We start from the raw sequence: 113,595 nt of genomic DNA, 5'->3' as shown, positions 1-113,595 counted from the left end.
GCCTCTCGCAAGGCCACCGTCCTCGCGCTCCGGTGGGAGGAGGAAACGGAAGCGGGCAGCGGGCCCGGCACGCCATGACCGCACACGAAGGCGATGCGCGGGCGGCCGAGGAGGAGCGGGCCGTCGAGCAGGCGCTGGCACTTGTCGGGCGTCAGCCGCAGACCGGGCATCTCCCACCGGGCCGGCCCGGTGGAGCGGATCCGGCTTCCTCGTCGCTGACGGCAGAGCAGGGTACGTGCGCCGGCCCTCCCCCGGACGCCCCGAGACCAGGAGCCGACTCCCCGGTTCCGGGCTCCTCGGCAACAGAAGCCCCCGTGCCCGGCTCCCCGACGCCCGGCTCCCCGACGCCCGGCTCCCCGATGCCCGGCTCCTCGGCTCAGGAGCCCGGCGCTCCAGTGAAGTCGGCCCCAGATGCCTCTGCCTCGGGCTTCTCCTCCCGGCGCGGGAACTCGTCGCCCCCCGGTGCACGGCCTGCTTCGCACGCCCACCGCGCCCGTGCCACCGCCTGGGCCGGGGCGCGTGCTCTGGCCGAGCGAATCGGCCGTACCGCTCCCCTGGCCGCCCACCGGCTGCCCCTGGACCGGGCTCTCGGGCACGTCCTGGCCGAGGCCGTCGTCGCGCTCACCGATCTGCCGTCGTTCGACACCTCGGCCATGGACGGGTGGGTCGTCGCGGGGCCGGGGCCCTGGAGCGTACGGGAGGGCATGGGGCTGCTGGCCGGACGCGGTTCCGTGCAGCCGCTTCCGGACGGGCATGCCCTCCGGATCGCCACGGGTGCACGCCTGCCGGCGGACGCCACAGCCGTGATCCGGAGTGAGCACGCCCACTGCGACGAAGCCAAGGGGCTGCTGCACGCCACCCGTGGAGTCGTCCCAGGGCAGGACATCCGGCCCCGTGGCCAGGAGTGCCGGTCCGGCGACGAGCTCCTGCCCGTGGGAACCGTGGTGACCCCACCCGTGCTCGGGCTTGCGGCTGCGGCGGGGTACGACGCCGTCGTGGCGGTACCCCGGCCCCGGGTGGACGTCCTCGTCCTCGGCGATGAGCTCCTCACGGCGGGACTTCCCCGGGAAGGACTGATCCGGGACGCGCTCGGCCCCATGCTGGCTCCCTGGCTCCGTGCTCTGGGTGCGGAGGTCTCCGGGCCCCGGCGTCTCGGCGACGACGCCGAGGCGCTCCGCCAGGCCCTCATCTCCTCCGATGCCGATCTGATCCTCACCACGGGCGGAACAGCCGCCGGCCCGGTGGACCACGTTCACCCGGTCCTGGCCGAGATCGGGGCCGAGCTGCTGGTGGACGGAGTGGCTGTGCGTCCGGGCCACCCCATGCTCCTGGCGCGACTCGCCGACGGCGGTCCCTGCCTGGTGGGCCTGCCGGGCAACCCCCTCGCCGCTGTGTCCGGACTCCTTACGCTGGCCGAGCCGCTGGTCAGGGGGATCGCCGGCCGTGCCGCTCAGGAGCCTTACCGCGCACCGGTCCACGAAGAGGTGCACGGTCATCCGCATGACACCCGGCTGATCCCTGTAATCCACCGAGGCGACCGCGTCGTGCCCCTGCATTACAACGGTCCTGCCATGCTCCGGGGGATCGCCGCCGCGGACGGGCTGGCCGTGGTGCCGCCCGGCGGGGTACGGTCCGGCACCGAGGTGGAGATCCTCGATCTACCGTGGGCCTCGGCAGCGCCGTGGACGGAAGGGTGTTTCACGTGAAACTTCCCGGCCACGATGCGATGGCCAGGCGCGCAGACGAACATGTCGTACCGACCCGGGTACTGCTGCCTCGCCGGGTGGTCGACAGGCCACTGCGCCAGGTGGCTAAACGGCTGGCGATGGCTCTCACGGTGCTGGCCATGACGGTCTTCATCGTCTGGGCCGACCGTGACGGCTACCACGACAACGCCGACAACAAAGTCGACTTCCTCGACGCCGTCTACTACGCAACGGTGACGCTGTCGACGACCGGTTACGGCGATATCGTCCCGTACAGCGACCCGGCCCGGCTCGTCAACGTGGTGCTGGTGACGCCGTTGCGCGTGCTCTTCCTGATCATTCTGGTCGGCACCACCCTCGAGGTCCTGACGGAACGGACCCGGGAGGACTTCCGGCTGAACCGTTGGAGAACCAACTTGCGTGAACACACCGTGGTCGTCGGCTTCGGCACGAAGGGCCGCTCGGCGATCCAGACGCTCTGTGCCACCGGTCTCAAGAAGGACCAGATCGTCATCGTCGACCCTGCCGGCAAGGTGATCGAAGCTGCCAACGCCGAAGGTTTCGTGGGCGTCCTGGGTGATGCCACGCGGAGCGATGTGCTGTTGCGGGCAGAGGTTCAGAAGGCCCGCCAGATCATCATCGCCACTCAGCGCGATGACACCGCCGTACTGGTCGCCTTGACCGCGCGTCAGCTCAACCGTGGTGCCAAGATCGTGGCCGCGGTGCGTGAGGAGGAGAACGCGCCACTGCTGCGCCAGTCCGGCGCCGACGCGGTGATCACCAGCGCGAGCGCGGCGGGTCGTCTGCTCGGTCTCTCCGTCCTCAGTCCGAGTGCGGGCACGGTGATGGAGGACCTCATTCAGCAGGGCAGCGGGCTCGACCTCGTCGAACGGCCGGTGATAAAGGCCGAGGTGGGCAAGAACGTCCGGGAGACCGATGACCTGGTGGTCAGTGTCCTGCGTGGCCACCGTCTGCTCGGATACGACGATCCGGCGGCCAGCCCCCTGCAGCTGACGGATCGTGTGATCACCATCGTGCGTGCCTCCCCACTCCACACGTCGCCGACGAATCCGCAGCATCCCGGTCAGCGCCCGTAGGGACGGTGCCCGGCTGCGACGCAGGCAGGTCCACCGCCGTCCGGGACTGTGCACGGAGTAGCCTCGCGGCCATGTATGCGATCACGATCCCCGAACCCGGCGGCCCCGAAGCGCTCGTATGGGCCGAGGTGCCCGATCCCGTACCGGGCGAGGGCGAAGTCCTCGTCGAGGTGGTGTCCAGCGCGGTCAACCGGGCCGATGTCCTGCAGCGGCAGGGCTTCTACAACCCCCCGCCCGGTGCCTCCCCCTATCCCGGCCTGGAATGTGCGGGCCGCATCGCGGCGCTCGGCCCGGGGGTGACCGGGTGGTCCGTGGGCGACGAGGTGTGCGGACTGCTCGCGGGCGGTGGATACGCGGAGAAGGTAGCCGTACCTGCCGGCCAGCTCCTGCCCGTGCCCGACGGTGTGGAACTGGCTGAGGCCGCGGCGCTGCCCGAGGTGGCGGCGACGGTCTGGTCCAACGTCTTCATGGTGGCGCACCTGCGCCCTGGCGAGACTCTTCTGGTCCACGGCGGTTCCAGCGGTATCGGCACGATGGCGATTCAGCTCGCCAAGGCCGTCGGCGCGCGCGTCGCGGTGACCGCGGGAGGCCCTGAGAAGCTGGCGCGCTGTCAGGAGCTCGGCGCCGACATCCTCATCGACTACCGCGAGCAGGACTTCGTCGAGGAACTGCGCAAGGCGACGGACGGTGCCGGAGCCGACGTGATCCTCGACATCGTCGGGGCGAAGTACCTGGACCGGAACGTCCGGGCACTGGCTGTGAACGGACGGCTCGCCATCATCGGTCTCCAGGGCGGTGCCAAGGGCGAGCTGAATCTGGGCGCCCTCCTGAGCAAGCGGGCCGCCGTCACGGCGACGTCGCTGCGCGCGCGGCCGCTCGCGGAGAAGGCCGCGATCATGGCGGCGGTGCGGGAGCATGTGTGGCCGCTCCTCGCCGACGGTGTGGTGCGGCCGGTCGTGGACCGCGTGCTGCCGATGGCGGAGGCGGCGGAGGCCCACCGGCTGATGGAGTCCAGCAGCCACATCGGCAAGATTCTCCTGGCCGCGCCACAGGCCTGACGCGAGAGGGCCCGGCGTGAGCGCTCGGAGCGGTCGGGACCGCAGCCGTGCGCTGCGGACCGCGCTCGCTCTCCCCACGGTCGACGCCACGGCCCGGTACACAGTGCGTGTGCCGGGCCCTGGTGCGTACTGCGGTCGGTGGGACTGAGGGGCTACAGGTACGGGCCGGAGCGCGCCGGTCCGTGCGGATCCGCGCCGCCTTCCTCGTCCTCATGGGCGACGCCCGGAGGAAGGGCGCGGCGCATGGACTCCAGCTGCGCACGGGCCGCCATCTGCTGGGCGAACAACGCCGTCTGGATGCCGTGGAAGAGGCCCTCCAGCCAGCCGACCAGCTGGGCCTGCGCGATCCGCAGCTCGGCTTCGGAAGGGACCGACTCCTCGGTGAACGGCAGCGAGAGCCGTTCCAGCTCCTCCACGAGCTCCGGCGCCAGACCGTCCTCGAGCTCCTTCACCGAGCTCGCGTGGATCTCCTTCAGCCTGACCCGGCTCGCCTCGTCGAGAGGGGCCGCCCTGACCTCCTCAAGAAGCTGCTTGATCATGCTGCCGATGCGCATGACCTTCGCGGGCTGTTCGACCATCTCCGTCACCGGGACCTCGCGCGACTCGTCGTCTCCGCCGCCGCCGCCGATAGCCATTCCGTCCTGCCCCACCACGAGGACTTGGGGGTGCTCCTGCGACCGTTCATTCCTCGGCATCTCCATGACGCCATTGTCTCCCACACGGGCCTCATCACATGGTGGTGCCCCCAGGAAGGGTTGATCACCCCTTTCAGGGGGCACCGGGAGGGCCGATCAGCCGCTGCCCGCCACCCCCGCGCGTTCACGCCAGGGCCGGCTGAGACCCGGCCCCGGCTCCTCGGCCGCGTACAGTGCCCCCGGCCAAGAGCTACCGGGTCCGGCGGCAAGAGCGGTTCTGGCGGGCCAGAAGCTACCGGGCCCCGCCCAAGCGCCACCGGTCCTGGCTGTAGCGCGCGGGCGTGCCGGCAGGGGTCAGTTCGTGCGGCGCATACGGATCGCCAGAAACCCCAGCCCCAGTCCGACCAGGGCGATCCCGCTGCCCAGTGACACGCCCCGCACCTGCCGCACCGCGGGCTCGTCCAGCGCCTCCCGCTGACGGGGCCTGGCCGGCTCCGGGAACGCCTCGGGCGGCGGGGTGAACACGGGCACCTCGACGGGATCCGGATCCGGCGGCACCTCGTCGGCCGCGGCCTCCGAGCTCGCGGCCTCCTGCGGGGTCAGCGACCGCCCCGGCCGTGCCCTGCCCTCCCCGGCCAGCCGCCCGGCCAGGGGCGACTCCTCCACGGACGAGCTCGCGGCGAGAGAAGGGAAGGCCGAGGGCCTCGCAGGCGCCAGGTGGCCCGGCCGGGCGGGCGCAGCGGTTCGCGCAGCGGTTCGCGCAGCGGTTCCGTCGTCCCCGTGCGCCCAGGCGGCGGGTCCGAGTGCCACCCCGAGGGTCATCACCAGACAGGCGACGCACCGTGACGACCGAGAAGCCGGGAGTCCAGGAGGCATGAGATCAGCGTCACATGGCCTGACAGGCCCGGCATCCCGAAGCGCCGACAGGCCGTGCCCGGGCCGCGTACGGGCTCGGCCCCCGGGAAAGGAAGGTGAAGGGCCGCGGAGAGAGAGACGGTCAGGCCGGATCGCCCGTCGCGATGCGCAGCTCGAAGTGGGCGCGATCCTCGGAGACGGCAGTACCTGGCGACGGGAACTGATCGATGACCTGGTCCTCGGCGTAGGTGTTGCCCTCCACCTTGATCTCCTTGACCGTCCATCCCGCGGCCAGAGCGCACGCCTTCGCGGAGCGGATGTCCTTGTAGACGAAATTGGGTGCCTGGACCATCGCCGGGTCGTCCGTGTCCTCCGTGGCGTCGGTGCAGTCCTCTTCCTCCATCGTCCGGTTCCGCTCCGGAGGCTTGTGCTCACCCGCGGCCGAGGACTCGCCGGTGCTCGGGTCGCCGCCCTTGCCGGCCTCCGAGTCGCCGTTCATGCTCAGGAAGGTGATCAGGCCGCCGATCGCGAGCAGGGCGACGACGATCGAGCCCACGACGACCGGCATGTTGCGCTTGGAGGCGCCGCCGCCCCCGGAGCCCGCCGTCGTGTGCGGCGACATCGTGTACGGAGGCGGGGTCTGCTGCCCCAGGTGCGCGGGAGTCCCGTACGGCTGAGCCGCCTGCGGGTAGCCATAGCTCGGCGTGGGGGCGCCGTAGGGGCCCGGCTGGTGCTGCTGCTGGGGGTGCGGCTGGTACGGCGTCTGCAGGCCCTGCGGTGCGGGAGCGGCCTGGTCGACGGGCGGGAAGACCGCCGAGCCGACGCCCGAGCCGCTGTTCGCCGGGACGCCGCCGCCGATGATCACCGGGGCGCCGGCCGGGCCGCTCGCGCTCAGCACGCGCGCGATCTCGTCCTGCATGGCCGCGGCGCTCGGGAAGCGCTCGTTCGGGTTCTTCTTGAGCGCGCGGGCCACAAGGGCGTCCATCGCGGGCGTGATCGACCGGTTGATGCTCGACGGGGCGACCGGCTCCTCCTGCACATGCGCGTACGCGATGGCGAGCGGGGAGTCCGCGTCGAACGGAATACGTCCCGTGAGCAGCTGGAAGAGCATGATGCCGACCGAATACAGGTCGGAGCGCGCGTCGACGCCGCGGCCGAGGGCCTGCTCGGGGGAGAGGTACTGCGGAGTGCCGACGACCATGCCGGTCTGCGTCATCGAGGTGACGCCCGACTGCATGGCACGGGCGATGCCGAAGTCCATCACCTTGACGACGCCGCGCTTGGTCATCATCACGTTGCCGGGCTTGATGTCGCGGTGGACCAGGCCCATCTCGTGGCTGGTCTCCAGGGCGGCGAGCACGTCGGCCGTCACCTTGAGTGCCTTCTCGGCCGGCATCGCGCCGTGCTGCTGGATGTCCGACTGGAGCACGGAGCCGAGCGGCTGCCCCTCGACGTACTCCATGACGATGTACGGCATCAGCGCGCCGCCGAGCTCGTCCTCGCCCGTGTCGAACACCGAGACGATGTTGGTGTGCTGCAGCTTGGCGACAGCCTGCGCCTCGCGCCGGAACCGCTCGCGGAAGGACTGCTCGCGCCCGAGCTCCGTGTGGAGCGTCTTGATGGCGACCTGCCGGTCGAGGGCGGAGTCGTACGCGAGGTAGACGGAAGCCATACCGCCCTCACCGAGCAGGTCGCGCAGCTGGTAGCGGCCGCCGGCCACGGATCCGCCCGCGTAGCGCCCCTGTGCGCCGTGTGCGCCGTCGTGGCTCATGACTTGCATCCCCCTCGGCGCCCGACGGACGCGATCATCCCTATTACGGGCCAAGTCTGCCCGAGGGGTACGACACGTCAAGCCGGGTGCCCGTTCCGTGACCCTACGCACAAGAAGCGTCTCGGAAGCGTTACAGGAAGCGCATGGAATTTGCGCGGACGGCGCGCGAGCCGATTGGATGGCCCGTCACTCCAGAACCGGTGTGTCGGGCAGAGGCTGTAGCGTGACCTGGCAATGCAGCAAGGCACCGTGAGAACCCGCGGACGCGCGGACAGAAACGACGGCGAGGACTGATGGCACCCGAATCCGAAGCAAACGGCGGCGGAGTTTCGGATGGCACCGACTCCTGGGGTGTCGGCGGTGTGGTCGGTGACGGCCGTTACCGCATGACCCACCGGCTCGGCCGCGGCGGCATGGCCGAGGTCTACGCCGCGGAGGACGTCCGTCTGGGACGCACGGTAGCGGTGAAGCTGCTCCGTTCCGATCTTGCCGAGGATCCGGTCTCCAAGGCCCGTTTCACGCGTGAGGCGCAGTCGGTCGCGGGGCTCAACCACCATGCGATCGTCGCCGTGTACGACTCCGGTGAGGACGTCGTGGGCGGATCGACCGTGCCCTACATCGTCATGGAGCTCGTCGAGGGCAACACCATCCGTGACCTGCTGCTCGAGGCGGAGGCACCGCCGCCCGAGCAGGCGCTGATCATCGTCTCGGGGGTCCTGGAAGCCCTCGCGTACTCCCATCAGCACGGCATCGTGCACCGTGACATCAAGCCGGCGAACGTGATCATCACGCACTCGGGCGCGGTCAAGGTCATGGACTTCGGAATCGCCCGTGCGCTGCACGGCGCCCAGTCGACGATGACCCAGACCGGCATGGTCATGGGCACCCCCCAGTACCTCTCCCCCGAGCAGGCGCTGGGCAAGGCGGTCGACCACCGGTCCGACCTCTACGCCACCGGCTGTCTGCTCTACGAACTGCTCGCCCTGCGTCCGCCGTTCACGGGTGAGACCCCGCTCTCGGTGGTCTACCAGCACGTCCAGGACATCCCGGTCCCGCCGTCCCACGTCGCCGGCGACGTTCCGCCGGAGCTGGACGGGCTCGTCATGCGGTCCCTGGCGAAGGACCCGGACGACCGGTTCCAGAGCGCCGAGGAGATGCGCGGCCTCGTCCAGTACAGCCTGCAGATGCTGCAGGTCCAGGGCGGGCACACGGGTACGTGGAACACCGGCCCGGTCAACGCGCACGACGGCGGTCACACGGCGGCGATGAACATCGGCGGCGGCACGGCCGCCATGGGGCGCCCCATGCACGGGGACACCTCTCAGGGGCCGATCCTGCCGCCCATGAACCCTGACGACGGGGCGTACGCCGGCGGTCACAACAGCGGCGGCGGTCGCGGCAAGATGTGGCTGTTCGTCCTGCTCGCGATGATCGCGATCGGTGCGGGCGTCGCGTTCGCCCTCCAGGCCGCGGAAGGCGACGGCGGCAAGAAGAAGACCCCGACCACGCCCTCCACGTCGGTCACCCCGTCCCCGACCCCCTCCTCGGCGGAGCCGACGGACGAGGAGACGGAGGAGCAGACGGAGAGGCCGGACAGCTCCACGGGCGGTAACAACTGGCCCAGCAGGCAGCCGTCGTACGAGCCGACCGACACGCCGACCGAGGACCCCACGGACACGCCCACGTCGCCGGACCCGGGGACGACCGACGGTGGCACCGGTGACGACGGCGGAACCGGTGACGACGGTGGCACCGGTGACGACGGTGGCACCGGTGACGACGGTGGCACCGAGGGCACCACCGAAGGGACGACCGAGGGCAGCGGCGCGACGACCGAGGGCAGCAGCGCCGGTACGCCGGCGGGTACCTCGGCGGGCGCCGCCGCGGGCACGACCACCGGTACAGGGACGGGCACCACGCCCTGAGCAGGGGCCGGGTGCCAGGGGTCTTCACCCCGTGAAGGCCTCGCCGACCGTCTCGTACTCGCGCGTCCACCACACCGCCAGGGCCGACACCGCAGGGAACTGCGGGTCGGCCCTGCGGTCATGCAGGCGGTAGCGCCAGCGCAGTATCCAGAAGTCGTTGAGGCGTTCCCACCACACCCGGTGCACCGCGGCCGCCAGCTCGGCCGCCCCGGCGCCTGCCGACCGGCGGTAGGCGCGGGCGTACGCCCGCACCTTCTCCAGCGCCAGCTTTCCGTCAGGCCGGACGAAGAAGATCGCCGCCGCCCGTACGGCCTCCTCCGCGCGCGGCTGCACACCGAGCCGGTCCCAGTCCACGATCGCCACGGGGTCGGCACCCCGGTAGAGCAGATTCAGCGGGTGGAAGTCGCCGTGCACCCAGCCCCTGGCAGAGCCCTCGGGGGTGGGCGGGCGACGGTGGGCGTGCTGCTCCAGCAGGGTGCGGCGTTCGACGAGACGGTGCACGGCGAGCTCGTCGAACGCGTCCCGCGGGCCCAGGTGCCGCGCGGCCGTCAGCAGTTCGTCGATGAGCGTGAACGTGTCGGCGGGATCGGGGCTCTGCCCCCGTGATGGAGGCGGCGGGTCCGCCTCCATCACCTGCTCGAGCCCTATGTGTACGGCCCCGAGGAGCGCCCCGAGCCGGCGCGACTGGGCCGTCGTCAGCTGGGCGCCGTCCCGGTGCAGGCCGTCCACCCACTGGTGGAGGGCGTAGCGCCGACCGTCGATCACCGTGACCGTGTCACCGTGAGTGTCCGCGAGGGGCGGGGCCACCGGCACGCCGAGCGAGTGCAGCTGTTGGGTCGCCCGGTGCTGGCGGACGATCGTGGCGTGATCGCCGCTGGCGTCGTCGAGGTGGTGCTTGTCCAGGTGGTGCTTGAGGAAGTACGAGCCCCGGGTGGTGGACACGCGGTAACCGTGGTTGAGCAGGCCCTTGCTGAGGGGCTCGCAGGCGAGGGGTTCACCGGCGTCCGGGTAGCGGCGCAGGACCTCGCCGACCGGAGGGACAGGCGGAAGGGTCACAGATGAGCGCAGCACTCGCCACATGTTAGGTGACGCTACGTGTCCGGTCTTACGGACTTGCGTCGAAGCTCAAGGTGTGCATATGGGAGAGGTGCGGATCGAGCCGGAGGTACACCGGATCGAACTGCTCACCGTTCACCTCGGCCGGTCCGGCCCCGAAGCGTTCGTGCTGGTCGAAGTCCGGGTGCACGATCTGGACGGGGCCGGTGAACTGCACCGACCAGAGGTCCTCCCTGTGGCCGGGCGCGGAGGAGTTGAAGTTGTCCGCCCCGTAGGCGATGACGCTCCCGTCGCAGGACTCGTGGAAGCCGAGCCCTCTGTGCATCCGCAGCACGACACGGCCGTCGATCACCAGGTGCCGGGCCACCGCCAGGAAGGGCAGGGCTCGCATGCTCATGGCCAGCCGTCCGTAGCTGACGCCGGACAGCAGTTCCATGGCGCGGAACTTGTCCGTGGCCGAGGGTCCGGAAGGGGCTGAGGATCCGTACGGGGCCGAGGATCCGGAAGGGCCGAGTGATGCGGGGGGGCCGAGTGATGCGGGAGGGCCGAGTGATGCGGGAGGCGCCAGGGACCCGGAAGGGCCGAGGGCCCCGGAAGCGCCGAGGGATCCGGAGCCGGTCGCGGTCCCGGTGTCGGAGGGGCGGGAGAAAAACATGCCTCCCACTCTCCGGGACACGTAGGACCCGGGTAAGGGTCTGCCGCCCCGACGGACCGGGACCAAAGTCCCCGCCCCGGAGGGCTCAGCGCTTCTCGGCCTGGAGCCTCGCCACGTAGGCCGCCGCCTGCGAACGCCGCTCCATGCCCAGCTTGGAGAGCAGACTGGAGACGTAGTTCTTGATGGTCTTCTCGGCGAGGTGCAGCCGCTCGCCGATCACCCGGTTCGTCAGTCCCTCGCCGATCAGGTCGAGGATCCTGCGCTCCTGGTCCGTCAGCCCGGCGAGACGGTCGTCGCCCTTGCCGTCCTTGCCCTCGCGCAGCCGCTCCAGCACCCGTGCGGTGGCCGCCGGGTCGAGCAGGGACTTGCCGGCCGCCACGTCGCGTACGGCGCTGAGCAGCTCGTTGCCCCGGATGGCTTTCAGCACGTAGCCGGAGGCACCCGCCATGATCGCGTCGAAGAGGGCTTCGTCGTCGGCGTACGAGGTGAGCATCAGGCACTTGATGTTCTCGTCCCTGGAGCGGACCTCGCGGCAGACCTCCACCCCGCTGCCGTCCGGAAGCCGTACGTCCAGGACGGCGACGTCGGGCCGGGTCGCCGGGATCCTTGCGAGCGCGTCCGCCGCGGTGCCGGCCTCGCCGATGACCTCGATGTCCTCCTCGGCGGTCAGCAGCTCATGGACGCCGCGCCGGACGACTTCGTGATCATCGAGCAGGAATACCGTGATTTTTCCATCTTCGCGCACATTCGCAGTCTCACACACTCCCTTGCCCTCCGCCCTTCCCTGGGGCTGTCTGCCGGGATAACGTGCCGTTGTTCCGGCCGCCTGCCAGGCTGTTACCAGAGCTGTGACCAGCGGGAGTTCGAGATTTTCGCGATTTACTTGGAAATCCAAGCAAAAACGCAGGTCACAAGGTGTTTCGCAGTTATGCGATGCACTGGGTAACGTGCTTATGACAGGACGCTCGCCGGGGCACCTGTCACGCCTGTTCCCGGCCGAGCGGCACCCACCCCGTGCACGGGTCCGGACACAGGCGAGCCGCACTGGTTCCCGGCCATCCCGGGGGCCGGACCGACGGAGGAGCACGCACGTGACCGTGGAGAGCACTGCCGCGCGCAAACCGCGACGCAGCAGCAAGCGGACCAGCGCCGCGAAGACGCCGGAGGCTTCCGGCCCCCAGCTCGTACAGCTGCTGACGCCCGAGGGCGAGCGCGTCGAGCACCCGGACTACGAGATCGACCTGAGCGCGGACGAGCTCCGTGGTCTCTACCGGGACATGGTCCTGACCCGTCGCTTCGACGCCGAGGCCACCGCACTGCAGCGCCAGGGCGAGCTGGGCCTGTGGGCCTCGCTGCTCGGCCAGGAGGCAGCTCAGATCGGCTCCGGCCGTGCGCTGCGCGACGACGACTACGTCTTCCCCACCTACCGGGAGCACGGCGTCGCCTGGTGCCGGGGCGTGGACCCGACCAATCTGCTCGGGATGTTCCGTGGCGTGAACCACGGCGGCTGGGACCCGAACACCAACAACTTCCACCTCTACACGATCGTCATCGGGTCGCAGACCCTGCACGCCACCGGCTACGCCATGGGCGTCGCCAAGGACGGTGCCGACTCGGCGGTGATCGCCTACTTCGGTGACGGTGCCTCCAGCCAGGGCGACGTCGCGGAGGCGTTCACCTTCTCCGCCGTCTACAACGCCCCGGTCGTGTTCTTCTGCCAGAACAACCAGTGGGCGATCTCGGAGCCGACCGAGAGGCAGACGCGCGTGCCGCTCTACCAGCGCGCGCAGGGCTTCGGTTTCCCCGGTGTCCGGGTCGACGGCAACGACGTACTGGCGTGCCTGGCCGTCACCAGGTCGGCCCTGGAGCGGGCCCGGAGGGGCGAGGGCCCCACCCTCGTCGAGGCGTTCACGTACCGGATGGGCGCCCACACCACCTCCGATGACCCGACCAAGTACCGGGCGGACGAGGAGCGGGCGGCCTGGGAGGCCAAGGACCCGATCCTGCGGCTGCGTACCTACATGGAGAAGCAGGACCTCGCCGACGCGGCGTACTTCACCGCGCTGGAGGAGGAGAGCGAGACCCTCGGAAAGCGGGTACGCGAAGCGGTGCGGGCCATGCCCGACCCCGACCGGCTGGCGATCTTCGACCACACGTACGCCGACGGCAATCCGCTCGTCGACGAGGAGCGCGCCCAGTTCGCCGCCTACCAGGCATCGTTCGCCGAGGAGGGCAACTAGCCATGGCCGCTGAGAAGATGTCCATCGCGAAGGCGCTCAACGAGTCGCTGCGCAAGGCTCTCGAGACAGACCCCAAGGTCCTCATCATGGGTGAGGACGTCGGCAAGCTGGGCGGGGTCTTCCGCATCACGGACGGGCTCCAGAAGGACTTCGGCGAGGACAGGGTCATCGACACCCCGCTCGCGGAGTCCGGCATCGTCGGCACGGCGATCGGTCTGGCCCTGCGCGGTTACCGCCCGATCGTCGAGATCCAGTTCGACGGGTTCGTCTTCCCCGCGTACGACCAGATCGTCACGCAGCTCGCCAAGATGCACGCCCGCGCCCTCGGCAAGATCAAGATGCCGGTCGTCATCCGCATCCCGTACGGCGGCGGCATCGGTGCCGTCGAGCACCACAGCGAGTCGCCCGAAGCACTGTTCGCGCACGTGGCGGGATTGAAGGTCGTCTCACCGTCCAACGCGAGCGACGCCTACTGGATGATGCAGCAGGCCGTCCAGAGCGACGACCCGATCATCTTCTTCGAGCCCAAGCGGCGTTACTGGGACAAGGGGGAGCTCGATACCGAGTCCATCCCCGGCCCGCTCCACAAGGCCACCGTGGCCCGTGAGGGCTCCGACCTCACGCTCGTCGCGTACGGCCCGATGGTGAAGGTCTGCCTGGAGGCGGCCGCCGCGGCGCAGGAGGAGGGGAAGTCGATCGAGGTCCTTGACCTGCGGTCGATGTCCCCGATCGACTTCGACGCCGTACAGGCCTCGGTCGAGAGGACCGGCCGGCTTGTGGTGGTCCACGAGGCGCCGGTGTTCTACGGCTCCGGGGCCGAGATCGCCGCCCGGATCACCGAGCGCTGCTTCTACCATCTCGAAGCACCGGTGCTGCGGGTCGGCGGCTACCACGCCCCCTACCCGCCGGCCAGGCTCGAGGACGAGTACCTGCCGGGCCTGGACCGGGTGCTCGACGCCGTCGACCGCTCGCTGGCGTACTGAGGAGAGGGTCGTGACGACGATGACCGAGACGTCTGCTCGTTTCCGCGAGTTCAAGATGCCCGATGTGGGCGAGGGACTGACCGAGGCGGAGATCCTCAAGTGGTTCGTCCAGCCCGGTGACACCGTCACCGACGGCCAGGTGGTGTGCGAGGTCGAGACGGCCAAGGCCGCCGTGGAGCTGCCGATCCCCTTCGACGGGGTGGTGCACGAGCTGCGCTTCCCCGAGGGCACGACCGTCGATGTCGGCGAGGTGATCATCGCGGTGGACGTGGCGCCGGGCAGCGGTGACGCCCCGGCGGCGCAGGACGCCGCTCCGGAAGCCGTTCAGCAGCCTGTGGCGGAGGCCGAACCGGAGGCGCCCAAGGGCCGCCAGCCGGTGCTCGTCGGCTACGGCGTGGCGGAGAGCTCCACCAAGCGCCGTGCCCGCAAGGGTGCCCAGATCCCGGGTCCGGCAGCTGCCGCGATCCAGGCCGAGATCAACGGCCGAGGCGCGAAGGTTCCGGAGAGCCGGCCGCTCGCCAAGCCGCCGGTGCGCAAGCTGGCGAAGGACCTGGGCATCGACCTGGCCTCGGTCACTCCGACCGGCGAGGGCGGCGTCATCACCCGCGAGGACGTCCACGCCGCCGCCGCGCCGGCCTCCGCCGAGGTCCCCGCGCGGACCGAGGAGGCTCCCGCCGCACCCGCACCCGCACCGGTGGCTCAGGCGGGCGCCCGGGAGACCCGGATCCCGGTCAAGGGCGTACGCAAGGCCATCGCGCAGGCCATGGTCGGCAGCGCCTTCACCGCGCCGCACGTCACCGAGTTCGTGACGGTCGACGTGACGCGCACGATGAAGCTCGTGGCGGAGCTCAAGGAAGACAAGGACATGGCGGGAGTCCGGGTCAATCCGCTCCTGATCATCGCCAAGGCGCTCCTGGTCGCCATCAGGCGCAACCCGGGGATCAACGCCGCCTGGGACGAGGCCAACCAGGAGATCGTCCAGAAGCACTACGTCAACCTGGGTATCGCCGCCGCCACTCCGCGCGGGCTGATCGTGCCGAACATCAAGGACGCGCACGACAAGACCCTGCCTCAGCTGGGCGAGGCGCTGGGCGAGCTGGTCTCCACGGCGCGGGAGGGCAGGACGTCCCCGGCCGCCATGGCGGGCGGCACGGTGACCATCACCAATGTCGGCGTCTTCGGCGTCGACACGGGTACGCCGATCCTGAACCCGGGCGAGTCCGCGATCCTCGCGGTCGGGGCGATCAAGCTCCAGCCCTGGGTCCACAAGGGCAAGGTGAAGCCCCGGCAGGTGACCACGCTGGCGCTCTCCTTCGACCACCGCCTGGTCGACGGCGAGCTCGGCTCCAAGGTCCTCGCGGACGTCGCGGCGATCCTGGAGCAGCCGAAGCGGCTGATCACCTGGGCGTAACCGCGCCCGCGGTACGTGTTCGAGGTGGGCTCGCGTGAAGTACGCGCGGGCCCACCGCCATGTCCGGGTTCCGTAGAGCGAGTTCGGCGAACACGGTCTTGCCCACGGTGCGTGGCTCCACTCCCCAGCCGTCGGCGAGCCGCGCAACGACCCTGAGGCCCCGCCCGTAGCACTCGTCGTCAGCGGCCTCACGCAGGACAGGCAGTCGCTCGCCGCGCGGATCAGTGACCGCGATACGGAGCGCGGTCGCGGTGAGAGAGAACTCCACCCGGAAGTGCCGCCCCCGGAGAGATCCGTGCAGCAGGGCGTTCGTCGCCAGCTCGCTCACCAGCAGCGCCGCGTCGGCGGCCAGGTCTGGATGCCCCCACTGGGCGACGAGCCTGGCGGCGCGGTGGCGGCACAGGGAAACGCTGCGCGTGGTGGGGGTGTAGTCGAGCCGGTCCTGGCGGAGCACGGGTTCGGGTGCGGGGAGCTGTTCGGCTGCGGTCATGGACACGTGCCTCCGTGGGTGCGGGCGGTGGCCATGCCGTTCCTGCGGTGCGGCGGATTCGGGTCCGGCGCAGGGCAGGGCGGTGCACTTCCGCCGAGCGGTGCCGCTGTGTGAGCGGCTGCGAGCTGAACGTAATGGCCTCGGGGAGGTGGGGGCAAGTGAAACGGAGACAAGTGTCTCCAATTGGGGGACGTGGTCGACGACCCGTTCCGCGAGGCGGGACACTGGTGTGGTGAATCGTGCGACTCGGCAAGGTAATCGGTCGTCAACTGTGCTGGCGCGCAGGCTCGGTAGCGAGCTTCTCCGTCTGCGGGACGCGTCCGGGGAGACGCAACAGCAGGCGGCCCAGGTCATCAGCGCGACCAACTCGAAGATCGTGAAGATGGAGCGGGGCTGGGTTCCGATGAGGGACCCGGACGTGCGCACCCTCTGCGAGTTCTACGGCGTCGAGGACGCACAGCTCGTCAGCAGCTTGCTGGAGGTGGCCCGGCTGGACCGGGAGCGCCGCAAGGCGAAGGGCTGGTGGAACCAGTATCCGGAGCTGCGCTCGCTTGTCGAGTACGTCGCGCTCGAAGACATCGCTACGGCGGTCAGGACCTGGCAGGGGGCGTTCGTGCCGGGTTTGCTCCAGACGCCGGACTACGCGCGGGCGCTGGCGGTCGGCAATGCGGACTGGGACGACCCGGACGAGATCGAGCGGTTCGTCGAAGCCAAGATCGCCCGGCAGGCACGGCTGGCGGACAGCACCCCACTTGCGCTGTGGGCGATCATCGGCGAAGGGGCTCTGCGGCAACTGGTCGGCGGTCGGGAGGTGATGCGTGCGCAACTGGAGCACCTGGCGGAGGCTGCCGCCGAGCCAAATGTCACGGTGCAGGTTGTCCCCTTCATCGCCGGCCCGCATCCCGGCATGACCAGCGCTTTCAGCGTCGTATCGTTCGCCGAACCCGGAGCGATGGACGTGGTCTACATGGACACCACGTCGTCTACGCTGTGGCTGGAGAGTGAGGGGGACGCCGCCCGTCACAACGTCGCGTTCAGCCGTATCGCCCGCTGCGGACTCGCTCCCCGCGATTCCATTGCCTTGATAGGGCGTATTCGCAAGGAGTTGTAGCCGTGTGTCACTTCGAGTTCGTCAAGTCCAGCTACAGCAGCGGCAACGGCGAATGCGTCGAAGTGGCCCGCAACATTCCTCGCGCCGTCGCCGTCCGCGACTCCAAGCGGCCCGACGAACATCTCCTCGTCTTCACCCCCGCCGCCTGGGGCAGCTTCATAACGGACCTGCGCCGACAGCCGTAGGAACGACAGAAGGGCCGTACCCACGCAACGCGCGGGCAAGGCCCTTCCTGAGCACGACAGGGCTACTTCTTGAAGCCGTAGTCCAGCAGCTTCTTCGCGTCGGTCGTCCGGCTCGTCGCGGACGTCGAGGTGAGGACCGTCCCGATGACCGTCTTCCCGTTGCGGGTCGCCGCGAAGACCAGGCAGTACTTGGCCGACGGGCCCGAGCCGGTCTTCACGCCGATCGCGCCGCTGTAACCGCCCAGCAGCGGGTTGGTGTTCGTCCACGACATGTAGCGGTAGCCGCCGCTCTTCGTCGTGACCTTCTGCTTGGTCGACTTCGTCTTCACGATCGCGCGGAACGTGGAGCTCTTCATGGCGCTGCTGGCGATCTTCGTCAGGTCGCGCGGCGTGGAGTAGTTCGAGCCGCTGCCGATGCCGTCGAACGAGTCGAAGTGGGTGTTCTTCAGGCCGAGGCTCTTCGCGGAGGCGTTCATCTTGCCGATGAAGGACTTCACCCTGGCCGCGCGCGTGGTGCCGGAACCGAACTTGTCGGCGAGCGCGTACGCGGCGTCGCAGCCCGACGGCAGCATCAGGCCGTACAGGAGCTGGCGGACCGTGACCTTGTCGCCGACGATCAGCCGGGCCGACGAGGCGGTGTTCTTGACGATGTAGTCGCTGTACGCCTTCTGGATCGTGACCTTGGAGTCAAGGTTCAGGTTCTTCTGCGCCAGCACCACCTTGGCGGTCATGATCTTCGTCGTGGAACCGGTGGAGCGGCGGGTGTCGGCGGCTTTGGCGTAGAGCGCCTTCGCGGTGCCGTCGTTCATCACGAAACCGCCCTTGGCGGTGATCGTGGGCGTGGGCGGTGTCGCCGCGTGGGCCGTGGAGGCCAGGGCGCCGCCGGCGAGGACGGCACCCGCGGTGAGGGCAACAGTGGCGGCGACGGTTGCGCGGTTTATGCCCTTGAGACCGATGTTCAAGTCGAACGCTCCAAATACACCTGAAATGCGGCAACATGAGGTGTTGCTCGCTGATGAGACTCGCGAGGTGGCCCGATGGATGTACCCCCGAAAGGGTGATGTGTACTCCGGGCGGACGGATCATATGGCCGCGACCGGGCTGGGTCGCGGACGGGTGGGCAGTCCGGATTCCGGACGGGGAGGCGGACGCACCCATCTTGTATCTATGCTGTGTGCATGCCTGCCGCACCCACTGCCTCACCCGCTGTCCCCAAGGCGCCACCCGCAGCCGAGCGCGTCTACACCCACATCAAGGAGGCGGTCCTCGACCGCCGCTACGAGGGCGGCACGCTGCTCACCGAGGGCGACCTGGCCGAGGCCGTCGGCGTGTCCCGCACCCCGGTGCGGGAGGCGCTGCTCCGCCTGGAGGTCGAAGGGCTGATCAAGCTCTACCCGAAGAAGGGTGCGCTGGTGCTGGCGGTATCGGCGCAGGAGATCGCCGACGTGGTGGAGACCCGGCTGCTCGTGGAGGAGTTCGCCGCACGTAAGGCCGTGCCCGCGTCGGCGCAGCTGATCGCCCGGCTCGAACAGCTCCTGGAGGAGCAGCGGGAGCTCGCCGAGGTGGGCGATCTGGCGGCAGTCGCCGTCAAGGACCGCTGCTTCCACGCAGAGATCGTGAAGAACGCGGGCAACGAGATCCTTTCGCGCCTCTACGACCAGCTCCGCGACCGGCAGCTGCGGATGGGCGTCGCCGTGATGGAGGCGCACCCCGGCAGGATCGCCGCCAACATCACCGAGCACGGTGAGCTGCTGGACGCCATCAGGGCCGGTGACGCCGAAGGCGCCGCGCAGGTCGTACGGCGCCATGTCAGCCGGGTCAGGGTGCTGGTCCGGGGTGATGACCGGTGACCTCCGCCGCACCCACCCTCTCCCTGCCCGGAGACCCGCCCGGCGGCCGGCGTGCCGCGTGGATCTGGGGCATCGGCGTCGCCGTCTACTTCGTCGCCATCATCTTCCGCACGAGCCTGGGTGTCGCCGGGCTCGACGCGGCGGACCGGTTCGACGTCAACGCCTCGGCCCTGTCGACGTTCTCCATCCTGCAGCTGCTCGTCTACGCCGGGATGCAGATACCCGTGGGCCTCCTGGTCGACCGGCTCGGCACCAAGAAGGTCCTCACCATCGGGGTGGTGCTCTTCACGCTGGGGCAGCTGGGCTTCGCGCTCTCCCCCTCGTACGGCATGGCGCTCGCCTCCCGCGCGCTGCTCGGCTGCGGCGACGCGATGACCTTCATCAGTGTGCTGCGGCTCGGCGCCCGATGGTTCCCGGCGCGGCGCGGGCCGCTGATCGGGCAGGTGGCCGCACTCTTCGGGATGGCGGGCAACCTCGTCTCGACCCTCTTCATCGCCCGGGCGCTGCACGGGTTCGGGTGGACCACGACCTTCGTCGGCAGCTCGTTGGCGGGCGTGGTGGTGCTGGTCCTGCTGCTGCTGTTCCTCAAGGACCATCCCGAGGGCCACGAGCCGCCGCCGGCCGAGCACGCCGGAGCGGCGTACGTGCGGAAGCAGATCGCCGCGTCCTGGCGGGAGCCGGGCACCCGTCTGGGTATGTGGGTGCACTTCACCACGCAGTTCCCCGCCATGGTCTTCCTGCTGCTGTGGGGCATGCCGTTCCTGGTCGAGGCGCAGGGGCTCAGCAGGGGTACCGCCGGTGAACTGCTGACCCTGGTGGTGCTCTCCAACATGGCCGTGGGGCTCGTCTACGGGCAGGTCATCGCCCGCCACCACGCGGCGCGCGCCCCACTGGCCCTGGGCACGGTCGCGATGACCGCGCTGCTCTGGGCGGCCACGATCTTCTACCCCGGGGACCATGCGCCGATGTGGCTGCTGATCACCCTGTGCGTGGTGCTCGGCTCCTGCGGCCCGGCCTCGATGATCGGCTTCGACTTCGGCCGGCCGGCCAATCCGCCGGAGCGCCAGGGCACTGCTTCGGGCATCGTCAACATGGGCGGCTTCGTCGCCTCGATGACGACGCTGTTCGCGGTCGGCGTCCTGCTGGACGCGACCGGGGACAACTACCGCGTCGCGTTCGCCTCGGTCTTCGTCCTGGAGGCGCTCGGCGTCGTACAGATCCTGCGGTTGCACGCCAGCGCCACGCACCGGGAACGCGACCACCATGTCGTCAGCCGGGTCGAAGCCGTGCACGTGCCCGCCTGACAGCACCCGGCGGCGCGCCCGTCCCGGCCCACCGGTGGACGGGCGCCGCCGGTCGCGCTGCTACGGGGTCAGGGCGAAGTTGCGCAGGATCTCGGCTCCCAGATCCTGATCACCCTCGACCTTGATCCGGTCCTCCACGGCCTGTGCCCGCACCCGGCCGCAGGCCAGCCGGTAGTACGTCTCCCAGTCCATCGCCAGCGTCGCCGCGGGGCCCAGCGACGGCGCTCCGTCGACCGAACCGCGGCCCTCGCCGTCGACCCTGACCGTGCGCAGGAACTCCACGGGGCCGTGCACATCGAAGACCACGGCGGTGTTGGCGGGCGCACCCGCGTCCTTGGCGACCACCTTCGCCAGGCCGGCCAGCAGGGTGTCCCGGACGATCAGGGCGCCGGGGGAATCGAGGTTGCCGGGCTGCCCCAGCGTCGTGCGCAGGTCCTGCTCGTGCACCCAGACGTCGAAGGCCCGCATGTGCAGGGCCAGCTCCAGAGTCTGCTCGGCGCCGAGGGGTGCCCGCACCATGGTCTCGGGGGCGCGCGACTCGTTGCGCAGCTGACGCATGCGCCTGATGAGCGTGTACTCCAGCTCCGAGGTCATCTCCGGCGCCGTGTGGTGGCGCCGTACGTCGACCTGCATCTCCATGTAGCGCTGGTGGTCGTTCTGCACGTGGTACAGGTCGCGCGGCAGCGTGTGGATGGGGCGGGGGTCACCGAGCTGCTCGCACTCCATGCCGATGACGTGCGAGACGATGTCGCGCACCGACCAGCCCGGGCAGGGCGTCCGGCGGTTCCACTCCCCCTCGGGGAGTGGCTTGACCAGCTCGGCTATCGCCTCGACGGAGTGGGTCCAGGCATCGGCATAGGTCTGGAGGCTGGGATGGACGGTCACGGGACCCCTCGTGCGGTTCTGCGGTGCATGGGCTGGAGAGCAGGGAGTGCCGACGGATGGCCGGCACCGACGTCGCTGTCTGCGGGCTGCGTGGGAGGTTCGCTCGCTAAGTTACGCTGCGAGCAGGCACCCCGGCAGTGCTTTCGTGTGACGATCGTAGGCCCGCGTTGACGGCTCCCATGCCAGGACGGTGGTAGTGTGCACGCCTCCCTCATCCAGATCGCAATAAGCCAGGATGAATCGGTCAATTCCCGTAGAGAGCGCGCGGCTTCGCTGGTCGTGGCACAGCGGGGCGCGGACCTGGTCGTCCTCCCTGAGCTCTGGCCCGTCGGCGCCTTCGCCTACACCGACTTCGCGGACGAGGCGGAACCGCTGCAGGGGCCCACGCACGACATCATGGCGAAGGCGGCGGCCGAGGCGGGGGTCTGGCTGCACGCGGGGTCCTTCGTCGAGCGTGCCGAGGACGGCACCCTCTACAACACCTCGCTGGTGTTCTCGCCCGAGGGCGAGCGGGCCGCCGCGTACCGCAAGATCCACCGCTTCGGCTTCGACAAGGGCGAGGCGGTCATGATGGGGGCGGGCGAAGAACTCGTCACGGTGGCTCTCCCGGAGACCGTCCTCGGCCTCGCCACCTGCTACGACCTGCGCTTTCCCGAGCAGTTCCGCGGGCTCGTCGACGCGGGGGCCGAAACGATGGTCATCTCGGCCGGCTGGCCGGAGCGCCGCCGCTCCCACTGGACGCTGCTGGCGCAGGCCCGCGCCGTCGAGAACCAGGCGTACGTCCTGGCGGTCGGGTCGTCCGGTACGCACGCGGGGGTAGCGCAGGCGGGCCACAGCATCGTCGTCGACCCCTGGGGCGAGGTGCTCGCCGAGGCCGGGGCGGACGAGGAGGTCCTCACCGTGGAGTTCGACCCGGCGAGGGCCACCACCACCCGTGAGCAGTTCCCGGCCCTCAAGGACCGAAGGTTGGGCCTGGCCGCGCGGCGCCTGGCCTGAGCCGTACGCATCACGACGGCCCGGTTTCACGTGAAACCGGGCCGTCGGTCCGAGCTCAGTCCTCGCCGTGTTCCTTGTCGTGCTCCTTGTCCGCGAGGACGATCACGCACACCGCCACCGCGAGAAGCAGGGGTGCGTCGGCGTCCTCCCGCACGATGTCGACGCCGTAGGTGTCGCGGACGGTCAGCCAGCGCCGGGAGATCTGGGCGAGCAGCTCACCGTCGTAGTCGACGGCGAACTCGCGGTCCAGGATCTTGCCGCTGACGTCCAGCTCGGTGCCGTCCACCAGGTTCACCCGGTAGTGGTTGCGCAGGAGTGAGAACCGCTTCCGTCCGACCGTGGCGAGCTGCTCGCCGTCGCGCTCGATGATCATCGTGTCGCGCAGGCTGATCAGTTTCTGCCGGATCTCCACCAGTACCCGGCCGGCCGTGTCCTTCAGCTCGAAGGTGTCACGGAGCCGCATGGCCTTGCCGTCGACGAGGTAGAGCTTCCGCCCGTCCGCGTCCTCGATCCAGTAGTCGTCGCCGACGCCGAAAAGGCGCTCACGTACGAGAAGTCTCATGGATCACAGGTTCCCCGACGCCCCACCGGAATGCGCGCAGGCCACGGTGCTGTTGACTGTTCTCATGACAGCACGTGCACGTGTCCGCGCCCCCGAACTGATCGGCAAGGGCGGCTGGCTCAATACAGGCGACCGGCAGTACACCCTCGCTGACCTGCGGGGACGCATTGTCATCCTGGATTTCTGGACATTCTGCTGTGTGAACTGTCTGCACGTGCTCGACGAGCTGCGTGAGCTGGAGGAGAAGCACCGCGACACCGTGGTGATCATCGGTGTCCACTCCCCGAAGTTCGTGCACGAGGCGGAGCACCAGGCCGTGGTCGACGCCGTCGAGCGGTACGAGGTGCACCACCCCGTCCTCGACGACCCCGAGCTCGCCACCTGGAAGCAGTACGCCGTCCGGGCCTGGCCCACGCTCGTCGTCGTGGACCCCGAGGGCTACGTCGTGGCCCAGCACGCCGGTGAGGGGCACGCCCACGCCATCGAGAAGCTCGTCGAGGAGCTGGAGGCGGAGCACGCCGCGAAGGGCACTCTGCGCCGCGGTGACGGCCCGTACGTCGCTCCGGAGCCGGTCGCGACACACCTGCGGTTCCCCGGCAAGGCGCTCGCCCTCCCCGACGGCGGCTTCCTGGTCTCGGACACCACCCGTCACCGCCTGGTCGAGCTGGACGCCGACGGCGAGACCGTACGGGGCCGTTTCGGCACCGGTGAGCGTGGGTTCGCGGACGGCGGCCGTGACGAGGCCCGGTTCAGCGAACCGCAGGGTCTCGCCGTCCTGCCCGACGGCCGGATCGCCGTCGCGGACACCGTCAACCACGCGATCAGGGCGCTCGACCTCGCGACGGGCGTGACGACCACGCTCGCCGGGACGGGGCGCCAGTGGTGGCAGGGCTCCGCCACCAGTGGCCCGGCCACGGAGGTGGACCTCTCGTCGCCGTGGGACATCGCCTGGTTCGGCGACCGGCTGTGGATCGCGATGGCCGGGGTGCACCAGCTGTGGACGTACGACCCCGGGCAGGGGACGGTGCGGGTCGCCGCAGGGACCACCAACGAAGGCCTGGTCGACGGGCCCGGGGACGAGGCGTGGTTCGCGCAGCCGTCCGGTCTGGCCGCGGCAGGCGACCGGCTCTGGGTCGCCGACTCCGAGACCTCCGCGCTGCGCTACGTGGACCTGGACGGCGGCGTCCACACCGCCGTCGGCACCGGTCTCTTCGACTTCGGCCACCGGGACGGCGCCGCCGGTCAGGCGCTCCTCCAGCACCCGCTGGGTGTCACGGCACTCCCCGACGGCTCCGTCGCCGTGAGCGACACCTACAACCACGCGCTGAGGCGGTACGACCCGGAGAGCGGCGAGGTCACCACGCTGGCCACGGATCTGCGCGAGCCGAGCGACGCGGTGCTGGTGGACGGCGATCTGGTCGTCGTCGAGTCCGCACGTCACCGGCTGACCCGGCTGCGCCTCCCCGAGGAGGCCGTACGGGTCGCGGACCGGGCCCACCGCACCCGGCGGGCGGCCACCGAGGTCGCCGCCGGCACACTGAGGCTGGATGTGGTCTTCCAGGCGCCCGCCGGGCAGAAGCTGGACACCCGGTACGGCCCGTCCACCCGGCTGCTGGTGTCCTCGTCGCCGCCGGAACTGCTCGCCGATGGCTCGGGACCGGGTACGGACCTGAGCCGTGACCTGGTCCTGGCGGACGGGGTCACCGAGGGCGTCCTGCACGTGTCCGCCATGGCGGCGTCCTGCGACGACGACCCGGCGAACGAGTACCCCGCCTGCCATGTGCACCAGCAGGACTGGGGTGTCCCCGTGGTCGTGACCGCCGGAGGGGTCTCCAGGCTCCCGCTGGTGCTGGCCGGTATGGACGAGCAGGGCTGACGGCTCAGCGCGGTCGCGCGGCTACCGGGGGGCCCGGTAGCCGCGCGACCGCGTCGCCGGGCCCACGGCGTCGGCCCCGCCGGGGGCCTCAGCCGGTGCGTGGGCGCACCGGCTGAGGGGACGGGGGGTGCCGAGCTGACCCGCGATCACACCGACGGGCCGGAAGGCGGTCTGTCGGGGCCTCAGGTCACTGGTAGCGGCGTTCGTCCTCCGTCACGACCGTGGTGGTGGGCGGCACGACCATGCGGCGGCGGCGCGCGATGCTCACGTAGACGAAGACCCCCACGAGGCCGACGAGCATCATGATCCAGCCGACCAGGTCGACGTTGACGGTATCCATCTCCCAGTCGGTGGCGAACGCCAGAATCGCTCCGGCACCGATCAGGAGAATGCATCCTCCGAGTCCCATGACTTCGCCTCCTCGACAGCCCGGTGAATCCGGGCCGGTGTACGAGTCGCGTACCCGGCCCGGCAACAAGCATGTCCGCGGGAGTGGTTGGGGAGGCGGAGGGGTCAGCCGGCGAGGAACGCCGCGAGGGCGTTGGCCAGGAGATACGGGTCGTCGGCACCGCACAGCTCGCGCGCGCTGTGCATCGACAGGATCGCCACCCCGATGTCGACGGTCCGGATGCCGTGCCGGGCCGCGGTGATCGGGCCGATCGTCGTGCCGCACGGCATCGAGTTGTTGGAGACGAACGTCTGCCACGGCACACCCGCCTTCTCGCAGGCCGCGGCGAACACGGCCCGGCCGCCGCCGTCGGTGGCGTAGCGCATGTTGACGTTGACCTTGAGGATCGGCCCGCCGTTGGCCACCGGGTGGTGTGTCGGGTCGTGCCGTTCGGCGTAGTTGGGGTGGACGGCGTGGCCGGTGTCCGAGGAGAGGCAGACGGTCCCGGCGAACGCCCGGGCGCGGTCCTCGTACGAACCGCCGCGGGCGAACACGGAGCGCTCCAGGACCGTGCCGAGCAGGGGGCCGTCCGCGCCGGTGTCGGACTGGGAGCCGTTCTCCTCGTGGTCGAAGGCGGCCAGCACGGGGATGTACGGGATCCGGTCGTCCGGCTGCGTGGCCACGGCGGCCAGCGCGGCTGTCGCGGCGTGCACCGAGAGCAGGTTGTCCATGCGCGGACCGGCGAGCAGCTCGTGGTCCCGGCCGAGGTAGGCGGGCGGCTCGACGGGATGCGGCATGAGGTCCCAGCCGGTGACCTCGGCGGGGTCGACGCCCGCCGCGTCGGCGACGAAACGGATGAGGTCACCCTCCTCGACCTCACCGAGCCCCCAGATCGGCTGCATGTGCTTCTGGCGGTCGAGCTTGAGGCCGTCGGGGTTGGCTGACCGGTCCAGGTGCACGGCCAGCTGGGGCACCCGCAGCAGGGGCCGGTCGATGTCGACCAGCCGGTGCGTACCGTCGCGCAGTGAGAGGCGGCCCGCCAGACCGAGGTCCCGGTCGAGCCAGGTGTTCAGGAGCGTCCCGCCGTAGATCTCGACGGCGATCTGGCGCCAGCCGTACGCGCCCGTGTCGGGCAGCGGCTTGACCCGCAGGTTGGGGGAGTCGGTGTGGGCCCCCACGATCCGGAACGGGGTGTGGGCGCCGACGCCCTCCGGCACGTACCAGGCCACGATGGCGCCGCCCCGCAGGACGTACTTCCCGCCCACGGAGCCGTCCCACGCGTCCGTCTCCTCGACCTGGCGGAATCCGGCCTTCTCCAGCCTCGCGGCAGCCGCGGCCACGGCGTGGTACGGGGAGGGCGCGGCCATCAGGAAGGCCATCAGGTCGTCGGTGTGCCCGCGGTCGAAGCGGAGGGGAGAACTCATGTTCCTCACTGTAACGACGGCCGCCCCGGAGGGTTCACCGTGGACGGACGTCGCCCGCGGTCATCGTCCGGAAAGCATCGGCCGCCTCTGCCGGCTCAGAGCTCCGCGGACGGCTCCCCGCCGTTCTGCGCCTGCTGGGCGCGGTCGGAGAACAGCGCGGCGAGGTCCTTGGCCAGATCCTTGTCGATCTTCTCCTCGCTCCGGGCGTCCGAGGAGACCCAGAGCAGTGCCGTGCCCACTCTGATCTGGCCGGTGATGGCGTAGGCGCCGTCGTGGCCCACCGGGCCCCCGACCGCGTCACGCCGGGCGCCCACCGGGCCCAGGCCGGCCTCGTCCCGGCCCGCGGTGCGTGCGGTGTTCTTCCACAGCACGTCGTACGCGGCCTCGGCGGCCTTCTCGTCCTCGTAGGCGACCATCCAGAAGCGGGCCCTCGCCTGCTCGTCCTCGCGCACGAACGAGGAGGATCCGACGAACAGGGAGTCCTCGCACCCCTTGTTGCCCGCGGACGCACAGAAGTTGCGCCGGGCGACCTCGTTCATGGGAGCGACCGACGGGTCCTCGGTGAAGTCCCAGTCCGGAAGCGCGTCCTTGTCCGGCAGCACAGAGGCGACCTGAGCCTTGTCCAGTGCCGTCGCCTCGGCCTCGGCGTCCCCGCCGCAGCCTGACAGCAGCAGGGCGGCGGCTCCGGCCGCCACCGTCCACCGCACCCGCGACCGTGTTCCGGCCGGCTCCACACCCATGACTGCCTCCCTCGGGGAACCCGACGCCGATCATAGGGACGGCCCGCCCCCAGCAGGGGGCGGGCCGTCGCCGTCTCTGTGCGAAGAGGGTGAAGAGGACTAGAAAGCGGCCTCGTCCAGCTCCATCAGGGAGTTGTCGACGGCCTCGGCGAGCGCGCGCTCGCCCGAGACGCCGGGCAGGACGTTCGCGGCGAAGAACTTCGCCGCGGCGATCTTGCCCTGGTAGAAGGCGACGTCCTTGGCGGAGGCGTTGCGCAGCTTCTCGGAGGCCACGACCGCGCCCTTGAGCAGCAGGTAGCCGACGACGACGTCGCCGGAGGCCATCAGGAGGCGGGTGGTGTTGAGGCCCACCTTGTAGATGTTCTTGACGTCCTCGCCGGTCGCGGTGAGGTCGGTGATCATCGTGCCGACGATCGCCTCGAGGTCCACCGCGGCCTTGGCGAGGTTGTCCAGCGCGCCGGACAGCTCCTCGTTGCCCTGGGCGCCCGCGAGGAACTTCTTGATCTCCTCGGAGAGGGTGTTCAGCGAGGCGCCCTGGTCGCGGACGATCTTCCGGAAGAAGAAGTCCTGGCCCTGGATCGCCGTCGTGCCCTCGTACAGGGTGTCGATCTTGGCGTCACGGATGTACTGCTCGACCGGGTACTCCTGGAGGTAACCGGAGCCGCCGAAGGTCTGGAGGGACTGCGCGAGCTGCTCGTACGACTTCTCGGAGCCGTAGCCCTTCACGATCGGGAGCAGCAGGTCGTTGAGGCCGTTGAGCGCCTTGGCGTCCTCGCCCGCGGCCTCCTTCACCTGGATCGCGTCCTGGACGGAGGCGGTGTACAGCACGAGGGAGCGCATGCCCTCGGCGTACGCCTTCTGCGTCATGAGGGAGCGGCGCACGTCGGGGTGGTGCGTGATGGTGACCTTGGGTGCCGTCTTGTCCATGAACTGCGACAGGTCGGTGCCCTGGACGCGCTCCTTGGCGTACTCCAGAGCGTTCAGGTAGCCCGCCGACAGGGCGGCGATGGCCTTCGTGCCGACCATCATGCGGGCGAACTCGATGATGCGGAACATCTGACGGATGCCGTCGTGCTTGTCGCCGATCAGCCAGCCCTTGGCGGGGTGCTGGTCGCCGAAGGTCATCTCGCAGGTGTTCGACGCCTTGAGGCCCATCTTGTGCTCGACGTTCGTCGCGTACACGCCGTTGCGCGCACCGAGCTCGCCGGTGGTCCAGTCGAAGTGGAACTTCGGGACCAGGAAGAGGGAGAGCCCCTTGGTGCCCGGGCCGGCGCCCTCGGGGCGTGCCAGGACGTAGTGGAGGATGTTCTCGGACATGTCGTGCTCGCCCGAGGTGATGAAGCGCTTCACACCCTCGATGTGCCAGGAGCCGTCCTCCTGCTCGACCGCCTTCGTGCGCCCGGCGCCGACGTCCGAACCGGCGTCCGGCTCGGTGAGCACCATCGTCGAGCCCCACTGCTTCTCGACGGCGATCTCGGCGACCTTCTTCTGCGCCTCGTTGCCCTCGTCGAAGAGGATGCCGGCGAACGCGGGACCGGAGGAGTACATCCAGACCGCCGGGTTGGAGCCGAGCAGAAGCTCCGCGTAACCCCAGATCAGGGAGCGCGGGGAGGTCGTGCCGCCGATCTCCTCGGGCAGGCCCAGACGCCAGTACTCGGAGTCCATGAACGCCTGGTAGGACTTCTTGAAGGAGGCCGGGACGGGCGCGGTGTTCGTCGCGGGGTCGAAGACCGGCGGGTTGCGGTCGGCGTCGGCGTACGAGTCGGCGAGCTCGTTCTCCGCGAGGCGGGTGACCTCGTCGAGGATGCTCTTCGCGGTGTCGACGTCCATCTCCGCGAACGGACCGGTGCCGTACAGCTTGTCGCGCCCGAGGACCTCGAAGAGGTTGAACTCGATGTCGCGGAGATTCGACTTGTAGTGCCCCATGGGAAGGCTCCGTAATCAATAGCAGTGGCGCGCAGCGCCCCGTGGAGGAGTGAGGATCGGGCGACGGACGGCCGGGCGTGGGTATATCACCTGACCCCCACGATGATGCTACCCGTCAGTAATAAGGCGCAACCCCTCGGGCGTCGATGTGTCCGATTACTCTTTGCGGCATGTATGGCTACGACCAGAACCCGGGCGCACAGCAGCAGATGGGCGGCTACGGCGAGCAGCCGTTGTACCCCGAGCCCTCGCCGCCGTCCCTGGCCGACGCGGTACGGGCCTTCACGACCGGTTCGCTGTCCGCGGAGGACTTCCAGCAGATCTTCGCCACGGCGAAGGTCTACTGCCCGCGCGGCGACAATCCCGGTTTCCTGGCCCTCCACAACACCCAGCAGCCGGTGATCCCCATGTTCACCACGCTCAAGGAGCTCCGGAGCTACGCGGGCAAGGAGTCCAAGTACTTCGTGATCACCGGCGCGGAGGTGATCGACCTGCTGCCGACCGGCTACGGCTTCGTCCTCGACATGGAGGGTGATCACCGCATGGTCTTCGACGCCAAGGCGGTGGAGCAGATGGTGGACTTCGCGATGCGTCGCATGTACGGCTAGCGGCCATCGCCCCGCGGGCGGCCGAGAGGCGCCCGCGGTCCTCCGAGGCGGCCCGAGGGCCCGCACCGTCCCGGTGCGGGCCCTCGGCGCTGTGCGGGGGAGGCGGGAATGGATGCCGCCTTGCAAGATGTTCACTGTTCAACTAAATTGGGATCAGAAGACTCCCGGAGGTGGCTCCCATGCCCGCAGTGACCGTCGAAAACCCGCTGACCCTGCCGAAGGTCGCGGCCCAGGCCGAGGCCGTGGCCCGTCCCGTGCTGACCGTCACGACCGCACCGAGCGGTTTCGAGGGTGAGGGGTTCCCGGTGCGGCGCGCCTTCGCCGGGATCAACTACCGGCACCTCGACCCGTTCATCATGATGGACCAGATGGGTGAGGTGGAGTACGCCGCGGGCGAGCCGAAGGGCACGCCCTGGCACCCGCACCGTGGCTTCGAGACCGTCACGTACATCATCGACGGAAGCTTCATCCACAAGGACAGCCACGGTGGCGGAGGCGCCATCGAGAACGGCGACACCCAGTGGATGACCGCCGGCAGCGGCCTCCTCCACATCGAGACGCCGCCCGAGGCCCTCGTCATGTCCGGCGGCCTCTTCCACGGCCTCCAGCTCTGGGTGAACCTGCCCAAGGCCGACAAGATGATGGCCCCGCGCTACCAGGACATCCGTGGTGGCCAGGTCCAGCTCCTCGCCTCGCCCGACGGGGGCGCGCTGCTCCGCGTCATCGCCGGTGAACTCGACGGTCACGAGGGCCCCGGCATCACGCACACCCCGATCACCATGGTCCACGCGACGGTCCGGCCGGGTGCCGAGGTGACGCTGCCCTGGCGCGAGGAGTTCAACGGCCTCGCGTACGTCCTCGCCGGACGCGGGAGCGTCGGCGCGGAGCGCCGCCCCGTCCACACCGGGCAGACCGCGGTCTTCGGCAAGGGGTCCTCGCTGACCGTCCGCGCCGACGAGGCGCAGGACGGCAACACGCCGGACCTGGAGGTCGTGCTGCTCGGCGGGCGCCCGATCCGGGAGCCCATGGCGCACTACGGGCCGTTCGTGATGAACACCCAGGACGAGCTCAAGCAGGCCTTCGAGGACTTCCAGGCCGGCCGGCTCGGCAAGGTCCCGGCCGTGCACGGCATGTGACCGGTCCCGGCGGGGGACGCCGGGCTGCGGCGCGGGCTGTCACCGGCGGGGCGAGCGGGGCCGGCCGTCCATGGCGGACGGCCGGCCCCGCCGGACGTACGGGTGACGGGCCGTCACCCGTACGCCCGTGCGGGAGGGACACCACTCCCGGCCCGTGATCGGCTGGGACGGTGCCTACCCGCAAGCCCCTCCTGCCCCACGTCGCGCGGCGGACGGCCGCCTGGTGCGGCGTCCTGCTCCTGGTCGCCGGCGTCGCCGCAGTGGCCGTCTGGCTGGTGGTGGCGCTCAAGACCGCGGTCACCCCGGTCCTGCTGGCGCTGCTCGGCACGGCGCTGCTCGGCCCCGTCCACCGCTGGCTCACCGCCCACAAGGTGAACCGGTCCGTGGCGGCCGGACTCACCTGCGCCGCGCTCGTCGCGGTGGGCGGTGGCGCCGGATACATCGTCGTCACCGCCCTCGTCGACACCGGCGACCAGATCGTGGCCTCGCTGAAGGACGCCGCGCAGTGGGTCATCGACCACTTCGACATCGAGGGTGTCGCCGACGTGGACGACCTGGCGGAGAACGCGCAGGACCTCGTCGGGAGGTTCGGCGCGAGTGCGGCGGGCGGACTGCTCACCGGGATCAGCGTCATCGGGTCGCTCGTGACGACCGCCGTCCTGGCCCTGCTGCTGACGTTCTTCTTCCTGCGCGACTCCGACCGTGCCGGCCACCTCGCCCACACGATCGCCCCGCGCGGGACGGGCGACCTCGTGGAGGCCATGGGGCGCAGGGCCTTCGAAGCCGTCGAGGGGTTCATGCGCGGCACCACCTTCATCGCCCTGATCGACGCCCTGTGCATCACGGTGGGCCTGCTGATCCTGCGGGTGCCCGGAGCGGTGGGGCTGGGGGCGCTGGTCTTCGTCGGCGCCTACATCCCGTATCTCGGGGCCTTCATCTCCGGTGCCGTGGCGGTACTGGTCGCGCTGGCCGACCGGGGCCTCGTGATCGCGCTCTGGACGCTGGGCGTGGTGCTCGCCGTCCAGGTGCTGGAGGGGCACGTCCTCCAACCCGTCATCCAGAGCCGTACGGTCCAGATGCACCCCGCCATGGTCATGATCGCCCTGACCGCGGGGGCGAGTGTCGCGGGGCTGCTGGGCATGCTGCTGGCGGTGCCGCTGTGCGCCGCGGCCTTCGGAGTGATCGGTGAGCTGCGCAAGGACTACGAGGCGGGCGGCACGGCACGCGTGGTTCCCGGCGGTTCATGAGCGGGCGCCGGCCAGTTCCGCCGGCTCCGCCGACTCGTACAGCTCGAACCAGATCGACTTACCCTCGCCCCGGGGGTCCACCCCCCACGCGTCGGCGAGCATCTCCATCAGCACCAGCCCACGGCCGCTGGACGCCATCTCCCCCGGCCGTCGCTTGTGCGGCAGCTCGTCGCTGGTGTCCGCCACCTCGACGCGCAGCCGGCGCTCTCCCCGCTCACCCGTCACCTCGGCCAGGAGCAGGGCGTCCCCGTCCGTGTGGACGAGCACGTTCGTGGACATCTCCGAGACCATCAGCTCGGCGGAGTCGACCTGTTCCGCGTCCGCCCAGTCGTGCAGCAGCTCCCGCAGCTGCTGCCGGGCGGCTGCGACCCGCTCGGGCTCCGCCTGGGCGATGGTCATGGCCGAGCGGCGGCCCGGGGTCCTGCGCGTCCGCGCTCCCTCACGGCGCAGCACCAGGACCGCGATGTCGTCCTCCCGCCGGTCCACCAGCGGCCCGGTGGTGTAGTGCGACCCCGGACCGTGCACGGCCTGCACCAGGGCGTCAGCCAGCTCCTCCAGGTCCTCGACGGGCTTCTCCAGGACCGGTCTGAGCCTGTTCCAGCCGGTGGCCATGTCGTGTCCGCCGGTCTCGATGAGCCCGTCCGTGCAGAGCATGATCGTCTCGCCGGGCTCCAGGACGACGCGGGTCGTCGGGTAGTCGGCGTCCTTCTCCACCCCCAGGGGCATCCCCCCGGCGGTCTGCCGGATGACCGCTGTGCCGTCGACGCTGATCACCACCGGGTCCGGGTGGCCCGCCCGGGCGATGTCGAGGGTGCCCGCCTCGGGATCGGCCTCCGCGTACAGGCAGGTCGCGAAACGTGTCGCGTCGGACTGGTCCTCGCCGTCGACGAGGTCGTACGTCTCCGTCAGCCCGGCCAGGAAGCGCGAGGCGCGGGAGAGCACGGCGTCGGGGCGGTGCCCCTCGGAGGCGTACGCGCGCAGGGCGATCCGCAGCTGGCCCATCAGGCCCGCCGCGCGCACGTCGTGGCCCTGGACGTCACCGATGACGAGGGCGATACGGCCGTTGGGGAGCGGGATCACGTCGTACCAGTCGCCGCCGACCTGGAGCCCTCCACCCGTCGGGATGTAGCGCGCCGCCACCGTGAGGCCGGGCACGCCGGGGCCGAGAGACGGTCTCATCGCCCTCTGGAGGCCCAGCGACAGTGCGCGCTCGGTCTCGGCGGCCCCCGCGCGGGTGAGTGCCTGTGCCAGCATCCTGGCCACCGTCGACAGCACGGAGCGTTCGTCCGGCGTGAAGGCCACGTTGTGCCGGAAGCCGGCCATCCAGGCGCCCATGGTGTGCCCGGACGAGATCAGCGGCAGAAACGCCCAGGACTGGCGCCCGAATTCCTGCGCGAGGGGCCAGGTGGCCGGGAAGCGGCGCCGGTACTCCTCACGCGACGGGAGGTAGATCGCCTGGCCGGTCCGCACGACCTCGGCGGCCGGGTAGTCCGTCTGCAGCGGCATGTCGGTGAAGGGCTTCTCGTCGCCGACGTTGTGGCCGTGGTGCCCGATGACCGTCAGCCGTTCGCCCGAGACCCCGAAGACGGCGAGTCCGTCCGGTGAGAAGCCCGGCATGGAGAGCGACGCGGCGACGCGCAGCACCTCCTCGGTGGACCCCGCCTCGGCCAGGGCCCGCCCCGCGTCCAGCAGGAACGCCTCGCGCGACCGTCGCCAGTCACCCGTGAGGGGGGTCTGCGCCGCGCTCGCATCCGGCGGCTGGGCGACCTCCTGGAGGGTGCCCATCAGTACGTACGTGTGGCGGCCGGGGGTGTCCAGCGGCACGGGCTTGGACCGGGTGCGCACCGTGCGGACGACCGAACCGTCCTCGTCCACGATGCGCAGCCTGGCCTCGGCCACCGTGCCCTCGGCGATCGCGAAGTTGACGATGCCGTCGATCTCGTTCCAGTCGGCCGGGTGGAAGCGGGGGCGCACCTCGTCGCCGGGGCGGGTCGTGGCCTCGGCGGGCAGTCCCACCAGCCGCGCCGCCTCGGCGTCGAACGTGACCGTGCCCGAGGAGCTGTCCCAGCTCCACAGACCGGTCCCGATCGCAGCCAGGATCTCCTCGGTGCGCATTGCCCCACTTTAGGAAGATTTTCTTCGCGGTCGCCACCGAGGGACGGCCGCCCGGCAGCCGAAGGCCGGCGGCCTTGGGGCGCGTCCCGGACAGCCGTGCGGCGACAATGCCAATGAAGCGGTGCGTCCACGGGCGGTAGCCTGGGGTGTCAATCCACCCCGAACCGCGAAGACTGGATGAACGACGATGCATCGGTACAGGTCCCACACCTGCGGCGAGCTCCGCGCCTCTGACGTCGGCACCGACGTCCGGCTGAGCGGCTGGCTGCACAATCGCCGAGACCTGGGTGGCATCCTCTTCATCGATCTGCGCGATCACTACGGTCTGGTGCAGCTCGTCGCCCGCCCCGGTACCCCCGGCAACGAGGCGCTGTCGAAGCTGACCAAGGAGACCGTCGTCCGGATCGACGGCAAGGTCTCCGCGCGTGGCGCCGACAACGTCAACCCGGAGCTCCCGACCGGTGAGATCGAGATCGAGGTCACCGAGGTCGAGGTGCTGGGCGAGGCCGCCCCGCTGCCCTTCACGATCAACGCCGAGGACGGGGTCAACGAGGAGCGGCGCCTGGAGTACCGCTTCCTCGACCTGCGACGCGAGCGCATGCACCGCAACATCATGCTGCGCTCGTCCGTCATCGCCTCCATCCGTTCCAAGATGGTGGCCCTCGGCTTCAACGAGATGGCGACCCCGATCCTCGCCGCGACCTCCCCCGAGGGTGCCCGCGACTTCGTGGTCCCGTCCCGCCTGAACCCGGGCAGGTTCTACGCCCTTCCGCAGGCGCCGCAGCAGTTCAAGCAGCTGCTGATGATCTCCGGCTTCGACCGCTACTTCCAGATCGCGCCGTGCTTCCGCGACGAGGACGCACGCGCCGACCGTTCGCCGGGCGAGTTCTACCAGCTCGACGTCGAGATGTCGTTCGTCGAGCAGGAGGACGTCTTCCAGCCGATCGAGAAGCTCATGACCGAGCTCTTCGAGGAGTTCGGCAACGGCCGCCACGTGACCTCGCCGTTCCCGCGCATCCCGTTCCGTGAGTCGATGCTGAAGTACGGCAACGACAAGCCGGACCTGCGGGCCCAGCTGGAGCTCGTCGACATCTCCGACATCTTCGCGGACTCCGAGTTCAAGGCCTTCGCCGGCAAGCACGTCCGCGCCCTTCCGGTGCCGGACACCGCCGGCCAGTCCCGCAAGTTCTTCGACGGCCTCGGTGCGTACGCGGTCGAGCACGGCGCCAAGGGCCTCGCCTGGGTCCGTGTGGGTGAGGACGGCACGCTGGCGGGGCCGATCGCCAAGTTCCTCACCGAGGCGGACGTCAAGTCCCTCACCGAGCGTCTGTCCCTCGTTCCCGGCCACGCCGTCTTCTTCGGCGCGGGCGAGTTCGACGAGGTCTCCAAGATCATGTCCGTCGTCCGCGTCGAGGCCGCCAAGCGTGCCGGCCACTTCGAGGAGGGCGTCTTCCGCTTCTGCTGGATCGTCGACTTCCCGATGTACGAGAAGGACGAGGACACCGGCAAGATCGACTTCTCGCACAACCCGTTCTCCATGCCCCAGGGCGGCATGAAGGACCTGGAGGAGAAGGACCCGCTCGACATCCTGGCGTGGCAGTACGACATCGTCTGCAACGGCATCGAGCTGTCGTCCGGCGCCATCCGCAACCACGAGCCCGAGGTCATGCTGAAGGCGTTCGCGATCGCCGGTTACGAGGCGGAGACCGTCGAGAGGGAGTTCGCGGGCATGCTGCGCGCCTTCCGCCTCGGCGCCCCGCCGCACGGTGGCATCGCCCCGGGCGTCGACCGCATCGTGATGCTGCTGGCCGACGAGCCCAACATCCGGGAGACGATCGCCTTCCCGCTCAACGGCAACGCCCAGGACCTGATGATGGGCGCCCCGAGCGAGCTGGACGAGACCCGCCTGCGCGAGCTGAACCTCCAGCTCCGCAAGCCCGTCGCGTCGGCCAAGGACAAGGCGGAGGCCAAGGACTCGGTGGCGAGGGACACGGGCGCGAAGTAGGCGTCAGAGGTTCCGCTTCGGTTCCACGTGAAACAGTCCCCGGCCATCCGGCCGGGGACTGTTTCCGTGCGCGCACGGAGTACGCACAGGAACGCACGGCCTGCGCTCAGGTCCCTGCCAGCCGGGCTGCCTGGCCTCACCCCTCATGACAGAGAATCAGGGACACGCGCACAACCATCTACGGCCGGAGCGGTGTGACGGGCGGGCTGCTGAAGCTCTCGTAACGCAAGGGAAGGACGGCGCGCGGGGTGGTCGGCTCGCTCACGATGGGCGTCGACCCCTACGCGACCCACGACGGTACCGGCCTCCGGGCCGGCACCGGCATCCAGGAACCCCCGGCACAGGGCCCGGAACCGGCTCTTTGCCTGCGTACGGGTGGACCGTGCAGAACTTCCGGACCTCGGGTACACGAACCGGGTACATCCGGATGGCCCCGGTTCCGGTTCGGCGCCGACGGCCCCGGCAAGGACTGGCACGGGAAGTGCTCGTCCGCCCCCACCGAGGAGTTCCGCACCGTGTCCGTCCCGCGTCGCCCGTACGTCATGCTCGTCGTCCTGTTCCTGCTGGTCATCGGCTGTTCCGCCGGGGCCGTGCAGACCTCCGACCCCGCTGCGCCCCGTGGTGCGGCCGGCTCCGAGGGTTCGGCCGCGCCACCCCGCTCCGTGGAGCCCCTCCGCAGCCCCGCTGTGATTCCGGGTCTGGGTCCGCGGACCCGGGCGCAGATCCCGGCCACGGCCCGGCAGGCCGTCGTGGTGACGGGTAAGGGGCCCGACGCCAACCTCTCGTCGGTCGTGCTCCACAGCCTCGACGACCCCGCTCTCGGCTGGAGACCCGGCGCGGGCCCCTGGCCCGCCCACAACGGCATGGAGGGCTGGACGGATCACCACGTCGCGGGCGACCTCCGGTCTCCCGTCGGGGTCTTCGGCCTCACCGACGCGGGCGGCCGGCTGCCCGACCCGGGCGCGCTGCTCCCGTACGACGAACAGTCCCGCTTCGCGGTGAGCGGCGAGGGCTTCCTGGGGGAGCCCCTGGAAGGCTCCTTCGACTATGTCGTCGCCATCAACTACAACCGGACCCCGGGCACCAGCCCGCTCGACCGCGAACGGCCGCTCGGAGAGGAGAGGGGCGGCGGCATCTGGATCCACGTGGACCACGACGGTCCCACGCAGGGCTGCGTGTCGCTGACCGAGGACCGGATGCGGGAGTTGTTGCTCACCCTGGACCCCGCGAAGAACCCCGTGATCGTGATGGGGGACGCCGCGTCGCTGGCCCGGTGAAGCACGGAACGGGCGTGGGGTCTGTCCGTACGCTGCGGACGTCGCCCGGTCACCGTGCCGTACGGCACGTCCGTGACGCTCCCCGGTCGTGACGCTCCCCGATCCGGTGGGGACCGAGCTGGACACCGAGGCGGGAACGGGGCGCGCTGGAGGACCACGCGAAGGAGCCCGGCCCCGATGGATGTCTTCGGGGCCGGGCTCCTTCGCTGCGTACGCCGCTTACGCGGGCTTCTCCTCCAGGCGGGGGAACAGCACCGCGCCCTTCGTCACCGTCGAACCGACGGGCAGCCCGCCCCACCGGCCCGCGTCCTGGACCCGCTGGTCGGCCAGGGCGCCCAGGGAGGCCTCGGCACCCAGGGACTCCCACAGCTTCTGCGAGGTGTCCGGCATCACGGCGTTCAGCAGGACCGCGACACCGCGCAGCGATTCGGCCGCCGTGTACAGGATGGTCGCGAGCCGGGCCTGGCCCTCCGGCGACGTGTCCTTGGCGACCTTCCAGGGCTCCTGCTCGGTGATGTAGCCGTTGACCTGCTTCACGAAGTCGAAGATCGCGAGGATGCCGCCCTGGAAGTCCAGCTCCTCACCGATCTTCTGATCGGCGGAGGCGACGGCCCTGGCCAGGCCCTCCTGGACCGCGCGCTCGGCGTCACCGGCAGCCGTGGCCTCCGGGAGCGCTCCGCCGAAGTACTTGCCCACCATGGCCGCGACGCGCGAGGCGAGGTTGCCGTAGTCGTTGGCGAGCTCGGAGGTGTAGCGGGCGCTGAAGTCCTCCCACGAGAACGAGCCGTCGCTGCCGTACGCGATGGCCCGCAGGAAGTACCAGCGGTACGCGTCCACGCCGAAGTGCGAGGTCAGGTCCTGCGGCTTGATGCCGGTCAGGTTCGACTTGGACATCTTCTCGCCGCCGACCATCAGCCAGCCGTTGGCGACGACCTTGCCGGGCAGCGGCAGACCCTGCGCCATCAGCATGGCCGGCCAGATGACCGAGTGGAAGCGCAGGATGTCCTTGCCGATCAGGTGGACGTTCGCCGGGAAGGTGCCGTCGAACTTCTCCTGGTTGGCGCCGTAGCCGACCGCCGTCGCGTAGTTGAGCAGGGCGTCGATCCACACGTAGATGACGTGCTTCGGGTCCCACGGGACCGGAACGCCCCAGTCGAAGGTGGAACGCGAGATCGACAGGTCCTGGAGGCCCTGCTTGACGAAGTTCACGATCTCGTTGCGGGCGGACTCGGGCTGGATGAAGTCCGGGTTGGCCGCGTAGAACTCCATGAGCTTCGGGCCGTACTCGCTCAGCTTGAAGAAGTAGTTCTCCTCCTTGAGGAGCTCCACCGGCTTCTTGTGGATCGGGCACAGCTTCGTGCCGTCCTCGGCCTCGATCAGGTCGCCGGGGAGCTTGTACTCCTCGCAGCCCACGCAGTACGGGCCTTCGTACCCGCCCTTGTAGATCTGGTCCTTGTCGTACAGGTCCTGCACGAACTCCTGCACACGGTCCGTGTGCCGCTTCTCCGTCGTACGGATGAAGTCGTCGTTTCTGATGTTCAGGTGCTCCCAGAGGGGCTTCCAGGCCTCCTCGACGAGCTTGTCGCACCAGGCCTGGGGCGTGACGTCGTTCGCCTCGGCCGTGCGCATGATCTTCTGACCGTGCTCGTCCGTGCCGGTGAGGTACCACACCTTCTCGCCGCGCTGACGGTGCCAGCGGGTGAGCACGTCGCCTGCGACGGTCGTATAGGCGTGGCCCAGGTGAGGAGCGTCGTTGACGTAGTAGATGGGGGTCGAGACGTAGAACGCCTTCGCCCCCTGCTTCTCGGATCCAGTGGCCGCCATGGTCGAAATCCTAACGGTCCGTGGGAGATCCACTCACATCGATAACGGCGGCCCGGAGCACGGAGAGCTTTGCGAAACATCCTTTCCCGTACCAAAGACGCATCCTGGGAGGAGTGGGCACGCGTGCACGAGGCAGGGGACAACACGATGCGGGTACTGGTCGCCGAGGACGAGGAGATCCTGGCGGAGCTGGTGCCGACCGGTCTGCGGCGGGCCGGATTCGCCGTCGACACCGTGTACTCATCGAGGGGCTGCTGGTGCCGGCGCGCAGCGAACGGGGGCTGGCGAAGAGCGAGCGCGCGGAGGCCGACCTGACGCAGGTGGTGACGGAGGAGGCCGCCCGGCCCCCGGCGTCGGCGGAGCGGGCGGTGGCGGCCCGCCCGGAGACCACGGTCGCGGCAGAGCCCTGCGTCGTGAGGGGCAACCGTCAGCTGCTCGCGGAGCTGGTGGCGAATCTGCTGTCCAACGCGGTGCGCTGCAACGTTCCCGGCGGCCGGGTCGGGGTGTCGCCGTCCGTCGACGGGGCCCTGGCGGTCCGCAACACGGGACCGGTGGTCGCCGAGGGGGACATCGCGGGGTTCTTCCAGCCGTTCCGGCGCGGCGAGGGGCGGGACCGGATGGGGCAGGGCTCGGTGCGCGGACTGTCGATCGTACGTTCCATCGCGTGGGCCCACGGTGGTGCGGTCACGGCGGTACCCGGCCCGGAGGGCGGGCTCGCCGTGACCGTACGGCTGCCGGTGGATCAGTCCTCCGCGACGACTCCGCGGGCCTTGGCCCAGGCGGGCAGCCCGGCGAGGACCTCCCGGTAGAACGTCGCGTCGGGCACCTCGCGCGGGGCGGGGCCCGCGTGGAAGAACCCGGCGTTCTCGACGTCCAGCCTGCGCAGGAAGTCGAAGCCCTTCGCGTCCTCGTCGCCGAACGCGACGAACTGGAAGAACAGCGGCAGCCGCGCCGCGTCCGCGAGGGCCTGCTTGGCCGCCACCTTGGCGTCCGGAGCGCCGTCCGTCTGGAAGATCACCAGCGCCGGGCCGGTGGCCCCGGACTTCTCGTAGTGGGCGACGATCTCCTCGACGGCACGGTGGTAGTTCGTACGGCCCAGGCGGCCGAGGCCCGCGTGCAACTCGTCGATCCGGCCCTCGTGTGCGCCGAGGTCGACCGCCCCGGTGCCGTCGATGTCGGTCGAGAAGAAGACGACGGGCACGGTGGCGTTCGCGTCCAGGTGCGCGGCGAGCGCAAGGGTGCGGTCGCCGAGGTGCTGGGCGCTGCCGTCCTTGTAGAACGGCCGCATGGACCCGGACCGGTCGAGCACCAGGTAGACGGTGGCCCGCAGTCCGGTCAGCCCGTGTGCCTTCAGCCCGGCCTGGGCGGCCTTGTACGGGGCGACGAGCCCGGGCGCCGCAGCCTTGACCCGGGCGAGGGTGACGGCGGGCTTTCCGGCGGGGGCGGCGGGGGCGGCGGCGACGGGCTCGGCCACGGCTTCAGCCTTCGCCTTCGGCTCGGCGGCGGGCTTGGCCTCTGCCTTCGGTTCGGCGGCGGCGGCTTCGGTGACCGGCTCGGTCTTCGCCTTCGGCTCGGTGACCGGCTCCGCCTTCGGTTCGGTCTTCGCCCCCGCCTCGGCGGCGGGCTTCTCGGGGGTGGCGGCCGGCTCGGCGGCGGTTTCGGTGACCGGCTCGGTCTTCGCCTTCGGCTCGGTGGCGGGCTTGGCTGCGGGCTCGGTCTTCGCCTCAGCGGCGGGCTCGGCGACGGCTTCGGGCTTCGGCTCGGTGACTACGGCCGGCTCGGTGGCGACCGTTGCCTCAGCCGGCTCGGCCTTCGGCTCGGCGGCGGGCTTCTCGGTAGTCGCCGCGTCGACGGGTGCCGGCTCGGGGGTCGTTTCCGCCTCCGTCTCCGCCTCGTCCGCGGTTGCCTCGGCAGCCGACGCTTCAGCAGTTGCGAGCTCCTCGGCCGCAGGTGACGCCGCGACAGGCGCGGCTGCTTCCGCCGCCGGCTCGGCCTTCGCCTCAGCGGGTTCCGCCACCGCCGGCTCGGGCGTCACGGCCGGCAGCGTGACGGCCTCCGGCTCGGGGTCGATGTCGATGGTGATCGGCGCCGGGGCAGGCGGCTCGGCGACGGCCTCGGCGGCCTTCACGGCGTCCGCGGCCGGCTTTGCCTCCGGGTCCGATCCCTGGGCCGGAACCCTCGGCGCGGTCGTGGCCGAAGTGGCGGCCGCCTTGTCGAAGGCCGCCGCCACCAGGTCCGACGCCTGTCCGCTGTCGTGCTCGGCGCCGGCGGGCCGGTCCGAGGAGGAGGCCGGGGCCGGTACCGAGGCCTTCGCGGGCTCGGCCGCCGAAGTGGTGGTCTCCGGCTCCGGCTCCGTGGGCTGGGTGCGCTCGGCCTGGGGCGGGACGGTGGCCGTGGTCGGCTCGTCCTGCTCCGTGCGGCCGAACACCTTGCGCAGCAAGCTCCGAATGCCCATGGGCGAGGCCTTTCGCATGAGTTGGGTGCGATAAATGTCCGTACTGCGGGAATTGATCCCTGGCCAGGGCGGATACGTAAGGTTAGCGGCCGGATCCGGCCGTTCGGTGGCGCGGCCCGCCCCTGCGTCAACCGAGCTCCAACCGAGTCGTCACCGAGTCCTGGACGGAGGGCCGGACGGCCGGGGAGGGCAGCGGTGTCCCGGACTTCACCCCCTGTTCACCGGCAGTCCCACGTATGGCGTGGATGCGCACCTACCGTCACGCGTGACACACAGACGGAGGGACCACACCATGCGCAACCTGCTGCCGCTCATCGGCTCGCACCCGGGCGGGCGCTCTGCGCTGACCTGCCGCTATCGCTGCGGTGACGCCTGCTTCCAGGAGATCCCGAACACGAGCGACAACGAGTACGCCGGCGACATCATCGCCGGTGCCCTGTCACGCCGGTCGATGCTGCGCGCCGCCGCCGTGGTGACCGTGGCCACCGCCGCCGGAACCGCCGCACTCGCCGGTCCGGCGGCACCGAGCGCCGAGGCCGCACCGCTCGCGGGCCGTCCCGGCAGCAAGCCGAAGCCCACCCCTTCGGGTGCCCGTGGCCTGCGCTTCACGGCCGTCGCACCCAACAAGGACGACAAGGTCACGGTTCCCGACGGCTACGCCCAGAACGTGGTCATCCGATGGGGTGAACCGATCCTTCGCGGTGCTCCCGCCTTCGACCCGGACAAGCAGTCCGCCAAGGCGCAGGCGGGCCAGTTCGGTTACAACAACGACTTCCTCTCCCTGCTCCCGCTGCGCGGTGAGCGCGGCCGTCAGGTGCTGGTCGCCAACCACGAGTACACGGACGAGATCCTGATGTTCCGTGGTTACGATCCGGCCAGCCCGACCCGTGAGCAGGTCGAGATCGCCTGGGCGGCGCACGGACTCTCCGTGGTCGTCGTCCAGGAGGAGAACCGCACCGGCAAGCTCGCTCCGGTCAACCGCCACCCGCTGAACCGCCGCCTCACCGCGACCAGCGAGTTCCGGATGACCGGCCCGGCCGCCGGCAGCCCTCTGCTGCGCACCTCGGCCGACCGGACCGGCAGCAAGGTCCTGGGCACGCTCAACAACTGCGCCGGCGGCACCACCCCGTGGGGTACCACGCTGCACGGCGAGGAGAACTTCAACCAGTACTTCGCCAACGGCTCCAGCGACACCGACAAGCGGTACGGCATCGGAACGGCCGCCACCGAGCGCAAGTGGGAGAGGTTCGACAAGCGGTTCGACCTGGCGCAGGAGCCCAACGAGGCGAACCGATTCGGCTGGGTCGTCGAGCTCGACCCGTACGACCCCGACTCCACGCCCCGCAAGCGGACCGCGCTCGGCCGGTTCAAGCACGAGGCGGCGCAGCCCCGGCTGACCGCCGACGGCCGCCCGGTCGTCTACATGGGCGACGACGAGCGGTTCGACTACCTCTACAAGTTCGTCTCCAGCAAGCGGATGAAGAAGGGCAACTCGCGGGCCGCCCGTGAGCACAACCTGACCCTGCTCGACGAGGGCACGCTCTACGTCGCCAAGCTGACCGGCGACTCGCCGGCCGGCGAGTTCGACGGCACGGGCAAGCTCCCCTCGGACGGCGAGTTCGACGGCAGCGGTGTCTGGATCCCGCTCGCCACCGGCGAGACCTCGCACGTGCCGGGCATGAGCGCCGACGAGGTGTACGTCTTCACGCGCGTGGCCGGTGACAAGGTCGGCGCCACGAAGATGGACCGCCCCGAGGACGTCGAGCCCTCGCCGCGCACCGGCCGGGTCTACGTCGCCCTCACCAACAACACCGACCGCGGCAAGGCGGGCAAGCCCGGAGCGGACGAGGCCAACCCGCGCAACGCGAACAAGCACGGCCAGATCCTGGAGTTGGCGGAGAACTGGGACGACCCGGCGGCCGACGGCTTCGCCTGGCGGCTCTTCCTCGTCGCGGGTGACCCGGAGGACCCGGCGACCTACTTCGCCGGATTCCCGAAGGACAAGGTCAGCCCCATCTCCTGCCCGGACAACGTGGCCTTCGACGACCACGGCAACCTGTGGATCTCCACGGACGGTGCCCAGCTCGGCTCGCACGACGGCCTGTTCGGCGTCGCGACGCAGGGGGAACGGCGGGGCGAGCTCAAGCAGTTCCTGACCGTGCCCACCGGTGCGGAGACCTGTGGCCCGGTGATCCAGGACCGTCGCGTCCTGGTCGCCGTGCAGCACCCGGGGGAGGTCGACGGCGCCTCCGTCGAGAAGCCGGCGAGTGCGTGGCCGGACGGGCCCGGCAGGATCGTCCGCCCGTCGGTCGTCGCCGTCTGGCGCAAGGACGGCGCCGACATCGGCGTCTGACCGGCAGGAAACCCGCCCGTCCGGTCGCCGGAACCGCAAGCCGCTGCACGGCCGGCGGCCAGGCGGGCAGATCCCATGGGCTTCGTCCAGATACGAGCACGGATACGCGCACGGATACGCGCACGGGCAACGGAGTCGCGTGACCGGCCGGTGTGCCTGAGGAAGAATCAGGCGCGCCGGCCGATCGGTAGGCGCACGCACGAGAGCCGGTCCGCGCACGCACGAGAGACCCCGCACGGGGCGCGGACCATGCCTCGGCGTCCGGAACAGGGCTTCGTGTCGCCTCGGTCCTTCCGCCGTGCGGCTGCACGTACCTGGCCCCGCTCCTTCTTCACCGCCGGCTCATCCGACGGTCTACAGTCGGACGCATGGTTTCCGGTGAGGCGCCGCAGGCGGGGGGAAGCGTCCGGGTCGATGCCTGGATCTGGGCGGTCCGGCTGACGAAGACCCGGTCGCAGGCTGCCGCCGCCTGCCGTGCCGGACACGTGCGGGTCAACGGCGAGCGCGCCAAGCCCGCCCAGGCCCTGCGTACGGGGGACGAGGTGCGGCTGCGGCACGCGGGCCGGGACCGGATCGTGGTCGTCTCCAAGATCGTGAAGAAGCGGGTCGGCCCGCCGGTGGCGGCGGAGTGCTTCGTCGACAACAGCCCGCCCCCGCCGCCGCGCGAGGCGGCGATCCAGGTCCCGGTCCGCGACCGGGGCGCAGGCCGCCCCACCAAGCGGGACCGCCGCGAGATGGAACGCCTCCAGGGCAGGGGCCCGGATCCGGTCTGATCCGGCCTGGTCCGGCCCGGATCCGGCCTGGTCCGGCCCGGATCCGGCCTGGTCCGGCCCGGATCCGGCCTGGTCCGGCCCGGATCCGGACGAGGAGCGCCTCAGCTCCGGTAGCCCTCCACCTCCTCGGCGGGGCGCACCCGTGCCGCCGACGGGTCCTCGCCGTACTCGCTGAGCGCGCGCCGTTGCCTCAGCAGGTCCCAGCACTGGTCCAGCCGGACCTCCACCTCACGCAGCCGTGACCGCTCCTCGGCGGAGAGACCCAGCTCCGCGGTGGAGCGGGCGCGCAGGGCGCGCTCCTCGGTGATCAGCTCGTCGATGTGCTCGAAGATGTCCTGGTCGGCCATGAGCTCTCCCGGTCCGGTCTCAGATGACGAAGACGGTCTTGCCGCGCGCACCGCCCGCGCGGTTCTGGACGAGCGCCTGAGGTGCCTTCTCCAGGGGGAGCTCCATGTCGAGGGGCACGACCAGCTCCCCGCGTGCCACCGCCGAGGCAAGCTCCTCCAGGGGGGCGGCGGCCGGGGCGAGCCGGAAGTCCGCCCAGGCGCGGCCCGGCGGGGCCGCGACGCCGCGGGTGGTGACCGCGACCCCGCCGTCGCACACCAGGGCGGCGTAGGCGGCGAACGAGGCGGAGTCCGTGGAGACGAGGTCGACGAGCGCGTCGACGCCGTCCGGGTACAGCGCACGCACCCCGGCCTCCAGCGCCTCGAAGCCGGTGGTCGTGTCGACGGTGGCGGTGGCGCCGAGCGCCCCCATCCGGCGTCTCTCGTCGCCCCGCACGGCGGCGACGACCCCGATCCCGCGGGCTGCCGCGAGCTGGGTCAGGAAGCTGCCGACCCCGCCCGTCGCCCCGATGACGAGCAGGCTCCGTCCGCCGCGTACCGCGGTGCTGGACAGGATCTGTGCGGCTGTCGTGCCGGCCGAGGGGAGCGCCGCCGCGAGCCGGAGCGGCATGTCGCGCGGGACCAGGGCGATCGGGGAGTCCTGGGGGACGCACACGTATTCGCTGTACGCCCCGCAGTGCCCGAGGGGCGGCGCCGTCACCCGGCCGAAGACGGGGTCGCCGACCCGGAAGACGTTGTCGCCGCTGCCGATCATGTCCACCCGGCCCGCGAAGTCGGTGCCCAGGACGAGCGGGAGGACATGGGGGACGTCCGGAGCGCCGTCCGCGGTCTGCCAGTCGAGCGGGTTGAGCGCCGCGTACTCCACCTTCACCCGTACCTCACCCGCTCCGGGACCGGGCTTCGGCACCTCGACGAGACGGGGCTCCGTGCGGAACGCGCTGATGGCGATGGCTCGCATACGGCAGACCTTTCACTCGCCCCCGTTGCCACGAGTCCCACTGTCGCCCGGCCCCCGTCCCCACGCACGTCGGGCCCCGGGGCGTGGGGTCATCCCCGCCGGGCCGCGACGACCCGTCCCACGATGCCGCCGACCACCAGGACCGCCCCTGCCATTAGTACGATCCACACCGTCGTCCGCAGGGAGGCGGTCAGCGCGTCGTACACCGCGGCGGCCCCGCCCCGGTCGGTTCCGGGCACCTGGTCGAGCACCCGGGCGCGGCCGACGGCGACGGCGATCCGCAGGAGGGCCGCGCCGAGTACGAGACCGCCGCCGGCCACGGCCGCGGTCGTCAGGCAGGTCCGGGGGCCGCCGCGCACGAACGTGAGGCCCAGCACCAGGACGAGCAGGACCACCGTCCCCACGGCCGGCCAGACGCTGCAGTACCGCAGCCACTGGAACGACGACCTCAGGCCGTCCGCGCGGTCGGCGGACAGCACGGTGATCGAGGTCTCCCGTACCGGGATCCGGTCGGCGAACGGCACGCCGCTGCCGACCAGTTCCCTCTTGACCTCCTCGATCACGGGCGCCAGGTCGATGGTCACCGCCTGCCTGTCGTCCCCGTGCAGCGAGGCGGTCACGGCCCGGTGCGCCGTCCGGTTGGCGCTGTCCCATGCCCGTTGGAAGGCCTCGGTCGTGGTGAACGAGAGGGCTGTTTCGTGCAGGAACTGCCCGACGGTCTCCTGGAGCGGCCCGACGTCGATGTTCTTCATCGCCTCGTCGGTGACCAGTGCGGCCACGGTGCCCTGTACGTCCGCGTCGGAGGCGAGGGGGGAGACGGCGGCGAGATACCGGTCGGTGTCGTCGAGTTCCAGATCGACCCACGCCGAGAGTGCGCTCAACGGAACCAGGACGGCAAGCAGGACGAGCAGTACCGCCGACAGGGCCGCTGAGAGGTAGGTCCGCACAGGCACCAGCCAATCCCGTGCGGCGACGGGGCGCTCCGGGCGGTACGCCGTTCGAGTTGCCGGGCGCCCAGGCCTGGTGTGCGCTGGAGGAACACAGGGACGGGGGGTGGACGGAAGGAGCTGTGGGCCATGGCCACACACGCGACGATGCCGGCACGCCGCCGCACGCAGGCCCGCGCTCCCGCGCGGCACGGGCACACCGCGCTCGCCTGGGCGATGCCGCTCGTGCTCGGCGTGATCCTCGGCTTCTGGGCCTTCTTCATCGAACGGGACGGCGGAGCGACCACGGGCGGGCAGATCTGGCTCGGTGTCGTCTCCGGGGCCGCCTTCGCCGTGCTCTGCCACGCACTCGTGCGGGTCCGGTGGGCGTTGCCGCGCGAGCTGAGAGCCGCGGCCTTCGGGGCGCTGACCGGGGGCGCGGTCGGCTTCCTCTACAGCCTGAACGGCAACAGCGTGCTGGCGTCGAGTGCGATCGGTCTGGGAGTCGCGGCAGGGATGTTCTGCGTGATGTTCTACCTCTACTACACGCGCGAGGACTGATCCGGCCGTCCTTCCGGACCGAGAGGCGCGGCAGCCGGACCCGTTCCGGCTGCCGCGCCCCCTCCTTTTGCGTCCGATCCGCCCCGCGGCCGGGGCGGGCCGTGCCATCGTGACCCGTATCCCCCTTCGAACAGGTACCGCCGACAGGTACCGCCGACCCTCCGCACCGTCGACAAGGAAGGGCACATGAGTACTGAACTGGCCATCGAGACCACGGGGCTGGTGAAGGTCTTCGGTGACAACCGTGCGGTGGACGGCGTCGATCTCGCCGTACCCCAGGGCACCGTCTACGGAGTCCTGGGCCCCAACGGGGCGGGCAAGACCACCGTCGTGAGAATGCTGGCGACACTGCTGCGGCCGGACGCCGGCCGGGCTCGGGTCTTCGGCCACGACGTCGTGAAGGACGCCGACACGGTCCGCGGCCGCGTCAGTCTCACCGGGCAGTACGCCTCGGTCGACGAGGACCTGACCGGTACGGAGAACCTCGTGCTGCTGGCCCGGCTCCTCGGCCACGCCAAACCCGCCGCCAGGGCCCGGGCCGCGCAGCTGCTCGAGGCCTTCGGTCTGAGCGAGGCGGCGGGCAAGCAGGTGAAGAACTACTCCGGCGGCATGCGACGCCGGATCGACATCGCCGCCTCCATCCTCAACACGCCGGATCTGCTCTTCCTCGACGAGCCGACCACCGGACTCGACCCGCGAAGCCGCAACCAGGTGTGGGACATCGTGCGGGCGGTCGTCGCCCAGGGCACGACGGTCATGCTGACCACCCAGTACCTCGACGAGGCCGACCACCTGGCCTCCCGCATCGCCGTGATCGACCACGGCAGGGTGATCGCGGAGGGTACGAAGGGCGAGCTCAAGGCGTCCGTCGGCGCCGGCTCCGTCCATCTGCGCCTGCGCGACCCCGAGCAGCGCCCCGAGGCCGAGCGGGTGCTGGCGCTCGTACTGGACGCCACGGTGCAGCTGGACCACGACCCGGTGGCCCTGACCGCCAGGGTCAGTGGGCACGGCACCGAGAAGGGGGCGGCCGAGCAGGCCTCGCGGGCGCTCGCGGAGCTGGCCCGGTGCGGCATCCACGTGGACAACTTCGCGCTGGGCCAGCCCAGCCTCGACGAGGTCTTCCTCGCGCTCACGGACAAGAAGGGGGTGGCGGCATGAGCACCGCGCCCACCAGGACCGAGCGCGACGACGCGGAGCTCGCCGCGCCGGACGCGGAGACGCTGGCCTCCCTGCTCGTGGGCCAGGAACGGCCGCGCAGGCCCAGCGCGCTGTCGGCGTCGCTCACCTTCGGGTGGCGCGCCATGCTGAAGATCAAGCACGTCCCGGAGCAGCTCTTCGACGTGACGGTCTTCCCGATCATGATGGTGCTGATGTTCACGTATCTCTTCGGCGGGGCGCTGGCCGGCTCCACCGAGGGGTACATCCAGTTCCTGCTGCCCGGGATCCTCGTCATGAGCGTCGTGATGATCACGATGTACACGGGAGTGGCGGTCAACACCGACATCGCGAAGGGCGTGTTCGACCGCTTCCGCACCCTGCCGATCTGGCGGCCGGCCCCGATGGTCGGCTACCTGCTCGGCGACGTCGTGCGCTACCTCCTGGCCTCGGCCGTGATGCTCGTGGTCGGCATCGTCATCGGCTACCGGCCGGACGGCGGTGTGCTGGGGGTGCTGGCGGGCGTCGCGCTTCTGCTGGTGTTCTCGTTCGCCTTCTCCTGGATCTGGACGATGTTCGGACTGATGCTGCGCACCGAGAAGTCGGTGATGGGTGTCAGCATGATGGTGATCTTCCCGCTGACGTTCCTGAGCAACGTCTTCGTCGACCCCAGGACGATGCCGGGGTGGCTGCAGGTGTTCGTGAACAACAGCCCGGTGACACATCTGGCTGCCGCTGTACGGGAGTTGATGGCCGGAAACTGGCCCGCGACGGACATCGCCTGGTCGCTGGGATGGTCCGCCTTCTTCGTGGTGGTCTTCGGTGCGACGACGATGCGCCTCTACAACCGGAAGTGACGGGGCGGGCGGGGAGACGGCGCGGCTCTCCCTCAGGCATCGCGCCCCGCCGGGGCCGGGCCCAGACTGGAAGGGGGACGGATACCGGCTCTGGAGGAGCCATGACGGCAACGACATGGGACGAGACGCCCGTCGCGATCCAGACCGACGAGGCGGAGCTGCGCAGGAAGGAGATCGGCGGTGACCTGAGCGTCGCCCTGATCCGGCTCGTCAAGGGTGCGGACATGGGCCCGGCGCTCAAGGGCCTCCCCGACGACATGTGCCCCTGCCCGCACTGGGGCTACCTCCTCAAGGGCCGGCTGAAGCTGAGGACGGGCACGGCCCCGGAGGCGTACGACGTCTACGAGGAGGGCCAGGCCTTCTACTGGCCGCCCGGGCACGTGCCCGAGGCCCTGGAGGACTGCGAGTTCGTGGACTTCTCGCCCACGGAGGAATTCGACCGGGTGATCGGTCACATCACGTCTCAGGACTGACACACCACGGGCGGGCTGTCCGTCTGCCGGGCCCGCCCGCCCGTGTGCGGCGGGAGCAGAGGGGTCCGGCCGGCTCAGCCTCGGACGACGGTGACCGGGCAGGAGGCGTGCTGGGCGACGTGGAGGCTGACCGAGCCGAGCAGCGTCGCCTTGAAGCCGCTGTAGCCACGGGCGCCGACGACCAGCAGGTTCGCACCCTTGGAGCGTTCCACCAGGGACTGGGCGGGATTGCCGATCACGACGATCTTCTCGACCGCCGCCGCCCCCTCGGCACCGAGTGCCTCCTCCAGCGCCTCGTTGAGAGCCACGGTCGCCACCGCCTGCGGGTCGAAGTCCTCCGGCGGGCCCGGCATCATGGACGCCCAGCTGGTCGCGGGGTACTCCCAGCTGTTGACCGCCTCGACGGCGTCGCCGGTCAGCTCGGCCTGGCGTACGGCCCAGCGCAGCGCCTTGATCGACGCGTCCGATCCGTCGACGCCCACGACGATCCTGCCCATGTCTGCCTCCCGTGTGTCCGAACATCTACGGCATACAGGTGCCAACTGTAGTCAAGCGGGGCATCGGGGGCCTGGTGGCCCCCGATGCCGGTTCAGCCGACCCGCAGGTCCGCGAGCTGCTGTGCGAACGGGACGACCGCGTCCTCCCCGTCGTCGAGCGTGAGGTTCCGGGAGGCGCCGGACACGGTCCGCCCCGTGACCGCGGAGGCGAGCTCGCCTCCCGCGCGCCGGATCCGGGCGGGCAGTCCCTCCGTGTACTCGTCTCCGTGCGAGCCCCAGTCCTCCGACGCCGCGTAGACGGAGGTCGGCAGGACGACGGCCCGCAGGTAGGCGAAGAGCGGGCGCAGCGCGTGCTCCAGGACCAGCGAGTGCCGAGGGGTCCCGCCCGTCGCCGCGATGACGACGGGCTTGCCGGTCAGCGCGGTGTTGTCGACCAGGTCGAAGAACGACTTGAACAGCCCGCTGTACGAGGCGGTGAAGACGGGCGTCACGGCGATCAGCCCGTCCGCCCCGGTCACCGCGTCGAGCGCCTTCTTCAGGCCGGCCGGCGGGAAGCCGGTGACCAGGTGGTTGGCGATGTCGACGGCCAGATCGCGCAGCTCGACGACCTGGACCTCGACACGACGGTCCTGCCCGTCCGCCAGCTGCTCACGGGCGGCCTCGGCGAGCCGGTCCGCCAGCAGCCGGGTGGACGAGGGGCTGCTGAGTCCGGCCGCGACGGCGACGATCTTCAGGGGGGCGGTGGCGGTCACGGTGCTCAGAGCTCCTTCGGGTCCGCGGTGGCGGCGGCGCGGGCGGCGGCGACCGCGGGGTGGACGGGGGCGTCCGGCACTCCGGCCGGGCGCAGGCGGGCGAACTCCTTGCGCAGTACGGGCACGACCTCCTCGCCCAGGATGTCGAGCTGCTCCAGGACCGTCTTCAGCGGCAGCCCCGCGTGGTCCATGAGGAACAGCTGGCGCTGGTAGTCACCGACGTCCTCACGGAAGGACAGGGTCCGCTCGATGACCTCCTGCGGGGAGCCGACGGTCAGCGGGGTCTGCTGGGTGAAGTCCTCCAGGGAGGGGCCGTGGCCGTAGACCGGAGCGTTGTCGAAGTACGGGCGGAACTCCCTCACCGCGTCCTGCGAGTTCTTCCGCATGAACACCTGGCCGCCGAGGCCCACGATGGCCTGCTCGGCGGTGCCGTGCCCGTAGTGGGCGTAGCGCTTGCGGTAGAGGGCGACCATCTTCCTGGTGTGCTCCATGGGCCAGAAGATGTTGTTGTGGAAGAACCCGTCGCCGTAGAACGCGGCCTGCTCGGCGATCTCCGGGGAGCGGATCGAGCCGTGCCACACGAACGGCGGGACGCCGTCCAGCGGGCGCGGGGTCGCGGTGAAGGACTGCAGCGGGGTGCGGAACTTCCCCTCCCAGTCGACGACGTCCTCGCGCCACAGCTTGTGCAGCAGCGCGTAGTTCTCGATCGCGAGCGGGATGCCCTGACGGATGTCCTTGCCGAACCACGGGTAGACCGGCCCGGTGTTGCCACGGCCCATCATCAGGTCGACGCGGCCGTCGGCCAGGTGCTGGAGCGTGGCGTAGTCCTCGGCGATCTTCACCGGGTCGTTGGTGGTGATCAGCGTGGTGGAGGTGGAGAGGATCAGCTTCTCGGTGCGGGCGGCGATGTAGCCGAGCGTGGTCGTCGGCGAGGACGGGACGAACGGCGGGTTGTGGTGCTCACCGGTCGCGAAGACGTCCAGGCCCACTTCCTCGGCCTTGAGCGCGATCGCGAGGGTCGCCTTGATCCGCTCGTTCTCGCTCGGTGTCGTACCGGTCGTGGGGTCGGTGGTGACATCCCCGACGGTGAAGATCCCGAACTGCATGGCGCCCGCCTCCAGAAGTGTTGAGCGAGTTGGTTGAACGTTGAACTATGTGGACACACCCTACAACGGTGCGGCCCGTTTCTCTATTCCGCCCTCTCCCGAGGGCCCGTACGCCGGGTCTGCGTACCCCTGGACGGGGCGCGCGAGGGGGCCCGCCGGGCGGGGAGTGACCGATGAGCGAGAGCGAACGCTGGAAGGAGCGCGGCGTCCTGCTGCGCGTCTTCGTCCACGTCTACGCGACGCACCTCTTCGCCGGCTTCGTGATGCTGCTGTTCTACGTGGGTGGCCACGCCGGCCGGTAGCGGACGCGCGTCCGCCGGGAGCCCGTGTGTGCACGGCCCGGGCGCCGGTGGGGCGCGGGACCCGGGTCCGGTCGACCGGTGGGCGCTACACTCGCGCCATGACCTCCGTACCGTGCCGGAACTGGTGGCGCTCCTCCTAGGAGCGGCCACCTTCCTTCTGCGCGGAACCAGGGCCGTTCGACATCGGACGGCCCTTCCTGCTGCCCCGGCGCCCTTTTCGGCGGGCCGTCCTCCACGCGTACACCACCAGCGAGGAGAGCCCCGTGACCCTGACCACCGACGACCCGCCCGTCAGCCCCGCCGTGCGCCGCAGCGCCGAACTGGAGCAGCAGCTCTCCCTGGACCCGGGCCGTTTCCGTGTCCTCACCGGGGACAGACCCACCGGTGCCCTGCACCTCGGGCACTACTTCGGCACCCTCCACAACCGTGTCCGCCTCCAGGATCTCGGTGTGGAGGTCTTCGTGCTCGTCGCGGACTACCAGGTCCTCACCGACCGGGACGTCGCCGAGCGGCTCACCGAGCACGTGGAGGGCCTCCTCCTGGACTACCTCGCCATCGGGATCGACCCCGCCCGTACGACGGTCTTCAACCACAGCGCGGTGCCCGCCCTCAACCAGCTGTTGCTGCCGTTCCTGTCCCTCGTCTCCGTCGCGGAGCTCGGCCGCAACCCCACCGTGAAGGACGAGATCGCGCACTCCAGGCAGTCCGCCGTCAGCGGCCTCATGTACACCTACCCGGTGCACCAGGCCGCCGACATCCTCTTCTGCAAGGGGAACGTCGTCCCCGTCGGCCAGGACCAGCTGCCGCACCTGGAGGTCACGCGCACCGTCGCCCGACGCTTCAACGAGCGGTACGCAGAGGTGTTCCCCGAACCCGACGCGCTGCTCTCCGCCGCGCCCCTGCTGCTCGGCACGGACGCCACCAAGATGAGCAAGAGCCGCAACAACTCGATCGCTCTGGGTGCCGGCGCCGACGAGACCGCCCGGCTGATCAAGGGCGCCACCACCGACGCCGACCGGCACATCACCTACGACCCGGCCCGGCGGCCGGGGGTGTCGAGCCTGGTGCTGCTGGCCGCGCTCTGCCTCGGCCGCGACCCGCACGAAGTCGCCGCGGAGATCGGGAACAGCGGTGCGGCCGGTCTCAAGCGGACCGTGACGGAGGCCGTCAACACACGCATGGCCCCGATCCGCGCCCGGCGCGCGGAGTACGCCCAGGACATGGGGTACGTGCGCGAGGTGCTGCGGACCGGGAACGAGCGCGCGAACGCCGTGGCCGAGGCGACCCTGCGGGAGGTGCGGGAGGCGATGGGGATGTTCCTCTGACCCCTCCGCGACGGCGCCCGGCCGCCCGGCCCCGGCCGGGCGGCCGGGCGTGGCTCAGGGGCGGGACAGCGAGCGCTGCCTGCGCAGCAGCTCGGCCAGGCCGCGCCGGGTGGCGGCGATCACCACCCGGTCCTCCCGCCGCAGCACATAGCCCGGGTGCAGGTCCCAGACCAGGCCGGAGGGCCGGTCGGGGCTCCCCGGGCCCGTGGGGTCGAGGGGGTCGTACGGCGGCACGGCGGCCAGGTCCGGGAGGCGGTCGGCCGGCGGCGTGGCGTCCAGGGCCAGGACCCGCCAGGCGCCCGCCCGGAACGCCTGGTCGACGGTCCTGCCCTCCAGCTGGGGGTGTCCCGCCACCTCCAGGGCGGCGAACAGCATCACCTTGCGCTCCACCGGGACCGCGCCCAGGATCTGCCGGCCCATCATGGCGACCGCGAAGGACGGCGCGGCCAGATGGGACACGGAACGGGAGCGGGTCAGGGCTCCCGGATGCGCCGTGCGCAGGGTGCGGTAGACGGCGGTGGCGAACTCGTCGTCGTACAGGCGCAGCGCCACCCGCAGGTCCGGCTTCACCGAGCGGGCGTACAGCGCGGCTTCGAGGTTCGTCGTGTCGACGCTGGTCAGGGCGAGCAGCGCGCGGGCGCGGCGTATCTTGGCCGCCTCCAGGACGCCCTCCTGCGTCACGTCGCCCAGGACCGTCGGGACGTGCAGGCTGCGGGCCAGCGGGATGCCGCGCGCCTCCGGGTCCTCCTCGACGACCACCACGGGGATGTCCAGCTCGCGGAGCCGCACCAGGACCCTCGTGCCGATCTTGCCGAGGCCGAGCAGGACCACGTGGCCGGACAGGCCGCGCGGGGGGCGGCGCAGCGAGGAGGCGGTGCGCAGGGAGCCGAACGCCTCCAGGACGGCGGCGACCAGCAGGGGCAGCAGCAGGAGCCCGGCCATGCCGGAGAGCAGCTGGATGACCTGGCGGGACGCCGAGTCGGTGCCCTCGACCGCCGGATCACCCATCGCCAGCAGGTCGAGCAGGGTCAGATACGTGGCGTGCAGCGGGCTCTCGCCCGTGGTGACCACCGAGGCGACGGCCAGGGCGACGACGGCCGTCGCGACCCCCAGCGCCGACCAGCGCAGCCGCCGGGAGAAGAGCTGGCCCAGGGGGGCGCCCCTGCCTCCCATGCGGGTGGGCGCCCGGTCGGGCCCCGCCTGGCTGATGGCTTCCAGGACGACCGTGCCCCGGCCGGTGGCGGCGTTCACCGTCGCCAGGTCGGGCAGGAGCTGGGGGCCCTCCGCGCCACTGCTGTCGGAGCCCTCGGTACCGGCCGGGTCCTGGCTGGTGGAGGAGAGCAGGGCCAGGGTGCACAGTCCGGGGTCGGCGAGTTCACCCGGCCGGGGCGGGGTGCGTTCGACCGCGCGCAGGAGCAGGCCCTCGGCCTGGATCACCTTGCTGCTGCCGGTCACGGCGGTGGCCGCCAGGGCCGGGGCGGCGGTGTCGGCGTCGGACAGGACGGTGGTGGAGGCGTCCAGCAGGGCCGGGTCGAGACCGGGCATCGAGACGGCCGCCGCCTGGTCGAGCAGCGTCTCCAGGTGCTGGCCGAGCTTGCGGTTGTAGAGCCGGATGACGAGGCGCAGACGCGGATTGAGCCGGCGGGCGGTCAGGGCGGCGCGGATGTTGAGCTCGTCGTCGTCGTAGACGAGCGCGAGCGCGGCGGCCCGGTCGACGCCCGCCTCCTCCAGCACGTCGTCGGTGGGCTCGTGGGCCTCCAGGATGCGGACGGCCTCGACCCCGGCGTTCGTGTCGCCGTCACCGCCCCCGCCCGTCCCGTTGCGGCTCATCGCCGCGGACATGCGTCCGAACAGGGCCACCGCACGGGCCCGTTGGGTCAGCGGCAGCTCCGGCCTGCCGGCCTCGCGGCCCGGCGGGACCAGGAGCGTGACCCGCTCCCCGTACACGTAGCGCAGCTCCACGGCGAGCCTGCGGGCGAGGGTGTCGTCGCCGCAGACCACCATGTGGCCGTTGACCGGGCGGTGTTGGGGCTGATGAGGAAGTGATGACACGGAACCCAGCATGCCTTGATCCCTCCGGTTCAGTCGGGCGTGTCGGTGATCATCGCGTGACGGGGCCGTGTGTCCGCGGCCGGCGGGCGGGGGCCCGCGGCCCGCTCGATGGCCGCCTCGACCGCGGCGATCCGGTCCGCGAGCAGCCCCAGCGCCCCCACCGCGCGGGAGGCGGGGTCGCCGTCCGGTCCGCCGAGGGCCTGCGCGCGTACGTAGGCGGAGTTGATCGCCGCCCGGCGCTCCGCCTGGGCAGGGGTGAGCGTGCCCCGCAGGGAGGCCAGCTTCAGCAGGTTCGACTCGGCGCCCGTGGTCAGGGTCTGGGCCTCACCCGCGTAGTGGTCGTCGATGACCGCGGAGAGCTCGGCGTCGTTCATGACGGGCACGATCCTTTCCGCGATCTTGTTCATGTCCCGGTACGAGCCCTGCAGACGGAACGGCGGTTCGGTGCGTGTCGAGTCCGTCCGTGCGGCCGACGCGATGTACGCCGCGTTCACCGCCAGGACGGTGTCCCGGGCGGTGAGCAGGTGGCGCAGGACGGAGACGATCCGGTCCAGTTCGGCGGGCGCGCAGGGGTGTTCCAGGCGGTCGGCGTGCGCCGCGGGCCCGGAACCGGAGGCCATGCGCACGAGCAGGTCGAGATCGCTCCGCGAGCGGGCGGCGAGCGGGGCGAGCACCGGGTTCGCGGTCAGGGCGTTCTCGACGAAGCTGAGCGCGAAGACCTCGTCCCGCCCGCTCAGGACCTCACCGAGATTCCAGACGTCGGCCCGGTTGGCGAGCATGTCCGGAATCCGGAACCGGGCGCCGGACTCGGTGTACGGGTTGCCCGCCATCACCACGGCGAACCGCTTCCCCCGCAGGTCGTAGGTGCGCGGCTGCCCGTCGTGCACACCCTCGACCCGGCGGGTGGCGTCGCAGAGCGGGATGAACTTCTGGAGCAGCTCGGGGGAGGTGTGCTGGATGTCGTCCAGGTGGAGGAGGGTGTTGCTGCCCGCCGCCAGCGCGAAGTTGATCTTCTCGATCTCCTGGCGGGCGGTCGCCCCGGGGGCCATGGCCGGGTCGAGCGTCGTCACCTCGCGGCCCAGATTCGGGCCGCTGACCTTGACCATGACCATCCCGAGCCGCTCCGCGACGTACTCCACGAGCGTCGTCTTGCCGTAGCCCGGCGGTGACACGAGCAGCAGCAGGCCCTGCGAGTCGGTGCGGCGGTCCCCGTCGGCGGTACCGAGCTGTTTGGCCAGGCTGTCGCCGATGAGCGGCAGGTAGACCTCGTCCAGCAGCCGGTTGCGCACGAAGGCCGGCATGGCGCGCGGCCTGTGGTCGTCCAGCCGCAGCCGGGAGCGCTCGGCCGCGACCAGGGTGTTGCGCAGCCGCTGGTACGCCCGGAAGCCCGGCACGGTGCGGGCCCGGAACCCGGCCGTACGGTGCAGCAGTTCGTCCAGCCGGACCGTCAACCGCCCCCGCACCACGCGCGGATGATCGCCCAGGAGCCCCTCCACCGTCCCGGTGAGCGGCGCGTCGCAGTCGTACCGCTCCAGTTCCGGGCACAGCTCCACGGCCACCGCCTCCGCGAGGTCCCCGTCGTCCGCGTCCGAGCCGGTCCCGGCGGAGTAGGACCTGAGCCACCCCTCCACCAGCCGGCGCCGGGCCGGGAGGTCACCGGAGAGGGCGGACAGATCCTCGTCGTACGCCGAAGTGCCCACGGCCCGCCGGAACTTGTCCAGGAAGGTGCGGGCCGCGGCACTCGTGACGAAACCGCCGGGACCGCCGGCGAGCTCCTCGAAGAGATACTCGGCGGCGGTGTCCTGCGACCCCATCACCGCCGCCCACTCCTCCTGGAGCGCCGATATGGCGGGAGCGAGGCCGAAGGTGTCGCGGGCGCGTGCCAGTGAGCGGGCCTGACGCGCCCAGGACGTACGCAGGGCCTCGTCGGCGTCGTGCGCCCAGAAGAGCTGCGCCGCCGCGCGCACCGAGGACGGGAAGCGCAGCAGGCCCGCCCCGGCGCGCAGCCGCAGCAGGACGGTCAGGATGGCGAGCGCGTCCTCGTCGTGGACGCCCCGCTGATGGCCCTCGTCGTACGCCGCCGCCGCCGCGTCCCGTACGAGTGCGGGGAGGTCCGTGCCTGCCAGGGCCTCGGCTCCGTGCTCGTCGAGGAGCCTGGCCGCCAGGTGCTCCGCACGGTAGACGTCCGGCGACTCCGAGGGCAGCAACTGGTTCCAGTACGCGCGGTTCGCCGCGAACTCCGGGTCGGTGACCGGCGCGCGGTAGTCCGTGCCGGTGAGCGCGAAGGCGACCCCGGCCCCCGACGGGACCAGGGCCAGGTCGAAGGGCCGCCGGCTCACCGCGAACCGGTGCCGGCCCAGCCGGATCACCGAGCCGCCGTCCGCGTACAGCTCGCCCCGGTCGCGCAGGGCGCGTCCCGCCTCCTGCCGGGCGGCCTTCAGCCGGCCGTCCAGCTCCTCGGCGCGCACCGGGTCGCCGAGCGCCCGCAGCTCCTCGGCGGTGCGACGGACCTTGGCCACCATGGGGTCGGAGGAGAAGTACGTGTGGACGGCGTCCTGGTCCTCCAGCCCGGCCACCCGCCGGGACACCGTCTCCAGGACCCGGGCCGCGGACTCGGCGAGCCGCTCCGCGCGCCGGGCAGCGGCGTCCTGAAGCGTCTGCTTCCGGCCCGAGAACGCCTCGTACACCTCCGTGCGCCGCTCGGCGATCCTGAGGAGGAAGTCGTCGGACTCCGCGAAGCGGGACTCCAGGTTCTCCATCTGGAGCAGCACCCGGGCCAGCTGTTCGTCACAGGAGCCGGGGGAGTCCGCCGAGGCGAGCGCCCCCGTGACGGTCTGCCCGAGCAGGGCGAACTCGGCGGCGAACTCGGCCTGCCCCTCCCGGGACACCAGCTCCCTGCGCCGGGCGTCGAGGGTCGCGCGGGCGCGGTTGGCGCCGCCCAGGACCTCGGCGATCCGCTCGAGGACGGACGTACGGACGGTGGCGTCGCCCATGTCCAGCCCGGCGACGACGTCCGTGACCGTCCCGAGGCCCTCCGTGATCTCCGTGAGCCGGTCCCCCGCCGAAGAGGCGTCGGCGACGCTGTCCAGGCCTTCGGCGTCCGCGGTGATCCGCGCGAGGTCCTCGTGGTAGCCGGCGAAGGCGTCCTCGCGCGCGAGGAAGGCGACCGCCCGCCGGGCCGCCGACTCCAGGTCCCGTCCCGCCTCCTCGCGGAGTGCGGCGATGCGCTCCGTGTCGGCGTACCGCATGTCGGCGAGGGTCGCCAGGTGCCCGTGGGCGCGCCGCAGTCCGGTGAGGCCGGCGACCCAGGCGGCGGCCGAGCGCGGAGCCTCGCCCCGGATGCGGCGGACCAGGGCGGTGAGTCCGGTGACCGCCTCGTCGAGGGCCTCGGTGGCCTGCCCGGTCAGCTCCTGCACCGTCTCGAACTCGGCCAGGACCTGACGGGCGGTGGACCGCAGCTCCTCCAGCGGCTCGGCGAGCGCGCCCAGCGCGGGGTCGGTGAGCCAGTGGTAGCGGTCGCCCGCCCGGCCGCAGTCGGCGACGAGCCGGCTGTACACGGCGGCGGTCGGCGTCATGTCCCGCACACCGTGGGCCAGGGCCAGGCAGTCGGAGATCCCGCGCACCAGGTCGGCGTTCCCGGTCCGGGCGAGCGGGCCCGTACCGACGGAGCGGGAGGCGGCGTAGGTGTCGGAGACGAAGGGGGTCTGCCAGCGCTGCAGCGGGTGGATCCGCCCCGGTCCTTCCGTGCCGTCCTTCAGCAGGACCAGGGTGCCGTCGTCGAGGAGGGCGTGGCCGCGCCCGGGCAGGGGAGTGGCGACCTCCTGGCGGATGACGTTGTAGGGGAGGAGCAGCGTGCGGCTCCCGTCGCGGGACCGGAAGACGTACAGCACGTCCTCGCCGTTGGGCGAGGGGACGGCGCCCTCGAAGACGGGATCGCCGAGCTCCTCGGCGGTGTCGAAGGTCTTGGTGGCCCCGGTGGTGAGGTGGTAACCGCCGGGGAAGATGATCCCCTGGTCCTCGGGGAGCCGCCGGCAGGACGGGCCGATGGCGTCGAGACGCCGCACGGTGGACAGCAGCGTGTTGAAGACGAGGTGGCGCCAGGCCTTCTCCTTGTACGGGCGTACGCGCAGCAGGATCAGCGGGCCGGCCTGGGCGTACTCGACGGCGGCGTCCGCCAGGGACTGCAGCGGCTCGTCGACGGGCTCCTCGTGGATCCCGTCCGGAGCATCGGTGTCGTCGGTGGTCCTGACGGTGAGGGTGCCGCCCAGCGTGTCGATGAAGACCGTGTCCAGGACGGCGATGTGCGGATGCCGGCCGGGCACGTGGGCGTCCCGTCCCGCGGGGGTCCACCGGAAGTCGTGCGAGGGCGGGAAGACGTGGTCGCGGTCGCCAAGGGCGTCCAGGAAGGCACCGGGCGCGCCGTCGGGGCCCAGCTCCCAGCGCAGGACGCGGATGTCCTCGGCGGTCTCGCCGGTGCGGAACACGGCGAGCAGCCGGCCGTTGACGCGCCGCAGCCGGAGCAGCCGGGCGCCGCGGTAGTAACGGTGCAGGGCGGCGAACTCCCGCACGAAGGCCTCGTCGGCCAGCAGGCCCGCGCCCGTCTCCTCCAGGCCGGCTTCGCGCAGGACGAGCACGTCCGCCACGCCGGTGTCCTCGCGCGCACCCGGACCGCGCTCGAAGCCGAACAGGAGGCGCCCGCCGACGGCGACGAGATCGCGGGCCACCGAGGGGTGTTCCGTGCGCACCTGCTCGGTGGCGAGCAGCCGGAGCCCGGTGGAGCCGAACTCCTCGGTCCTCCTCGCGTTGAGGGCCTCGGCCCGCCGGACCAGCTCGTCGGCCTGGTCCCGGAGCCGGCGGCGGAGCACCTCGTAGGCGTCGGCATCGGCTTCGGTGAGGGTGACGTCGCGGTCCATGCGTGAGGCTCCCTACGAGATGACGTTCGACGGACCGGGCCGCCCGAAGGCCATCGGCGGCCCTTTCTCATGGCGGCGGCCCCTTTCACGGGGCGGCCTCCTTTTCATGGCGGCGGTGTTTTTCTTGGCGGCGGCCTCTTCGCAGGGCCGGCCCCCGGCAGGGATGCCCGCCCGCCGCCCGCCGCCGGCCGCCGGCCGCCCGCAGCCCGCCTCCCGCCGGCCACCGCCGGGCCGGCCCGGGCAGGCGGCGCCCGAGGGGCGCCCGAGCGGCGGACTACCGCCCGGCGCCCCCGCCCTCCGCCCGGCGCCCCCGCCCTCCGCTCAGGGGCCGAGGCGTCCCCGGCCCACGGACGGAGGCCGGCCCTATCCGACGGGCGTCCCGTTCAGCGAGGACGCCTCCGGGGGCTGCCCGTTCACCGGGGCCGCTCCCGTCAACGACGACACGGTCATCCCGGCCAGCCCCAGCTCCTCCGCCGCGGCGAGCAGCTGCTTCACCTGCCCCGAGGCCGCCCCCGGCGAGCGCATCAGCTGCATCAGCAGGGCCGACACCGTCAGGTTCTGCACATCCCCCGTGGACACGGACCCCAGCACCCGGGTCAGGTCGTCCGTGAACGACCCCCGCCCGTCGAGCCACGGGCCGGCCAGCGCCTGCGCCGTCTTCGAGTTCTCCACGAACCCGTCCACACTCCGTCCCAGGGAGATCGAGGACACCAGCCGGTCGAAGAAGACGGAGTCACCCCCGACGATGTCGATGTCCGCGTTCTCCAGCCCCGTCGCCAGCACCGTCGCCTGCGCCTCGGCGACCTGCCGCTGGACGTCGAACTCCGCGAGCCTGATCTCCTTCTCCGCGTCCAGCCGCAGCCGGTACTCCTCGTGCCCGCGCGACGCCTCGTCGAGTGCCGCCATCGCCGCGGCCTTCTGGGTGAGCCCCTCCGCCTCGGCCTTCAGCCTCTCGCCGATCACCGCCGCGTCCGCGGACGCCTGTGCCTGCGTCCCTTCCGCGACCGCCAGGGCCTTGAGGCGCGCCCCCTCCGCCTCGGCCCTGAGCCGGGCCTCCGTGGCCTGGGCCTCCGCGAGACCGGCCTTCTCCGTGACCTGGGCCTCCGCTTCGCGGACCTGGACGTCCGCGAGCCCCGCCGCCGCGGTCTCCGCCTGGACGCCTTCGGCGAGCCGCAGCTTCGCCCGTGCGTCGAGGTCGGCGCTCTTCAGCCGGGCGTCCGCGAGCGTCAGCTGCTCGGCGGCCAGGTGCACCGCCGCCGCCTCCGCGGCCTCCGCCGCCTTGATGTCCTTGACCAGCTTCTCCTGCGCCTCCGCCTCCGCCGCGATGATCACGGACCTGCGGGTGCGCTCCGACTCCTCGACCGCCCGCAGGGTCAGGATCGACTCCTCCTGCTCGGCGACCGTGCGGTCCACCGCGATCCGCTCCCGGATCACGTCCGCGACCTCACGGCGCTCGGCCTCGACCTCCTTCGTCGCGGCGATCCGGTTCAGCTCCGTCTCGCGCTCGCGCCCGATGACCTCCAGCAGCCGGTCCTTCTCGATGCGCTCGTTCTCCACCGCGATGACCCGCTCGCGGTTCTTCTGGGCGACGGCCACCTCGCGTGCCTGGTTCTCCCGCTGGATGCCGAGCTGCTCCTCGGTGCGGATGAACGCGCTCTGCGAACCGAGCCGCTCCTCCTCCTGCACCCGGGCGGTCGCCGACTCCTCCCGGGCCCGCAGCGTCTCCACCTCGCGGCGCTGCTTGATCTCCGCCTCGGCCTGCCTGCGCTCCAGCTCCAGGATCGTCTCGCGGGCGTCGACGTCCTGGCGGGTGATCTCCTTCTGCTCGGTGCGCTGGAACTCGTTGGTCCGTACGTGCTCGATGGCCGTCAGTTCGGTGATCTTCCGGATTCCCTGCGCGTCCAGGATGTTGGCGCCGTCGAGCTGCGCCATCGGCGTCTGCTCGAGGAAGTCGATCGCGGCGTCGTCGAGGTGATAGCCGTTCAGGTCGGTCCCGATGACCCGGATGATGCGGTCCCGGAACTCCTCCCGCTTCGTGTACAGGTCGACGAAGTCCAGCTGCTTGCCGACGGTCTTGAGCGCCTCGGAGAACTTCGCGGCGAAGAACTCCTGGATGGCGGCCTTGTCGCTCGCCCGCTCCGTCCCGATGGCCTGCGCGACCTTGATGACGTCCTCGACGGTCTTGTTGACCCGGACGAAGAACGTGATGTGGATGTCGGCGCGGATGTTGTCCTGGCAGATCAGGCCCTCACGCCCGGTGCGGCGGATCTCGATGGTCTTCACCGAGATGTCCATGGTCTCGGCCTTGTGCAGCACCGGAAGGACCACCGCACCGGTGAAGGTGACATCGACCTTCTTGGTCTTGGAGATGATCAGCGCCTTCCCCTGCTCGACCTTGCGGAAGAGCCGGGTGATGACGAACAGCAGAGCGACGGCGATGAGCAGGACGACGGCGATGAGCAGGCCGACGCCCAGGGAGATGGCATCCATGTCAGTCCTTGGCAGCTGGTGAGACGTACGAAGACGAAGGGGCGCCCCGCAGGAGGGCACGCGGAACCACGGGCCGGGGCCCGGAGGACGGGGAGGCGGTCAGCAGGCCTTGCGCGGCAGCGGGCGCGGGGCGAGCGCAGCGTCGTACGGCGAGACCCAGAAGAACTCGCCGTGTGCGTCGTACGCGTAGAGGAGTCCCGTGCTGCCCGAGGTGAACGTGTCCCCCGGCGCTGAGGGCCGCAGCGGCTGCCGTACCTGCACGATCGCGGTCGAACCGTCGGCTGCGGCGACCTCGGCCTGTCCGAAGTCGGCGGTGACGCATCCCGTGCGGATCGTGCAGACCTGCCCCACGAAGTCCAGCCGTGACGGGGGAGGTTCCGCGGGGAAGAACCGTCGGACGCGGCGTACGAGCATGCGGACCACCCCCCAGGCGATCAGTAGCGCACTCGCCAGTACGGCGAGGTGGAAGACGGCCCGCAGGGTGCCGGTGGCTCCGCTGCGGAGCACCAGGACCGAACCGGTCAGGCCGGCGAACCAGGCGATGCCGACGAACAGCGACACCGACACCGAGACGGGCACCCCGCCGAATCCGACCGCTTCGGTGTCGAGGTCGGAGTCGAAGGAGTCGGGCCCGGCGGCTCCGGCCAGCACCAGGAGCCAGAAGCAGACGACGACCACGAGGGCGGCGCCGAGGACGACGGCCGGGAAGGCGAGTGCCGCGGAAAGGAATTCGGTCATCCGGTCCTGCCCTCCGTCCCACCTGCCGCCGTACGGTCGCGGAGGCCGGGAGACGGGTGGGCGGGGGCGCCGGCACCGCGACACCGCGAACGGTCCCGCAGCAGCCGGTTCCTTCCCCCGTGATCCCCCGTGTACCCCCGTACTTCCCCCGTGTGTTGCTGAACGGATCGTGCCATCCGGGCCCGTCCGGGCGCATTGCCGGAATCCGGCAGGCTTCGTGGTCCCCGCCTGCCGGGCACCGGCACCCGCTCCCGCGCGTTGGGGAGGAGACAGTGCTGTTGACGTACGGAGGAGTTGCGCGGTGGCGGAGCCCGAGATCCCCGAGAGATTCCTGGAGGGCTACGCCCGCATCCTGTCCGAGGTGGCGGAGACCGGCCGCAGGCTCACCCGGGACGAGCTGGAGACGCGGCGCGCGCTCGGCCGTGAGGCCGCGGAGGCCGGACACCAGCTGCGGGCCCTGGTGCGGCGCCATCTCTCGGAGACCCGCGCCGCCTGGCCGCACACCGGGGCGGGCACGTCCTCCGCCGACGCCGTGCTGGGCGCCGTGGAACAGGCGGTCGACGCCTTCGGGGAGGGCTTCGAGCGGGCGCAGCGCCTGACCGTGCGGCGTGAGGAAGCGGCCCGGCGGGAGTTCATCGACGACCTGCTGTACGGACGCAGCGACCTGGGCAGGCTCGCGGAGCGGGCCACCCGGTTCGGGCTGCGGCTCTCACGCGCCCACGCCGTCGCTGTGGCGGCGGGCCCCGAGGCGTACGCCGAGTCCGACGCCGTGCCCCGCAGTGTGGAGTCGGCGATGCTCGCCCGCTTCAGCGGCCGGAAGATCCTGCTCACGACGAAGGACGGGCGCCTCGTCTGCATAGCCCCCGGCAGCCAGCCGGACGTCCTGCGGTACTTCGCCAAGCAGGCCCACGCGGCGACGGACGGTCACCAGGTCGCGGTCGGCCGCCCGCACCGGGGCCCCGGAGGAGTGGTCCACTCGTACGACGAGGCGCTGGAAGCGCTCGATCTGGCGCGGCGGATAGGGCTCGACGAACCGGTGCTGTACGCCGCCGACCTGCTGGTCTACCCGGTGCTGACCAGGGACCGGCAGGCGATGGCCGATCTGGTGCGCAGCGAGCTCGGCCCGCTCAAGGAGGCGCGGGGCGGCGCGGAGCCGCTGCTCAGGACGCTCTCGGTGTACTTCGACGCCGGCTGCGTCGCCGCCGAGACGGCCCGCCGGCTGTCGCTGAGCGTGCGCGCGCTGACGTACCGGCTGGAGCGGATACACCAGCTCACCGGGTCGGACCCGTCCGACCCGATGCACCGCTACACCCTGCAGACGGCCGTGATCGGTGCCCGGCTGCTGGACTGGCCGGCGACGGAGCTCTGACCGCACGCTGCGGGCTCCACCGCCCGGCGGCCCTCGGAGGCGGTCGGCCCTGCCGGTCCGGGCCGTACGCCTCCGCCGGCCGGTGTTCTACAGGTCGAACTCGTGCGGCGGCAGATCGAGCGCGAAGCACGCCTCACGGACGACGGCCTGCTCCGACTTGTCGAAGTCGCCGTCCGCTCCGCCGATCACGATGCCGATCTGGATGACGGCACGCGCTTCGGCGGGCTTCTTGCCCGCCTTGGCGATCTCCTGGAGCACGCTGACCTTGCCGAAGGCGAAGTCCGCGGTCAGCTTGTCCACGTAGGCGTTGAAGCGGCGCTGGAGGTCGTCCGCGGGGAAGTTCTGCAGCACGTCGTTGGTGGCGATCAGCGAGGCGACCCGCTGCCGCTCGGACGGGTCGATGGAACCGTCCGCCGCGGAGACCAGAGCGCACATGGCCATGCTCGCGTCCCGGAACGCCCCGCTCCTCAGATCGTTCTTCTTCGCCTCCAGCTGCGTCTGCATCGTCGACGCGGATTCCTTGATCCGATCCCAAAGGGCCATGACGTCTCCATACGTTGCGTGCCTGTGGTGCGGGAACCAGTCGAACTCTACAGCGGTGTAGAAGTAACGTGGGCGGTCCTCCCCGGCACGGCGCCCGGCCGGGCGTCGCGCGGGCACTCAGTAGGATGCGGCGGATGAACAGGCCCACAGGTACGGATGACGGCGGCACCCAGGACGGCCCACGGCTGCCCCGGCGCGGCCAGGGACAGCTGGAGTCCCAGGTCCTGACCGTGCTGCGCTCGGCGGGCGGTCCGGCGACGGCCGGCTGGGTGCAGGAGCACCTCGACGGCGGCCTCGCCTACACCACGGTCATCACGATCCTCTCCCGCCTCTACGCGAAGAAGGCCGTGACCCGAACCCGCCAGGGCCGTTCCTACGTCTGGACCCCTGCCTCCGACGAGGCGGGTCTCGCCGCCCTGCGGATGCGCCGCGTGCTGGACGGCGAACGGGACAGGGAGGCCGTCCTGGCCCGGTTCGTCTCCGCGCTGTCCCCGGGTGACGAGGCCAGGCTCCGCGAGCTGCTGTCCCGTGCCGACGACGGCGCCGACGACCGCGACGGGTCCGACGGCTCCGCCGCTCCGGAAGGCTGAGAGCCACCACGATGGGCGTATTCGTCTACCTGCCACTCGTCCTGCCGCTGACCGCGCTGCCCATGGCGCGCCTCGCCGAACAGCATCTGCATCCCAGGAGCGCCACCCGCCTGCTGGCCCTCGTGGGTTCGACGCTGGCCCTGTGCAGCACGCTCTGCCTCGCCCTGCTCATGGTGGTGGGCACGGCCCAGCTCCCCGGCAATCCGCTGCCCGACGGCTGGTCCGACCCCGAGGTGCGCGCCGCGGTGCCGTACGAGGAGAAGGCCGGCCTGATCGCGATCGGCGTCCTGGGAGCGGTGGTGGTGGCCTGCGGCAGCACCCTGCTGCGACACACCCGGACCCGGATCCGCGCCGCCCGCGCCCTGCCGCCGCACACCGGGTCCGGCGCCGCGGGGGACCTCGCGGTGATCCCGTCCCCCGATGCGTACGCGTACGCCCTGCCGGGCGGCCGGGGGCGCGACGGGAGGGTCGTCGTCTCCACCGCGATGATGGAATGCCTGGACGTCCACGAACGCCGCGCGCTCGTCGCCCATGAACGCGCGCACCTGACCGGCCGCCACCACCGCCATCTGCTGGTGACGCAACTGGCCGCGCGCGCCAACCCGTTCCTGCTGCCCCTGCGTACGGCCGTGGCCTACAGCACCGAGCGCTGGGCGGACGAGGAAGCGGCGTACGCGGTCGGCAGCCGCCGGGCCGTCGCCACGGCGGTGGGCAGGGCGGCCCTGTTCTCGCACCGGCCGCCGGGGCCCGTCGTGCTCCCCGCCTTCGCGGCGGCGGGCCCCGTGCCCCGTCGGGTGGCGGCGCTCCTCGACCCCGAACCCCCGGCCGGGCTCTGGCCCCCGGCCTCGGCGCATCTGGTCCTGGCGGCGGTGACCGCGACGGTGGGGACGGCGGCCTCGGCGCTCTCGTCGCTCAACGCGACGGTGACGCTCGTCGGCATCCTCCACGCGGCCACCCCGCTCTGACCTGCCGGCGGCCCCGTCAGTCGGAGTCGCGCCCGGCGTGCTCCGGCGTGAGGTCGTCGTGCGACGGCATCGGCCGGTCGTCCACCGGAGCGGGCTTCTTCCGCCTGCCGGCCAGCGCCGCCTGGAGCTTCGAGGCCACCGGCTCCGTCCACCGGGCGGTGAGCGGTCCGACGATCACCAGGATCAGCACGTACGCGGTGGCGATCGGCCCGATCCGCGGTTCCGTCGCCACGGCCAGACCGGCGATGACGATCGAGAACTCGCCGCGCGCGACCAGCGTGCCGCCGGCGCGCCAGCGGCCGCGCGGACCGATTCCGGCCCGCCGGGACGCGTACCAGCCGGTGCCGATCTTCGTGAAGACCGTGACGATCGCCAGCAGCGCCGCCGGAAGCAGCACGGGAGGGATCTCCGCCGGATCGGTGGACAGTCCGAAGAACACGAAGAACACGGCGGCGAACAGGTCGCGCAGCGGCGTCAGCAGCTTGCGCGCGCCTTCGGCGACCTCCCCGGAGAGGGCGATACCCACCAGGAACGCGCCGACGGCGGCGGAGACCTGCAGCTGCTGGGCCACCCCCGCCACCAGGACGGTGAGCCCGAGGACGACGAGCAGCAGCATCTCCGGGTTGTCGGAGGACACCGCGCGGCTGATGAGCCGGCCGTGGCGCAGTGCCAGGTACAGCACGAAGCCGACGGTGCCGAGAGCGATCAGCAGCGCCATGCTGCCGCCCGCCAGACCCACACCGGCCAGCATGGCGGTGAGCAGCGGCAGGTAGACGGCCATGGCGAGGTCCTCGATGACGAGGACACCGAGGATGACGGGGGTCTCGCGGTTACCGAGCCGCCCCATGTCGGTCATCACCTTGGCGATCACGCCCGACGACGAGATCCAGGTGACTCCGGCCAGGGCTACGGCCCCCACCGGCCCCCACCCGAGCATCAGTCCGGCCGCCGCGCCGGGCGTCGCGTTGAGCACGAAGTCGACGGCTCCGGACGGGTACTGCGTCTTGAGGCTGGTGACGAGCTCCGAGGCGCTGTACTCCAGCCCGAGCAGGAGCAGGAGCAGGATGACGCCGATCTCCGCCCCGATGGCGGTGAACTCCTCGCTGGCGCCGAGCGGGAGCAGGCCGCCGTCACCGAAGGCGAGCCCGGCCAGCAGGTACAGCGGGATGGGCGAGAGGCCTATCCGTCCGGCGAACCTTCCGATGATGCCGAGCCCCAGAATGACGGCGCCCAGCTCCACCAGCAGTGCGGTCGTGTCGTGCATGGTCAGCCCTCCGCGATGATCTCGGAGAGCGTGTCGACGCCCTCACGCGTTCCTACAGCGACGATCGTGTCCCCGATGGCCAGCCGGAAGTCGGGGCCCGGCGACGGATGCGCGCTGTGCGTGCGCAGCACCGCCACGATCGAGGCCCCCGTCCGCGTCCGCGCCCGGGTGTCCCCGAGGAGCCGGCCGCCGTACGGAGAACGGGTCCCCAGCGGGATGTGCTCGGTGACCAGATCGATCCCGTCGGTGCGCACGGCGTCGATCGGCGCGGCGTCGATGAGGTGAGCGAGTGCGGTGGCCTCGGTGGTGGTCAGAGGCACGGACAGGACGCATGAATCCGGGTCGTCCTTCTCGTAGAACCCCAGGAAACGCCGTCCGTCGTGATGTACGACGACGGAGACGTGCTGCCCCGACTCGGTGGTGTAGTCGTACTGGACACCGACTCCCGGCAGCGATGTGCGGTGGGTTCCCATGGCTTCCTCCGGAAGGGCGCGCGGCGGCAGGGCGAAGCTTTTGATCAGCTCTTTATTCGCCCATTACCTTATCCGGACACGGAAACCACCCGAGCGGGGCGCTTCCGGCTCTCCACGGAGGGGAACGGCGCGGTGCGGAATGCCGGACCGCCGGTCCGGGGCCGGCCGCCGCCGGTGCGCGAAGCCGCCGCTCCCCGGGTTACCGGGCGAACCGGGCGCAGACGGTCTTGCCGGCTCCCGGGCCGGGTGTGACGGTCAGGGCCTGGCTGAGACGGCGGACCATGTGCCATCCGAAACCACCGGTGGCGCCGTCCAGATCGGGGGTGCGCCCGCGCGGGGGCGCCGGGCTGGGGTCGCTGACCGCGGCGGTCACCGTGCCGGGCCCGGCGGAGAGCCGGAGGGTGAACCGGCCGCCGCCGTGGCGCAGCGCGTTGGTGGCGAGTTCGGAGACCACGAGCACGAGAGTGTCGGCCAGGGCGGGGTCCGGGGCCGGCGAGAGGCGGCCGGTGAAGGTACGGGCCGCTCTGCGGGCCCAGTGGATGCTGTCCGTGCTGTCACCCCGGACCACGGTCCGTGCGAAGGGCGTCGAGGTGTCGGGGATCGTCGTCTCGTTCATGCGCCTACCCCACCTGTGATCGGTTGTTCCGCTCTTCCGTAGACAGACCGCATGCCCGCTACGACGGCCTTTACTACCTCGGCGTATGTATCGGTGGAGATTTCGCCCGGCAGGGACGACAGAAGTGTGACTCCCCGCCCCACAGAAAATCTGTCGCGACGAGAGTAGACATCCGGTTGCTGTCGGGCTAGTGTCTTCCTCGTAGCCAAGAGATCGAGAGACCGGCAGGGACGAACTGCCGGGTAGCGGTACACGTAGTACGCAGGACGGTGCGGCGGTGGAGTTCCGAAGCCATGGAAATCGCGGACGGCGACGGGACTGACGGCCGGGCCGGGTGGCCCGCAGTGATCAGGGGCCGCCAACGCAGCACACGGCAAGTTGATCAAGAGGGAAGAACGGAGGAGTCGAACACCATCAGGATCGCCCGGGCGGCCTCGTTCGAGCCCGGGTACCGCAGGACATCGACAGGCAGGTGGTCTCCGGTCACGCATTCGCGATCCCCGCACCCCCGACCCGGTATCGGGCAGCCGTGCGGATACAGAAGGCCCGCTTCACACCGAAGCCGGCAGATGGTGTAGCAGTTTCCTTCGGGGCCTTGGTGCCGTACGGCACCAAGGCCCCTCCAGTGCGTTCCGAGTGAGGTTAAATGCCCGCAGATGCTTCCTACCGTCGTCTGGACGACGACGACTTCCCCGCCTACACCATGGGCAGGGCCGCCGAGATGCTCGGCGCCACTCCGGCCTTCCTGCGCGCCCTGGGCGAGGAGCGCCTGATCACGCCGCTGCGTTCGGACGGCGGGCATCGCCGGTACTCCCGCTATCAGCTGAAGATCGCCGCCCGGGCCCGCGAACTCGTCGATCAGGGCATGGCTGTCGGCGCCGCCTGCCGCATCGTGATCCTCGAGGACCAGCTGGAAGAGGCCCGGCGCATCAACGAGGAACTGCGCGACTCGCCGTCCGGGCCACGTTCCAGGGCGGACGCCTGAGCGGTGCGTGACGTGCCTCCGGTGCCGTGCCTCCGGTGCCGTGCCCGCCCTGTCGGCGCGGCGTGATATCCATCCCGGCATGGCTGAGTTCAAGGACTTCAACTTCAAGCTGGCGGTCATCGAGGCCCTCATGTACGGGGACGGGACGCTGACGCCCGCGTTCAGCATCGATGAGCGCTTCCGTGCCCGAGGAGTCGGCGACCTGCACTCCCATGTGTACGAGAACGGCTGGGAGCACACCGTGCTGGACGAGGCCCGCGCGTTCTTCGAAGCGCTGGAGATCAGCGACGAGCTGCTGGCGACCGTGGACGAACTGGTCTTCGACGGCGGGAACCAGGTCTTCCACGAGTGCTCCCCCGTCTGGGACGGGGAGGACGACCTCTTCGACGTGCGGTCGCTGGACGATCTGCCGCTGCTGCCGAACCTCAAGAGGGTCCTGGGAGCCGACGACATGGTCGCCGTGCCCGGCAAGGAGGAGGTCTTCGCGGCCCGCGGTATCGAGGTGGTCCGCTGACGGGTGCCTCGGGCACGGGGCCTTCGGGGCGGCCTCGCTGCGGCGGGTGTCCCAGCCGTCCGGGCGGAGTGGGCCCGCACCGGTGTGCCCGGCCGGTGGACGGCCACCGGCCGGGCACGTGAGGACGTCCGGTCAGTCCTTGATCTCGATCTTCTCGCCGTCGGCCGCGGGGGAAGGCACCGCCGGTGCGGTGGCGCCCGAGGTGCCGCCCGTCCTGCCCTGCAGGTTCCGGAGCAGCGCGCCCAGGTCGACGCCCGTGGTCGAATTGAGGAGCTCCAGGCCCTGGGCCACGTTGTCGGTCACCGTGCGGGACAGCTGGCTCGCGCCGTCCGTCGAGATGACCGTCAGCTTGTCGATGGCACTCAGCGGCTCGGACGCCTTGGCGACGACCTGGGGGAGCACCTCGACCAGCATCTGGAGGACGGCCGCGTCGCCGTACCGCGCGAAGGCGTCGGCCTTCTTCTGCATGGCCTCGGCCTCGGCGGCGCCCTTCGCGGCGATGGCGGCGGCCTCGGACTCGCCCTCGATGCGTACGGCGTCGGCGAGGGCCGAGCGGTGGAGCTTCTCGCCCTGACCGGTCAGACGGGAGCGCTCCGCGTCGGCCTCGGCCTCCTTGACCTGGGCGATGCGCCGGGCCTCGGCCTCCTGCTCCGCCCGGTAGCGGGCGGCGTCCGCGGGCTTGCGGACCTTCGTGTCCAGCTCGCGGTCGGTCAGGGCGGCCTGGCGCTGGGCCACCTTCTCCTGCTCGGCGAGGACCTCCTGCTGCCGGGCCGCCTCCGCGAGGGGGCCGGCGGCGTTGGCCTTGGCCGCGGCGGCTTCGGTCTCGGCCTTGATCTCGGCCTGCTTGAGGTAGAACGTCCGCTCGGCGATGGCGATCTCCTCGGCCGCCTTCAGCCGGGCCTGTTCCGAGGCGCGCCGGGCGATGGCCTCGGCGATGTCGGCCTCCTGCTTGGCCCGGGCGGCCTCGGGACGGCCGAGGTCCTCGAGGTAGGAGCCCTCGGTGGTGATGTCCTGGATCTGGAAGGCGTCCAGGATGAGGCCCTGGCCGGAGAGGCTGGCTTCGGCCTCCTCGGCGACCTGGCCGGCGAACGCGGCCCGGTCGCGGATGATGTCCTCGACGGACATACGGCCGACGATGGCGCGGAGGGCTCCGGAGAGCACTTCCTGGGTGAAGCCGACGATGCCGTTCTGCTGCTGGAGGAAGCGCTGGGCCGCGGCGCGGATCGCGTCCTCGCTGCCGCCGACCTTGACGATCGCGACGCCTTCGAGGTTGGACTTCACACCGCGCAGGGTGACGGCTCCGCGCACCGCGACGGGGATGTGCCGGCTGGAGAGGTCCAGGGTGAACTTCTGCTGGACGAACGGCACCACGAAGACGCCACCGCCGACGACGACCTTCTGGCCGCTGTTGTCGATGCTGGTGCGGCCGGTGACGGGATCGGTGGACTTCTTGCCGCGGCGGCCGGTGATGATGAAGGCCTGGCTGGGGCCCGCGACCTTGTACCGGGTGATCACGGCGAGGGCGAGGAGTACGACGAGTACGACGATTCCGACGATGGCGATCACTACTGGACTCATGAACGGTTCCCCCCTGCCCTCCCGACGGGACGGCAGTGTGTTCGGCTGTACCGGTTTCGGACAGGCGTGCGGCTCGGTGGTGGTCAGCGCTCGACGGGGCGGACCGTGACCGAGGTGGTCGAGAGGGTGGCCTCCACCCAGATCTCCGCGCCGCGTTCGACGGGGACGGCACTCTTCGCGGAGAACTTCACGGTCTGGCCCGCGAGTCGCAGCAGGACCTCGCCGTAGCCGTCGGCCGGGATCGGTGTGACGACGGAGCCCGAGGTGCCGACGAGGTCGTCGCCGCGTGGTGTGGCCGTGGTCTGATCCCGCATCAGGGCCTGGCTGAACTTCCAGGTCAGCCAGGCCGCGACGACGCCCGCCACGGCGCCGGCCGCGAGGGCCACCGGGATGCCGGTGCCGGTGGTGCCGAGCACGATCGCGCCGCCGAAGCCGAGCATGGACAGGAAGCCGGCGATGACCGGCAGCGAGAGCAGGCCGTCGAAGAAGCCGTTCAGCAGCCCGCCCAGTGCGTCACCGAGGAGCCCTTCCAGGATGCCGTCGAAGATCAGGGAGAGGGCGAGAAGGACGATTCCCGCAATGCCGAGACCGAGAAGAACGGTCACGTGATCACTCCCCCGGTGTTCGCTGTCCCCCGACGCGCTTCTGTCGAACTGGCTGAATGGTCCCACGGCGGGCGTTGTGGGGGTACTGCCGGAGTCCGGCAGTCTTCACGGAGTTCTGATGCCGGAGAGCTGCTGGGCGAGGGTGTCGAGCGACTGGAAGGTGGCACCGAGCAGCGCGACGTGCTTCCAGCGCAGCACACCGTCCGGCCCGATCAGGAACACGGACCGGCGTACGCCGATACCGGGCGCGGCGACCCCGTAGGCGCGGGCGGTCTCCCGCCCCGTGTCGGCCAGCAGGGGCATGCGCAGGCCGTGGCCGCGGGCGAAGGACTCGTGGCTGTCCACACCCTGTGGACTGATTCCCCAGACCTCGGCGTCGAGGCCTTCGAAGGTCTCCAGGCCCGAGGAGTAGGAGCAGAGCTGCTTGGTGCAGACGGTCGTGTTGTCACCCGGGTAGAAGGCCAGGACGACCGCCCGGCCGCGCGCGGCGGAGAGCGTGTGGTCGCGCCGTTCGAAGGTGTCGTCGGTGAGTGTCCCGCCAGGGAGGGTGAAGTCCGGTGCGGGCTGGCCGATGTGAGGTCCTGACGCCATGTCGGCGCTCCTTGGGTCGCGTACGGGTACGGTCCGTGCCTCGTACAGTGAACGGCACTTCTGACGCATGGACACGTTCGGCCCATCCGTACGCCGTCCGGCACCGAACATGGGGGGAGTGCGCGGGCGTCGGCCCCGCACACCCATCTGGAGGTACGTGTGGCCGCAAGACCGCCCTCGGCAGCGGTGCTCGTCCTCCACGGCGGCTACGAGACGGGCCTGTCGGCGCCGGCACCCGGCGCTCTGAACCTGCCCGGCCTGCGGATGCTGCCGGTCTCGCGCGTGGTGGCCCGCGCGGTGCGCGGTGACTCCGGTGTGCGCGTCCAGCGGGTCCGTTACACGCACCGGGGCTGGAACGGCTCCCGCGAGGACCCCCTGCACGACGCCGTACGGACGCTGGACGCCCTGCGGCGCGAGGCGGGGGACATCCCCGTGGTCCTCCTCGGCCACTCCATGGGCGCACGCGCCGCGCTCCACGCGGCCGGGCACCCCCTGGTCCGCTCGGTGATCGGCCTTGCCCCGTGGTGTCCGCCCGGAGACCCGGTGACACAGCTGGCGGGGCGAGACGTGGTCCTGCTGCACAGCACCCGGGACCGGGTGACGAGTCCCCTGGCGTCCCAGTCGCTCATGGCCAGGGCACGCCGCGCGGGGGCCCGTACCTGTCTGGTGACGATTCCGGGCAGCGACCACGCGATGATCCGCCGGGCCCCGGCCTGGCACCACCTGGCCGGCCTGCTGGTGACCGGGCTGCTCGGGCTGGCCCCGGTGCCGAGCCGGGTCGCGGCCGCCTTCGAGCTGCCGCCGGGTGCGGCGGCGTCCGAGGGGACGGTGTCCCTGGACAGCCTCGGCACCGGTGGCCCCGGTCCGCGGAGATGCGGGGCGGAGCGGGGCGGCGGACGATGAGGTGCCGGGTGCCGGGCGGCCTTGTGAGGACCGGCCCCTCCGCACACGTCGGGCGTGTACCCCTCTGGAGGCTCCGTTGCATGCCGAAGAGCACGCCGACCCGCCGCGCTCCGACGCCGCGGCGCTGGCCGCGCTGATCGGCAGCAGCCCGGCCGGGGTCGCCGTCTTCGACACGGAGCTGCGCTACGTGTACGTGAACCCGGCACTCGAACGGCTCAACGGTGTCCCTGGCGCCGCGCACCTGGGCAGGACCGTCGCCGAGGTGCTGCCGGACATGGCCGTGCGGACGGACGTGATGCGGCAGGTACTGGCCGACGGGCGGCCCCGTGAGATCACCACCAGCGGGCAGACCTGGGTGGACTCCGTCATTGAGCGGCGGTACTGGCGTGTCGCCCTCCACCGGCTGGAGGAGGACGGGCGGGTCCGGGGGCTGGTCGGGATCGCCCAGGAGGTCACCGCCACCCAGAACGAACGGGAGGAGCTCAAGAGGGCCAGGAGCTATCTGACGCTCCTCGACAACGCGGCCGTCAGCATCGGCACGACGCTCGACGTGGAAACCACCTGTCAGGAACTCGCGGAGTTCGTGGTGCCCGTCATGGCCGACGCGGCCGTGGTCGAGATGATCCCCCAGGACGACGGGCAGAGCCGGCGTGAGCCCCCGCCCGGAGTGCTGCGGCTGCGGCGCGCCGGAGTGGCGGCCACCCCGGAACTCGCGGACGCGCTCGATCAGTTCGGAGGGCCGGGTACGGACATCGACTACCAGGAGGACGCGGCCGTGCCCCGCTGCCTGGCCGCCGACGAGCCGGTGATCGAGAACCTCTCCGGCGACCGGCAGCCCGGCCGCGCCGCGCCCACCCCCGAACGGGTCGCCGCCTACCGTGCCGTCGGCCTGCACTCGGCGGTCGTCGTGCCGCTCACCGCGCGCGGACGCCCGCTGGGGGTTCTCAGTCTGCTGCGGGCCGGGGACTCGCCGCCGTTCACCGAAGGGCTGGACGTCGTCGTCGCCCGGACGCTCGCGGGCCGAGCCGCCGTCGACGTGGACCACGCGTACCGCTACACGCACGAGCACCACGTCGCCGTGGAGCTCCAGCGGTCCCTGCTCTCCGAGCCGCGGGTGCCGAACCCGGGCATCGAGATCGCGTCGCTCTACCTTCCCGCGGGGGAGGGGGCGGTGGTCGGCGGCGACTGGTTCGACGCCATTCCGCTGAAGGGGGGCCGCCACATGAAGGTGATGGGCGACGTGATGGGCCACGGCGTGGAGGCGGCCGTCGCCATGAGCAACTACCGCTCGATGCTGCGCCTCATGGCCGAGGACGACCACCCGCCGCACCGCGTCCTGGATCGTCTCGACAAGGCCGTCGAACGGTCCGGCCTCGACCGGGCGGCGACGTGCCTGATCGCGGTCGTCGACCGGCGGGAGGGGGTCTGCGAGGTGGCCAGCGCGGGGCATCCGCCACCGGTGTTCCTCGACCCGGGGGCCACCGGGGCGCGGGTGGCGGCCATGCCCGTGGGGCCGCCCCTGGGAACGGGCTTCGGCGGGTACAGGACGACGGTGCTGCCGTGCGGGCCCGGGACGGTGCTGTTCATGTACACCGACGGGCTGGTGGAACGCCGGGGCGAGGACATCGACGTGTCCATCGGGCGGCTCACGCGGCTCACCCTTCCGGCCGGCGGACGGCTCCAGGACCTGCTGGACGAGGTCGTGGACCGGTTCGCCGACACGGCCGAGGACGACATCGCGGTGCTCGTGTCGAGGAGCCGGGGCTGCTGAACACCTCTGGCATCCAGGGGCGTTGTCGGTGGCGGGTGCGACGATCCACACCATGGACCCACTCCTCCTCACCGACATCGAAGCCGCGATCCGCAGCAGCTGGGACGCGGACACGACCACCCCCGCACACCGGGCGCACTGGGATCCGGGGAACCCGGCCCGGGACCAGTGCGGTGTGACCGCCCTCGTGGTCAACGACCTGCTGGGCGGCGAGCTGATCCGGGGCGAGGTGCGGATCGACGGCGAGCGCGTCGACTACCACTGGTGGAACCGGCTGGGCATGGGTGTGGAGATCGACCTGACGCGGGAGCAGTTCGCACCGCACGAGACCGTGTCCGGGGGCGTGGCCGTCGAGCGGCCCGCGGAGATCGTCCGGCTCCGCGAGGAGTACGAGCTGCTCCGCGCCCGGGTGCTGGACGGGCTGCGGGGGCGGACAGGGGTGGAGGCCCGGACCGCGGCGCTCTGAGCACGGGGCGTCCGGCGGCGCCCTTCACCGGTGGTGCTGCCGCGAGTGTCTGCGGAGCCGGCGCAGGACGAGCAGGGCGGACGTGACCAGGGGCAGAACTCCCGCCAGGGTGTGCGCGGCCGTCAGCTTGCCCTGGGTGGCTCCGGCCCTGCGCACCTGCTTGACGGCACGCACGACGGCGACCGCGCTGCTGCCCAGGCTCAGGAGCAGACCGGCTTTGGAGTTCGACGTCTTCCTGGGCATGCGGTGCTCCCTCCGGCTCGCTGCGCAACCCCTCCGTCAACGAAACCGGCTCCCGGGCAGACCCGCAATCGGGGCCGTCCGGGCCGGCCGGGCGAACGGAACCGCCCGGAGCTCCGGGCTGCTCAGCAGCGAGGGACAAGGCGGTCCCGCGTGGTTCAGGCGAAGAGGAAGCCGGCCGCCGTCGCCGCCCCCACCGCCGCCCCCGCGGCCGTCTGGGCCACCGAGTGGTAACGCAGTGCGACCCGCGACCAGCACACGGCCAGGGCCGGGGCACCCGCGCACAGCCACCACAGTGAGTGCGTGGTGCTGAGAAGAGCGACCACGGCCGACGCGACCGCCGAGTCGACCGAGATCTTCCAGAGCGTGTTGACCGCCAGGAGCACGGTCGTCATGACCCACAGGGAGCAGGTGGCGATCAGGATGCCGCGGGGCGCGTGGCCCAGCACCATGATCAGTGCGCCGGTGCCGAGCGAACCCAGGATCACCAGGAAGACGGGGGCCCGCTGGGTCCGGTCCACGACGTGGCGGTCGCCCCAGGTACCGCGCCCGCGTTCCCACTCGATGTAGCCGGCGGGGACCAGGCCGGCGCAGAGGGCGCCGAGGAACCCCCAGGGGAGCCCTGTCCAGTCACCGGCGGAGGCCGCCCCGATGGCGAGCATGCCCACGAGCAGGACGTTGCGGGGCTGCAGGACGTCAGTGACCGTACGGGCCACCGCGGTGGTCCTGTCGGTGCCGCTCATGCTGTGTGCTCCCGGTCACGTGGGCCTCGCGGGCCGGGAAACGCCCGTGGCCGCGCATGAACGTAGCCCTTCACGACGGGGGATGCGTGAAGGGCTACCCGTGCAGTATGACCGTTCGCAGGTCTGCCGACAACTGACCGGTCGGTCAGCGTCGTTGGGGTGTCCGTGTGGCTACGGAGGGCTCTCGCCCGGCGCCCCGCGGGACGCACCCGGGCCCCCGCGAGGCCGGGGGCGGCGGAAACCTGTTCCGGCCGCGATAGACATGACTTTTCGGTACGCCTAGGCTTTCTTGTGCAGCCAGGCCATATCGGTGGTCCGGTGCGCAGCAGAAGAGGTGCAGATGCCCCCGGAATCCCCGTCGCACGCCACGGACCGTTTCGACGACGACGACTACCCCGCGTACACGATGGGGCGGGCCGCCGAGATGATCGGTGCGACAGCAGGCTTCCTCAGGGCGATCGGTGACGCCCGCCTGATCACCCCGCTGCGCTCCGAAGGCGGCCACCGCCGGTACTCGCGCTACCAACTGCGCATCGCCGCCCGGGCGCGCGAGCTGGTGGACGGCGGCACCCCGATCGAGGCCGCCTGCCGCATCGTCATCCTGGAGGACCAGCTCGAAGAGGCCCTGCGCCTCAACGAGCAACTGCGGCGGCCCGCAGCCGGCCGGAGCGGCGTCGATTCCTGACCGGCGCACGGGTGCATATCTGTTTTGGCGGGCACAGAAATACGCGCAATGAGCGGTGAGGGTTTATGCCGTGCACGGTGGAGCGAAGCCATGGTGATATGGCGTACAGCTCGCTTGTGCCCAAATCGTGCTACTGTTGATCTCAGTTGCAGTTGTGGTTCCCAAAACTTCAAGTGCACTCGCCGGTTCACTCCGGTGGGCGCACTTTTGTATTTCCGGTCTTTTCCGGACGGGGCAATCATTTGCGGCGACGTAGGGCTCGCACAGTGCGGGCCCACGGGCAACGCCCCGAAGGAGATATGACATGGCTACTGGCACCGTGAAGTGGTTCAACGCGGAAAAGGGTTTCGGCTTCATCGAGCAGGAGGGTGGCGGCGCTGACGTCTTCGCCCACTACTCGAACATCGCCGCCCAGGGCTTCCGCGAGCTGCAGGAAGGCCAGAAGGTGAACTTCGACGTCACGCAGGGCCAGAAGGGCCCGCAGGCGGAGAACATCACCCCCGCCTGATCACTCAGGCGTACGGCGCAGCTGGGGCCCGCACCTTGGGGTGCGGGCCCCGGCTCGTTGTGTTTTACCCGGCCGTTGTCACGGCTGTCGCACCGATGGAGTAATTCCCGGTGTGTACGCGTCATGGCGCGGCAGTTATCTGCAGTCATGTGGAGTACCGAATCCGGCTGGTTCATCCGGCGGACGGACTTCGTTTTTCGTTATTTCACCGGCTCGTTCTTGCGATTCTTGGCGCCGTACATGGCTGCAGCCGCCCGGAAAGAATCCCTCGATACGTGCCATTCGAGGGAAAGGTTCTCCATTGAACCGCGATCGCACAGCTCGCACGAACGACCGATTCTCCCGGACGCGTTCCGGCGGATCCACCGGTAGCCGCACCGCCAACGGATTCCGCTCCTCGGGGTCCGGCAGGCCGGGCGCCCCGGGCTCGCAGGGCCGCTCCGGCGGACCGAAGCGCTCCGGCGGCTACGGCCGCCGCTCCTCCTCCGTCTCGGGTGAGTTCGCCCTGCCGGTGACGATCACCCCGGCGCTGCCCGCCGCGGAGTCCTTCTCGGACCTGGACATGCCCGCGCCGCTGCTCGCGGCGCTGGCTTCGGAGGGCATGTCCGTGCCGTTCCCCATCCAGGGGGCCACGCTGCCGAACTCGCTCGCCGGACGTGACGTCCTGGGCCGCGGCCGCACCGGATCGGGCAAGACGCTCGCCTTCGGCCTGGCCCTGCTCGCACGCACCGCGGGCAACCGCGCAGACGCGCGCCGTCCGCTGGCCCTGGTCCTCGTCCCCACCCGGGAACTCGCCCAGCAGGTCACCGACGCGCTCACCCCGTACGCCCGCTCCCTCAAGCTCCGGCTGGCCACGGTCGTCGGCGGGATGTCGATCGGCCGCCAGGCCAGCGCGCTGCGCGGCGGCGCCGAAGTCGTGGTCGCCACCCCGGGCCGCCTCAAGGACCTCATCGAGCGCGGCGACTGCCGGCTGGACCGGGTCGCCATCACCGTCCTCGACGAGGCCGACCAGATGGCCGACATGGGCTTCATGCCCCAGGTCACCGAGCTGCTGGACCAGGTGAACGCCGACGGCCAGCGGATGCTGTTCTCGGCCACTCTGGACCGCAACGTGGACCTGCTGGTCCGCCGCTACCTGCACGACCCGGTCGTCCACTCGGTGGACCCCGCGGCCGGAGCCGTGACGACGATGGAGCACCACGTGCTCTACGTCCAGGGCGCCGACAAGTACGCGACGACCACCGAGATCGCCGCACGCGAGGGCCGGGTGATCATGTTCCTGGACACCAAGCACGCGGTGGACAAGCTCACCGACCACCTGCTGCACAGCGGCGTGCGGGCCGCGGCGCTGCACGGGGGCAAGTCGCAGCCGCAGCGCACCCGCACCCTCGACCGGTTCAAGACCGGTCATGTCACGGTGCTCGTCGCCACGAACGTCGCCGCCCGCGGCATCCACGTCGACAACCTGGACCTGGTCGTCAACGTCGACCCGCCCAGCGACCACAAGGACTACCTGCACCGCGGCGGCCGTACCGCGCGCGCCGGGGAGTCCGGCAGTGTCGTCACGCTGGTGCTGCCCAACCAGCGCCGCGAGATGACCCGGCTGATGGCCGACGCCGGGATCATCCCGCAGGTCGCCCAGGTCCGCTCCGGCGAGGCCGAGCTCAACCGCATCACCGGAGCGCAGGCGCCCTCGGGCGTGCCCGTCACGATCACCTCACCGGTGACGGAGCGCAAGAGCAGCGGTTCCGGCCCCCGTGGCCGGCGCGGCGCGCGTCCCGGCCAGGGGCGCCGCTCCAACGCCAACACGGCGACGCCGCAGGCACGTGCCGCGGCGGCGCAGCGCCGGTCCAACAAGGCCGCGTAGTCACCCGGCCGGGAGCCCGGCCGCCCCTGTCCGGCTTTCTTCGCGACCATCTTGTTGAGGCACCATGCGCTGTGTCATCGCCCGTTTCCCCTTCGACCTCTTCAAGAACGAGGTGGAGGAATCGATGAAGGGCATCAAGCCCGAACCTGTCACCGGTGACGCGGTGGTCATCAGCCGCCGCGTCTATCCCGTGAAGCAGGTCGGCGAGATCATCACCCGGCAGGACCGCCGGGACTTCACCGCAGGCGAGGTGACCAGGGCGCTGACGCGTCTCGGCTTCACCTGCCGCCCGGCGGAGGTTCCCGCGCCCGCGGCGCCGCCGCTCACGCCGCTGGAGAACGCGTCCGCCCTGCTCGGAACGCCCAGCGAGGCCTGATCCGCCGCTCCGTCCCGTACACCCGCACCCCCGAGGCCCTCCCGGCCCGGGGGTGCGGTGCGTCCGGGGTGTCAGGGGGCGGGCCTGGGCTTCCTGGCCCAGTCGAGCCGGGGCTCCACCGCGTACCGGAACACCCGCTGGACGGGTGGGCTGCAGAGGGCCGTGACCATGACCGCGGCGGCGGCGGTCACGAGGAGCCGGCCCAGCGGGGTGGAGACGATGTCCACCTCGAAGAGGTCCAGCTTGATCGCGCCCTTGATGACGAAGCCGTGCAGCACGTAGCCGTAGAGCGTGCCCGCGCCCAGAGCGGTCATCCACAGCCTGCGGTTCGGCACCCAGGCGAGGAAACAGGCGCTGAGCAGCAGAGCGCAGGCGAACAGGAGCAGGGTCACCGGGGCGCCCGCCCAGGCGGGCGAGCCGAGCTGTTCGGCGCCGTACCGGCGGAAGAACCACGAAGTCGTCGTACGGGGCACCGCCCAGTACGCGGCGGCCAGGGCCACCAGGCAGACCGGGACGGACACGATGCGCATGGCGCGGCTGCGCACGAAGTCGAAGTGCTCGGGACGCAGCTGGAGGCCCAGGACGTAGTACGGGAGGAACTGGAGGATCCGCTGGAGGTGCAGGTCCCCGCCGATGTTGCTGGTCACCGCTCCCATGGCCGCGATGACCAGGGAGACCGCCACGGGCAGGCGGACCGTCTGCCAGAAGGGGGTGGTGAGGCGCCAGAGGAACAGGGCGGGCAGGAACCACAGCAGCCAGTACGGGGTGAGCGGGCTCAGGGGGAAGGTGGGGGTGCCGGTCAGGCGCTCGAAGAGGGTGTAGGCGATCTCGAACACGGCGTAGGGCACGGCCAGGCTGGTGACGAGCTTCCACACCCGGTCGGACCGCAGTTCCAGGCCGCGCGAGAAGTATCCGGCGATGATGATGAAGACCGGCATGTGGAAGGTGTAGACGAAGGTGTAGAACGTCTCCACCACGCGGCCGCTGCCGGGCAGGGGCTCCCACGAGTGCCCCATCGCCACGAGGACGATGGCCAGGTACTTCGCGTTGTCGAAGAACGGGTCACGGCCGGGGCGGGACGGTGCGGTTGCCGGTGCTCCGGCCCCGGCGGCGGCCGGTCCCGGCGGGCGTGAGGTCAGGGAGGGCATCGGGCCACCCTAAGGGCTGCCCCCGGTCCCCGGCGGGCGCAGGACGATCCCCGGTGGGGACACGGGAACAGCCAAGGCACCTGGCCGCGCTCCTCGGAACGCCCGGTACGTCCGGCGCGCGGTCGTCCCCGCGCCTCGGGGTGCGCCGCGTCCGACGCCGCGCCCGGATCCACGGGGGACACCGGGACGGCCCTCGATCCGGCCGGGGCGGCGCGGGGGATCAGGGACCCGGGGATCCGGGGATGCGGGGATCAGGGGATCAGGGGATCAGGGGATCAGGACCAGCTTCCCGGTGGTCCGGCGCGCGAGGAGGTCCTCATGGGCGCGCCGGGCGTCCGCGAGCGGGTAGCTGCCACCGGTCACGGGCTTGAGCCGGCCCGCTTCGACCAGGGCGAACAGCTCCTTCAGGGGGCCGCCGACCGCGCCCGGAGCGGCAAGGGCGGGGCGTAGCCAGAATCCGACGACGGAGGCGTTGAGACGGCCCAGCCGGCCCGGGTCGACAGGGGTGAAGCCGGTGCGGGCGGCGTTGCCGTAGGTCACGAGCCGGCCGAAGGAGGCCAAGGAGTCCAGGGCCTGGTCGAAGAGGTGCCCGCCGACGGCGTCCAGGACGACGTCCGCCTTCTCCGGAAGGGGGTACGTGATCACCGCGTCGGCGCCGAGGTCCAGGACGAGCCGTTCCTTGGCCGGGGTGGAGACCTGGGCGAGGACCCGGCCCGCCCCGAACTCCCTGGCCAGCTGGACGGCGAGGCTGCCGACGCCACCCGCCGCGGAGTGCACGACGACGCTCTCACCGGTGCGCAGACGGGCCGCGGACCGCAGCAGGTGCCAGGCGGTCAGTCCCTGCATCATGAGGGCGAGCGCCTGGGCGGCACCGAGCTCCTCGGGGATCTCCAGGACGCCGGACTCCTTGGCGGTCACCTGCTCCGCGTACCCGTGCGAGACGCGGGCCAGCACCCGCCTGCCGTCCGGGGTGCGGCCGACGACCTCGCTGCCCGGGACGTGGGGGAGGGCATCGGCGCCGAGATAGGAACCGTCCACCTGGTGGGTGTCCGCGAAGTTCACCCCGGCGGCCTCGACGGTGAGGAGCACCTCTCCGGGCCCGGGCTCGGGAGGGGCCATCCGCACGGGACGGAGTACTTCGGGACCACCGAAGCGGTCGAACTGGATGGCGAGCATGCCGCACGATACCGCGGGGTGATCGAGGCCCGAGGGGGTCTAGCGACCCGGGCAGCTCCGCACAGGTCGGGACAAAACAGTACGTACGGTTTGTTTTGATGGTCGCCCTGGTTCACCGTCCCACGGGTACGGAACGGGCCGCGTACCGCCGGACCGTGCCGGCTTCCCGTACGCACCGGAGCCGTGGGCGTGCCGGCCGGGACCGAGCGGTACGCGGGCGGCCGTGTCCGGGACCGGCCTGCCACACTGCGGCCATGAGCGATCTTCTCCACGACAGAGTCGTCCTGATCACCGGGGCGAGCAGCGGTATAGGTGCGGCGGCGGCGCGGGTGTTCGCCGGCGAAGGTGCGACGGTCGTCCTGGCCGCCCGCAGGGAGGACCGACTGGTCTCACTGGTGGCCGAGTTGAAGGACAAGGGAGCCCAGGCCTCCTACGTCGTCTGCGATGTCACGGTCGCGGCGGACGCCGCCCGGGCCGTCGGCTTCACGGTCGACACCTACGGGAGGCTGGACTCGGCCTTCAACAACGCGGGGCTCGGAGGTGACCGGACTCCCCTGCACCTCATGGGCGACGACGTCTACGACGCCGTGATGGACGTCAACGTGCGCGGCGTCTGGAACTGCCTCCGGCACGAGATAGCGGCCATGCTGCAGAACCCCGGCAACTGCTCCATCGTGAACAACAGCAGTGTGGGCGGGCTGGTGGCCATACCGGCGGCCGCGCCCTACATAGCGGCCAAGCACGCGGTCGTCGGCCTCACCAGGGCCGCCGCCGACGAATACGCCCAACAGGGGATCAGGGTCAACGCGGTGGCGCCGGGTACCACGCGCAGTGAGATCACCGCCGACTGGTTCGGGCGCAACCCGGGTCTCGAGGAGATGGTCAACAGCCTTACGCCGCAGGGGCGTACAGCCGAACCGGAGGAGATCGCCAACGCGGCCGCCTGGCTGCTCAGCGACCGCTGCCCCTTCCTCACGGGCACCGTCATGCCGGTGGACGGCGGCTTCGTCAACCAGTGAGCCCTCAGCCGCAGGGACCGCTCAGCCGGCTCCGGAAGACCGTTTCTCCGTCCTGTGTCGCCGTGACCAGTACCGAGGTCTCTCCGGGGGCGGCGGGCAGGATCTCCGCCTCGACCCAGCAGGGGCGGTCGAACTCGGCGTACCGTTCGAAGGTGCTGGTGACGGTAGTCGCCTCGAAGCGTGCGGGGTGAACGGCGGCGTGCGCGGCCTGGTCGGCAGCCTCCATCAGGGCGAGCCCGGGGACGTGGTCGACCGGGTGGTCGTACAGCACGGCGTTGTCGACGTCGTTGCGCAACTGCCAGTGCCGGGGGCGGTCCCCGGCCGCCAGGACGACGTCGGCCGGGGTGGACCGGCCCACGGTGCGGGGGTCCACCGGAGCGGGCAGCGGCCACGCGTTCCAGTCGACGGTGAAGTGTTCGCCGCGAAGCCGGCGGTAGACGCGCGTGGAGAGCCAGCCGAACTCGGAATCCGCGCGGACCGCCACGCTGCCACCCCGGATGATGCGGAATTCCATGTCGAGTGAACTCACCTTCCTCCCCCGCTCCTTGGCGTTCCTGACCGTGACCTCGACGGTGAGGTCGCAGGCACCCTCGGAGGGGACTTCGAACCCAGGGGTGACGGTGAAGTCGAAGTAGTTCAGCAAGGTGTGGTCGGAGAGGGGCGCGCCGTACGCCGCGTGCGCGATGGTCAGGCCGCTCTGCCGGACGGTCTGGGTGAGCATCCGCGGGTCGTAAGGGAGGCCGGCAGCGGGGGCCGGCCACCTCGCGGACAACGAGAACTCGTCATCTTCCCTGCGTCGCCACGAGGTGAGGAGGACCATGTCGGTACGTCCGAGGTGGACGTACTCCTTGCGGATGCCGTCCCGTCCCTCAGCTGCGGAGAGCGGCGGGCACGGCACGGCGGGTATGTCGGGCACGGCCCTCCCGGACATGGCGCAAAATGGGTATTACGGCGCTGATATGATACCGGTTCACCGGTACTTTTTGAAGTAGCGTCATGCAACGTTCAAAGGGGAGCGCGAGTTGGCACGACAGCAACGGGCGATCCGCACGCGCCGAATCTTCCTGCAAGCCGCTGCCGAGGTCTTCGACGAGCACGGCTACGACGCCGCCACCATCGCCGCCATCCTCGACCGGGCCGGTCTCACGCGGGGGGCCCTCTACTTCCACTTCACGTCGAAGGAGGAGCTGGCCCGTGGTGTCCTCCAGGAGGCGGTGACGTCGGACGGGGTCACCCCGCAGACCTTCAAGCTGCAGGAGTGGGTGGACATGGCGCTCCTGCTCGCCTACCGGCTGCCCCGGGAACCCCTGCTCAGCGCCTCGATCCGGCTGTCCGTCGACCCGCGTGCGCGCGGGCTCTTCGGCACCCGCTGGCCGGACTGGATCGCTCTCGGCACGGAGATGCTGACCGAGGCCAAGGAGCGCGGCGAGCTCCTTCCGCACGTCGATCCGGAGGCCACGTCCCGGCTGGTCGTCGGGGCGTGGACCGGGGTGCAGCTGGTGACCGAGTCCATGGCCGAGCCGCCGGACCTGGTCGCCGAGATATCCGCGCTCTTCGAGCTCATCCTCCCCAACAACGCCGTCCCGGGCGTGCTGGCCCGCCTCGACACCTCCCCGCACCGCGCGGCACGCATCATGGAGCAGCAGCGGGCGGTCGCCGCTTCCTGACCGCCCGGCCCCGGCCACGGGACGCGCGGCGCCGTGTCACCCGACTGGGTGCGGGTGCCTGCGACGTGGCTGGTCAGCGCGCATGGTGGCCCTATGTGGCTTCGCCGAACAGCCGTGTGCGCCACGGTCGTGCCGCTGGCATTCCTGGTGTTCCGGGACGCGCCGGTACGGCTCGCCGCGCCCGAGCAGGCCACCGCGAAGCCGGCGACGCCGGCCGGTGCCCAGAGGCCCGCGATCGTCACGCGGGCGCAGTGGCACGCGGACGAGAGCCTGGTGAAGGAGGACGCGGTGTACACGGGGGTGGTGAAGGCCGTCTTCGTCCATCACACCGGGCACACCAACGCGTACGACTGCGCCGACGCCCCCGAGATGCTCCGGGCGATGGAGGAGGCGCACGTCCGGGGCGAGGGCTGGGACGACATCGGCTACAACTTCGTCGTCGACCGGTGCGGGACCATATACGAGGGCAGGGCGGGAGGGGTCGGTCGCTCCGTGCGCGGTGCCCATGCCACCGGGTTCAACGCGCACAGCGTGGGGATCGCGGCCCTCGGCACCTTCGACCCCGGCGTACCGGTGCCGAAGGCGCTCATCGAGGGGATCGCGAAGGTGGGTGCGTGGAAGCTGGATCCTGCCGTCGATCCTGGGGGCATCGTGCGCATGGTCTCGACGAACGACGAGAGCCTCTACAGGCGCGGCGAGGTGGTCTACCTCCATGCCGTGGCCGGTCACCGCGACACCTTCCAGACGTACTGCCCCGGTGAGGCGCTCTATGCGCAACTGCCTGCCGTCCGCGCGGAGATGGCCAGACTGCGGGCCCTGAAGGGGTAGTGCCTACCCGGCGACGTACTGGGTGAGGACGGCCTGCACCTCGTAGATGTCGACGCCCTTGGTGAAGGTCTTCTGGATCGGGGTCGGGGAGCCGGAGACCCAGATCTTGAGCTCCGCGTCCAGGTCGAAGGTCCCCGCCGTCTCCACGGCGAAGTGCGTGATGCTCCGGTAGGGGACCGAGTGGTACTCCACCTTCTTGCCGGTCATCCCCTGCTTGTCGATGAGGACGAGCCTGCGGTCGGTGAAGAGGATCGTGTCGCGGATCAGGAGATAGGCGGCGTGCACCTGCTCGCCGTGCCCGAGAAGCCGTGCGTAGTCACGCTGCGCAGCAGCCGGATCGACGGAGTGCGCGTTGCCGAACAGTGCCATGAGGAGCCCTCCACCCGAGTGAATGTGCGGCCTTTGAACGCGTCAAAGCCCAAGGAAAAGATTATCGGCGGCTTATCTGTTCGTGCCCTTGCACACCTTCTGGAGCACAGCGGAGGAATACCGTCATGCCGGCATCACCCCTCGCCAAGCGGCCCGTCGAATCGGTGCTCGCACTTCTGCTCGTCCTCCTGAGCGTGCTGGGCCTCTCCGGCCGCAGCGCCGCGGCCGCCCCGGCCCAGGCTCCCGCCCAGGCGGTACCGGCCCAGGCCGTCCCGGCCCGAGCCGTCATCGCGCCGACCGTCACGGCGGGTACGGACTGGGACCGCATCGCCGAGTGCGAGAGCAACGGCCGCTGGAACATCAACACCGGCAACGGCTACCACGGCGGACTGCAGTTCGCGCCCTCCACCTGGCGGGCCTACGGCGGCGGGCAGTACGCACCCCGCGCCGACCTCGCCACCAGGTCCGAGCAGATCGCCGTCGGTGAACGCGTCGCCCGCTCCCAGGGGATGGGCGCCTGGCCCACCTGCGGCCGCCTCGGTGCGAACGGTACGTCGAAGTCCTCGTCCTCGTCCTCCACGTCGTCCTCCTCGTCCGACGGCGCCGACCGGAGCGACAGCTCGCAGGCGGCTCCTCAGCGGCAGTCGGCCGGCAGTTCGAACAGTGGCTCGTCCGGTGCCTCGTCGTCGGACGGCAGCACGAGCGACAGCTCCACCCGCGGTGACAGCGGCGTGACGCACCACTCCGAGGATCTGGCCGACGCGGAGACGTACGTCGTCGAGTCGGGAGACTGCCTGTCGGTGATCGCCGCCCGCGCGGACGTGCCCGGTGGCTGGCCCGCGCTGTACGAGCTGAACCGCGAGGTCCTGGACCAGGGGCCGCACCTCATCTTCCCCGGTCAGCGCCTCCGTCTGAACGCCTGAACCATGACGGCCACGCCCACCCGCCGAACTGGCGGTACCGGACCGTCCACTGCGGGCCACGGCGTTCCTGCCCGTGCCGGGAAGCCCGGACAGGACCGGACGGCGGCTGATCCCCGGGGGCGCCGAACAACACAGCAGGCGGCACGACAGATGACACGACAGGCGGCACGACAAGCGGCACGACAAGCTGCACGACAGGCGGCACGACAGGCGGCATGACAGCCATCACAGCAGGTGGCACAGCAGGTCGCGGGCGCGGATGGCGTACGCGGACGGCGGACCGGCGGCCTCGTCGCGGCGGAGCGGTCCAGGAGGGACACCAGGTGGCAGACCTCGCGTGGGAACGCGGCCGAACCGAGCACGGCGTCGCGCCGGGCAAGGAGCGCGGTGCGGTCCTGACGCCGGTGGCGCGATCGGCGTACGGAGAGACATCGCAGGACGGGCATCGACAGGACGCTGTCGGCGGGCCCGGCCCCGGCGCACATGCGGACGGCCGGGCGGCCGGCCGACTCCTCGACACCGCGCCGGACGTCCCGTGGGTCGCCGAAAGAGGTGTCACGGTTCCCGGTGGTGCATGGACCACACGGAACCCTGCCGGACGGACACGGCGAACGGCACCCCGGCCGCACTCCTCCCCCGCTCCGGCGGCCCAGGCCGGACCCGGTCCGAAACCTGGCCCGGGGCCTCACCGCTCAACGGCCCACGGAGTCCGCGTCGCGGGCGGTGGCGGGCGCGTTCCCGGATTCCGCCTGGTGTCGGCGGCAGTCGTGGTTGTGACACGGCCCAGGACCCCAGTGCGGGACGAAGATGCCGAGGGTCTTGTGCCGCGCCAGTACGGTCGCGACGGGCTGCTTGCAGGCCGGACACACGTACTCGGTCTCCGCCTGCCGATCGGTCTGACGCTCGGTTCTGGCCATGCTTTTACGGTAGACCTGAAGGAGACAATTAGAAACTTTTCCGGCTTTTTACCCGCCTCTGCTCCCAGGAACGGGAGACGCCCCGACGAAGGGACCACCGGTCATGGCCCGCGCACCGTCACCGGCCGCAGTCCTGCTCTCCGTGCACGCGGTGGTCTTCGACACGGACGGCGTGATCACCGACTCCGCCCCGGCCCACGCCGCGGCCTGGAAAGAGGCGTTCGACGCCTGCCTGGCCCTCCACGAAGGCCAGCGGCCGTTCGACGAGGGGGACGACTACAGGCGCCATGTCGACGGGAAGTCGCGCAAGGACGGTGCCGCCGCCTTCCTCGCGTCCAGGGGTCTCCGCATTCCCGAGGGCAGGCCCGACGACCCGCCGGGCACCGCCACGGTGTGGGCCGTCGCCGCACGCAAGGACGAGGTGTTCACCCGGGGCCTGCGCACCCACCCGATCGCGGTCTGGCCGGGGACGGTCCGCCTCCTGCGCGTCCTGCACGACGCACGGGTGCCGTTCGCCGCCGCGTCCGCGTCCCGGCACGCGACGGAGCTGCTCGCCGGGGCCGGTCTCCTGGACCTGTTCACGGCGGTGGTCGACGGCAACGAGGCACGCCGCCTGGAGCTGCCCGGCAAACCGGACCCCGCCCTGTTCACCGAGGCGGCACGGCGCCTGGGGGTCCCGGCCGGGGAGACCGCCGTCGTGGAGGACGCGCTGGCCGGAGTGGAGGCGGGGCGGCGTGGAGGCTTCGGGCTGGTCGTCGGGGTGGACCGGACGGACAGCACGGAGGGGGCCGCCGCGCTACGCCGTCACGGCGCCGATCTCGTGGTGGCGGATCCCGGGGACCTGCTGATCAACGGGGAGGACTGATGGCGCGCGGCTGGATCTGGGCGTACGAGGGGTACGAGCCCGGGAAGGAGCGCCTGCGGGAAGCGCTGTGCACCCTCGGCAACGGCTACTTCGCCACCAGGGGAGCCGCGCCCGAGACCCCTGCGGGCGCGACGCACTATCCGGGTACCTACGTGGCGGGCTGCTACAACCGGCTGACCTCCTCCGTCCAGGGACGCCAGGTCGAGAACGAGGACATGGTCAACCTCCCCGACTGGCTGCCGCTGCGCTACCGCATCCATCCCGCCGGCGCCGGCGCCGGACCCGGACCCGGCCCGTGGCTGACCCCGGACCACGCTTATCTGGCGGAACACCGGCAGTGGCTCGACCTGCGCGGCGGGACACTGACCAGACGCTCGGTGTACGAGGACGGGGCCGGCCGCCGGCTGACGGTGGAACAGGAACGTCTGGTCCACATGGGCGATCCCCATCTGGCGGCTCTGCACACGGTGTTCTCCGCCGAGGGGTGGTCGGGGGAGCTGGAGGTGGAGGCGGTGATCGACGGCGACGTCCGGAACTCCGGTGTCGCGCGCTACCGGGAGCTCGCGAACCGCCACCTGACCGGCTGGGAGACCGGTACGGAACCGAAGTCCTCGGTGTGGCTGCGCTGCCGCACGGTGGAGTCGGACATCGGCATCGCCCTGGCCGCCCGCACCGTGGCCTCCTGCGGCCCGGAGCGGAACGGGGACCACCGGGCCGAACCCCGGCAGGAGCCGCGCGCGGTGCATCAGAAGCTGATGCTCCCGCTGGCCCCGGGCTCCGACGCCGTCGTCGACAAGACGGTCGCCCTCTTCACCTCCCGTGACCCGGCGATCGGCAGCCCGTTGCGGGCCGCGGTCTCCGCGGTCGACGGCGCACCGGTCTACTCCCGGCTGCTGGTGTCGCACCGCAAGGCCTGGGCGGATCTGTGGCAGCAGGCCAGGCTGGAGGTCCCCGGGGAGGCCGGACGCATCCTGCGGCTGCACCTCTTCCACGTGCTCCAGACCCTCTCCCCGCACACCGCGGAACTCGATGTCGGGGTGCCGGCCAGAGGGCTGCACGGGGAGGCGTACCGGGGGCACGTCTTCTGGGACGAGCTGTTCGTCCTGCCCTTCCTGAACCTGCATCTCCCGGAGATCTCGCGGGGGTTGCTCGACTACCGTCACCGGCGGCTGCCCGCGGCCGTCGACGCCGCGCGCGCCGTGGGCAGGAACGGGGCGATGTACCCGTGGCAGAGCGCCGACGAGGGGCGTGAGGAGACCCAGGAGGTCCATCTCAACCCCCGCTCGGGGCGCTGGCTGCCCGACCGTTCACGGCTGCAGCACCATGTCGGCTCGGCCGTGGCCTACAACGTGTGGCAGTACTGCCAGGCCACCGGCGACACGGAGTACCTCTACTCCAAGGGCGCCGAGATGATGCTGCAGGTGGCCCGTTTCTGGGCGGACAGTGCCGTGTGGGACGACTCTCTCGGGCGGTACCGCATCCGGGGCGTCGTCGGGCCCGACGAGTACCACGACGCCTATCCGGACTCGGACGAGGCCGGACTCGACGACAACACGTACACGAACGTGACGGCGGCATGGGTGCTGGCACGGGCCGGTGAGCTCTGCCGCGCTCTCCCCGCGAGCCGATGCCGGCAGCTCCTCGACCAGATCCGGCTCGACCGGGAGGAGACGGACCGCTGGGACGACATCTCGCGCCGGCTGTACGTGCCGCACCACCGGGGTGTCATCAGCCAGTTCGCCGGTTACGGAGATCTGGCCGAGCTGGACTGGGAAGGCTACGGGGAGCGCTACGGGGACATCCGGCGCCTCGACCGGATCCTGGAGGCGGAGGGCGACACCGTCAACCGCTACCAGGCGTCCAAGCAGGCGGACGTGCTGATGCTCGGCTACCTCTTCTCGCCGAAGGAACTCGCCGCGCTGTTCCGGCGGCTCGGACACGAACTCGACGACGAGACCTGGCGGGCCACCGTCGACTACTACGTGAAGCGCACGAGTCACGGCTCCACCCTCAGCTCGCTCGTCCATGCCTGGGTGCTGGCCAGGGTGCACCGGGACGACGCCTGGGTGTACTGCGAGGAGGCGCTGATCGGCGATGTCGCCGACATCCAGGGCGGGACGACCGAGGAAGGCATCCACCTAGGGGCGATGGCGGGCACCCTCGACTTCGTGCAGCGCGGGATGACGGGCCTGGAGACGCGTGACGACGCCCTGTGGCTCGCTCCGGCCACACTGCCCCAGCTCTCGAAGTTCCGGATGCGGCTCCGGTTCCGCCGGCACTGGGACGTGGACCTGCGCCTCCGTGCCGAGCGCCTGCGGATCGCCGTGCCCGACTCGGAACGGCCGGGGGTGCGGGTGAAACTCGACGGCAGCGCGTACGTCGTCGAGCCGGGCACGGCACGGTGGCTGGAGCTGCCGACGGACATGCCCGGAGGGTCGTGAGAGGCCGTCCGTACGAGGCCCTTCACGAGCCGGCCGCTCACGCGGGGTTCTCACGCGGGTTTGCTCACGCGGGTTTGCTCACGCGGGCCGGGAGGCCACCAGCACACCGATCCTGTCGATGCGGTGCTCGGGATTGTCGTAGGCGTCGCGCCAGAAGTTCCCGGCCGCGTCGTCCTCCGGGGTCGCGCAGGTGGAGAGGGTGATCATCGCCCGGGTCGGCTTCTCTCCCGGTTCGCCGGGCACCTCGGCCCGCTGCTCGGCGAGCGAGCGCTCGGACCGGAAGGACGTCTGCCGGGTCTCGGTGATGCGGTACTCGTACACCGTGCCGCCCTCGGTGACGAGGACGGAGTCACCCTTCTCCAGGGACGGCAGGTCCCGGAGCGGGCCCCCGGCGGAGAGCCGGTGGGCCGTCACGAGGTAGTTCCCGGTCTCGCCCGGCCCGACACCGCCCTTCTCCCCGTACGGGCTGGCGGCCACGCCACGGTTCTGGATCCGCGTCCCGGGCCCGTCGTCCGTCGTGCCCTCGTACGGGACCACGCGCAGGTCCGTCACGCCGATCGACGGGATGGTGAGCTCCGCGGTCGCCGTACGGGGGTCGGTCCGGTCGGACGGGACCCGGGCGGAGAGGCCCTCGGCGGCCGGCGCGGCCGCCGGCGCCGGGGGAGGCCCGGTGGCGGCCACCGCGGCCGGGCCGCCGGCTGCCAGCAGGACGACGGCCGCACCCGCGAGGGCACGGGGGACGCCTCGGAATCCAGGGGGAAGACGCATGGCGGAATCCGGATCGGTGGCTGATGGTGCCGGTCGCGGGCCCTGTGACACGGCCCGCGCCCTTCCAGTACACCACCGGTCACGGGATCGCGTCGGGTGTGCCGAGCAGCTCCCGCACCTCCTCGGCGTCCAGCTCCGTGAGTTCCTCCCCCACGAGCAGCCAGCGGGTGATGCCGACCGACTCCAGGAAGGCCAGATCGTGGCCGGCGATCAGCAGTGCTCCCTCGTAGGACTCGAGCGCGGTCGTCAGCTGCCGCACGCTCGCCAGATCCAGGTTGTTGGTCGGCTCGTCCAGCATCAGCAGCTGCGGGGCCGGTGTGGCGAGCAGGGTCGCCGCGAGGGCGGCGCGGAAGCGTTCGCCGCCCGAGAGGGTGGCTGCCGGCTGCTCGGCCCGTGCTCCCTTGAAGAGGAAGCGGGCGAGCTGCGACCGGATCTCGTTGTCGGTGGTCCCGGGCGCCACGCGGGCCACGTTCGCGGCGACGGTCAGCCCGTCGTCCAGCACGTCGAGCCGCTGCGGCAGGAAGCGCAGCGGCACATGCACCCTGGCCTCGCCGGACTCCGGCGGGAGCTCCCCGGTGAGGGTGCGCAGCAGCGTCGTCTTGCCCGCCCCGTTGCGCCCGACGAGCGCGATGCGCTCCGGCCCCTGCACGTGGAGTCCGCCCTCGCGCAGAGCGCCGAAGCGGGGGGTGAGTCCTCGCACGCTCAGGACCGTGCGGCCCGCGGGGACGGCGGTGTGGGGGAGCCGCACCCGGATCTCCGCGTCGTCCCGGATCGCCTCCTCCGCCGTGTCGAGCCGCTCCCGCGCCTCCTGGAGCCGGTCCTCGTGCAGACCGCGGAGCTTGCCCGCCGACTCCTGGGAGGACCGCTTGTGCGCGCCCGCCACGATCCTCGGCGCGCGCCGCTGGGCGTCCATCTTCTTGTTGTGCCGCTGACGGCGGGCCACCTTGGTCCGGGCCTCCTCCAGCTCGCGCTTCTGACGGCGTACGTCGGACTCGGCGGCCCGCACCATGCGCCCGGCCGCTTCCTGCTGGGTGGTCAGCGCCTCCTCGTAGGCCGACCAGCCGCCGCCGTACCAGCTCACCGAACCGGCACGCAGGTCCGCGATGCGGTCCACCCGTTCCAGCAGGTCACGGTCGTGGCTGACCACGACCAGCACGCCGGACCGCCAGGACTCGACGGCTTCGTACAGCCGCCGGCGCGCGAACACGTCGAGGTTGTTGGTCGGCTCGTCCAGCAGCAGGACGTCGGGCCGTTCCAGCAGCAGCGCGGCCAGCCGCAGCAGCACGGTCTCGCCGCCGGACAGCTGGCCCACGGTGCGGTCGAGACCGACCTCACCGAGGCCCAGCGATCCCAGGGTCGCCAGCGCCCGCTCCTCGACGTCCCAGTCGTCACCGACCGTCTCGAAGTGCTCCTCGGCGACGTCGCCGGCCTCGATGGCGCGCAGCGCCGTACGCCGCGCGGTGATGCCGAGCGCGTCCTCGACGCGGAGGCCGGTGTCGAGGGTGAGGTTCTGAGGGAGGTAGGCGAGCCGTCCGCCGACGGTCACCGAGCCGGCGGCCGGCTGAAGGCGGCCGGCCAGCAGCCGGAGCAGGGTGGACTTGCCGGAGCCGTTGGTCCCGACGAGCCCGGTGCGGCCGCGGCCGATGCTGAGGGACAGCCCGTCGAAGACCTCGGTGCCGTCCGGCCACCGGAAGGACAGGGCGGAGCAGGTGAGGGAGGCGGCGGGAACGGTGGGATGAGACATGTGGTCCTCGCAGTCGCAAGCGTGTGAACAGGGGCTTCGTGTGCGAGCACCACGCGGCGACCGGCCGGGAGAGGAAAGGGTGCGGTCCTCCGGAGAGACGGGGGACGGCTCATGCACCGAGGTCGCATCCACGCGGTGGGTCACGGGGCGGCAGGAAAGCCGACAGGGCGTGACGGGCTACGGCAGGGGCCGTACCGCGCGATGATCGCGGACCTCAGATGCGCAACGTCCACCTCTATCGGAGACAACAGGACTCGAAAACTGTACACCGCGCTCCGTCCGGACGGGGGTGAACACCGGGCCGTCGGGGCTCGGGGCGGCCGGGTAGGCCCTCTTGACGCACGACTGCGGACGTCCATAGCGTCTGCTCGCCCAATCGCAAGACCGTTCGAAACTTTCGGTTCCGCGAAGTGACCACGTGGGGCCGGCGTGAACACACGCCACCAGCCGCCCCACCCGCCCGACGTGCCGCCGAGTCCGTCCCGGTGCGGCACCCGCATACCGACCCGCCCCAGGAGACACCCGCATGAGACCGCACTCCGCAGCCTCTCCGGCAACCTCGGACCTCTCAGGCCCCTCGGGCCCCGCCCGCCACGCAGGCTTACGGGCGCGCCGGAGCGCCCGCCGTCTGGTGGCCGTGCTGACCGGGGCTCTGCTCCTGGCGGCCGCTCCGGCCACCTCCGCCGAGCCGGCGCACCGTGGCGACAACTCCTCCTCCTGGACCGGGACGTGGGCCGCGGCGCCCACTGCGGCCCCGGCCTCGGACACCACGGCGTTCGAGAACGAGACGATCCGCCAGACCGTCCGCACGAGCATCGGCGGCGACCGGGTCCGGATCCGGCTGTCGAACGAATTCGGCAGCGGCCCGCTGGTCGTCGGTGAGGCCCGTGTCGCCCGCCCGGCCACCGGCGGGCCCTCCTCCCGGATCGACCCGCGTACCGACCGGCCGCTCACCTTCGGCGGCCGCACCGCGGTGACCGTCCCCGCGGGTGCCCCGCTGCTCAGCGACCCGGTCGCCCTGAAGGTGCCCGCCGGGACCGACCTCGTGGTGAGCATCCACCTGCCCGGACCCACCCCGGGATCGACGCTCCACTCGATGGCGCTGCAGCACAACCACGTGGCGGCCGGGAACGTCACCGGCCGGGCCGTCATCGAGCCGACCTCGACCATGGACCGCTGGTACTTCCTGACCGGCGTGAGCGTGAGCACGGCCCGTTCCTCCTCGGCCGTCGTCACGCTGGGCGACTCCATCACCGACGGGGCCGACACCGGCGTCGACGCCAACCACCGCTGGCCCGACTTCCTCGCGGAGCGGCTGCGGGCCTCCGCCGGTCCCGACGCCGTGGGCGTGCTCAACCAGGGCATCAGCGGTAACCGCCTCCTGCACGACCCCAACCCGCCCGCCGGCTCGGACGCCGAGAACTTCGCGGCGTACTTCGGCCAGAGCGCCCTGCGCCGCTTCGACCGCGACGTCGCCTCCCAGCCCGGAGCCGAACACCTCGTCGTACTTCTCGGTGTGAACGACCTCGGCCATCCCGGCACCGTCGCCCCGGAGTCGGAACGGGTCACGGCGGCGGACCTCATCGGTGCCCACCGCCAGATCATCGCCCGGGCACACGAGCGGGGCCTCAAGGCCTACGGGGGCACGGTCCTGCCCTTCAAGAACGACACCCTGGGCTTCTACACGCCGGAGAACGAGGCAGCCCGGCAGGCCCTCAACCACTGGATCCGCACCGGGGGTGAATACGACGCGGTGATCGACTTCGACAGGGCGCTGCGCGACCCGTCCGACCCGCAGCGTCTCCTGGCCCGCTACGACAGCGGCGACCACCTCCACCCCAACGACGCCGGGGCGGAGGCGATGGCCCGGGCCGTGCCCCTGCGCCTCCTGCGCTGAGGCCCCGCCGCGCAGGCGTGGCGTACGGGGGGCACGGCGGCCGGTCACCCGCCGTGCCCGTGGTCCCGGGTCAGCGCAGGGACTTGAGCATCTCCGCCCCGAACGGCGTGATCTCCTCGGTGCGGCCGCGCAGGGTCTTCGCGGCCCACTCGGGGTCGGCGATCAGCGCGCGGCCGACGGCGACCATGTCGAACTCGTCGCGCTCGATCCGCTCCAGCAGCTGATCGATGCCGGTGACCGAGGAGCTGTTGCCCTGGAAGGCGCTGAAGAAGTCACCGTCCAGGCCGACCGAGCCGACGGTCACCGTCGGCCTGCCGCTGATCTTCTTGACCCACCCGGCGAGGTTCAGGTCGGAGTCGTCGAACTCGGGCAGCCAGTAGCGGCGGGTGGAGGCGTGGAAGACGTCGACCCCGGCTTCCGCCAGCGGGGTCAGGATGGTGTCCAGCTCCTCGGGTGTCCGTGCGAGCTTCGCCTCGTAGGAGTCCATCTTCCACTGGGACATGCGGAAGAAGAGGGGGAAGGCGTCGGAGACAGCCGCGCGGCACGCCGCCACGATCTCTGCCGCGAAACGGGTGCGCGCGAGGATGCCGCCCCCATAGGCGTCCGTACGGCGGTTGCTGCCCTCCCAGAGGAACTGGTCGATCAGGTAGCCGTGTGCCCCGTGCAGTTCGACACCGTCGAAGCCGAGTCGCTCCGCGGCGGCCGCCGCGTCCGCGAACGCGGCGATGACGTCGTCGAGGTCCTTCTGCGTCATGGCGCGCCCCTTGGGCTCGCCCGACAGGGACAGGCCCGAGGGGCCGACCGGCTCCGCCTCCGCCACGGGCGGGGCGCCCTCGGCGCGCGTGACGCCCACGTGCCACAGCTGGGGGATGACCGCGCCGCCCTCCCGGTGCACGGCGTCCACGACACCCGCCCAGCCCGCCAGCGCGTCCTCGCCGTGGAACCGCGGGACCCTGCCGCTGGTGCCGGCGGAGGCGTGGTCGACGTAGGTGCCCTCGGTGATGATCAGGCCGACGCCTCCGGCGGCCCGGCGTGCGTAGTAGTCCGCCACGTCCTGGCCCGGTACGCCGTTCGGAGAGAACTCCCGGGTCATCGGTGCCATGGCAATCCGGTTGCGCGAGGTCAGCCCGCGGACCGCGAACGGGCGCGAGAGAGCGTCTGCTGCACGGCCTGCATTCTCGTCTGTCACTGCATGTCCTGTTCATGGGTGGGGGCAGGTGCCTCCGTCGCAACATGGGAACGGCCGCGCGGCATCCCGTACCGGTCCCGATGTGGTCAAGCTCTCCCGGCAGCCCTCGAGCCGCGCGGGCGTGCGGAGGGCTTCCCGACCCGTGCGCACCCCCCTTGATCCGGCTCCCGCCATCCAGCAATCTTCGGCGGACGCCGAAGGGTTCGGCGTCCGCACGAAGGGATGGCTGTCCATGACCACCGAGCACACCGGCCTGTACGAGAGCTTCGACGACCGCTTCCGCGCGGGGCGGTGCATGAACGGCGACGACGGTCTCGAGCTCCTGCACACCGGCTGCCGCTGGGCCGAGGGCCCGGTCTACGTGCCCGCCTGGCGACAGCTGGTCTGGAGCGACATCCCGAACGACCGGCTGCTCCGCTGGGACGAGGAGACCGGGGCCGTGAGCGTCTTCCGGCGCACCGCCGGGCACACGAACGGCAACACGCTCGACCGCGAGGGGCGGCTCATCACCTGCGAGCAGGGCAACCGGCGGGTCACGCGGACCGAGCACGACGGCACGGTGACGGTGCTGGCAGACCGCTGGCGGGGCAGGCGTCTGAACAGTCCGAACGACGCGACCGTGAAGTCCGACGGCTCGGTCTGGTTCTCGGACCCGGACTTCGGCATCACCAGCGACTACGAGGGCTATCGCGCCGAGAGCGAGATCGGGTCCAACAACGTCTACCGCATCGACCCGTCCACCGGTGACGTGCGTCTGGTCGCCGACTGTTTCGGCGCACCCAACGGGCTGGTCTTCTCGGCCGACGAGCATCGGCTGTTCGTCTCCGACACGCGGGCCGGCCTCGTCCGGGTCTTCGACGTACGGGACGACGGAACGCTGTCGGACGGCGAGGTCTTCGCGGAGGCCGGAGCACGCGAGGCGGCGCGCTTCGACAACCTCCGCTTCGACGACGGCGGGCGGCTCTGGGTCGCCGCCATGGACGACGGGGTGCACTGCTACGACCCGGACGGCACGCTGATCGGACGGCTCGCCGTTCCGGAGGCGGTGGCCAACATCGCCTGGGGCGGCGCCAAACGCAACCGGCTCTTCCTCACCGCGGAGACGAGTCTCTACTCGGTCGTCATGGGGGTCACGGGGACGCACCCGACGGGCCCGGGCCGCAGGCCATGGCTGGATGCGGGACGGTGAGCCGCGCGAAGACGCCCTGATCCAGGCGTAGTTCACGCCCGTGGTCATCCGCGCGGCGTCGCCGAGCCCCATCGGGATCGTGCACCTGGTGCGAAGCCCGTGTTGCCTCCTGTTACGTCGTGTGTACGCACGGTCAACTGTGTGGCGCGACCATGACACCTTCCCGTGATTCCTTGCTCCGCTCCGACGCACCGCGCGATCGTCTGTGTGGCGTCCGAACCCCCGGACGCCACACCCAGCGGCGCGTCGAACCCCTGGCGCGCCACCGTCCGAGGAGGACCTCTCGATGGCAGCAGTGCGTAACACCAAGAGGCGTGTCGCCGCGGCGATCGCAGCCGCGACGACCGTGGCACTGGCGGTCGGCGCGGGTGCCTTACCCGCTCAGGCGGCCCAGCCCGAGGGCAGAGTCCTGCACGCCGGTGCGGCCGGTGCGGTACCCGGAAGCTACATCGTCACGCTCAAGCAGACGTCCGGGTTCAAGGCGTCCGCCGCCGAGGGCAAGCAGCTGATAGCCGACCACGGCGGCACGATCAAGCGCACCTACACGTCGGCGTTGAACGGCTACGCCGCCACGCTCAGCAGCACCGAGGCCAAGCGGCTCGCCGCCGATCCGGCGGTCGCCTCGGTCGAGCAGGACCAGAAGGTCCACTCGACCGCCACCCAGACCAACGCGCCCTGGGGCCTCGACCGGATCGACCAGACCAACCTCCCGCTGAGCGGCACGTACACCTACCCGGACACGGGCGGCAGCGGCGCGACCGTGTACGTCCTCGACACCGGCGTACGCATCACCCACCAGGAGATCAGCGGCCGGGCTTCCTACGGTTACGACTTCGTCGACAACGACACCACCGCCCAGGACGGCGCGGGCCACGGCACCCATGTCGCCACGACCGTCGCCGGAACCACCTACGGCGTCGCCAAGAAGGCGAAGATCGTCGCGGTGCGGGTCCTCGGCAACGACGGATCCGGCACCACCGCCGGGGTCATAGCGGGTGTCGACTGGATCACCGCCAACCACGTCGCCAACTCCGTCGCCAACGTCTCGCTCGGCGGCGGGGCCAGCACCACGCTGGACAACGCGGTGCGCCGGTCGATCACCTCCGGGGTCACCTACTCCATCGCGGCCGGCAACTCGGGTGCACCGGCCTCCGGTTACTCACCGGCCCGGGTCACCACCGCGATCACGGTCGGTGCCACGACCAGGACCGACGCCAGGGCCACGTACTCGAACCACGGCCCCGTCGTGGACATCTTCGCGCCCGGCTCCGCCATCACGGCAGGATGGAACACCTCGGACACCGCCACCTACACCGGCAACGGCACCTCCTTCGCCGCACCGCACGTCTCCGGTGCCGCCGCGGTCTACCTGACGAGCCACCCCGGCGCCGCTCCGGCGACCGTGGCCTCGGCACTGGTGAACGGCGCCACGCCCGACGTCCTCACCGGCGTCGGGACCGGCTCCCCGAACAAGCTCCTCAAGCTCGTCCCGTAACCACCGGACGGGCCGGGGACACGCACGGGGCGCGCCCCTCGTACGTGTCCCCGGCCGACGTCGTTCCGGAGGCCCCACACGGCTCACCACCGGATCGGGCAGTCCTCGGAAGAGAACTCGCCCACCGCCGTGTTCTCCACTTCCTCGAGCTCCCGGACGTAGGGAGGAACATCCGGAAGCGGCGTGCAGAACGTGACGTAGGCCGTGAGGAGGCAGTCGTCGGTATCGGCGTACGACAGCGACGGCGTACGACAGCGACACGTAGGCCCTCACCTGAGTGTCACCGAACTGCTCCCGAGCGCTCGACAGACAGGCACAGACGTAGGCCAGGCACCGCCGGACGAGGAGAGGCGTGCGCTCCGCCGGCGCGACGGGGAGGTCGTGGTCGGTCATCCCTCTGCCGTTGACCGTGGTCTCTTCCACGAGCCGGTCGGAGTGGCGGGCGGGAGTCTCCGGAGACAGGCCGGCCAGCACGCGTCCACCGGCGGCCGTGAAGGTCCATCCCCGCTCCGCGACCTCACGGAACGGGGGAGGGATGTCCCGAGGGGTCAGGCCTTCGACGTCCGTCTCCTCCAGGAGCGCCCGCATCCAGGGGTTGCTTCGCACGACCAGCCCTCGCCGAGCGCGGCGATCCCCTTCCGGCCGCTGTGACGGAGCCCGTGTCCCCCGACGGCACTCCCGACGCCGCGTGCAGGTCAAACAAAGCCGGAAACGGCCGGGCACGGGCGGGAGCCCTGACAGTACCGGGTGTCCGGCGGCGCGGTCCGGCGTGACGCTGCCGAGCGACGACACGCGCCCGCGGCAGCGCCCCCGCCCCTGGGCGCCGTGGAAGGATCTCGGCGGGCCGGACGGCCGGCCGGACCGGATCGGAACTCGCCACGTGGGAGAAGAGATGTCGCTTCCGGACCCGGGGCGGGAGGCCGCAGCGGCGGCGGCGGTCGGCTTCGACCTCGGCGAATGCGTCCGGGAGCCCATTCACCTGCTGGGCAGGATCCAGTCCCACGGCACCCTGCTCGCGGTGGAGGCCGACACCGGCATCGTGGACACCGCGGCCCTGAACACCGGCTCCCTGCTGGGTGTCGCGGCCCAGGAACTGGTCGGCGGACACGTCACCCGGGTGCTGTCCCCCGAGGCCTGGGCCGAGGCCCTCGACGAGGCCGGCGCTCAGCAGGAGGCCGTCGGCCTCGTTCTTCCCGTCTCCATCGACGTGGCGGGTGCGCCCCGGATGTTCGACATGACCGCCCACCGGCAGGGGCCCCTGCTGGTTCTGGAGTGCGAGCCGCGAGCCGACGCGGCGCCGCACTTCCCCCACTTCTACCAGGGCGTACGCCGAGCCCTGACCCGGCTCCGGTCGTCGGCGACCGCAGCCGAGTGCTGTCAGGCCGCCACCCGTGAGGTCCGGGCGCTGACCGGCTTCGACCGGGTGGTCGCCTACCGCTTCGACGGAGGGGACGGGCCGGGGGAGGTGGTCGCGGAGGCGCTCACCGACGGGCACGAACCCTGGCTGGGGCTCTGGTTCCCCGCCAGTGACATCCCGCCCCAGGCGAGGCGGCTCTACCGCGACAACTGGATCCGGGCGATCGCCGACGTCGACGACATCGGTGTGGGCCTGCACCCCCCGCTCCGAGCCGGCTCGGGCCTGCCGCTCGACCTGTCGGGCTCCGTACTGCGGACCGTGTCCGGCTTCCATCTGGAGTACCTGCGGAACATCGGGGTGAAGTCGTCGATGTCGGTGAGCGTCCTGCGGGAGGGCGAGCTCTGGGGGCTCATCGCCTGCCACGGCGACGCCGCGATCACCATCTCCCCGGAACTGCGGGCGGCGTGCGAGTTCTTCGGCGTGGCCTTCTCACTCCAGCTCGCAGCCATCGAGGAACGAGAGCGGGCCGAGGCGCTCACCGCGTCCCGCGCCCGCCTCGACCGGATCATCTCCCGGGTCACCTCCGATCTGGAGGACTCGCTGGCAGGCGAGTACGCCCTGCGGACCCTGCTGGACGCCGACGGTGCCGCGCTCTGCCGTGGCGACCGCAGCGCCGTCAGCGGGATGAGCGTCCCGCCCGCTCTGCTGGAGACCCTGCGGGCACGCGCGGCAGGTCCGGCGCCGGGCACGGTCTGGAGCACGGACCGTCTGTCCGAGGAACCGGACCACCCCGGCGGCGACGACACGGCGGGGGGCGGGCCGGCGGGGGTGCTGATGGTGACGCTGAGCCGTTCGGGTGACTTCCTCGCCTGGTTCCGCAGGGCCCGGCCCGCCACCCGCCGCTGGGCCACCGACCCGTCCCGGCCCGTCCGGGTCGGACCGCGCGGCGAACGGCTCACCCCCCGCGGCTCAGGTGCCGTCTTCCGCGCGGTGGTACGAGGCCGGAGCCTGCCCTGGACACCGGCCGACCGCGCCGTCGCACAGGAACTCTGGCGCGCGCTGACCGGACTCGTACTCCGGCACGAGGCCGAACTGGCGGCGCTGAACGAACGGCTGCGCGTCACCAACGCCGACCTCGACTCCTTCGCCCACGTGGCGGCCCATGACCTCAAGGAACCGCTGCGGGGCATCTCCAACGCCGCGACCTTCGTCCTCGAGGACGCGGGGGCGGACCTCGACCCGACGACCGTGCGCCGGACCCTCACCGTGCGGCGACTGGCCGGCCGGATGGACGACCTGCTCAACTCGCTGCTGCACTTCGCCCGGCTGGGCCGCGGCGGACTGCACCGCACCCGTGTGCCACTGGACCGGGTGCTGGACGCGGCACTCGACGTGGCCGGTGAAAGGCTGGCCGAGGCGCACGTACGGGTCGTCCGGCATGACCTGCCCGAGGTGTACGCCGACGAGTACCGGCTCTACGAGGTCCTGGTCAACCTCCTGGTGAACGCCGCCAAGTACGCCGCGGACGAGGGCGACCGCCGGGTCGAGATCCTGGTCGACATGCTCCGCCCGCCGACGGGCGGCGACCGGCAGCAGACGGTCGTCGTCCGCGACAACGGCATCGGCATTCCGGCCGACCGCCGGCGTGAGGTCTTCGAGCTGTTCCGCAGACTGCACGGGCAGGGCGAGCGCGGTGGCGGCACCGGCGTGGGGCTCGCGATCGTCAAGCGGATCGTCGAGAGGCACGGGGGCGAGCTGTGGCTGGAGAGCGAACCGGGCCACGGAACCAGCTTCTTCTTCACCCTCGGTCAGGAAGGCGGCTGAGGGGGACTGCCCCCGCCTCCGTCCGCGCCGCCGCCTCCGTCCGCGCCGCCGCCTCCGTCCGCGCCGCCACCTCCGTCCGCGCCGCCGCCTCCGTCCGCGCCGGCGTCCCCGTCCGCGCCGGCGTCCCCGTCCGCGCCGCCGTCCCCGCCCTTGGCCTTCCTCTGCCAGTAGTCCACAGCCCCCTTCAGCACGGTGCGGAAGAGCTCGAAGTTCACCGGCTTGTAGATGTAGCTGTCGGCGCCCGCCGCATAGGTGGTGTCGACCTCGTCCGGTGAGGTGGACGACGTGAAGGCAACCACGGTCACGCCGTCGAGTTCGGGCCGGGAACGGATCGACCGCAGCACCTCGCCTCCGCCGACACCGGGCAGTTTCAGGTCCAGGAGGACGAGCCCCGGCCGCCGGGCGGCTTCCAGCAACCGCTCGGCGACCCCGGTGCCCCGGTCGGTGAACTCCAGCGCCAGGCCCGGGTGGGTACGCCCGAGCGCCCGCTGGATGGCCTCGGCGTCCTCCTCCGAGTCCTCGACCACCCAGACGAGGTCGTGGTCGATCCTCGGCTCCCCGGCGGCCCCGCTCATGCGGCCACCCCCGCGTGGGCGACGAGCACGGCGATGTCGTCGGCGCCCGTCGCCCGGAACTCCACAGCGGCCTCCGCCAGCCGCTCGGCGAACCCTCGCGGCTCGCCCGCTCCCTGCCGCGCCACCGCGTCCCGCAGACGGGATTCGAAGAACGTCCCGTCAGCCGCTCTCGCCTCGGTCACTCCGTCGGTGAACAGCACCAGCGCGTCGCCGGGCGTCACATGCGCCGACCCGGACCCGTACTCGATGTCCTCCAGCACACCCAGCAGGTCCCCGTGGGCCGGGAGCTCCTCCACGGCGCCGTCCGCACGCCGCAGCAGGGGCGCCGGATGACCGGCACTCCAGTAGCGCAGGTGGAATCCCTTCCCGTCGGGCACCAGCACCGCGACGAGCGCGGTCACGAAACGGCTCGTGCCCTCCCTGAGCAGCGCCTGGTTCAGCCGCCCCAGGGCGTGCTCGGGCGGTCTGCCGTCCTCGATCAGGGTGCGGAGGGTATGGCGGGCCAGACCCGTGAGCGCGGCGGCCTCCGCCCCGCGGCCGCAGACGTCACCGATGAGGAGCGTGACCTCGCCCTGAGCCCCCGGGACGGCGTCGTAGAAGTCACCGCCCACGTCGAGCGAGGCGTCGCCCACTTCGTACGCCGAACTCAGCGTGAGGCCCGGAGTCCTCGGAAGCCCGCTCGGCAGCAGGTGCCGCTGGAGGGAGACCACGTGGCGGCGCCGCTGTTCGTACAGGGTGCTGCTGTCGATGGCCAGCGCGGCGCGGTCGGCGAGGCCGGCGAGGAACCGCGGGGCCTCTTCGGCGATGTCCACCCGGTGGTAGAGGAACGTCAGTGTCCCCAGGGTCCGCCCCCGGGCCTTGAGCGGATTCACACTCAGCGAGCGCACGGCCCGCCCCGCCCCGGACGCGGTGGCCCCGAAGGGCCCGCCCGCCAGCTCGTCACCTCTCAGCACCAGCCCCTGCCCGCCGTCGACGACCCGGCGCAGCACATCCGCCAGCCATGGATCCTCGTCCGCGACCACGCCGAGCCACTCCTGTTCGCGGGCGTCCATGTGCGTGGAGGCCACGGGCGTCAGTCCGCCGGAACGGCACAGATGCAGGAGACACCCCTCGGCCACCGCGGGAACCGCCATCCGGGCGACCCGCCGCGAGGTCTTCTCCACATCGAGGCTCGAATCCATCTGCAACGAGGCCTCCGCCAGGAAGGCGTCACTCACCTGGCGCATCTCGTCCCTGCGGCGAGCCGTGATGCGCCTGTCGGAGACCACGGTGACCTCGGCGACCTGCTTCAGCCGGGTCCGCAGCGTCCTGTCGATCGCACCGATGCCGGCGGTGCCCACCATGAACGATGCCAGGTCACCCTGGCCCAGCGGTACGGTGCACCCGGCCACGGCCCGCGCACCGGCTGCCAGCAGGACCTGGACGTGCGGCATGCCGGCGTCGAGCTCCGACACCTCGTGGACCGTCACGACCGGCTCGCCCTTCGGGGCCCGGGCGGCACCGCGCGCACCACAGTCCTGCTCGATCTCCACGAGGGCCGGCGTCGGTTCCGCACGCGTGACGCTCCGCAGGTAGTGCAGCAGCCCGCCGGTCCACCGGGCGCCGACGACGGCCACCACACCGGGCATGCCGAGCAGCATGCCGTAGAGGGAATCGGCCAGCCCCGTCACGTCCTGCGCGCGGTCGGCGACACTCCACAGCTCATGCAGACGGCCGGACCACCATCCGTCGTCCGCCTGGCGGGCGGGCTGCCCCTCGCGCTGCTCCACCGCTGTTCCGCCGTTCCGTAGAACTGCTGCCGGCACCGGCCCATCACGGGAAACGCTATGTCACGACAGGGCAGCGCGCTCGAAGGCACGGTCCCTCCGGTGGACGGACGGACCGTGCGCCGGGAGGCCGAGGCCGGTGGTCACGGGGCCCGCACCCGTATGCGCGCCGTTCTCGGCGTTCGTCATCCGGCGCCCCGGCCGTTCCCACCCCCGGACCCCTCGCGGACGCGCGGTGCCGGGGGCCTGCCGGCACAGGTCGTCCGGCCTCCCGCCGACAGCCGGTCCACAGCCGTCGGGAAGATCCGCGGCGATCACGGGAGTGCCGTGCCCACGTCACGGGACCAGGGACAGCGGGTCCAGGGACAGAGGGTAGGGCCGGCCGGCCCGGTCCACGGCCTCCGAGGCCGATTCGGCCCTGAGCCAACCGGATATGAGTGGGCGTCACGCCGCACAGGCGTCCCCCTCGGTGCGGGTGGGTCCCGCGTCCGCCGCCCGGGGAGGCGCCGGAGGCGTAAGGGCCGCCAGGCAGGAGCATGTGGTGTTCCTCACAGCGAAAGCACAGACAGGGGAAGCAACTGCGCCGTTTGGTCATTTCTGTCTGACCCGGTGTAGTGGTGCAGGCCGGAAAAGGTGAAGAAATCGTGACCGTGGGCCGTTGTCCGACCATACGATCACTTCGTGTCGCATCTGCGTGCCCCATTCCGCTGCGGCCCCTTCTTTTCTTTTTCGGACCCCGAAGGGCTCTTGTGAAGATTCGCCGGATTCTCGCCACAGCTGTCGCCGCCGCGGTGACCACGCCCGTCCTGCTGCTGTCGGTCACCCCCGCGTTCGCCGACGACAAGCCGGCGGCGCAGACGCAGGAGAAGCCGTCCCTCGCGGAGCTGGAAAAGGCCGCCGCCGCGGCGAAGGCGGCCTACGACGACGCCGTGGCGGCCGAGAGCGCCGCCTACGCGGCTCTGGAGGCGCTCGCGTCCGACACCACCCCCCTGGCCCTGGCAGCAGCAGCCGCCGAGGCCGAGGCAGCCGCCGCCGCCACCGCGAAGGCTGACGCCGACCAGGCGGTCACCGACGCCCAGGCGGTGCTCGACGCCCTGCCGGAGGACGCCACCGAGGAGCAGAGGATCGCCGCGGAGGCGACTCTGACGGAGGCGGAGACTGCCGCCGTGGCCGCCGGTGAGGCCGAGGCCGCGGCCGATGCCAAGGTCGTGGAGGCCTATGACGCGCTCGACGACGAGCGGGTCGCCGCGGCCCGGAAGCTGGTCCAGGCGCAGAAGGCCACCGAGGCGGCACTCGCCGACAAGAACGCCGCCGACGAAGCGCTGGAAAAGGCCAAGGAGGAAGCGGCCGAAGAGGGTGAGGACGGCGAGGAGGGCGAGGGCGATGAGGGCTGCGTCCTGGAGCCCAGGCTCACCACGGTCCTCACGGGTCTGCCGTCCACGGTCGTCGCCGGCACGAAGGTCGACCTCAATCTCCGGGTGACCAACGGCACCGACAAGACGATGGACGAGGTGCTTCCGTTCGCGTACATCCACGCGTCCGACAGGAGCGGGCTCAACGACATCGACGACCTGGTGCACCTGCAGTGGTTGTCGGCCTCGTCCTCGAAGTGGAAGACCGTCGACAACGAGCGCTTCATGGACGGCATCAGCCCGCTGAAGGCCGGTGCCCACGCCGACGTGAAGATGCGCCTCACGATCGACGCCTCCGCCCCCGCGGGCGACGGCGTCACCTTCGTCGCCGGTGACTACCGCAACGACGACGGCGCGTGCGGCGGGAGCCCGGACCTGGAGGGTTACGAGTTCCTGATCGCCGCCGCGGGCAGCAAGCCCACGAAGACCGACGACGCCAAGGCCGGCACCACCCCGGACCTCAAGCCGCAGAGCGGTACGTCCGCCGGCCCCGTCACCGGCACCCTCGCCGCCACGGGCTCGTCCTCGACGTCGCAGCTCGCCCTCGCGAGCGGCGCGGCCCTGGCGATCGGTGCGGGCGCGGTGTTCGTCGTACGCCGTCGCGAGACCGGGTCCCACGCCTGACGCGCGAGCCGGGGCGCCGACCAGGCACCCCGGCCAGGCGCTGACCTCCGGCGGGCCCGACACCACGCGGTGTCGGGCCCGCCGCCGTCACAGGTCCTCCGGTGTCCCGTCGACAGCCGGTCGCGGTCCTCGGGCAGAGCTGGCGCGACGGCGGGTGGCCGTACGCCGCTCGAGGCACGACCGGATCGACGCGGCCGGGGCCGTAGGCCAGGGCGGACCGCTCCGCAGCCACGACCTCGGTGGAGTACCGGGGTTCTTCCTCACTCACCAGCGAGCCATTGTCGAGCAGGGACCCCCGATGGTCCGCGGCGGCTGTGTGCAAGGGGCCTTCCGACCCGGGTTCGCAGGCCCCCATGAGGTCGCCGTCCGCTTGTCCGCTCGGGGATGTCGGCGAAGGCCGACACACCCGACGAGGTGCCCCCCTCGACGACCCGAACGGTGTTGCCCTGGACGCCGGTTCGCGGGCGCGGTGACCAGGAGCGGCGTACTTGTCGGCCCGGAGCGCCCGCGGCCCTCGTCGCGGAACCTCACACAGTGGTTCCCGTCGCCGGTGTGCCGTCGGAAAACGGAGAACCCGTCCGACTCGGGATTCGGTCGGAGCTTTCGATCGGCGCACGTTGATCGCCGCTTTGTCCTGATGTGAATATAGAGAACTGTGAATGCGCACCTTGTTTGCATGGCGCGGCCTCCCGGCCGGAATTGCCCGCAGGGTTGACCAGGTGCTCTCGTGAGCGTGAAGACATCTTCGACGGGAAGAGGATGATCCTTTTCGTGGTAGAGTCTTAATGAATTCACAGGACGCCACGATTAAAGGGGAATGGCGTGAACACCGAGAAGGTTACGGCTCGACGTCTTACGGCCGAGGAGATTTCAGGCTTGGGTCTTCAGGACGGTATCTTCGTCTCGGCAGGGATGGAAGGCCTTCCTCTCGAATGCTACGCCCCGGCTTTCCTCACGGAGCCGGGCAAGAACTTCGAGGGAGGGGCCTTTGTCGCGAGGACGGTCTTCGGTGAGGAAATCCACGTCCTCCCCGGCAATGCCGAAGAGGCTGGGATCTGGATCGCCGACAAGGCGGGGGAGGAGATCGAGGTCCTCCAGAGTGCCGGCGTCCTCCTGAACCTCGCCCTCTTCGTGCCCGGCGGCAACAAGGAGTCCCTGGAGTCCCTCTACTCCGCCGCGCGGGACGCGTTCGGCGCGGGGGTCGTTCAGCGCTGGAGCGAGGAAATCGTCGCGGTCCCGGACATCAAGGTCGACCTGTACGAGGAGCCGGCCCGGGCGCGCAAGAACACGAACAGCCAGAACCGCGACCGCCGCGCCCTGGACATCTACCCGACCCGAGTGCGTTTCCTGGAGCCCAGCGAGGGCTGGAAGTTCGTGGTCGAACCGCACCAGGAGATCGTGGACGACACACCGACGATCTGATCCGAGGGCAGCCCGGGGGCCACGGCGGAGGCACGAGCTTTCCGGTGGCGCATTCCGGAGGGTGTAGTGACCCGCTGGTCGAGAGGGCTGTCGACAGCAGTTCGGCCGGACGCCCGGCTGGGGTCTCCCAGCCGGGCGTTCTGCGTGGGCGGGAGCCGGATTCCGCGGCGACGGCGTCCGGAGGCCGGGGTGGTGGTCGCGGAAGGGGGTGGGCCGGGGCCGCTGAGGCCTCCCGCGGTGTTCGCGCGCGTCAGCGCTCAGCTCCCCGCTCCGCCGACCACACGGCGGACTTCTGGATGGCGGGGCCGTCGACCCGGACCGCGCCCGCTGCGTAGGCGGCCCAGAGCAGGTCCTGACAGCCGAAGAGGGACTCCCCCTGGCTGTCCGTCCAGATGTGGACGCGGGACGGTCCGGCCCGTGTGGCGTCCCACCACTCCCAGCCTCGGGAGTCCTCCTCGGGGTCGAAGCGGAACAGCCAGCTCTGCAGCTCCCACGGCCGGCTGCCCCCTGTGTGCCCCACATATCCGTCGTAGCCGGTCCTCGCGAAGTGCGGGGCCCGCTCCTCGTTACCGGAACTCACGGCGGCGAACCAGTCCGGAACACCGTCGACCGGGAGGCTCTCCCGCTCGAAATCCGCAGTACCACCCAGTCGTACAGCGGGTGAGAGGACCGAACGCAGGCGCTGCTCGTACCCCGCGGCGTCACCGGGGACATCGACGACGAAGAGAGCGAGAACCGGCGGTGCGGATCCGGTACCCGGGCGGGACCGGAGTCGCTCGAATTCCGCGGCCAGGCTGTCGCTGTTGTGCATCATTTGAGAAGATCAACCCTTCTTGGTCACGCATCCCGATCCGGAGGTGATGGCTTCTCTCAGCCGGTCGAGCGTTGTGTCGGAGAATCCCGCAGAGGTGCGGCCCCTCCTGCGGTCCATCCTGTGGTTCCTCCTGTGGTCCCTTAGCGGTCCTTCTGCGGGTCCGGCGCCTCGGGGATATATCTTCAAGGGTGCTTTCCATTCCCGCCGGGTGAACTCGGAACCGTTCGGGGTGGCGGTCCCGGCCCCACGGAATGGCGTCGTCGTGAACGGAATCGTGGAGTGGGGCGTCGGAATCGGGAGCGGGGCTGTTATGCCACACGTCGATTTCACCCATCGATCCACGGAGCCTGTAATGCACTGCTCGATTCGCAGCCGCACTCCGACAGGAGAAGCCCCTTGGCCGTTCGCCGGGGATCCGGCGCGGAGCGGGTGCCGAGCATGGTGGTGCGCATCCGGTGCGGCCCGAGCTACCGGGCTCAGACGTCCACCCGGGTCCGTCTCGTCGGGGAAGGCAGTCATCCAGTAGGCGGGGAGCACGTCCCTGAGGAGCTTCCACACGACGACGGCCGGATCCTCCCGGTCGGCAACGGCGACCAGGACCTTCGGACCGTGGACCGCCAGTCGTTCGCGGCAGACGCCGCACGGGCTGAGCACGACGGTACGCCCGCCCGGCTCGCGGTGGAGGCAGACAGAGGCGACGATGCGCTGGTCCAGGCGGTACGCGCCGCAGTACGGCTCGGTCTCCGGTCCCGGGATCGACGGCCAGGGACGGCGCCGACCCCCGCTGTCCGGCATCCCTCGGCGAGACGCCTGACGAGCGAGTGATCCGTGCGGCTGCCTGCGGGCACCGGGACGATCCTCTTGTCCCCTTGCGAGAGCCATTGTTCGTCGTCACGCGAACTCCCGTCGAGGCACCCTTGGCGTCGCCTGTTCCGCCCTGTGCGCCGGTCACCTGGAAACCCCTTGTCGATGATGCTCCGGGGGACTGCTCGCCGCCGAGTCGGTACCCGGACCGGAATCGTCCGTCGTTCACGTGCGGCATGACCACGGACGGGCGGACATCCCTCCCGGACGATGAGCCATGGTCGCGGCCCACCGGCGCGGCCAAGCTTGCGGTATGACGCAGACGAACACGACACACACGGACACGATGAGCACCGGGAAGACCGTGCTGGTGACCGGCGGCACCGGCAAGACGGGGCGGAGGACGGCGGCCCGGCTCCGCGAGCTGGGCGTGAAGACCCGAGCGGCCTCACGGTCCGGGGAGACCCCCTTCGACTGGGCGGACCGGACGACCTGGCAGGCGGCCCTCGACGGGGTCGACGCCGTCTACATCGTCCCGCTGGACAGCTCGCCCTCCCCGACGCCCGCCTTCGTCGAGCAGGCCGTTGCGAGCGGGGTGCGGCGGCTGGTGCTGCTCTCGGCCCGGGGCGTGGACGTGCCCGGCTACTTCGGCCCCTTCTACGAGGACGGCGGCCCTCATGCGGAGGGCGAGGCGGCCGTCCGCGCATCCGGCGCCTCCTGGACGATCCTGCGGCCCGGCTGGTTCGCCCAGAACTTCAGTGAGGGCGTCTTCCTCGACGGCGTACGTGCCGGCGAACTGGCCCTGCCCACCGGCGGCGGGGCCGCCGCGTTCGTCGACGCCGACGACATCGCGGCGGTGGCGGTGGCGGCTCTGACCGAGGACGGCCACGACGGCGAGGTGTACGAACTCTCCGGCCCCCGGGCGCTGGGCATCGCCGACGTACTCGACGAGATCGCGAAGGTGACCGGCACGCGCGCCGCCTACGTCCCGGTGGAGGAAGCCGCCTTCCGGGCCGGGCTGGTGGCACAGGGACTGCCCGAGGACGAGGCCGCGATCTGGACCGACGGGATGAAGCCGATCCGCACGAGCCAGGAAGCCCCGGTCACGGACGGAGTAAGGAGAGCGCTCGGCCGCCCACCGCGCGACATCGCCGACTTCGTCCGTGACGCGGCGGCGGCGGGCGCCTGGTCCTGAGAGGAGCCGGAGCAGGTGGCGGGGAAGGCGTCGGAGGGCTCCGGCGCCGCCCGGCCCCCCGTACGCCGCCGGGGCGCACCGGCCCCTCTTCTCCGCCGGAGCGGCTGGATGCGCCGACCGGTGCGGGCCGGCCGCGCGCCGGCG

The 113,595-nt window shown here is 71.3% G+C and carries 98 protein-coding genes and 3 pseudogenes (1 of these 101 running past the window's edge); 54 read left to right on the top strand and 47 right to left on the bottom strand.

Annotated elements, in window-relative coordinates:
* From OO67_RS01530 to OO67_RS01515, 4 genes are all read left to right on the top strand, one after another.
* Positions 1-78 carry the end of an NTP transferase domain-containing protein gene (locus OO67_RS01530; protein WP_033296722.1) on the top strand. It extends 798 nt beyond the left edge of the window, so 78 of the gene's 876 nt are visible here — the last part of the coding sequence; the start codon falls outside the window, past its left edge; it ends in the stop codon at positions 76-78.
* On the top strand, positions 75-1,706 hold the full coding sequence (locus OO67_RS01525) for a molybdopterin molybdotransferase MoeA (protein WP_106972689.1): 1,632 nt from the start codon (positions 75-77) through the stop codon (positions 1,704-1,706). Before OO67_RS01530 ends, OO67_RS01525 begins: the two co-directional genes overlap by 4 nt.
* The gene (locus OO67_RS01520) at positions 1,664-2,803 is read left to right on the top strand and encodes a potassium channel family protein (protein ID WP_033296721.1); all 1,140 of its coding nucleotides are present in this window, start codon (positions 1,664-1,666) and stop codon (positions 2,801-2,803) included. Before OO67_RS01525 ends, OO67_RS01520 begins: the two co-directional genes overlap by 43 nt.
* A gap of 71 nt (positions 2,804-2,874) precedes the next feature.
* Positions 2,875-3,861 (top strand): NAD(P)H-quinone oxidoreductase, encoded by a 987-nt coding sequence (locus tag OO67_RS01515; RefSeq protein WP_033296720.1) that lies wholly within the window; start codon positions 2,875-2,877, stop codon positions 3,859-3,861.
* A 152-nt stretch (positions 3,862-4,013) separates the two neighbouring features.
* On the opposite strand, the gene OO67_RS01510 is transcribed toward OO67_RS01515, so the two are convergent.
* The 3 genes from OO67_RS01510 to OO67_RS01500 form a co-directional block, all read right to left on the bottom strand.
* On the bottom strand, positions 4,014-4,562 hold the full coding sequence (locus tag OO67_RS01510) for a bacterial proteasome activator family protein (protein ID WP_033296719.1): 549 nt from the start codon (positions 4,560-4,562) through the stop codon (positions 4,014-4,016).
* Between the two features lie 288 nt (positions 4,563-4,850).
* Positions 4,851-5,162 carry a hypothetical protein gene (locus OO67_RS01505; RefSeq protein WP_244299996.1) on the bottom strand — a complete coding sequence of 104 codons (312 nt, stop codon included), beginning with the start codon at positions 5,160-5,162 and terminating at the stop codon, positions 4,851-4,853.
* Positions 5,163-5,493: 331 nt separating this feature from the next.
* Positions 5,494-7,122 (bottom strand): protein kinase domain-containing protein, encoded by a 1,629-nt coding sequence (locus OO67_RS01500; RefSeq protein ID WP_033296718.1) that lies wholly within the window; start codon positions 7,120-7,122, stop codon positions 5,494-5,496.
* A 293-nt stretch (positions 7,123-7,415) separates the two neighbouring features.
* Between OO67_RS01500 and OO67_RS01495 the strand changes: the two genes are divergently transcribed.
* The gene (locus tag OO67_RS01495; protein WP_033296717.1) at positions 7,416-9,047 is read left to right on the top strand and encodes a protein kinase domain-containing protein; all 1,632 of its coding nucleotides are present in this window, start codon (positions 7,416-7,418) and stop codon (positions 9,045-9,047) included.
* Positions 9,048-9,071: 24 nt separating this feature from the next.
* Here OO67_RS01495 and OO67_RS01490 read toward each other — a convergent pair whose 3' ends face one another.
* From OO67_RS01490 to OO67_RS01480, 3 genes are all read right to left on the bottom strand, one after another.
* On the bottom strand, positions 9,072-10,127 hold the full coding sequence (locus tag OO67_RS01490) for a phosphotransferase (protein ID WP_051709061.1): 1,056 nt from the start codon (positions 10,125-10,127) through the stop codon (positions 9,072-9,074).
* Positions 10,128-10,152: 25 nt separating this feature from the next.
* The gene (locus OO67_RS39495) at positions 10,153-10,539 is read right to left on the bottom strand and encodes a pyridoxamine 5'-phosphate oxidase family protein (RefSeq protein ID WP_033296715.1); all 387 of its coding nucleotides are present in this window, start codon (positions 10,537-10,539) and stop codon (positions 10,153-10,155) included.
* A 304-nt stretch (positions 10,540-10,843) separates the two neighbouring features.
* The gene (locus tag OO67_RS01480; protein WP_033296714.1) at positions 10,844-11,503 is read right to left on the bottom strand and encodes a response regulator; all 660 of its coding nucleotides are present in this window, start codon (positions 11,501-11,503) and stop codon (positions 10,844-10,846) included.
* 346 nt (positions 11,504-11,849) lie between these two features.
* Here OO67_RS01480 and pdhA point away from each other — a divergent pair, with 346 nt between their 5' ends.
* Genes pdhA through OO67_RS01465 form a run of 3 tightly spaced genes read left to right on the top strand, consistent with a single transcriptional unit; the run spans position 11,850 to position 15,392 of the window.
* Positions 11,850-12,998: a pyruvate dehydrogenase (acetyl-transferring) E1 component subunit alpha gene (pdhA, locus tag OO67_RS01475; protein WP_033296713.1), complete on the top strand. Its 1,149-nt coding sequence runs from the start codon at positions 11,850-11,852 to the stop codon at positions 12,996-12,998.
* 2 nt (positions 12,999-13,000) lie between these two features.
* The gene (locus OO67_RS01470; protein ID WP_033296712.1) at positions 13,001-13,981 is read left to right on the top strand and encodes an alpha-ketoacid dehydrogenase subunit beta; all 981 of its coding nucleotides are present in this window, start codon (positions 13,001-13,003) and stop codon (positions 13,979-13,981) included.
* Between the two features lie 10 nt (positions 13,982-13,991).
* Positions 13,992-15,392: a dihydrolipoamide acetyltransferase family protein gene (locus OO67_RS01465; protein WP_033296711.1), complete on the top strand. Its 1,401-nt coding sequence runs from the start codon at positions 13,992-13,994 to the stop codon at positions 15,390-15,392.
* Here the strand turns inward: OO67_RS01465 and OO67_RS01460 are convergent.
* Positions 15,379-15,882, bottom strand: coding sequence for an ATP-binding protein (locus OO67_RS01460; RefSeq protein WP_033296710.1), 504 nt, complete (start codon positions 15,880-15,882; stop codon positions 15,379-15,381). The two genes, OO67_RS01465 and OO67_RS01460, sit on opposite strands and share 14 nt — an antisense overlap.
* 232 nt (positions 15,883-16,114) lie before the next feature.
* On the opposite strand from OO67_RS01460, the gene OO67_RS01455 reads away from it, so the two are divergent.
* Together OO67_RS01455 and OO67_RS01450 are read left to right on the top strand one after the other, a co-directional pair.
* Positions 16,115-16,993: a helix-turn-helix domain-containing protein gene (locus OO67_RS01455; RefSeq protein WP_033297001.1), complete on the top strand. Its 879-nt coding sequence runs from the start codon at positions 16,115-16,117 to the stop codon at positions 16,991-16,993.
* A 2-nt stretch (positions 16,994-16,995) separates the two neighbouring features.
* Positions 16,996-17,178, top strand: a complete 183-nt coding sequence (locus OO67_RS01450) for a DUF397 domain-containing protein (protein WP_033296709.1) — start codon at positions 16,996-16,998, stop codon at positions 17,176-17,178.
* Positions 17,179-17,240: 62 nt separating this feature from the next.
* Here the strand turns inward: OO67_RS01450 and OO67_RS01445 are convergent, their stop codons facing one another.
* On the bottom strand, positions 17,241-18,140 hold the full coding sequence (locus OO67_RS01445; RefSeq protein ID WP_033296708.1) for a D-alanyl-D-alanine carboxypeptidase family protein: 900 nt from the start codon (positions 18,138-18,140) through the stop codon (positions 17,241-17,243).
* 216 nt (positions 18,141-18,356) lie between these two features.
* Here OO67_RS01445 and OO67_RS01440 point away from each other — a divergent pair, with 216 nt between their 5' ends.
* Together OO67_RS01440 and OO67_RS01435 are read left to right on the top strand one after the other, a co-directional pair.
* On the top strand, positions 18,357-19,028 hold the full coding sequence (locus OO67_RS01440) for a GntR family transcriptional regulator (protein ID WP_033296707.1): 672 nt from the start codon (positions 18,357-18,359) through the stop codon (positions 19,026-19,028).
* Entirely contained in the window at positions 19,025-20,332 is a 1,308-nt protein-coding gene (locus tag OO67_RS01435; protein WP_033296706.1) for an MFS transporter, read from the top strand. Before OO67_RS01440 ends, OO67_RS01435 begins: the two co-directional genes overlap by 4 nt.
* Positions 20,333-20,392: 60 nt before the next feature.
* On the opposite strand, the gene OO67_RS01430 is transcribed toward OO67_RS01435, so the two are convergent.
* Entirely contained in the window at positions 20,393-21,217 is an 825-nt protein-coding gene (locus tag OO67_RS01430; protein WP_033296705.1) for a maleylpyruvate isomerase family mycothiol-dependent enzyme, read from the bottom strand.
* A 198-nt stretch (positions 21,218-21,415) separates the two neighbouring features.
* Between OO67_RS01430 and OO67_RS01425 the strand changes: the two genes are divergently transcribed.
* Entirely contained in the window at positions 21,416-22,213 is a 798-nt protein-coding gene (locus OO67_RS01425; protein ID WP_033296704.1) for a carbon-nitrogen family hydrolase, read from the top strand.
* 55 nt (positions 22,214-22,268) lie between these two features.
* Here the strand turns inward: OO67_RS01425 and OO67_RS01420 are convergent, their stop codons facing one another.
* Positions 22,269-22,775 (bottom strand): LURP-one-related/scramblase family protein, encoded by a 507-nt coding sequence (locus OO67_RS01420; protein WP_033296703.1) that lies wholly within the window; start codon positions 22,773-22,775, stop codon positions 22,269-22,271.
* Positions 22,776-22,839: 64 nt separating this feature from the next.
* Between OO67_RS01420 and OO67_RS01415 the strand changes: the two genes are divergently transcribed.
* Positions 22,840-24,651 carry an NHL domain-containing thioredoxin family protein gene (locus OO67_RS01415; protein ID WP_033297000.1) on the top strand — a complete coding sequence of 604 codons (1,812 nt, stop codon included), beginning with the start codon at positions 22,840-22,842 and terminating at the stop codon, positions 24,649-24,651.
* Positions 24,652-24,838: 187 nt separating this feature from the next.
* On the opposite strand, the gene OO67_RS01410 is transcribed toward OO67_RS01415, so the two are convergent.
* The 4 genes from OO67_RS01410 to OO67_RS01395 form a co-directional block, all read right to left on the bottom strand.
* Positions 24,839-25,060, bottom strand: coding sequence for a DUF6458 family protein (locus OO67_RS01410; RefSeq protein ID WP_031090542.1), 222 nt, complete (start codon positions 25,058-25,060; stop codon positions 24,839-24,841).
* Between the two features lie 104 nt (positions 25,061-25,164).
* Positions 25,165-26,463, bottom strand: coding sequence for a M18 family aminopeptidase (locus tag OO67_RS01405; protein ID WP_033296702.1), 1,299 nt, complete (start codon positions 26,461-26,463; stop codon positions 25,165-25,167).
* Positions 26,464-26,558: 95 nt separating this feature from the next.
* The gene (locus OO67_RS01400; protein WP_033296701.1) at positions 26,559-27,203 is read right to left on the bottom strand and encodes a hypothetical protein; all 645 of its coding nucleotides are present in this window, start codon (positions 27,201-27,203) and stop codon (positions 26,559-26,561) included.
* A 99-nt stretch (positions 27,204-27,302) separates the two neighbouring features.
* Positions 27,303-29,129 carry an acyl-CoA dehydrogenase gene (locus OO67_RS01395; protein ID WP_033296700.1) on the bottom strand — a complete coding sequence of 609 codons (1,827 nt, stop codon included), beginning with the start codon at positions 29,127-29,129 and terminating at the stop codon, positions 27,303-27,305.
* A 170-nt stretch (positions 29,130-29,299) separates the two neighbouring features.
* Between OO67_RS01395 and OO67_RS01390 the strand changes: the two genes are divergently transcribed.
* From OO67_RS01390 to OO67_RS01380, 3 genes are all read left to right on the top strand, one after another.
* Positions 29,300-29,737, top strand: coding sequence for an SseB family protein (locus OO67_RS01390; protein WP_033296699.1), 438 nt, complete (start codon positions 29,300-29,302; stop codon positions 29,735-29,737).
* Positions 29,738-29,916: 179 nt separating this feature from the next.
* Positions 29,917-30,873, top strand: coding sequence for a pirin family protein (locus OO67_RS01385; RefSeq protein WP_033296698.1), 957 nt, complete (start codon positions 29,917-29,919; stop codon positions 30,871-30,873).
* Positions 30,874-31,043: 170 nt separating this feature from the next.
* On the top strand, positions 31,044-32,120 hold the full coding sequence (locus tag OO67_RS01380; RefSeq protein ID WP_033296697.1) for an AI-2E family transporter: 1,077 nt from the start codon (positions 31,044-31,046) through the stop codon (positions 32,118-32,120).
* Here OO67_RS01380 and OO67_RS01375 read toward each other — a convergent pair.
* On the bottom strand, positions 32,115-34,235 hold the full coding sequence (locus OO67_RS01375; protein ID WP_033296696.1) for an ATP-binding SpoIIE family protein phosphatase: 2,121 nt from the start codon (positions 34,233-34,235) through the stop codon (positions 32,115-32,117). The genes OO67_RS01380 and OO67_RS01375 overlap by 6 nt on opposite strands.
* 187 nt (positions 34,236-34,422) lie before the next feature.
* Here OO67_RS01375 and aspS point away from each other — a divergent pair, with 187 nt between their 5' ends.
* The gene (gene aspS, locus OO67_RS01370; protein WP_033296695.1) at positions 34,423-36,240 is read left to right on the top strand and encodes an aspartate--tRNA ligase; all 1,818 of its coding nucleotides are present in this window, start codon (positions 34,423-34,425) and stop codon (positions 36,238-36,240) included.
* A gap of 515 nt (positions 36,241-36,755) precedes the next feature.
* Entirely contained in the window at positions 36,756-37,517 is a 762-nt protein-coding gene (locus OO67_RS01365) for a transpeptidase (protein WP_033296999.1), read from the top strand.
* Positions 37,518-37,736: 219 nt separating this feature from the next.
* Here OO67_RS01365 and metG read toward each other — a convergent pair whose 3' ends face one another.
* Entirely contained in the window at positions 37,737-39,341 is a 1,605-nt protein-coding gene (gene metG / locus OO67_RS01360) for a methionine--tRNA ligase (RefSeq protein WP_033296694.1), read from the bottom strand.
* A gap of 147 nt (positions 39,342-39,488) precedes the next feature.
* On the opposite strand from metG, the pseudogene OO67_RS36105 reads away from it, so the two are divergent.
* Together OO67_RS36105 and OO67_RS01355 are read left to right on the top strand one after the other, a co-directional pair.
* Positions 39,489-39,584: pseudogene (locus tag OO67_RS36105) on the top strand (response regulator transcription factor); the annotation flags it as partial.
* Positions 39,566-40,150, top strand: a pseudogene (locus OO67_RS01355) (sensor histidine kinase); the annotation flags it as partial. The pseudogenes OO67_RS36105 and OO67_RS01355, both read left to right, overlap by 19 nt.
* Here the strand turns inward: OO67_RS01355 and OO67_RS01350 are convergent.
* A complete protein-coding gene (locus tag OO67_RS01350; RefSeq protein WP_033296693.1) occupies positions 40,084-41,796 on the bottom strand; it encodes a VWA domain-containing protein in 1,713 nt (570 codons plus the stop codon). The pseudogene OO67_RS01355 and the gene OO67_RS01350 overlap by 67 nt on opposite strands.
* Before the next feature lie 292 nt (positions 41,797-42,088).
* On the opposite strand from OO67_RS01350, the gene OO67_RS01345 reads away from it, so the two are divergent.
* Both OO67_RS01345 and OO67_RS01340 read left to right on the top strand, forming a co-directional pair.
* Positions 42,089-44,149 (top strand): PhoX family protein, encoded by a 2,061-nt coding sequence (locus OO67_RS01345; RefSeq protein WP_033296692.1) that lies wholly within the window; start codon positions 42,089-42,091, stop codon positions 44,147-44,149.
* Positions 44,150-44,517: 368 nt separating this feature from the next.
* Positions 44,518-44,922, top strand: a complete 405-nt coding sequence (locus tag OO67_RS01340; RefSeq protein ID WP_033296691.1) for an RNA-binding S4 domain-containing protein — start codon at positions 44,518-44,520, stop codon at positions 44,920-44,922.
* Between the two features lie 101 nt (positions 44,923-45,023).
* On the opposite strand, the gene OO67_RS01335 is transcribed toward OO67_RS01340, so the two are convergent.
* From OO67_RS01335 to OO67_RS01325, 3 genes are all read right to left on the bottom strand, one after another.
* Positions 45,024-45,269: a DUF2630 family protein gene (locus OO67_RS01335; protein ID WP_033296690.1), complete on the bottom strand. Its 246-nt coding sequence runs from the start codon at positions 45,267-45,269 to the stop codon at positions 45,024-45,026.
* Between the two features lie 19 nt (positions 45,270-45,288).
* The gene (locus OO67_RS01330) at positions 45,289-46,224 is read right to left on the bottom strand and encodes an NADP-dependent oxidoreductase (RefSeq protein ID WP_033296689.1); all 936 of its coding nucleotides are present in this window, start codon (positions 46,222-46,224) and stop codon (positions 45,289-45,291) included.
* A gap of 89 nt (positions 46,225-46,313) precedes the next feature.
* Entirely contained in the window at positions 46,314-47,171 is an 858-nt protein-coding gene (locus tag OO67_RS01325) for a hypothetical protein (RefSeq protein ID WP_033296688.1), read from the bottom strand.
* 129 nt (positions 47,172-47,300) lie between these two features.
* On the opposite strand from OO67_RS01325, the gene OO67_RS01320 reads away from it, so the two are divergent.
* The 4 genes from OO67_RS01320 (at position 47,301) to OO67_RS01305 (ending at position 50,196) form a co-directional block, all read left to right on the top strand.
* Positions 47,301-47,711: a hypothetical protein gene (locus OO67_RS01320; RefSeq protein WP_033296687.1), complete on the top strand. Its 411-nt coding sequence runs from the start codon at positions 47,301-47,303 to the stop codon at positions 47,709-47,711.
* A gap of 186 nt (positions 47,712-47,897) precedes the next feature.
* Positions 47,898-48,869 (top strand): daunorubicin resistance protein DrrA family ABC transporter ATP-binding protein, encoded by a 972-nt coding sequence (locus OO67_RS01315; RefSeq protein WP_033296686.1) that lies wholly within the window; start codon positions 47,898-47,900, stop codon positions 48,867-48,869.
* Positions 48,866-49,723 (top strand): ABC transporter permease, encoded by an 858-nt coding sequence (locus OO67_RS01310; protein WP_033296685.1) that lies wholly within the window; start codon positions 48,866-48,868, stop codon positions 49,721-49,723. The genes OO67_RS01315 and OO67_RS01310 overlap by 4 nt, the downstream gene beginning before the upstream one ends.
* 101 nt (positions 49,724-49,824) lie before the next feature.
* Entirely contained in the window at positions 49,825-50,196 is a 372-nt protein-coding gene (locus tag OO67_RS01305) for a cupin domain-containing protein (protein ID WP_033296684.1), read from the top strand.
* A gap of 74 nt (positions 50,197-50,270) precedes the next feature.
* Here OO67_RS01305 and OO67_RS01300 read toward each other — a convergent pair whose 3' ends face one another.
* From OO67_RS01300 to OO67_RS01290, 3 genes are all read right to left on the bottom strand, one after another.
* Positions 50,271-50,693: a universal stress protein gene (locus tag OO67_RS01300; RefSeq protein WP_033296683.1), complete on the bottom strand. Its 423-nt coding sequence runs from the start codon at positions 50,691-50,693 to the stop codon at positions 50,271-50,273.
* 92 nt (positions 50,694-50,785) lie between these two features.
* Positions 50,786-51,445 carry an FMN reductase gene (locus OO67_RS01295; protein WP_033296682.1) on the bottom strand — a complete coding sequence of 220 codons (660 nt, stop codon included), beginning with the start codon at positions 51,443-51,445 and terminating at the stop codon, positions 50,786-50,788.
* A gap of 5 nt (positions 51,446-51,450) precedes the next feature.
* Positions 51,451-52,551: an LLM class flavin-dependent oxidoreductase gene (locus OO67_RS01290; RefSeq protein WP_033296681.1), complete on the bottom strand. Its 1,101-nt coding sequence runs from the start codon at positions 52,549-52,551 to the stop codon at positions 51,451-51,453.
* A gap of 173 nt (positions 52,552-52,724) precedes the next feature.
* On the opposite strand from OO67_RS01290, the gene OO67_RS39490 reads away from it, so the two are divergent.
* The gene (locus OO67_RS39490; RefSeq protein ID WP_244299995.1) at positions 52,725-52,853 is read left to right on the top strand and encodes a DUF6126 family protein; all 129 of its coding nucleotides are present in this window, start codon (positions 52,725-52,727) and stop codon (positions 52,851-52,853) included.
* Positions 52,854-53,116: 263 nt separating this feature from the next.
* Complete coding sequence (gene trpS, locus OO67_RS01285) at positions 53,117-54,178, top strand: tryptophan--tRNA ligase (protein WP_033296680.1); 1,062 nt, start codon at positions 53,117-53,119, stop codon at positions 54,176-54,178.
* A 54-nt stretch (positions 54,179-54,232) separates the two neighbouring features.
* On the opposite strand, the gene OO67_RS01280 is transcribed toward trpS, so the two are convergent.
* The 4 genes from OO67_RS01280 to OO67_RS01265 all read right to left on the bottom strand — a co-directional run bounded on the left by OO67_RS01280 (position 54,233) and on the right by OO67_RS01265 (position 64,371).
* Entirely contained in the window at positions 54,233-56,242 is a 2,010-nt protein-coding gene (locus OO67_RS01280) for an NAD-binding protein (RefSeq protein WP_033296679.1), read from the bottom strand.
* A 17-nt stretch (positions 56,243-56,259) separates the two neighbouring features.
* Complete coding sequence (locus OO67_RS01275) at positions 56,260-61,143, bottom strand: DNA repair ATPase (protein WP_033296678.1); 4,884 nt, start codon at positions 61,141-61,143, stop codon at positions 56,260-56,262.
* A gap of 363 nt (positions 61,144-61,506) precedes the next feature.
* Positions 61,507-63,633 carry a flotillin family protein gene (locus OO67_RS01270; protein WP_033296677.1) on the bottom strand — a complete coding sequence of 709 codons (2,127 nt, stop codon included), beginning with the start codon at positions 63,631-63,633 and terminating at the stop codon, positions 61,507-61,509.
* Positions 63,634-63,732: 99 nt separating this feature from the next.
* A complete protein-coding gene (locus tag OO67_RS01265; RefSeq protein ID WP_033296676.1) occupies positions 63,733-64,371 on the bottom strand; it encodes a hypothetical protein in 639 nt (212 codons plus the stop codon).
* Between the two features lie 301 nt (positions 64,372-64,672).
* Here OO67_RS01265 and OO67_RS01260 point away from each other — a divergent pair, with 301 nt between their 5' ends.
* Positions 64,673-65,740 (top strand): PucR family transcriptional regulator, encoded by a 1,068-nt coding sequence (locus OO67_RS01260; RefSeq protein WP_033296675.1) that lies wholly within the window; start codon positions 64,673-64,675, stop codon positions 65,738-65,740.
* A gap of 87 nt (positions 65,741-65,827) precedes the next feature.
* On the opposite strand, the gene OO67_RS01255 is transcribed toward OO67_RS01260, so the two are convergent.
* Entirely contained in the window at positions 65,828-66,283 is a 456-nt protein-coding gene (locus tag OO67_RS01255) for a tellurite resistance TerB family protein (protein WP_033296674.1), read from the bottom strand.
* A 134-nt stretch (positions 66,284-66,417) separates the two neighbouring features.
* On the opposite strand from OO67_RS01255, the gene OO67_RS01250 reads away from it, so the two are divergent.
* The gene (locus OO67_RS01250) at positions 66,418-66,873 is read left to right on the top strand and encodes a BlaI/MecI/CopY family transcriptional regulator (RefSeq protein WP_033296673.1); all 456 of its coding nucleotides are present in this window, start codon (positions 66,418-66,420) and stop codon (positions 66,871-66,873) included.
* A gap of 11 nt (positions 66,874-66,884) precedes the next feature.
* Entirely contained in the window at positions 66,885-67,838 is a 954-nt protein-coding gene (locus OO67_RS01245; protein WP_033296672.1) for a M56 family metallopeptidase, read from the top strand.
* A gap of 16 nt (positions 67,839-67,854) precedes the next feature.
* Here OO67_RS01245 and OO67_RS01240 read toward each other — a convergent pair whose 3' ends face one another.
* The 3 genes from OO67_RS01240 to OO67_RS01230 all read right to left on the bottom strand — a co-directional run bounded on the left by OO67_RS01240 (position 67,855) and on the right by OO67_RS01230 (position 70,191).
* Positions 67,855-69,102 carry a cation:proton antiporter gene (locus OO67_RS01240; RefSeq protein ID WP_033296671.1) on the bottom strand — a complete coding sequence of 416 codons (1,248 nt, stop codon included), beginning with the start codon at positions 69,100-69,102 and terminating at the stop codon, positions 67,855-67,857.
* A 2-nt stretch (positions 69,103-69,104) separates the two neighbouring features.
* On the bottom strand, positions 69,105-69,575 hold the full coding sequence (locus OO67_RS01235) for a cation:proton antiporter regulatory subunit (protein WP_033296670.1): 471 nt from the start codon (positions 69,573-69,575) through the stop codon (positions 69,105-69,107).
* Positions 69,576-69,774: 199 nt separating this feature from the next.
* On the bottom strand, positions 69,775-70,191 hold the full coding sequence (locus tag OO67_RS01230) for an ATP-binding protein (RefSeq protein WP_033296669.1): 417 nt from the start codon (positions 70,189-70,191) through the stop codon (positions 69,775-69,777).
* Between the two features lie 646 nt (positions 70,192-70,837).
* Between OO67_RS01230 and OO67_RS01225 the strand changes: the two genes are divergently transcribed.
* A complete protein-coding gene (locus OO67_RS01225; RefSeq protein WP_033296668.1) occupies positions 70,838-71,176 on the top strand; it encodes a MerR family transcriptional regulator in 339 nt (112 codons plus the stop codon).
* Between the two features lie 79 nt (positions 71,177-71,255).
* Positions 71,256-71,690: a DUF6892 domain-containing protein gene (locus OO67_RS01220; RefSeq protein WP_033296667.1), complete on the top strand. Its 435-nt coding sequence runs from the start codon at positions 71,256-71,258 to the stop codon at positions 71,688-71,690.
* Between the two features lie 132 nt (positions 71,691-71,822).
* Here the strand turns inward: OO67_RS01220 and OO67_RS01215 are convergent, their stop codons facing one another.
* The 3 genes from OO67_RS01215 to OO67_RS01205 form a co-directional block, all read right to left on the bottom strand.
* Entirely contained in the window at positions 71,823-73,268 is a 1,446-nt protein-coding gene (locus tag OO67_RS01215; RefSeq protein WP_033296666.1) for a flotillin family protein, read from the bottom strand.
* Between the two features lie 83 nt (positions 73,269-73,351).
* Complete coding sequence (locus OO67_RS01210; protein ID WP_033296665.1) at positions 73,352-73,873, bottom strand: hypothetical protein; 522 nt, start codon at positions 73,871-73,873, stop codon at positions 73,352-73,354.
* 105 nt (positions 73,874-73,978) lie between these two features.
* Positions 73,979-74,464, bottom strand: a complete 486-nt coding sequence (locus OO67_RS01205) for a peroxiredoxin (RefSeq protein WP_033296664.1) — start codon at positions 74,462-74,464, stop codon at positions 73,979-73,981.
* A gap of 159 nt (positions 74,465-74,623) precedes the next feature.
* Between OO67_RS01205 and OO67_RS01200 the strand changes: the two genes are divergently transcribed.
* The 3 genes from OO67_RS01200 (at position 74,624) to OO67_RS01190 (ending at position 77,604) form a co-directional block, all read left to right on the top strand.
* Positions 74,624-75,367 (top strand): alpha/beta hydrolase, encoded by a 744-nt coding sequence (locus tag OO67_RS01200; protein WP_033296663.1) that lies wholly within the window; start codon positions 74,624-74,626, stop codon positions 75,365-75,367.
* A 76-nt stretch (positions 75,368-75,443) separates the two neighbouring features.
* Positions 75,444-77,138 carry a SpoIIE family protein phosphatase gene (locus tag OO67_RS01195; protein ID WP_033296662.1) on the top strand — a complete coding sequence of 565 codons (1,695 nt, stop codon included), beginning with the start codon at positions 75,444-75,446 and terminating at the stop codon, positions 77,136-77,138.
* A 52-nt stretch (positions 77,139-77,190) separates the two neighbouring features.
* Positions 77,191-77,604, top strand: coding sequence for a YunG family protein (locus tag OO67_RS01190; RefSeq protein WP_033296661.1), 414 nt, complete (start codon positions 77,191-77,193; stop codon positions 77,602-77,604).
* Between the two features lie 24 nt (positions 77,605-77,628).
* On the opposite strand, the gene OO67_RS01185 is transcribed toward OO67_RS01190, so the two are convergent.
* On the bottom strand, positions 77,629-77,847 hold the full coding sequence (locus OO67_RS01185; RefSeq protein WP_033296660.1) for a hypothetical protein: 219 nt from the start codon (positions 77,845-77,847) through the stop codon (positions 77,629-77,631).
* 155 nt (positions 77,848-78,002) lie between these two features.
* The gene (locus OO67_RS01180; RefSeq protein ID WP_033296659.1) at positions 78,003-78,587 is read right to left on the bottom strand and encodes a hypothetical protein; all 585 of its coding nucleotides are present in this window, start codon (positions 78,585-78,587) and stop codon (positions 78,003-78,005) included.
* Between the two features lie 340 nt (positions 78,588-78,927).
* On the opposite strand from OO67_RS01180, the gene OO67_RS01175 reads away from it, so the two are divergent.
* From OO67_RS01175 to OO67_RS01160, 4 genes are all read left to right on the top strand, one after another.
* Positions 78,928-79,272: a MerR family transcriptional regulator gene (locus OO67_RS01175; protein ID WP_033296658.1), complete on the top strand. Its 345-nt coding sequence runs from the start codon at positions 78,928-78,930 to the stop codon at positions 79,270-79,272.
* 304 nt (positions 79,273-79,576) lie between these two features.
* Positions 79,577-79,780 carry a cold-shock protein gene (locus OO67_RS01170; RefSeq protein WP_031090619.1) on the top strand — a complete coding sequence of 68 codons (204 nt, stop codon included), beginning with the start codon at positions 79,577-79,579 and terminating at the stop codon, positions 79,778-79,780.
* Between the two features lie 301 nt (positions 79,781-80,081).
* Positions 80,082-81,647, top strand: coding sequence for a DEAD/DEAH box helicase (locus OO67_RS01165; RefSeq protein ID WP_033296657.1), 1,566 nt, complete (start codon positions 80,082-80,084; stop codon positions 81,645-81,647).
* Positions 81,648-81,711: 64 nt separating this feature from the next.
* Positions 81,712-82,023, top strand: a complete 312-nt coding sequence (locus OO67_RS01160) for an SCO5918 family protein (protein WP_033296656.1) — start codon at positions 81,712-81,714, stop codon at positions 82,021-82,023.
* A 71-nt stretch (positions 82,024-82,094) separates the two neighbouring features.
* Here OO67_RS01160 and OO67_RS01155 read toward each other — a convergent pair whose 3' ends face one another.
* Positions 82,095-83,171, bottom strand: a complete 1,077-nt coding sequence (locus tag OO67_RS01155) for an acyltransferase family protein (protein WP_033296655.1) — start codon at positions 83,169-83,171, stop codon at positions 82,095-82,097.
* Positions 83,172-83,438: 267 nt separating this feature from the next.
* A complete protein-coding gene (locus tag OO67_RS01150; protein WP_033296654.1) occupies positions 83,439-84,347 on the bottom strand; it encodes a quinone oxidoreductase family protein in 909 nt (302 codons plus the stop codon).
* A 254-nt stretch (positions 84,348-84,601) separates the two neighbouring features.
* Here OO67_RS01150 and OO67_RS01145 point away from each other — a divergent pair, with 254 nt between their 5' ends.
* A complete protein-coding gene (locus OO67_RS01145; RefSeq protein ID WP_033296653.1) occupies positions 84,602-85,366 on the top strand; it encodes a glucose 1-dehydrogenase in 765 nt (254 codons plus the stop codon).
* Positions 85,367-85,370: 4 nt separating this feature from the next.
* Here OO67_RS01145 and OO67_RS01140 read toward each other — a convergent pair whose 3' ends face one another.
* Positions 85,371-86,282 (bottom strand): ScbA/BarX family gamma-butyrolactone biosynthesis protein, encoded by a 912-nt coding sequence (locus OO67_RS01140; protein WP_244299994.1) that lies wholly within the window; start codon positions 86,280-86,282, stop codon positions 85,371-85,373.
* Positions 86,283-86,388: 106 nt separating this feature from the next.
* On the opposite strand from OO67_RS01140, the gene OO67_RS01135 reads away from it, so the two are divergent.
* Together OO67_RS01135 and OO67_RS01130 are read left to right on the top strand one after the other, a co-directional pair.
* Positions 86,389-87,033, top strand: coding sequence for a ScbR family autoregulator-binding transcription factor (locus OO67_RS01135; RefSeq protein ID WP_033296651.1), 645 nt, complete (start codon positions 86,389-86,391; stop codon positions 87,031-87,033).
* Positions 87,034-87,126: 93 nt separating this feature from the next.
* On the top strand, positions 87,127-87,861 hold the full coding sequence (locus tag OO67_RS01130; RefSeq protein ID WP_033296650.1) for a peptidoglycan recognition protein family protein: 735 nt from the start codon (positions 87,127-87,129) through the stop codon (positions 87,859-87,861).
* A 3-nt stretch (positions 87,862-87,864) separates the two neighbouring features.
* Here the strand turns inward: OO67_RS01130 and OO67_RS01125 are convergent, their stop codons facing one another.
* Positions 87,865-88,230: a PH domain-containing protein gene (locus tag OO67_RS01125; RefSeq protein ID WP_033296649.1), complete on the bottom strand. Its 366-nt coding sequence runs from the start codon at positions 88,228-88,230 to the stop codon at positions 87,865-87,867.
* Between the two features lie 125 nt (positions 88,231-88,355).
* Here OO67_RS01125 and OO67_RS40420 point away from each other — a divergent pair, with 125 nt between their 5' ends.
* The gene (locus OO67_RS40420) at positions 88,356-89,153 is read left to right on the top strand and encodes a LysM peptidoglycan-binding domain-containing protein (RefSeq protein ID WP_033296648.1); all 798 of its coding nucleotides are present in this window, start codon (positions 88,356-88,358) and stop codon (positions 89,151-89,153) included.
* Positions 89,154-89,845: 692 nt separating this feature from the next.
* Here OO67_RS40420 and OO67_RS01115 read toward each other — a convergent pair.
* Positions 89,846-90,070, bottom strand: a complete 225-nt coding sequence (locus OO67_RS01115) for a hypothetical protein (RefSeq protein ID WP_033296647.1) — start codon at positions 90,068-90,070, stop codon at positions 89,846-89,848.
* 103 nt (positions 90,071-90,173) lie between these two features.
* Here OO67_RS01115 and OO67_RS01110 point away from each other — a divergent pair, with 103 nt between their 5' ends.
* Positions 90,174-90,935: an HAD family hydrolase gene (locus OO67_RS01110; RefSeq protein WP_033296646.1), complete on the top strand. Its 762-nt coding sequence runs from the start codon at positions 90,174-90,176 to the stop codon at positions 90,933-90,935.
* A complete protein-coding gene (locus tag OO67_RS01105) occupies positions 90,935-93,376 on the top strand; it encodes a glycoside hydrolase family 65 protein (protein ID WP_033296645.1) in 2,442 nt (813 codons plus the stop codon). Before OO67_RS01110 ends, OO67_RS01105 begins: the two co-directional genes overlap by 1 nt.
* A 78-nt stretch (positions 93,377-93,454) precedes the next feature.
* Here the strand turns inward: OO67_RS01105 and OO67_RS01100 are convergent, their stop codons facing one another.
* Positions 93,455-94,144: a class E sortase gene (locus OO67_RS01100; protein WP_033296644.1), complete on the bottom strand. Its 690-nt coding sequence runs from the start codon at positions 94,142-94,144 to the stop codon at positions 93,455-93,457.
* A gap of 79 nt (positions 94,145-94,223) precedes the next feature.
* Complete coding sequence (locus tag OO67_RS41000; protein WP_033296643.1) at positions 94,224-95,888, bottom strand: ABC-F family ATP-binding cassette domain-containing protein; 1,665 nt, start codon at positions 95,886-95,888, stop codon at positions 94,224-94,226.
* Between the two features lie 526 nt (positions 95,889-96,414).
* Between OO67_RS41000 and OO67_RS01090 the strand changes: the two genes are divergently transcribed.
* Positions 96,415-97,785, top strand: a complete 1,371-nt coding sequence (locus OO67_RS01090; protein WP_051709059.1) for an SGNH/GDSL hydrolase family protein — start codon at positions 96,415-96,417, stop codon at positions 97,783-97,785.
* 70 nt (positions 97,786-97,855) lie between these two features.
* Here OO67_RS01090 and OO67_RS01085 read toward each other — a convergent pair whose 3' ends face one another.
* Positions 97,856-98,974 carry an NADH:flavin oxidoreductase gene (locus OO67_RS01085; protein WP_033296641.1) on the bottom strand — a complete coding sequence of 373 codons (1,119 nt, stop codon included), beginning with the start codon at positions 98,972-98,974 and terminating at the stop codon, positions 97,856-97,858.
* A gap of 232 nt (positions 98,975-99,206) precedes the next feature.
* On the opposite strand from OO67_RS01085, the gene OO67_RS01080 reads away from it, so the two are divergent.
* From OO67_RS01080 to OO67_RS01070, 3 genes are all read left to right on the top strand, one after another.
* Positions 99,207-100,163, top strand: coding sequence for an SMP-30/gluconolactonase/LRE family protein (locus OO67_RS01080; protein ID WP_033296640.1), 957 nt, complete (start codon positions 99,207-99,209; stop codon positions 100,161-100,163).
* Positions 100,164-100,449: 286 nt separating this feature from the next.
* Positions 100,450-101,658 carry a S8 family peptidase gene (locus OO67_RS40415; RefSeq protein WP_033296639.1) on the top strand — a complete coding sequence of 403 codons (1,209 nt, stop codon included), beginning with the start codon at positions 100,450-100,452 and terminating at the stop codon, positions 101,656-101,658.
* A gap of 892 nt (positions 101,659-102,550) precedes the next feature.
* Positions 102,551-104,839, top strand: a complete 2,289-nt coding sequence (locus OO67_RS01070) for an ATP-binding protein (protein ID WP_033296638.1) — start codon at positions 102,551-102,553, stop codon at positions 104,837-104,839.
* A 134-nt stretch (positions 104,840-104,973) separates the two neighbouring features.
* On the opposite strand, the pseudogene OO67_RS01065 reads toward OO67_RS01070, so the two are convergent.
* Positions 104,974-105,414: pseudogene (locus OO67_RS01065) on the bottom strand (response regulator); the annotation flags it as partial.
* Positions 105,411-107,183 carry a PP2C family protein-serine/threonine phosphatase gene (locus tag OO67_RS01060; RefSeq protein ID WP_033296637.1) on the bottom strand — a complete coding sequence of 591 codons (1,773 nt, stop codon included), beginning with the start codon at positions 107,181-107,183 and terminating at the stop codon, positions 105,411-105,413. The pseudogene OO67_RS01065 and the gene OO67_RS01060, both read right to left, overlap by 4 nt.
* Before the next feature lie 746 nt (positions 107,184-107,929).
* On the opposite strand from OO67_RS01060, the gene OO67_RS01055 reads away from it, so the two are divergent.
* Together OO67_RS01055 and OO67_RS01050 are read left to right on the top strand one after the other, a co-directional pair.
* The gene (locus OO67_RS01055; RefSeq protein WP_033296636.1) at positions 107,930-109,216 is read left to right on the top strand and encodes an LPXTG cell wall anchor domain-containing protein; all 1,287 of its coding nucleotides are present in this window, start codon (positions 107,930-107,932) and stop codon (positions 109,214-109,216) included.
* A gap of 822 nt (positions 109,217-110,038) precedes the next feature.
* Positions 110,039-110,638, top strand: coding sequence for a hypothetical protein (locus OO67_RS01050; protein ID WP_033296635.1), 600 nt, complete (start codon positions 110,039-110,041; stop codon positions 110,636-110,638).
* A gap of 250 nt (positions 110,639-110,888) precedes the next feature.
* Here the strand turns inward: OO67_RS01050 and OO67_RS01045 are convergent, their stop codons facing one another.
* The gene (locus OO67_RS01045) at positions 110,889-111,452 is read right to left on the bottom strand and encodes a hypothetical protein (protein ID WP_033296634.1); all 564 of its coding nucleotides are present in this window, start codon (positions 111,450-111,452) and stop codon (positions 110,889-110,891) included.
* A gap of 1,117 nt (positions 111,453-112,569) precedes the next feature.
* Between OO67_RS01045 and OO67_RS01035 the strand changes: the two genes are divergently transcribed.
* Positions 112,570-113,451 (top strand): NAD(P)H-binding protein, encoded by an 882-nt coding sequence (locus OO67_RS01035; RefSeq protein ID WP_051709058.1) that lies wholly within the window; start codon positions 112,570-112,572, stop codon positions 113,449-113,451.
* Positions 113,452-113,595: the final 144 nt, after the last annotated feature.

Origin of the sequence: Streptomyces atroolivaceus, from assembly GCF_000717025.1 — a bacterium.
In the GTDB taxonomy this organism is placed as follows: Bacteria; Actinomycetota; Actinomycetes; order Streptomycetales; family Streptomycetaceae; genus Streptomyces; species Streptomyces atroolivaceus.
Note: the sequence above shows the minus strand (reverse complement) of the source record. Positions and strands in the feature narration are given on the sequence as shown.

Bases quoted from the DNA above. Each gene is read 5' to 3' on its own strand.
- OO67_RS01525 (WP_106972689.1), top strand. From the start codon at position 75: ATGACCGCACACGAAGGCGATGCGCGGGCGGCCGAGGAGGAGCGGGCC.
- OO67_RS01515 (WP_033296720.1), top strand. From the start codon at position 2,875: ATGTATGCGATCACGATCCCCGAACCCGGCGGCCCCGAAGCGCTCGTA.
- OO67_RS01510 (WP_033296719.1), bottom strand. From the start codon at position 4,562: ATGGAGATGCCGAGGAATGAACGGTCGCAGGAGCACCCCCAAGTCCTC.
- OO67_RS01500 (WP_033296718.1), bottom strand. From the start codon at position 7,122: ATGAGCCACGACGGCGCACACGGCGCACAGGGGCGCTACGCGGGCGGA.
- OO67_RS01495 (WP_033296717.1), top strand. From the start codon at position 7,416: ATGGCACCCGAATCCGAAGCAAACGGCGGCGGAGTTTCGGATGGCACC.
- OO67_RS01490 (WP_051709061.1), bottom strand. From the start codon at position 10,127: ATGTGGCGAGTGCTGCGCTCATCTGTGACCCTTCCGCCTGTCCCTCCG.
- OO67_RS39495 (WP_033296715.1), bottom strand. From the start codon at position 10,539: ATGGAACTGCTGTCCGGCGTCAGCTACGGACGGCTGGCCATGAGCATG.
- OO67_RS01470 (WP_033296712.1), top strand. From the start codon at position 13,001: ATGGCCGCTGAGAAGATGTCCATCGCGAAGGCGCTCAACGAGTCGCTG.
- OO67_RS01460 (WP_033296710.1), bottom strand. From the start codon at position 15,882: ATGACCGCAGCCGAACAGCTCCCCGCACCCGAACCCGTGCTCCGCCAG.
- OO67_RS01440 (WP_033296707.1), top strand. From the start codon at position 18,357: ATGCCTGCCGCACCCACTGCCTCACCCGCTGTCCCCAAGGCGCCACCC.
- OO67_RS01420 (WP_033296703.1), bottom strand. From the start codon at position 22,775: ATGAGACTTCTCGTACGTGAGCGCCTTTTCGGCGTCGGCGACGACTAC.
- OO67_RS01415 (WP_033297000.1), top strand. From the start codon at position 22,840: ATGACAGCACGTGCACGTGTCCGCGCCCCCGAACTGATCGGCAAGGGC.
- OO67_RS01410 (WP_031090542.1), bottom strand. From the start codon at position 25,060: ATGGGACTCGGAGGATGCATTCTCCTGATCGGTGCCGGAGCGATTCTG.
- OO67_RS01405 (WP_033296702.1), bottom strand. From the start codon at position 26,463: ATGAGTTCTCCCCTCCGCTTCGACCGCGGGCACACCGACGACCTGATG.
- OO67_RS01400 (WP_033296701.1), bottom strand. From the start codon at position 27,203: ATGGGTGTGGAGCCGGCCGGAACACGGTCGCGGGTGCGGTGGACGGTG.
- OO67_RS01395 (WP_033296700.1), bottom strand. From the start codon at position 29,129: ATGGGGCACTACAAGTCGAATCTCCGCGACATCGAGTTCAACCTCTTC.
- OO67_RS01390 (WP_033296699.1), top strand. From the start codon at position 29,300: ATGTATGGCTACGACCAGAACCCGGGCGCACAGCAGCAGATGGGCGGC.
- OO67_RS01385 (WP_033296698.1), top strand. From the start codon at position 29,917: ATGCCCGCAGTGACCGTCGAAAACCCGCTGACCCTGCCGAAGGTCGCG.
- OO67_RS01375 (WP_033296696.1), bottom strand. From the start codon at position 34,235: ATGCGCACCGAGGAGATCCTGGCTGCGATCGGGACCGGTCTGTGGAGC.
- aspS (WP_033296695.1), top strand. From the start codon at position 34,423: ATGCATCGGTACAGGTCCCACACCTGCGGCGAGCTCCGCGCCTCTGAC.
- metG (WP_033296694.1), bottom strand. From the start codon at position 39,341: ATGGCGGCCACTGGATCCGAGAAGCAGGGGGCGAAGGCGTTCTACGTC.
- OO67_RS01350 (WP_033296693.1), bottom strand. From the start codon at position 41,796: ATGGGCATTCGGAGCTTGCTGCGCAAGGTGTTCGGCCGCACGGAGCAG.
- OO67_RS01345 (WP_033296692.1), top strand. From the start codon at position 42,089: ATGCGCAACCTGCTGCCGCTCATCGGCTCGCACCCGGGCGGGCGCTCT.
- OO67_RS01340 (WP_033296691.1), top strand. From the start codon at position 44,518: ATGGTTTCCGGTGAGGCGCCGCAGGCGGGGGGAAGCGTCCGGGTCGAT.
- OO67_RS01335 (WP_033296690.1), bottom strand. From the start codon at position 45,269: ATGGCCGACCAGGACATCTTCGAGCACATCGACGAGCTGATCACCGAG.
- OO67_RS01330 (WP_033296689.1), bottom strand. From the start codon at position 46,224: ATGCGAGCCATCGCCATCAGCGCGTTCCGCACGGAGCCCCGTCTCGTC.
- OO67_RS01320 (WP_033296687.1), top strand. From the start codon at position 47,301: ATGGCCACACACGCGACGATGCCGGCACGCCGCCGCACGCAGGCCCGC.
- OO67_RS01315 (WP_033296686.1), top strand. From the start codon at position 47,898: ATGAGTACTGAACTGGCCATCGAGACCACGGGGCTGGTGAAGGTCTTC.
- OO67_RS01310 (WP_033296685.1), top strand. From the start codon at position 48,866: ATGAGCACCGCGCCCACCAGGACCGAGCGCGACGACGCGGAGCTCGCC.
- OO67_RS01305 (WP_033296684.1), top strand. From the start codon at position 49,825: ATGACGGCAACGACATGGGACGAGACGCCCGTCGCGATCCAGACCGAC.
- OO67_RS01300 (WP_033296683.1), bottom strand. From the start codon at position 50,693: ATGGGCAGGATCGTCGTGGGCGTCGACGGATCGGACGCGTCGATCAAG.
- OO67_RS01290 (WP_033296681.1), bottom strand. From the start codon at position 52,551: ATGCAGTTCGGGATCTTCACCGTCGGGGATGTCACCACCGACCCCACG.
- OO67_RS39490 (WP_244299995.1), top strand. From the start codon at position 52,725: ATGAGCGAGAGCGAACGCTGGAAGGAGCGCGGCGTCCTGCTGCGCGTC.
- OO67_RS01280 (WP_033296679.1), bottom strand. From the start codon at position 56,242: ATGCTGGGTTCCGTGTCATCACTTCCTCATCAGCCCCAACACCGCCCG.
- OO67_RS01275 (WP_033296678.1), bottom strand. From the start codon at position 61,143: ATGGACCGCGACGTCACCCTCACCGAAGCCGATGCCGACGCCTACGAG.
- OO67_RS01270 (WP_033296677.1), bottom strand. From the start codon at position 63,633: ATGGATGCCATCTCCCTGGGCGTCGGCCTGCTCATCGCCGTCGTCCTG.
- OO67_RS01265 (WP_033296676.1), bottom strand. From the start codon at position 64,371: ATGACCGAATTCCTTTCCGCGGCACTCGCCTTCCCGGCCGTCGTCCTC.
- OO67_RS01255 (WP_033296674.1), bottom strand. From the start codon at position 66,283: ATGGCCCTTTGGGATCGGATCAAGGAATCCGCGTCGACGATGCAGACG.
- OO67_RS01250 (WP_033296673.1), top strand. From the start codon at position 66,418: ATGAACAGGCCCACAGGTACGGATGACGGCGGCACCCAGGACGGCCCA.
- OO67_RS01245 (WP_033296672.1), top strand. From the start codon at position 66,885: ATGGGCGTATTCGTCTACCTGCCACTCGTCCTGCCGCTGACCGCGCTG.
- OO67_RS01240 (WP_033296671.1), bottom strand. From the start codon at position 69,102: ATGCACGACACGACCGCACTGCTGGTGGAGCTGGGCGCCGTCATTCTG.
- OO67_RS01235 (WP_033296670.1), bottom strand. From the start codon at position 69,575: ATGGGAACCCACCGCACATCGCTGCCGGGAGTCGGTGTCCAGTACGAC.
- OO67_RS01230 (WP_033296669.1), bottom strand. From the start codon at position 70,191: ATGAACGAGACGACGATCCCCGACACCTCGACGCCCTTCGCACGGACC.
- OO67_RS01225 (WP_033296668.1), top strand. From the start codon at position 70,838: ATGCCCGCAGATGCTTCCTACCGTCGTCTGGACGACGACGACTTCCCC.
- OO67_RS01220 (WP_033296667.1), top strand. From the start codon at position 71,256: ATGGCTGAGTTCAAGGACTTCAACTTCAAGCTGGCGGTCATCGAGGCC.
- OO67_RS01215 (WP_033296666.1), bottom strand. From the start codon at position 73,268: ATGAGTCCAGTAGTGATCGCCATCGTCGGAATCGTCGTACTCGTCGTA.
- OO67_RS01205 (WP_033296664.1), bottom strand. From the start codon at position 74,464: ATGGCGTCAGGACCTCACATCGGCCAGCCCGCACCGGACTTCACCCTC.
- OO67_RS01190 (WP_033296661.1), top strand. From the start codon at position 77,191: ATGGACCCACTCCTCCTCACCGACATCGAAGCCGCGATCCGCAGCAGC.
- OO67_RS01185 (WP_033296660.1), bottom strand. From the start codon at position 77,847: ATGCCCAGGAAGACGTCGAACTCCAAAGCCGGTCTGCTCCTGAGCCTG.
- OO67_RS01180 (WP_033296659.1), bottom strand. From the start codon at position 78,587: ATGAGCGGCACCGACAGGACCACCGCGGTGGCCCGTACGGTCACTGAC.
- OO67_RS01175 (WP_033296658.1), top strand. From the start codon at position 78,928: ATGCCCCCGGAATCCCCGTCGCACGCCACGGACCGTTTCGACGACGAC.
- OO67_RS01170 (WP_031090619.1), top strand. From the start codon at position 79,577: ATGGCTACTGGCACCGTGAAGTGGTTCAACGCGGAAAAGGGTTTCGGC.
- OO67_RS01160 (WP_033296656.1), top strand. From the start codon at position 81,712: ATGCGCTGTGTCATCGCCCGTTTCCCCTTCGACCTCTTCAAGAACGAG.
- OO67_RS01155 (WP_033296655.1), bottom strand. From the start codon at position 83,171: ATGCCCTCCCTGACCTCACGCCCGCCGGGACCGGCCGCCGCCGGGGCC.
- OO67_RS01150 (WP_033296654.1), bottom strand. From the start codon at position 84,347: ATGCTCGCCATCCAGTTCGACCGCTTCGGTGGTCCCGAAGTACTCCGT.
- OO67_RS01145 (WP_033296653.1), top strand. From the start codon at position 84,602: ATGAGCGATCTTCTCCACGACAGAGTCGTCCTGATCACCGGGGCGAGC.
- OO67_RS01130 (WP_033296650.1), top strand. From the start codon at position 87,127: ATGTGGCTTCGCCGAACAGCCGTGTGCGCCACGGTCGTGCCGCTGGCA.
- OO67_RS01125 (WP_033296649.1), bottom strand. From the start codon at position 88,230: ATGGCACTGTTCGGCAACGCGCACTCCGTCGATCCGGCTGCTGCGCAG.
- OO67_RS40420 (WP_033296648.1), top strand. From the start codon at position 88,356: ATGCCGGCATCACCCCTCGCCAAGCGGCCCGTCGAATCGGTGCTCGCA.
- OO67_RS01115 (WP_033296647.1), bottom strand. From the start codon at position 90,070: ATGGCCAGAACCGAGCGTCAGACCGATCGGCAGGCGGAGACCGAGTAC.
- OO67_RS01110 (WP_033296646.1), top strand. From the start codon at position 90,174: ATGGCCCGCGCACCGTCACCGGCCGCAGTCCTGCTCTCCGTGCACGCG.
- OO67_RS01105 (WP_033296645.1), top strand. From the start codon at position 90,935: ATGGCGCGCGGCTGGATCTGGGCGTACGAGGGGTACGAGCCCGGGAAG.
- OO67_RS01100 (WP_033296644.1), bottom strand. From the start codon at position 94,144: ATGCGTCTTCCCCCTGGATTCCGAGGCGTCCCCCGTGCCCTCGCGGGT.
- OO67_RS41000 (WP_033296643.1), bottom strand. From the start codon at position 95,888: ATGTCTCATCCCACCGTTCCCGCCGCCTCCCTCACCTGCTCCGCCCTG.
- OO67_RS01090 (WP_051709059.1), top strand. From the start codon at position 96,415: ATGAGACCGCACTCCGCAGCCTCTCCGGCAACCTCGGACCTCTCAGGC.
- OO67_RS01080 (WP_033296640.1), top strand. From the start codon at position 99,207: ATGACCACCGAGCACACCGGCCTGTACGAGAGCTTCGACGACCGCTTC.
- OO67_RS40415 (WP_033296639.1), top strand. From the start codon at position 100,450: ATGGCAGCAGTGCGTAACACCAAGAGGCGTGTCGCCGCGGCGATCGCA.
- OO67_RS01070 (WP_033296638.1), top strand. From the start codon at position 102,551: ATGTCGCTTCCGGACCCGGGGCGGGAGGCCGCAGCGGCGGCGGCGGTC.
- OO67_RS01045 (WP_033296634.1), bottom strand. From the start codon at position 111,452: ATGATGCACAACAGCGACAGCCTGGCCGCGGAATTCGAGCGACTCCGG.
- OO67_RS01035 (WP_051709058.1), top strand. From the start codon at position 112,570: ATGACGCAGACGAACACGACACACACGGACACGATGAGCACCGGGAAG.